The organism is Acinetobacter sp. TGL-Y2 (assembly GCF_001612555.1).
GTDB lineage: Bacteria > Pseudomonadota > Gammaproteobacteria > Pseudomonadales > Moraxellaceae > Acinetobacter.
This window is the reverse complement of sequence record NZ_CP015110.1, coordinates 1498344-1613686: the sequence shown is the minus strand read 5'-3', so window position 1 is coordinate 1613686 and position 115343 is coordinate 1498344. Positions and strand designations below refer to the sequence as shown.

General features: G+C 40.0%; 105 protein-coding genes, 2 tRNA genes, 3 rRNA genes and 7 pseudogenes (2 of these 117 cut by a window edge). 58 read left to right on the top strand and 59 right to left on the bottom strand.

Features of this window, described 5'->3' with window-relative positions:
- Window positions 1-1676 carry the 3' portion of a protein-disulfide reductase DsbD gene (gene dsbD / locus AMD27_RS07580; protein ID WP_150115762.1) on the top strand. The gene continues 211 nt to the left of window position 1, outside the view, so only the last 1676 of its 1887 coding nucleotides appear in the window; its start codon lies off the left edge, out of view; its stop codon occupies window positions 1674-1676.
- 35 nt (window positions 1677-1711) lie between these two features.
- Here dsbD and AMD27_RS07575 read toward each other — a convergent pair.
- The 4 genes and pseudogenes from AMD27_RS07575 to AMD27_RS07560 all read right to left on the bottom strand — a co-directional run bounded on the left by AMD27_RS07575 (window position 1712) and on the right by AMD27_RS07560 (window position 6923).
- A pseudogene (locus tag AMD27_RS07575) lies at window positions 1712-2402 on the bottom strand (zeta toxin).
- Between the two features lie 24 nt (window positions 2403-2426).
- Complete coding sequence (locus tag AMD27_RS07570) at window positions 2427-2687, bottom strand: hypothetical protein (RefSeq protein ID WP_067658490.1); 261 nt, start codon at window positions 2685-2687, stop codon at window positions 2427-2429.
- Between the two features lie 129 nt (window positions 2688-2816).
- Complete coding sequence (locus AMD27_RS07565) at window positions 2817-3965, bottom strand: phospholipase A (protein ID WP_067658486.1); 1149 nt, start codon at window positions 3963-3965, stop codon at window positions 2817-2819.
- A gap of 18 nt (window positions 3966-3983) precedes the next feature.
- Window positions 3984-6923 (bottom strand): insulinase family protein, encoded by a 2940-nt coding sequence (locus AMD27_RS07560; RefSeq protein WP_067658482.1) that lies wholly within the window; start codon window positions 6921-6923, stop codon window positions 3984-3986.
- 375 nt (window positions 6924-7298) lie between these two features.
- Between AMD27_RS07560 and AMD27_RS07555 the strand changes: the two genes are divergently transcribed.
- The 8 genes from AMD27_RS07555 to AMD27_RS07520 all read left to right on the top strand — a co-directional run bounded on the left by AMD27_RS07555 (window position 7299) and on the right by AMD27_RS07520 (window position 13299).
- A complete protein-coding gene (locus tag AMD27_RS07555; RefSeq protein WP_067662872.1) occupies window positions 7299-8303 on the top strand; it encodes an adenosine kinase in 1005 nt (334 codons plus the stop codon).
- 16 nt (window positions 8304-8319) lie between these two features.
- Window positions 8320-8634, top strand: a complete 315-nt coding sequence (locus AMD27_RS07550) for a Rieske (2Fe-2S) protein (RefSeq protein WP_171254834.1) — start codon at window positions 8320-8322, stop codon at window positions 8632-8634.
- Window positions 8635-8643: 9 nt separating this feature from the next.
- Complete coding sequence (locus AMD27_RS07545; RefSeq protein ID WP_067658478.1) at window positions 8644-9258, top strand: OB-fold-containig protein; 615 nt, start codon at window positions 8644-8646, stop codon at window positions 9256-9258.
- 671 nt (window positions 9259-9929) lie between these two features.
- Window positions 9930-10121, top strand: a complete 192-nt coding sequence (cydP, locus tag AMD27_RS07540) for a cytochrome oxidase putative small subunit CydP (protein ID WP_067658475.1) — start codon at window positions 9930-9932, stop codon at window positions 10119-10121.
- Entirely contained in the window at window positions 10121-11734 is a 1614-nt protein-coding gene (locus AMD27_RS07535) for a cytochrome ubiquinol oxidase subunit I (protein ID WP_067658472.1), read from the top strand. Before cydP ends, AMD27_RS07535 begins: the two co-directional genes overlap by 1 nt.
- Complete coding sequence (gene cydB, locus AMD27_RS07530; RefSeq protein WP_067658469.1) at window positions 11731-12876, top strand: cytochrome d ubiquinol oxidase subunit II; 1146 nt, start codon at window positions 11731-11733, stop codon at window positions 12874-12876. The genes AMD27_RS07535 and cydB overlap by 4 nt, the downstream gene beginning before the upstream one ends.
- A 21-nt stretch (window positions 12877-12897) precedes the next feature.
- Complete coding sequence (gene cydX / locus AMD27_RS07525; protein ID WP_067658466.1) at window positions 12898-12999, top strand: cytochrome bd-I oxidase subunit CydX; 102 nt, start codon at window positions 12898-12900, stop codon at window positions 12997-12999.
- Between the two features lie 3 nt (window positions 13000-13002).
- Entirely contained in the window at window positions 13003-13299 is a 297-nt protein-coding gene (locus tag AMD27_RS07520; protein WP_067658461.1) for a cyd operon YbgE family protein, read from the top strand.
- A 127-nt stretch (window positions 13300-13426) separates the two neighbouring features.
- On the opposite strand, the gene AMD27_RS07515 is transcribed toward AMD27_RS07520, so the two are convergent.
- The 4 genes from AMD27_RS07515 to ftsY form a co-directional block, all read right to left on the bottom strand.
- Window positions 13427-13972 (bottom strand): GNAT family N-acetyltransferase, encoded by a 546-nt coding sequence (locus AMD27_RS07515; RefSeq protein WP_067658458.1) that lies wholly within the window; start codon window positions 13970-13972, stop codon window positions 13427-13429.
- 124 nt (window positions 13973-14096) lie between these two features.
- The gene (locus tag AMD27_RS07510; RefSeq protein ID WP_081405947.1) at window positions 14097-14810 is read right to left on the bottom strand and encodes a DUF2057 family protein; all 714 of its coding nucleotides are present in this window, start codon (window positions 14808-14810) and stop codon (window positions 14097-14099) included.
- 187 nt (window positions 14811-14997) lie between these two features.
- A complete protein-coding gene (locus AMD27_RS07505; protein WP_067658455.1) occupies window positions 14998-15591 on the bottom strand; it encodes a nitroreductase family protein in 594 nt (197 codons plus the stop codon).
- A 399-nt stretch (window positions 15592-15990) separates the two neighbouring features.
- Window positions 15991-17082, bottom strand: a complete 1092-nt coding sequence (gene ftsY / locus AMD27_RS07500) for a signal recognition particle-docking protein FtsY (RefSeq protein ID WP_067658450.1) — start codon at window positions 17080-17082, stop codon at window positions 15991-15993.
- 236 nt (window positions 17083-17318) lie between these two features.
- On the opposite strand from ftsY, the gene AMD27_RS07495 reads away from it, so the two are divergent.
- Together AMD27_RS07495 and AMD27_RS07490 are read left to right on the top strand one after the other, a co-directional pair.
- Window positions 17319-18647 (top strand): M16 family metallopeptidase, encoded by a 1329-nt coding sequence (locus tag AMD27_RS07495; RefSeq protein ID WP_081405946.1) that lies wholly within the window; start codon window positions 17319-17321, stop codon window positions 18645-18647.
- Between the two features lie 59 nt (window positions 18648-18706).
- A complete protein-coding gene (locus AMD27_RS07490; RefSeq protein WP_067658447.1) occupies window positions 18707-20215 on the top strand; it encodes a M16 family metallopeptidase in 1509 nt (502 codons plus the stop codon).
- A gap of 362 nt (window positions 20216-20577) precedes the next feature.
- Here AMD27_RS07490 and AMD27_RS07485 read toward each other — a convergent pair whose 3' ends face one another.
- Together AMD27_RS07485 and AMD27_RS07480 are read right to left on the bottom strand one after the other, a co-directional pair.
- A complete protein-coding gene (locus tag AMD27_RS07485) occupies window positions 20578-20904 on the bottom strand; it encodes a hypothetical protein (protein ID WP_067658444.1) in 327 nt (108 codons plus the stop codon).
- Window positions 20905-21078: 174 nt separating this feature from the next.
- Window positions 21079-21438 (bottom strand): hypothetical protein, encoded by a 360-nt coding sequence (locus tag AMD27_RS07480; protein WP_067658441.1) that lies wholly within the window; start codon window positions 21436-21438, stop codon window positions 21079-21081.
- Between the two features lie 253 nt (window positions 21439-21691).
- Between AMD27_RS07480 and AMD27_RS07475 the strand changes: the two genes are divergently transcribed.
- From AMD27_RS07475 to AMD27_RS07465, 3 genes are all read left to right on the top strand, one after another.
- Window positions 21692-21925, top strand: a complete 234-nt coding sequence (locus AMD27_RS07475) for a hypothetical protein (RefSeq protein WP_067658438.1) — start codon at window positions 21692-21694, stop codon at window positions 21923-21925.
- A 165-nt stretch (window positions 21926-22090) separates the two neighbouring features.
- Window positions 22091-22480, top strand: coding sequence for a DUF2750 domain-containing protein (locus AMD27_RS07470; protein WP_067658435.1), 390 nt, complete (start codon window positions 22091-22093; stop codon window positions 22478-22480).
- A gap of 129 nt (window positions 22481-22609) precedes the next feature.
- Window positions 22610-23041, top strand: a complete 432-nt coding sequence (locus AMD27_RS07465) for a CBS domain-containing protein (RefSeq protein ID WP_067658432.1) — start codon at window positions 22610-22612, stop codon at window positions 23039-23041.
- Window positions 23042-23183: 142 nt separating this feature from the next.
- On the opposite strand, the pseudogene AMD27_RS07460 reads toward AMD27_RS07465, so the two are convergent.
- The 9 genes and pseudogenes from AMD27_RS07460 to AMD27_RS07420 all read right to left on the bottom strand — a co-directional run bounded on the left by AMD27_RS07460 (window position 23184) and on the right by AMD27_RS07420 (window position 30843).
- Window positions 23184-24265 (bottom strand): annotated as a pseudogene (locus AMD27_RS07460) (pyridoxal-phosphate dependent enzyme).
- Between the two features lie 59 nt (window positions 24266-24324).
- Window positions 24325-25512, bottom strand: coding sequence for a vWA domain-containing protein (locus tag AMD27_RS07455; protein WP_067658429.1), 1188 nt, complete (start codon window positions 25510-25512; stop codon window positions 24325-24327).
- A 12-nt stretch (window positions 25513-25524) separates the two neighbouring features.
- Complete coding sequence (locus tag AMD27_RS07450; protein WP_067658426.1) at window positions 25525-26376, bottom strand: AAA family ATPase; 852 nt, start codon at window positions 26374-26376, stop codon at window positions 25525-25527.
- A gap of 18 nt (window positions 26377-26394) precedes the next feature.
- On the bottom strand, window positions 26395-26811 hold the full coding sequence (locus AMD27_RS07445; protein ID WP_067658423.1) for a hypothetical protein: 417 nt from the start codon (window positions 26809-26811) through the stop codon (window positions 26395-26397).
- Window positions 26804-27109 carry a YcgL domain-containing protein gene (locus AMD27_RS07440; RefSeq protein WP_067662862.1) on the bottom strand — a complete coding sequence of 102 codons (306 nt, stop codon included), beginning with the start codon at window positions 27107-27109 and terminating at the stop codon, window positions 26804-26806. The genes AMD27_RS07445 and AMD27_RS07440 overlap by 8 nt, the downstream gene beginning before the upstream one ends.
- 151 nt (window positions 27110-27260) lie before the next feature.
- A complete protein-coding gene (locus AMD27_RS07435; protein WP_067658420.1) occupies window positions 27261-28403 on the bottom strand; it encodes a ribonuclease D in 1143 nt (380 codons plus the stop codon).
- Window positions 28404-28677: 274 nt separating this feature from the next.
- On the bottom strand, window positions 28678-29274 hold the full coding sequence (recR, locus tag AMD27_RS07430) for a recombination mediator RecR (RefSeq protein ID WP_067658417.1): 597 nt from the start codon (window positions 29272-29274) through the stop codon (window positions 28678-28680).
- Between the two features lie 12 nt (window positions 29275-29286).
- Complete coding sequence (locus tag AMD27_RS07425; protein WP_067658414.1) at window positions 29287-29616, bottom strand: YbaB/EbfC family nucleoid-associated protein; 330 nt, start codon at window positions 29614-29616, stop codon at window positions 29287-29289.
- A gap of 39 nt (window positions 29617-29655) precedes the next feature.
- Window positions 29656-30843, bottom strand: coding sequence for an O-succinylhomoserine sulfhydrylase (locus AMD27_RS07420; RefSeq protein ID WP_067658411.1), 1188 nt, complete (start codon window positions 30841-30843; stop codon window positions 29656-29658).
- Between the two features lie 140 nt (window positions 30844-30983).
- Here AMD27_RS07420 and AMD27_RS07415 point away from each other — a divergent pair, with 140 nt between their 5' ends.
- From AMD27_RS07415 to ppk1, 6 genes are all read left to right on the top strand, one after another.
- Window positions 30984-32102 (top strand): alpha/beta fold hydrolase, encoded by a 1119-nt coding sequence (locus tag AMD27_RS07415; RefSeq protein WP_067658408.1) that lies wholly within the window; start codon window positions 30984-30986, stop codon window positions 32100-32102.
- 5 nt (window positions 32103-32107) lie between these two features.
- On the top strand, window positions 32108-32977 hold the full coding sequence (locus AMD27_RS07410) for an NAD(P)-dependent oxidoreductase (protein WP_067658405.1): 870 nt from the start codon (window positions 32108-32110) through the stop codon (window positions 32975-32977).
- A gap of 79 nt (window positions 32978-33056) precedes the next feature.
- Entirely contained in the window at window positions 33057-33323 is a 267-nt protein-coding gene (locus AMD27_RS07405; protein ID WP_067658402.1) for a YARHG domain-containing protein, read from the top strand.
- A 31-nt stretch (window positions 33324-33354) separates the two neighbouring features.
- Window positions 33355-33768 (top strand): HIT family protein, encoded by a 414-nt coding sequence (locus AMD27_RS07400; RefSeq protein WP_067658399.1) that lies wholly within the window; start codon window positions 33355-33357, stop codon window positions 33766-33768.
- Between the two features lie 327 nt (window positions 33769-34095).
- Window positions 34096-35166 (top strand): porin, encoded by a 1071-nt coding sequence (locus AMD27_RS07395; RefSeq protein ID WP_067658396.1) that lies wholly within the window; start codon window positions 34096-34098, stop codon window positions 35164-35166.
- Between the two features lie 255 nt (window positions 35167-35421).
- Window positions 35422-37485, top strand: a complete 2064-nt coding sequence (ppk1, locus tag AMD27_RS07390; RefSeq protein WP_265733176.1) for a polyphosphate kinase 1 — start codon at window positions 35422-35424, stop codon at window positions 37483-37485.
- 237 nt (window positions 37486-37722) lie between these two features.
- On the opposite strand, the gene ybaK is transcribed toward ppk1, so the two are convergent.
- Entirely contained in the window at window positions 37723-38169 is a 447-nt protein-coding gene (gene ybaK, locus AMD27_RS07385) for a Cys-tRNA(Pro) deacylase (protein WP_067658389.1), read from the bottom strand.
- A gap of 55 nt (window positions 38170-38224) precedes the next feature.
- Between ybaK and AMD27_RS07380 the strand changes: the two genes are divergently transcribed.
- The 9 genes from AMD27_RS07380 to AMD27_RS07340 all read left to right on the top strand — a co-directional run bounded on the left by AMD27_RS07380 (window position 38225) and on the right by AMD27_RS07340 (window position 46153).
- A complete protein-coding gene (locus AMD27_RS07380; RefSeq protein ID WP_067656586.1) occupies window positions 38225-38506 on the top strand; it encodes a transposase-like zinc-binding domain-containing protein in 282 nt (93 codons plus the stop codon).
- Window positions 38499-38963, top strand: coding sequence for an IS1 family transposase (locus AMD27_RS07375; RefSeq protein ID WP_067656583.1), 465 nt, complete (start codon window positions 38499-38501; stop codon window positions 38961-38963). Before AMD27_RS07380 ends, AMD27_RS07375 begins: the two co-directional genes overlap by 8 nt.
- A 191-nt stretch (window positions 38964-39154) precedes the next feature.
- Complete coding sequence (locus AMD27_RS07370; protein ID WP_067658386.1) at window positions 39155-39823, top strand: CDP-alcohol phosphatidyltransferase family protein; 669 nt, start codon at window positions 39155-39157, stop codon at window positions 39821-39823.
- 11 nt (window positions 39824-39834) lie between these two features.
- Window positions 39835-41583 carry a bifunctional alpha/beta hydrolase/class I SAM-dependent methyltransferase gene (locus AMD27_RS07365; protein ID WP_067658383.1) on the top strand — a complete coding sequence of 583 codons (1749 nt, stop codon included), beginning with the start codon at window positions 39835-39837 and terminating at the stop codon, window positions 41581-41583.
- A 92-nt stretch (window positions 41584-41675) separates the two neighbouring features.
- Entirely contained in the window at window positions 41676-43055 is a 1380-nt protein-coding gene (locus tag AMD27_RS07360; protein ID WP_067658380.1) for a dual specificity protein phosphatase family protein, read from the top strand.
- A complete protein-coding gene (locus AMD27_RS07355) occupies window positions 43052-43480 on the top strand; it encodes a hypothetical protein (RefSeq protein ID WP_067658376.1) in 429 nt (142 codons plus the stop codon). Before AMD27_RS07360 ends, AMD27_RS07355 begins: the two co-directional genes overlap by 4 nt.
- A gap of 30 nt (window positions 43481-43510) precedes the next feature.
- On the top strand, window positions 43511-44209 hold the full coding sequence (locus AMD27_RS07350; protein WP_067658373.1) for a lysophospholipid acyltransferase family protein: 699 nt from the start codon (window positions 43511-43513) through the stop codon (window positions 44207-44209).
- Window positions 44206-45147 carry a phosphatidate cytidylyltransferase gene (locus tag AMD27_RS07345; RefSeq protein WP_067658369.1) on the top strand — a complete coding sequence of 314 codons (942 nt, stop codon included), beginning with the start codon at window positions 44206-44208 and terminating at the stop codon, window positions 45145-45147. Before AMD27_RS07350 ends, AMD27_RS07345 begins: the two co-directional genes overlap by 4 nt.
- 472 nt (window positions 45148-45619) lie before the next feature.
- Window positions 45620-46153 (top strand): lytic transglycosylase domain-containing protein, encoded by a 534-nt coding sequence (locus AMD27_RS07340; RefSeq protein WP_067662860.1) that lies wholly within the window; start codon window positions 45620-45622, stop codon window positions 46151-46153.
- A 65-nt stretch (window positions 46154-46218) separates the two neighbouring features.
- Here the strand turns inward: AMD27_RS07340 and AMD27_RS07335 are convergent, their stop codons facing one another.
- The 9 genes from AMD27_RS07335 to AMD27_RS07295 all read right to left on the bottom strand — a co-directional run bounded on the left by AMD27_RS07335 (window position 46219) and on the right by AMD27_RS07295 (window position 57431).
- On the bottom strand, window positions 46219-47574 hold the full coding sequence (locus tag AMD27_RS07335) for an MFS transporter (RefSeq protein ID WP_067658366.1): 1356 nt from the start codon (window positions 47572-47574) through the stop codon (window positions 46219-46221).
- A 499-nt stretch (window positions 47575-48073) separates the two neighbouring features.
- A 5S ribosomal RNA gene (gene rrf, locus AMD27_RS07330) occupies window positions 48074-48188 on the bottom strand.
- Window positions 48189-48353: 165 nt separating this feature from the next.
- Window positions 48354-51248, bottom strand: a 23S ribosomal RNA gene (locus tag AMD27_RS07325).
- A gap of 479 nt (window positions 51249-51727) precedes the next feature.
- Window positions 51728-51803: transfer RNA gene (locus AMD27_RS07320), tRNA-Ala, on the bottom strand.
- A 73-nt stretch (window positions 51804-51876) separates the two neighbouring features.
- Window positions 51877-51953: transfer RNA gene (locus AMD27_RS07315), tRNA-Ile, on the bottom strand.
- A gap of 61 nt (window positions 51954-52014) precedes the next feature.
- Window positions 52015-53552, bottom strand: a 16S ribosomal RNA gene (locus AMD27_RS07310).
- The 16S, 23S and 5S rRNA genes sit together here with 2 tRNA genes alongside, the layout of an rRNA operon.
- A 439-nt stretch (window positions 53553-53991) precedes the next feature.
- The gene (locus AMD27_RS07305) at window positions 53992-55893 is read right to left on the bottom strand and encodes a bifunctional metallophosphatase/5'-nucleotidase (protein ID WP_067658363.1); all 1902 of its coding nucleotides are present in this window, start codon (window positions 55891-55893) and stop codon (window positions 53992-53994) included.
- A gap of 319 nt (window positions 55894-56212) precedes the next feature.
- Window positions 56213-56854 (bottom strand): YidB family protein, encoded by a 642-nt coding sequence (locus tag AMD27_RS07300; RefSeq protein WP_067658360.1) that lies wholly within the window; start codon window positions 56852-56854, stop codon window positions 56213-56215.
- 109 nt (window positions 56855-56963) lie between these two features.
- Window positions 56964-57431 (bottom strand): DUF6231 family protein, encoded by a 468-nt coding sequence (locus tag AMD27_RS07295; protein WP_067658357.1) that lies wholly within the window; start codon window positions 57429-57431, stop codon window positions 56964-56966.
- A 32-nt stretch (window positions 57432-57463) separates the two neighbouring features.
- Here AMD27_RS07295 and AMD27_RS07290 point away from each other — a divergent pair, with 32 nt between their 5' ends.
- Window positions 57464-58336: a DUF2797 domain-containing protein gene (locus AMD27_RS07290; protein ID WP_067658354.1), complete on the top strand. Its 873-nt coding sequence runs from the start codon at window positions 57464-57466 to the stop codon at window positions 58334-58336.
- A gap of 60 nt (window positions 58337-58396) precedes the next feature.
- Here AMD27_RS07290 and lpxB read toward each other — a convergent pair whose 3' ends face one another.
- Window positions 58397-59569, bottom strand: a complete 1173-nt coding sequence (lpxB, locus tag AMD27_RS07285; protein WP_067658351.1) for a lipid-A-disaccharide synthase — start codon at window positions 59567-59569, stop codon at window positions 58397-58399.
- Window positions 59570-59919: 350 nt separating this feature from the next.
- Here lpxB and AMD27_RS07280 point away from each other — a divergent pair, with 350 nt between their 5' ends.
- From AMD27_RS07280 to AMD27_RS07270, 3 genes are all read left to right on the top strand, one after another.
- The gene (locus tag AMD27_RS07280) at window positions 59920-60804 is read left to right on the top strand and encodes a sulfite exporter TauE/SafE family protein (protein WP_067658348.1); all 885 of its coding nucleotides are present in this window, start codon (window positions 59920-59922) and stop codon (window positions 60802-60804) included.
- A 126-nt stretch (window positions 60805-60930) separates the two neighbouring features.
- A complete protein-coding gene (locus AMD27_RS07275; protein ID WP_067658345.1) occupies window positions 60931-62022 on the top strand; it encodes a 3-deoxy-7-phosphoheptulonate synthase in 1092 nt (363 codons plus the stop codon).
- 53 nt (window positions 62023-62075) lie between these two features.
- Window positions 62076-62600 carry a protein tyrosine phosphatase family protein gene (locus tag AMD27_RS07270; RefSeq protein WP_067658342.1) on the top strand — a complete coding sequence of 175 codons (525 nt, stop codon included), beginning with the start codon at window positions 62076-62078 and terminating at the stop codon, window positions 62598-62600.
- 95 nt (window positions 62601-62695) lie between these two features.
- On the opposite strand, the gene ispF is transcribed toward AMD27_RS07270, so the two are convergent.
- Window positions 62696-63181 carry a 2-C-methyl-D-erythritol 2,4-cyclodiphosphate synthase gene (gene ispF, locus AMD27_RS07265; protein ID WP_067658339.1) on the bottom strand — a complete coding sequence of 162 codons (486 nt, stop codon included), beginning with the start codon at window positions 63179-63181 and terminating at the stop codon, window positions 62696-62698.
- Between the two features lie 101 nt (window positions 63182-63282).
- On the opposite strand from ispF, the gene AMD27_RS07260 reads away from it, so the two are divergent.
- Window positions 63283-63936, top strand: a complete 654-nt coding sequence (locus AMD27_RS07260) for a hypothetical protein (protein WP_067658336.1) — start codon at window positions 63283-63285, stop codon at window positions 63934-63936.
- Window positions 63937-63995: 59 nt separating this feature from the next.
- Here the strand turns inward: AMD27_RS07260 and AMD27_RS18430 are convergent.
- Window positions 63996-64151 (bottom strand): annotated as a pseudogene (locus AMD27_RS18430) (GNAT family N-acetyltransferase); the annotation flags it as partial.
- 97 nt (window positions 64152-64248) lie between these two features.
- Between AMD27_RS18430 and AMD27_RS18100 the strand changes: the two are divergent.
- Window positions 64249-65196: an IS30 family transposase gene (locus AMD27_RS18100; protein WP_067656902.1), complete on the top strand. Its 948-nt coding sequence runs from the start codon at window positions 64249-64251 to the stop codon at window positions 65194-65196.
- Here the strand turns inward: AMD27_RS18100 and AMD27_RS07255 are convergent.
- From AMD27_RS07255 to AMD27_RS07235, 5 genes are all read right to left on the bottom strand, one after another.
- Entirely contained in the window at window positions 65135-65674 is a 540-nt protein-coding gene (locus AMD27_RS07255) for a GNAT family N-acetyltransferase (RefSeq protein ID WP_081405944.1), read from the bottom strand. The two genes, AMD27_RS18100 and AMD27_RS07255, sit on opposite strands and share 62 nt — an antisense overlap.
- 253 nt (window positions 65675-65927) lie before the next feature.
- Window positions 65928-66782 carry a DMT family transporter gene (locus tag AMD27_RS07250; RefSeq protein WP_067658333.1) on the bottom strand — a complete coding sequence of 285 codons (855 nt, stop codon included), beginning with the start codon at window positions 66780-66782 and terminating at the stop codon, window positions 65928-65930.
- Between the two features lie 76 nt (window positions 66783-66858).
- Window positions 66859-67896 carry a class II fructose-bisphosphate aldolase gene (gene fba, locus AMD27_RS07245; protein ID WP_067658330.1) on the bottom strand — a complete coding sequence of 346 codons (1038 nt, stop codon included), beginning with the start codon at window positions 67894-67896 and terminating at the stop codon, window positions 66859-66861.
- A 136-nt stretch (window positions 67897-68032) separates the two neighbouring features.
- Complete coding sequence (locus AMD27_RS07240; protein WP_067658327.1) at window positions 68033-68311, bottom strand: hypothetical protein; 279 nt, start codon at window positions 68309-68311, stop codon at window positions 68033-68035.
- Between the two features lie 135 nt (window positions 68312-68446).
- Entirely contained in the window at window positions 68447-69634 is a 1188-nt protein-coding gene (locus AMD27_RS07235; RefSeq protein ID WP_067658324.1) for a phosphoglycerate kinase, read from the bottom strand.
- Window positions 69635-69774: 140 nt separating this feature from the next.
- Between AMD27_RS07235 and AMD27_RS07230 the strand changes: the two genes are divergently transcribed.
- From AMD27_RS07230 to AMD27_RS07210, 5 genes are all read left to right on the top strand, one after another.
- Entirely contained in the window at window positions 69775-70158 is a 384-nt protein-coding gene (locus tag AMD27_RS07230; protein WP_067658321.1) for a DUF2237 family protein, read from the top strand.
- Window positions 70158-70763 (top strand): Maf family protein, encoded by a 606-nt coding sequence (locus AMD27_RS07225; protein WP_067658318.1) that lies wholly within the window; start codon window positions 70158-70160, stop codon window positions 70761-70763. Before AMD27_RS07230 ends, AMD27_RS07225 begins: the two co-directional genes overlap by 1 nt.
- A gap of 210 nt (window positions 70764-70973) precedes the next feature.
- Window positions 70974-71621: a hypothetical protein gene (locus tag AMD27_RS07220; RefSeq protein WP_150115761.1), complete on the top strand. Its 648-nt coding sequence runs from the start codon at window positions 70974-70976 to the stop codon at window positions 71619-71621.
- A 123-nt stretch (window positions 71622-71744) separates the two neighbouring features.
- On the top strand, window positions 71745-72911 hold the full coding sequence (locus AMD27_RS07215) for a cupin domain-containing protein (protein WP_067658312.1): 1167 nt from the start codon (window positions 71745-71747) through the stop codon (window positions 72909-72911).
- A 164-nt stretch (window positions 72912-73075) separates the two neighbouring features.
- Window positions 73076-74746 (top strand): FMN-binding glutamate synthase family protein, encoded by a 1671-nt coding sequence (locus tag AMD27_RS07210; RefSeq protein WP_067658309.1) that lies wholly within the window; start codon window positions 73076-73078, stop codon window positions 74744-74746.
- A gap of 71 nt (window positions 74747-74817) precedes the next feature.
- On the opposite strand, the gene AMD27_RS07205 is transcribed toward AMD27_RS07210, so the two are convergent.
- Genes AMD27_RS07205 through AMD27_RS07190 form a run of 4 tightly spaced genes read right to left on the bottom strand, consistent with a single transcriptional unit; the run spans window position 74818 to window position 78633 of the window.
- Window positions 74818-75846 (bottom strand): alpha/beta hydrolase, encoded by a 1029-nt coding sequence (locus AMD27_RS07205; RefSeq protein WP_067658306.1) that lies wholly within the window; start codon window positions 75844-75846, stop codon window positions 74818-74820.
- Entirely contained in the window at window positions 75846-77045 is a 1200-nt protein-coding gene (locus AMD27_RS07200) for a YdcF family protein (RefSeq protein WP_067658303.1), read from the bottom strand. Before AMD27_RS07200 ends, AMD27_RS07205 begins: the two co-directional genes overlap by 1 nt.
- Window positions 77046-77053: 8 nt before the next feature.
- Window positions 77054-78109: a UDP-N-acetylmuramate dehydrogenase gene (murB, locus tag AMD27_RS07195; protein ID WP_228140727.1), complete on the bottom strand. Its 1056-nt coding sequence runs from the start codon at window positions 78107-78109 to the stop codon at window positions 77054-77056.
- Window positions 78106-78633, bottom strand: coding sequence for a low molecular weight protein-tyrosine-phosphatase (locus AMD27_RS07190; RefSeq protein WP_067658300.1), 528 nt, complete (start codon window positions 78631-78633; stop codon window positions 78106-78108). Before AMD27_RS07190 ends, murB begins: the two co-directional genes overlap by 4 nt.
- A 113-nt stretch (window positions 78634-78746) precedes the next feature.
- On the opposite strand from AMD27_RS07190, the gene AMD27_RS07185 reads away from it, so the two are divergent.
- Both AMD27_RS07185 and AMD27_RS07180 read left to right on the top strand, forming a co-directional pair.
- Complete coding sequence (locus tag AMD27_RS07185) at window positions 78747-79904, top strand: iron-containing alcohol dehydrogenase (protein WP_067658297.1); 1158 nt, start codon at window positions 78747-78749, stop codon at window positions 79902-79904.
- Between the two features lie 144 nt (window positions 79905-80048).
- Complete coding sequence (locus tag AMD27_RS07180) at window positions 80049-80486, top strand: acyl-CoA thioesterase (RefSeq protein ID WP_067658294.1); 438 nt, start codon at window positions 80049-80051, stop codon at window positions 80484-80486.
- 48 nt (window positions 80487-80534) lie between these two features.
- Here the strand turns inward: AMD27_RS07180 and dnaX are convergent, their stop codons facing one another.
- The 7 genes and pseudogenes from dnaX to AMD27_RS07145 form a co-directional block, all read right to left on the bottom strand.
- The gene (gene dnaX, locus AMD27_RS07175; protein ID WP_067658291.1) at window positions 80535-82820 is read right to left on the bottom strand and encodes a DNA polymerase III subunit gamma/tau; all 2286 of its coding nucleotides are present in this window, start codon (window positions 82818-82820) and stop codon (window positions 80535-80537) included.
- Between the two features lie 160 nt (window positions 82821-82980).
- Entirely contained in the window at window positions 82981-83439 is a 459-nt protein-coding gene (locus AMD27_RS07170) for a copper resistance protein NlpE N-terminal domain-containing protein (protein ID WP_067658288.1), read from the bottom strand.
- Between the two features lie 114 nt (window positions 83440-83553).
- Complete coding sequence (gene cpaB, locus AMD27_RS07165) at window positions 83554-84168, bottom strand: metalloprotease secretion chaperone CpaB (protein WP_150115760.1); 615 nt, start codon at window positions 84166-84168, stop codon at window positions 83554-83556.
- Between the two features lie 27 nt (window positions 84169-84195).
- Window positions 84196-85965 (bottom strand): metalloendopeptidase CpaA, encoded by a 1770-nt coding sequence (cpaA, locus tag AMD27_RS07160; RefSeq protein ID WP_067658284.1) that lies wholly within the window; start codon window positions 85963-85965, stop codon window positions 84196-84198.
- Between the two features lie 96 nt (window positions 85966-86061).
- Window positions 86062-87344 (bottom strand): annotated as a pseudogene (locus tag AMD27_RS07155) (serine hydrolase domain-containing protein).
- Between the two features lie 66 nt (window positions 87345-87410).
- Window positions 87411-88265 carry a MaoC family dehydratase gene (locus AMD27_RS07150; protein ID WP_067658282.1) on the bottom strand — a complete coding sequence of 285 codons (855 nt, stop codon included), beginning with the start codon at window positions 88263-88265 and terminating at the stop codon, window positions 87411-87413.
- 271 nt (window positions 88266-88536) lie between these two features.
- Window positions 88537-89928 carry a 3-oxoacyl-ACP reductase gene (locus AMD27_RS07145; RefSeq protein ID WP_067658278.1) on the bottom strand — a complete coding sequence of 464 codons (1392 nt, stop codon included), beginning with the start codon at window positions 89926-89928 and terminating at the stop codon, window positions 88537-88539.
- A 237-nt stretch (window positions 89929-90165) separates the two neighbouring features.
- Between AMD27_RS07145 and AMD27_RS07140 the strand changes: the two genes are divergently transcribed.
- Window positions 90166-91692 carry an acetyl-CoA C-acetyltransferase gene (locus tag AMD27_RS07140; protein WP_067658275.1) on the top strand — a complete coding sequence of 509 codons (1527 nt, stop codon included), beginning with the start codon at window positions 90166-90168 and terminating at the stop codon, window positions 91690-91692.
- 344 nt (window positions 91693-92036) lie between these two features.
- Here AMD27_RS07140 and AMD27_RS07135 read toward each other — a convergent pair.
- Window positions 92037-92563, bottom strand: a pseudogene (locus AMD27_RS07135) (hypothetical protein).
- A gap of 390 nt (window positions 92564-92953) precedes the next feature.
- Complete coding sequence (gene aceI, locus AMD27_RS07130; protein WP_067658272.1) at window positions 92954-93373, bottom strand: chlorhexidine efflux PACE transporter AceI; 420 nt, start codon at window positions 93371-93373, stop codon at window positions 92954-92956.
- A 96-nt stretch (window positions 93374-93469) separates the two neighbouring features.
- Here aceI and AMD27_RS07125 point away from each other — a divergent pair, with 96 nt between their 5' ends.
- From AMD27_RS07125 to AMD27_RS07110, 4 genes and pseudogenes are all read left to right on the top strand, one after another.
- Window positions 93470-94360: a LysR family transcriptional regulator gene (locus AMD27_RS07125; protein WP_067658269.1), complete on the top strand. Its 891-nt coding sequence runs from the start codon at window positions 93470-93472 to the stop codon at window positions 94358-94360.
- Window positions 94361-94449: 89 nt separating this feature from the next.
- Window positions 94450-95439: a transaldolase gene (tal, locus tag AMD27_RS07120; RefSeq protein ID WP_067658265.1), complete on the top strand. Its 990-nt coding sequence runs from the start codon at window positions 94450-94452 to the stop codon at window positions 95437-95439.
- 181 nt (window positions 95440-95620) lie between these two features.
- Window positions 95621-96268 (top strand): annotated as a pseudogene (gene leuE / locus AMD27_RS07115) (leucine efflux protein LeuE).
- A gap of 151 nt (window positions 96269-96419) precedes the next feature.
- Window positions 96420-97610 carry a benzoate/H(+) symporter BenE family transporter gene (locus AMD27_RS07110; protein ID WP_067662854.1) on the top strand — a complete coding sequence of 397 codons (1191 nt, stop codon included), beginning with the start codon at window positions 96420-96422 and terminating at the stop codon, window positions 97608-97610.
- 125 nt (window positions 97611-97735) lie between these two features.
- Here AMD27_RS07110 and map read toward each other — a convergent pair whose 3' ends face one another.
- Entirely contained in the window at window positions 97736-98530 is a 795-nt protein-coding gene (map, locus tag AMD27_RS07105) for a type I methionyl aminopeptidase (RefSeq protein WP_067658262.1), read from the bottom strand.
- Between the two features lie 360 nt (window positions 98531-98890).
- On the opposite strand from map, the gene brnQ reads away from it, so the two are divergent.
- Together brnQ and AMD27_RS07095 are read left to right on the top strand one after the other, a co-directional pair.
- Complete coding sequence (gene brnQ, locus AMD27_RS07100; protein WP_067658259.1) at window positions 98891-100183, top strand: branched-chain amino acid transport system II carrier protein; 1293 nt, start codon at window positions 98891-98893, stop codon at window positions 100181-100183.
- Between the two features lie 528 nt (window positions 100184-100711).
- Window positions 100712-100963 (top strand): hypothetical protein, encoded by a 252-nt coding sequence (locus AMD27_RS07095; RefSeq protein ID WP_067658257.1) that lies wholly within the window; start codon window positions 100712-100714, stop codon window positions 100961-100963.
- 242 nt (window positions 100964-101205) lie between these two features.
- Here AMD27_RS07095 and AMD27_RS07090 read toward each other — a convergent pair whose 3' ends face one another.
- Window positions 101206-101655 carry a hypothetical protein gene (locus tag AMD27_RS07090; protein ID WP_067662851.1) on the bottom strand — a complete coding sequence of 150 codons (450 nt, stop codon included), beginning with the start codon at window positions 101653-101655 and terminating at the stop codon, window positions 101206-101208.
- Between the two features lie 137 nt (window positions 101656-101792).
- Between AMD27_RS07090 and AMD27_RS07085 the strand changes: the two genes are divergently transcribed.
- Window positions 101793-102656: an alpha/beta fold hydrolase gene (locus AMD27_RS07085; protein WP_067658254.1), complete on the top strand. Its 864-nt coding sequence runs from the start codon at window positions 101793-101795 to the stop codon at window positions 102654-102656.
- Between the two features lie 78 nt (window positions 102657-102734).
- Here AMD27_RS07085 and AMD27_RS07080 read toward each other — a convergent pair whose 3' ends face one another.
- Window positions 102735-104273, bottom strand: a complete 1539-nt coding sequence (locus tag AMD27_RS07080; protein ID WP_067658252.1) for a TerC family protein — start codon at window positions 104271-104273, stop codon at window positions 102735-102737.
- 729 nt (window positions 104274-105002) lie between these two features.
- Here AMD27_RS07080 and AMD27_RS07075 point away from each other — a divergent pair.
- Window positions 105003-105467 carry a MarR family winged helix-turn-helix transcriptional regulator gene (locus AMD27_RS07075; protein ID WP_067658248.1) on the top strand — a complete coding sequence of 155 codons (465 nt, stop codon included), beginning with the start codon at window positions 105003-105005 and terminating at the stop codon, window positions 105465-105467.
- Window positions 105468-105500: 33 nt separating this feature from the next.
- Here AMD27_RS07075 and AMD27_RS07070 read toward each other — a convergent pair.
- Window positions 105501-105734, bottom strand: a pseudogene (locus tag AMD27_RS07070) (DUF159 family protein); the annotation flags it as partial.
- A gap of 164 nt (window positions 105735-105898) precedes the next feature.
- Here AMD27_RS07070 and AMD27_RS07065 point away from each other — a divergent pair.
- The gene (locus tag AMD27_RS07065; RefSeq protein ID WP_067658242.1) at window positions 105899-107110 is read left to right on the top strand and encodes a tyrosine-type recombinase/integrase; all 1212 of its coding nucleotides are present in this window, start codon (window positions 105899-105901) and stop codon (window positions 107108-107110) included.
- On the opposite strand, the gene AMD27_RS07060 is transcribed toward AMD27_RS07065, so the two are convergent.
- Window positions 107111-107290, bottom strand: a complete 180-nt coding sequence (locus tag AMD27_RS07060) for a hypothetical protein (protein WP_067658239.1) — start codon at window positions 107288-107290, stop codon at window positions 107111-107113. It abuts the gene before it with no gap.
- A 107-nt stretch (window positions 107291-107397) separates the two neighbouring features.
- Here AMD27_RS07060 and AMD27_RS07055 point away from each other — a divergent pair, with 107 nt between their 5' ends.
- From AMD27_RS07055 to AMD27_RS07040, 4 genes are all read left to right on the top strand, one after another.
- Complete coding sequence (locus AMD27_RS07055; protein WP_067658236.1) at window positions 107398-107643, top strand: hypothetical protein; 246 nt, start codon at window positions 107398-107400, stop codon at window positions 107641-107643.
- A gap of 285 nt (window positions 107644-107928) precedes the next feature.
- Window positions 107929-108459, top strand: coding sequence for a PAAR domain-containing protein (locus tag AMD27_RS07050; protein ID WP_067658233.1), 531 nt, complete (start codon window positions 107929-107931; stop codon window positions 108457-108459).
- On the top strand, window positions 108452-109189 hold the full coding sequence (locus AMD27_RS07045; protein ID WP_067658230.1) for a VRR-NUC domain-containing protein: 738 nt from the start codon (window positions 108452-108454) through the stop codon (window positions 109187-109189). The genes AMD27_RS07050 and AMD27_RS07045 overlap by 8 nt, the downstream gene beginning before the upstream one ends.
- A gap of 11 nt (window positions 109190-109200) precedes the next feature.
- Window positions 109201-110301 carry a type VI immunity family protein gene (locus AMD27_RS07040; protein WP_067658228.1) on the top strand — a complete coding sequence of 367 codons (1101 nt, stop codon included), beginning with the start codon at window positions 109201-109203 and terminating at the stop codon, window positions 110299-110301.
- 59 nt (window positions 110302-110360) lie between these two features.
- Here the strand turns inward: AMD27_RS07040 and AMD27_RS07035 are convergent, their stop codons facing one another.
- Entirely contained in the window at window positions 110361-110561 is a 201-nt protein-coding gene (locus AMD27_RS07035; RefSeq protein ID WP_067662843.1) for a hypothetical protein, read from the bottom strand.
- A 179-nt stretch (window positions 110562-110740) separates the two neighbouring features.
- Here AMD27_RS07035 and AMD27_RS07030 point away from each other — a divergent pair, with 179 nt between their 5' ends.
- Complete coding sequence (locus tag AMD27_RS07030; RefSeq protein WP_067658226.1) at window positions 110741-111412, top strand: hypothetical protein; 672 nt, start codon at window positions 110741-110743, stop codon at window positions 111410-111412.
- Window positions 111413-111431: 19 nt separating this feature from the next.
- The gene (locus tag AMD27_RS07025) at window positions 111432-112634 is read left to right on the top strand and encodes a helix-turn-helix domain-containing protein (protein WP_067658223.1); all 1203 of its coding nucleotides are present in this window, start codon (window positions 111432-111434) and stop codon (window positions 112632-112634) included.
- A 10-nt stretch (window positions 112635-112644) separates the two neighbouring features.
- On the opposite strand, the gene AMD27_RS07020 is transcribed toward AMD27_RS07025, so the two are convergent.
- From AMD27_RS07020 to AMD27_RS07010, 3 genes are all read right to left on the bottom strand, one after another.
- Window positions 112645-113229 (bottom strand): lysozyme, encoded by a 585-nt coding sequence (locus tag AMD27_RS07020; RefSeq protein ID WP_067658220.1) that lies wholly within the window; start codon window positions 113227-113229, stop codon window positions 112645-112647.
- A 9-nt stretch (window positions 113230-113238) separates the two neighbouring features.
- On the bottom strand, window positions 113239-113610 hold the full coding sequence (locus AMD27_RS07015) for a hypothetical protein (RefSeq protein ID WP_067658217.1): 372 nt from the start codon (window positions 113608-113610) through the stop codon (window positions 113239-113241).
- A 63-nt stretch (window positions 113611-113673) separates the two neighbouring features.
- Window positions 113674-115343 carry the 3' portion of a phage tail protein gene (locus tag AMD27_RS07010; protein ID WP_067658214.1) on the bottom strand. Its footprint extends 820 nt past the window's final position, so only the last 1670 of its 2490 coding nucleotides appear in the window; its start codon lies beyond the right edge, outside the window; the stop codon is at window positions 113674-113676.

The following is a 115343-nucleotide window of genomic DNA, read 5'->3' as shown; positions in this document are numbered from 1 at the left end:
CGCAAAATCAGAAACTCAAGCTTAAGCTTAAGCTTCCTGCAGGGGAACAAAAACAAGATCCTACTTTTGGTCTGACTGAAGTCCATTATAATCAAGTCACAGCTGAGTTGAGCGTACAGCCCAATACTGAATATCAAGTTCAGTGGCAAGGTTGTTCGAAAGATGGTCTATGTTATCCCTTACAACGGCAAACTCTAGTGACAGACCGAGAGGGTTTAATTCCACAATCGAATCCATCTCGCTTAAATAATGCATTAAACCCTTTAAGTTCTGGTTCATTGTCGAATAGTGCTCAGTTAACTTCAACGACCTCAGCCACTGAGTTAACCACACAAGATCAGCAAGCCTTTAATAAAGACTTTAGCGAGCCCAATAAAAACACTTACGCAATTGACGACATATCATCATTACAATGGAATGATGATCGCTCATTTTTCAATTTACTTACTGAAGATTCCTTATTTTTAAATTTGCTCATTTTCTTTGGTTTGGGGATTTTACTGGCATTTCTACCCTGCTCATTACCTTTGATTCCTATTTTATCGACACTCATCATTCAACGTCAGTCTGGTTTGAAAGCCGCGGCGGTTGCGGCAAACTTTATTGTCAGTATGGCTTTGGTCTATAGTTTAATGGGCATTGTGGTTGCAGAGATTGGTTATAGTTTTCAGCGCTGGTTTCAAAGCCCACTTGTTTTGTCTATATTTGCCGCTATGTTTGTTATTTTTGCATTGAATTTATTTGGGCTGTTTAACCTTTCCCTTCCCCATGCCTTCACGCAAAAACTCAATCAATTTCAGAATCGACAGCAAGCCGGTACTTTTATTGGTACCGTGATTATGGGTGCACTTTCTGCGCTGATCATTGGTCCATGTATGAGTGCGCCGCTTGCGGGTGCACTGCTGTTTGTGTCACAAAGTCAAAGTGCGTTTCTAGGCGGATTGTATTTATTTATTTTGGGTTTGGGTTTAGGACTTCCCTTATTTATTGCTAGTGTATTTGGCTCACGTCTTCTGCCTAAGCCAGGCACGTGGATGAACCATCTGAAAGTGGGTTTTGGCTTCATGATGTTGGACATGGCGATTTATTTTATTCAGCCTTTACTGAGTAATATGCTGTATTACGCCTTAATTGCTTTGGTTTTCCTCAGTTTAACGATCTATTTAATTAAAATGTTGATTCAATCTCAGACTTTATTTTTGAAGATTCTTTTCGGTATTTTGATCTGTATGAGTTTGATTTCAAGTATTTGGTATGCTCAGCAAAGCTATCAAAACACGCAAATTCAAAAAAATGACGTCAATCAGCTGATATGGAAAAGAGTCAGCACGCCCGATGAACTTGAACTCGCTTTAGCTGAGGCGAAGCGCTTGGGTCAATCTAGCCTGATTGATGTCTATGCAGATTGGTGTGTAGCTTGCCAACCGATTGAAAAAGAAGTCTTTCCAAGGTCTGATGTTCAAACGGCTTTAAAAGATGTCTATCTGATTAAACTCGACTTGTCTCAATATGATGCATCACAAGATGTCATCTTAAAGAAATATGAAATTTTAGGACCGCCGACTTTATTGTTTATGAGCCCTCAAGCTCAAGAAATGAGAGCCCTTAGGCTTACAGGCACATTTAAAGCTGATTCACTATTGGAGCAGATGAGTCGTTCAAAAAATGAGCGTTGATTTAAAACATAACTCTCATGCGGCTTGTTGAGCGTTTAATCTGAAAACTCGGATAATATATGCTCCACAAACCATCTTGGATACTGTTTATTTAATACTTCAGCCGACTCAATTTCAGCCAGAAATGACGCAATCTGACCGTTACTGGAGTTATCAAAAAAGTAACTTCGGTCACTATGTTCAATTTGCCGACATTAACAAGCTTAAACTTCGATGATAACGCTCTACAATCTTATGCTCTGGCACAATATGTCCACCCGTTTGCACCCGTCCAATATTAATCTGTGGATCAACGGTCGCCACATAATATAAATAGGTTCTAAAGCCTTGGGCTTGAGCCTGTGCTAGGAAATCAATCTTGCTCTGATGGGACATGACCGTTTCGAAAGTAAAACTGATTTTAAGACCAAGAAACTTGAAACGGATATAATCAATAATTCGCGCTGCTAAGTCGATTACGTCAAATTGAAGCGTATTTGAGTGACCTACAATAGTGTGTGCGCTGAGTAAAGGCGTAGTTATACCATCTTTGAGCTTGCTTTTAGATTTTAAGAAGTGAAGTAATGCTGGTGCAGATAGAGATGAATGATAGGTTTTTAGATCGAGCCGTTGATTCACTCTCAGCTGCTGCTCTAAATCATCAGCATTTAAATATATGCCAATCTGATGCGGCAATAAATATCGAATAATGGTGCTTTTTCCAGATCCGTTTGGACCTGCGAACATTCGAATGCGGGGGTGGAGCAACGCTTAAGCCATAGCAGTCGATTTTCTTTTACGCTTTAATGCATCCTGCTTCAAAGTCGGGGTGCTATAGGCATTTTGCAGACCTTTTAGAACGATTACATCGCCATTTTCTAATTTTTTTAAAAGTTGATTATTTTCTGCATACACAACTGTTTCATGGGTTTTAGAGGCATGTTTAAAAGCCTGATGAAATGCATGAACGGCAAGCATCGGAATTTGGGCTTCTTCAAGTACTGTTGTTTTTATGGTCACGAATGTTGACATAATCACCTCTTTAGCATCTCAAAAGATGCAGATCTATCTTAGCAAAATTAGGTGTATTGTCTAATAATACAACAACAGGTGAAATATTGGCACATAAAAAAGCCACTCTACAGAGTGGCTTTTAATGGTTTAGAACCAATTCATCAAGGAAACACCTAAGCCCACATAAGTGGCACGGTGATTATAATCAATCAAGCTTTCACCGTAGCCATCAAATAGCTGGAAGTGACCACGCAACTTACCACTGATTGGAAATGCCCAGTCAAACTGTACAGCACCATGAGAGTCATCACCACCTTTTAAGGAGTGACGTAACATCAGTGAAAATTCATGATCATTCCAGCGATAGAATGAAGTTAAGTCACCACGACCAACATAATTTTTAATGTCAGGGTTGTTGTCATCTTTAGCATCTTCTTCAATACGATACCAAGGACGGATCATCATCGCGAAGTTACCACGCTCTAAGCCCACATTGAGCATCACACGGTTCCAACTACGTGACAGCGGATCTGAACGGCCATTAGATTGATGGTTAAAGGTTAGCCCTAATAAACGTCCATTTAAACCGAGCAACTCATAATTGGTACGAAACACCAAACTTGCTTCTGGCTCATAGTTAGTTTCACGAAAAGGACGCGATTCTTCTTCATTATAAACCTGCCAACGTGACGACTGAGTATAACCCAACCACACATCGCCATTATCACCAATCAGATTTTCCAGTGCTTTGGTCTTTAATGAAAGCTGAAATTTAGCTTCCATTGATTTTAAATTTTGATCTGCAGGAAGTGAATTCTTTTCATTCGGACTTTCAGGTTGCTCATTTTTATCTGATGTCCAAAAACCTGGCAACAAATACACAGGCTCATGCGCACGAATGTTCCATGTGCCAAGCTTACTGTCTGCCGCCAATTCCCATCGTTTATCTAACAATGAAGTATTTGGCGTGATTTTTGGCCCTTCCACAGTAAACAGTGTATCTACTTTCTGCTCAATTTTAGCTTTCAAGGTTTCAGGCGCTGCAACTGATTTTTCAATCTCATTGGCTGCTTGTTTATCTGACACCAGCATTGGACGCTGGGCATCTGGCGCTTTAAACAAAACATCATAACATGCCAAACGATCTGCATTGGACTCTAAAGCCGCACATGCCTCAGCCGTGGACGGATTTGCAGGCATTCCATCTACAGCAAATGCACTATTCACACCCCAAAAACTGAGCACTGTTAAGATGCTCAGTTTTAATGGAGTACGTTCAATGAGTTTGAACGTCATAAAAATCTCCCCAATGATTTAATTTACTTGTTTTATTTCAAAACCTAATTGCTCTAATATTTCTTTTTTCGCAATCGGTGCAACCACAGCCTTGGTTGGCTTTTGCTCAATCAAATACTGTTTCGCAACACGTTGCAAATCTTCCAAATTGACTTTCAACAGACGCTCTCGCAACATTTTTCTAAATGCCGGTGTCCGACCATGCAACAAGGCATAACATGCCGTAATTGCCTCACCTGCAGGTGAACCTGGTTTATCCATACCTGAAACTAAACCTAGAATCGCTTCTTCAAGTTGATGCGGCAATTGTTCAGTGTTCATTAACCAATCAATACTGGCTTCAAAGTCTTTAAATGTTTCAGCTAAGCGTGGATCACGATAGCTATAGAAACGGAATGAGCACGCATTGCCGTCGTAGCTTGCACCACCGCCGTAAGCTCCGCCTTTCTCACGAATGGCACTGTGTAAGAAACCATTACGTAAATAACCTGCAAGCACCATGAGTGGTGCGGCATCTGGATGAGATACATCTACCGCAGGATAAGCTGCTGCACAAAATTGAACATTGGCTTGAATCAACCATGCTTGGTCAGCACTGCTATTTTCAAAATGAACCTCAGTAATGCTGGCAGGTTTTGGATCAATGGCTAATTTATCCCATACATTTTGGATTTCTTCTACCAAACGATCTGAATGATGCTCTTCACACACCAATAAGAACTGCTTCGGTGCACGTAATAACGCACGATGGATAGATTGTAACTCTTCGATTAGCTGCGCATAAGCGGTGTCATCTTTCTCGATTTTAGCAACCAAGTCACTCAACCAGTTCAATGCGCCTAAACCCGTAATATGATAATCACGCTCAGCTAAAGCACTCATATTACGTGATGCGATTTGCATCGCATAACTGTGACCAGAACCTGACAAACGCGACGCCCAGCGGGTTTTGCGTTGTTGTAATAACTCAATAATACGGTCTTTTTCATCGAAACGAAGCTGTTCAAACGCAAGCTTTAATAACTCAATGGTATCGAGTTTATCTGCCAATGATTTAGTGGTTAGAGTCAAAAATGCACTAATCTGACCTTTATCATTGACCTGACTACGTAGTGAAGCCCCCATACCCAAACCACCACTGACTGCGGTTTGTAGTTGTTGCAACTCTAAGTAATCGTACTGACCCGCACCTACTTCACCCATTAAAATAGACAATAAGTTAAAATACGGCGATTTCAAAATTTCTTTAGGAATATCAATAATTACTTGTTGATAATAAATACCATTTGTACCAGCATGGTACAGATTTAAAGGCATATCCATTTGATTAGAAATAATTTCACGCAGCTGACCTTGGACAATTGCAAGCTCAGCAGGAATATCTTCTAAACCCACCTTTGGCAATAAATCTAAATTATCAGGTGTCGCTTGACGTAAATTTAAAGCATCGGTTTGTTTCACAATTTCAGCTTTATCAGCCTCTGTCAGATTGGCTCCAATCTCTGCCAAACGTGCTTTTTCAGCCTCAGCTTCTTTAGCCGATTTGGTTGCATCTGGCACCAAAGTCAATTGCACACGATGTGGGTTATCAATCAAATGCGTTTTAATTAAGTTTGAAAGCCACATGGGATCTTTCAGCTCAATTTTGATTTGCTCGATGGTGGAATCGACATCCCAGACGTCGACTGGATCATTATGATGAATCGCACTGCCTAAGCCATTTAAAATCAGGCTTAAACCATACGGCGTACCATCACCGCCAATTTCACGTTGATGTAATTCAATTTGATGTAAAATCGCATCCACCATGGCAGGGTCGACAGGCTTAGACGCCACCTCTTCCAAAATACCCATCACACCATTTTTAAAAGTTTCTGCATGTTCTGCATTAGAACCTTGGATGCCACAGTAGAAGGTCATTTCAAAATTAGAGTCATCGAGTCCCATAATTGGACCGGTCGACTGTGCATAACCACAGGTTTCTAAGTAATGACGTAAAGGTGAAGCTGAATCTTCAAGTAAAATACCTTCCGCCAAACGCAAACCGAGACGAAGTTTGATATCACTTGATTCGGGCAATAACCAAGACAGGACATGATAGGTTTTGTCGGTTAAATCTTCCGCATCTACGGCGTAGGTTTCTGTTACTGCGATTGGTGCGCTAAGACGATGTTCTGCAACAGAACGTAGGGTTTGACCTTTTTTAAACTTAGACAGTGCTAAAGTTTCAAATTGCTCTTGCAGATCATAAGCAGATTGATTACCAAAGGTCATAAAGATGGCATTACTTGGATGGTAATGTGACTTATAGAAATCGACTAACTCTTGGTAAGTTAAATCTGGAATATCTTTTGGATCACCACCTGAGTTGTAGTGATACGTGGTTTTAGGAAATAAATGATGTGCAAGCTGATGGTATAACTGATCTGAAGGTGCGCTCATCGCCCCTTTCATTTCATTAAAAACTATACCCTTATACACAGGCTCGCCATTTTCAAGTTCAATACGAATGCCTTCTTGAGCGAAATCAAGTGGATTCAAATTTGCCGCGAAGGCTGCATCTAAATAAACAGACAATAAATTTTGGAAATCTTTTTTGTTTTGGGTTGCAAATGGATACGCAGTCCAATCTGCTGCGGTAAACGCATTCATAAAGGTGTTGAGCGAACGGCGAATCATGAGGAAAAATGGGTCACGCACTGGGAATTTTTCTGAGCCACATAAAGCGGTATGCTCTAAAATATGCGCCTCACCTTTTGAATCCATGGGCTGGGTACGAAAGGCAACCAAGAATACATTTTCGTCATGCTCTGTAGCCAAATGATAATGAATGGCGTCAGTCTCTTTGTGTTTGTATTCAGAAACCAATATATCTAAAGCGGCTACATGATGTTGACGTACCAACTGAAACGCAGGATGAACGGTGTGAGAAATGGTTTCAGTAACATCTACTGTCATGTGAGCTCCAAAGTGTTTAATGATGAACAATCAGCATTATACCGATACTTTGGGACAATTCACTCTTTTATCATGATTGCCAACAAAAATATCCAACCGATTTAATCAGATTTAATATTCCACTTTTTAAGGTTGATCTAGCTTTGATTTAATCAATATTTGGAGGTTAATCTCTAAAAAAATCCACTTTATGCTTAGGCTATTTACAAGAAATCGGTATGATTGAACAGTTTGAATACTCTGTCCAAAACGCTCATTGCGATGACTTAAGTTACTTATCGCTTCACCGTTAAAAATGAATTTTATTCAGCAATCTATAGTAAAAATGAGGAATCGTGTAAACTTTGCATTTTCTTATCAGCTGTGATGAAAACTATGACTACTGTTGACCTTTTTGCCATTGGCAATGCGCTCATTGATCAAGAATTTAAAGTTTCCGATACATTTTTAGCGGAACAAAATTTGCAAAAAGGCACCATGCAACTCACCGATGGTGAAACACAAGCTCAACTTTTTCAAAACTTAAAAAATAGTCAAACCTATAAAGGTCAAGCATCAGGTGGTTCTGCTGCAAACTCCACAGTTGCCTTTAGTGCTTTGGGTGGGTCAGCTTTTTACGCGTGCCGTGTGGGTCATGACGAACTCGGCTCTATTTACCTCAAGGGTTTAAACGATGCAGGTATACATACCTCAACCCAATCCATCAGTGAAGGTGTGACGGGCACCTGCATGGTGTTGGTCAGCGCTGACTCAGAACGTACTATGCATACTTATTTGGGGATTACTGCGGAATTGACCGATACTCAAATCGATTTCACCCCGCTTAAAACAGCAAAATGGTTGTATATCGAAGGCTATCTATCGACCAGTGATACGGCACGTCAAGCGGTGAAACAGGCACGTCAAATTGCACGTGACAATAACGTGAAAATTGCGCTGACGCTGTCAGATCCAGCAATGGTACAGTACGCACGTCAAGGTTTAGATGAACTGCTAGATGATGGCGTAGACCTTTTGGTGTGTAATGAGCAAGAAGCATTGATGTATACCCAAACAGAACAATTGGATGATGCATTGCTTAAGCTCAAAACACTGAGCAATATTGTGGTGATTACTTTGGGTGCACAAGGTGCGTTAATTGCTCAAGAGGAACAAACCTTTAAAGTTTCAGGTCGTGAAGTGGTTGCGGTTGACACCAATGGCGCGGGTGATGCATTTTCAGGATCATTTCTCTATGCATTAAATGCAAATTTCAATTTGCACAGTGCGGCTGAATTGGCTATTTTAATTTCAAGCCAAGTTGTATCACAGTTTGGTCCCCGCCTTGATGTGGCGGATTACGTAAAACTATTAAAAGAATTCCAAGTGGACGTCGCTTAACATGAATAAAATCTGCATGATGGAAGATATTCCAGAACGTGAAGCTCGCGCATTCGAAGATATTGAAGGTGAAACCATTTTCATCACCCAACGTGAGGGTTGTTTCTACGCTTATCAAAACCTCTGCCCGCATTTGCAAACAGAACTTGAGTTTCTAGAAAACAAATTTTTAGATAGTGATCAAGAGTTTATTGAATGTTCAACCCATGGTGCGCTGTTTGAAGTTGAAACAGGACTGTGTGTCTCTGGCCCATGCCAAGGTGAATCACTCAATAAAGTCGAGATTAAAGTTCATTCTGATGGTGGAATTTACTTAAACAATTCACTTTAGGACGTCTCCATGCTCGCATTTTTATTTGAATACGATTTGATGCCTTTTCATTTGTGTGTTTTGACACTGATCATGCTGAGTATGGCCGAAACCTTTGGCCACTATATCGGACTGAGACCCAGCACTTTTATTAAAAAAATTGCCCCCAGCTCTTTGACCGACTCGCCCTTATTACAAGTGAAATTCTCCAAAGTACTGATTTTGGTTTTTTTACTGCTGAATTTCAGTTTTGCGGGTTATTTCCTACAACTGATTAGCTTTGCTTCTCAACAACAATTTCTAGCTTGGTATTACGTCATATTACCGGCATTGGTCATTGCGATTTTCTTTACCGTATTTATGATTCACTGCTTAGACCAAGTGATTAAACCTCAGTTCAAATCCACACGTTCAAATTTGCTCGGGCGTCTAGCCACCATTTCCAGTGGTAATGCCCGTCCTGGTTTTTCAGCTCAAGCGCGAGTGCGTGATGAGTTTGGTCAACTGCATTATGTACAAGTCGAACCTGAATTTGGTGAACTGGAATTTCAGTCACAAATTTTGCTGATTCGTTTTAAAAAATCGCATTACATCGCGAAGAAAATTGCGCATACCAATCAATTGTTCAATGCTGATCATTTCTAATGGATGATTCACGTTCATTAACTCTAAACTGAATGAATCTAACCTACACCGATGAGCTTTTTAGATACTTCATTTGAATCTGCATACTCATTTGATCAATCCACTTACCCTTCTCAAACCACATCATCTTAGTCCGCTTTTCACATCATATATCAACGCCCTTCTTTGTTGAATGTCCTGACATCTTCTTATGGGGAGAATAGAGCTTATCTTGCTGATTTATAGCAATGGTTCGATCTTAACCATAACGCACTCAGAAGCTACTTTAAACGCATCTAAAAGAACGAGCATTCGTTTAGACCAATATAGTAAAAATCAAATACTATTAAATAAAGTACATTTAAACCTATCATTTAAGTCAGCATTAAAAACCTCAACAAAACCCCTAATAAAATCTCCAATAAAACTTTTTAAAATATTTAAAGCCGAGTAAATCAATCTGCTTTAATATATTAATACCAACCATTTTAGTTTACTTTAAATTATTAAATACAAGTGTTTTAGTCGACTTTATTTTCATTTATTCACCATAAATACATAAAAATATTTATTTTATAATGAATTGATATTTATAATAAAATATAATTATAAATAATTATTTATTTTAATCTATTTATTTTTGTATGTTTTTTATTTAATAATATACAAGCATTTAAAATAGGTCTTTAAAAATGATCTTTAAACCCAAAGATTCAAATAAAAATCTTGTGAGAGAAATTATATTCATTCTCATTATTAAGGTGATTATTCTCATGACGATTAAAAATATTTGGTTTGATGCACCGACTATTCCTAAAAATTTTGACAATCAAGTTGCTGAGCGTATCGCTGGCAGTCCATCCCCAATCAAGGAGACACGTTGATGATTTCTGAAAGCGTGGTCGATCTTTCGCGGTTCCAATTTGCAATGACCGCGATGTATCACTTTATATTTGTACCACTCACCATAGGTCTTGCTTTTATTCTTGCCATTATGGAAACCACGTATGTGATTACCGGCAAAGAAATATATCGAGACATGACCAAATTTTGGGGCAAGTTATTTGGTATTAATTTCGCCTTGGGGGTGACCACGGGTCTGACTATGGAATTTCAGTTTGGCACCAACTGGGCCTATTACTCACACTATGTGGGCGATATCTTTGGTGCACCCCTTGCCATTGAAGGCTTAATGGCATTTTTCTTGGAATCAACTTTTATTGGTTTATTCTTTTTTGGCTGGGATCGCCTGTCGAAAATACAACATTTATGCGTTACATGGCTGGTGGCTTTGGGTTCAAACATGTCTGCGCTGTGGATTTTGGTCGCCAATGGTTGGATGCAAAACCCAGTCGGTGCGGCTTTTAACTACGAAACCATGCGTATGGAGTTAGTTGATTTTGGCGCACTGATTTTCAACCCTGTGGCGCAAGTGAAATTTGTACATACTGTTTCAGCAGGTTATGTGACGGGCGCAATTTTCGTGTTGGCCATTTCAAGTTTTTATTTGCTTAAAAAACGTGATTTACCTTTTGCACGCCGCTCATTTGCCATTGCGGCAATTTTTGGATTAGCGTCAACGCTTTCTGTAATTTTACTGGGTGATGAATCTGGTTATGAGTTGGGCGATGTACAAAAAACCAAACTTGCTGCAATTGAAGCTGAATGGGATACCCATCCTGCTCCAGCTGCATTTACTGTCTTTGGTATTCCAAACAGCGAGACTATGACCACGGATTATGCGGTGAAAATCCCCTATGCCATGGGCCTGATTGCGACACGCTCCACCACTGAACAAGTGACGGGAATTAAAGATCTCATCACACAGCATGAACAGCGCATTCGTAACGGCATGGTGGCCTATGCACAGCTTGAACAGCTTCGTGCAGGCGACACCTCACCTGAGCTTAAAGCGGCTTTTGAGCAAACGCAAAAAGATTTAGGCTATGGCTTGTTGCTGAAAAAATATACAGACAAAGTTGTCGATGCCAGTGAATCACAAATCAAATCTGCTGCCCTAGACACCATTCCGCATGTGCCAAGTTTGTTCTGGGCATTTCGTGCCATGGTGGCATCGGGCTTCCTCATGTTATTGTTATTCATCATTGCAACCTACGCCGTGGCTAAACGTAATGCTGAAGCTAAACCTTGGTTGCTTAAATTTGCATTGTTTGCCCTTCCTCTACCTTGGATTGCAGCACAGACCGGTTGGTATGTGGCTGAAGTGGGTCGTCAGCCGTGGACCATTGGTGAAGTATTACCGACACACTTGTCAGCCTCAAGCATTAGCTCGGCAGATGTATGGGGTTCTATCCTTGCACTGGCTGCGTTTTATACCGTGCTGCTGATTATTGAAATGTATTTGATGATTAAATTCACACGCCTTGGACCAAGTTCACTGCATACAGGCAAATATCATTTTGAAAAATTAGCTGCGCAAAATGCATCAACGCTTGCTCATGCAGATCAAATCAAATCTGAGGAGAATCAGCCATGATTGAATATGAATTACTCAAAATTATTTGGTGGGTCCTGGTCGGCGTGCTTTTGATTGGCTTTGCCCTCACTGATGGTTTCGACATGGGTGCTATGGCGATCATGCCTTTTGTGGGTAAAAATGATGACGAACGCCGTGCAGCCATCAACACGATTGCTCCGCATTGGGATGGTAACCAAGTCTGGTTTATTACCGCAGGCGGCGCACTGTTCGCTGCATGGCCAATGGTTTATGCAACGGCATTTTCAGGCATGTATTGGGCACTGCTTTTAGTCCTGTTTGCTTTATTTTTAAGACCTGTCGGGTTTGATTACCGCTCAAAACTTGAAAATACCCAATGGCGTAGTTCTTGGGATTGGGGTTTAGCTATTGGTGGTGCTGTGCCTGCACTTGTTTTTGGTGTGGCATTTGGAAATATGTTTTTGGGCTTTCCGTTTGACCTCGATGACACTGTGCGTTCAAGCTATACAGGCGGTTTCTTTGCATTACTCAACCCATTTGCATTGGTCTGTGGTGTGGTGAGCTTATCAATGCTGTGTGCACACGGCGGCGCATGGTTGATGCTTCGTACAGACGGGGACTTACGCGCTCGTTCTGCCAAAGCCACACATATCATGGGCATCATATTTTTAGTCTGTTTCTTGAGCGCTGGGGCATGGTTGTATTTTGGTAGCATTCAAGGCTATTCATTGGTCATGCCATTTGACACTAACGGTGCAGCTAATCCACTTGCAAAAGAAGTCCTCACCAATGCCAATCCAGGGTGGATGAATAACTACAGTACTTACCCAATTACGATGATTGCCCCAGTTATGGCCACTTTGGGCGGATTGGTCATTATTTTGGGTGCAAGCAAAGCTAAAGCCGGTATCACCTTCACAGGCTCTTCTTTGGCGGTCACAGGTGCAATTTTGACTGCTGGCTTTGCCCTCTTTCCATTTCTCATGCCATCAAGTTTAAACCCAAATGTCAGCTTGACCATGTGGGATGCGGTGTCGAGCAAAATGACATTAAGCGTCATGACTGTTGCGGCGTGTATCTTTGTTCCCTTAATTTTGTGCTACACCACGTGGTGCTATTACAAAATGTGGGGCGTGATCACCAGCAAGCATATTCGAGACAACACCCACAGTCTGTATTAAGTCTAAAATAGGAGCATATATATGTGGTATTTCGCATGGATTTTAGGCGTATTGATGGCGTGCTTTGCCAGTATCTTGGCTGCAATTTATATGGAACAGCATCAAGATTTGGATGAGGAATAAATCATGACTGAACTGGCAATGCCCATCCAAGATAAAAAGCCCAATACGATTGCAATGGTTATTTCATTTTTAATGGCATTGCCACTTGCAGCGGTACTGTTGATTCATCCCAGCATGATGTTAGATGCAGATGGCCATTACAGCCACCGTGTGATGATGCTGATCATGATGGGTATCTCTGGCGGCTTTATTCATGGCGTAGGCTTTATTCCGCGTCTATGGCTTTGGAAATGGTTATTTAGCCCCTTTATTGCCTGGCCTTTGATGCTACTGGGTTATTTCACTTGGTTTGTGAAATAGACACATTGAATCATACTGCATCAACCAAAGCCCTCTTTAAAGAGGGCTTTTCTTCACATATATCTAGTATCTGTATTTTTAACAACATAAGTGAATTGAATGGACTTAAAATCAAAATTTAATTTACTTAGGCTATTTTAATCAATTCCAAAAGCTTTAGCTCGATCAATGGTGTGCCTACCCCCAAATTTAAAGGATAGTCTTGAATCACTCCTGTGTGAACATAGCCATGACGGATATAAAATTCGATTAATTCAGTACGAGCATCCAACACCCACATCACCCACCGTTTAATATCAGGTTTCATCTTCGCTGCATAAGTTTCAGCGGCATGTAAGAGCTGTACGCCATAGCCCCAATTTTGCCATTCTGGCGCAATACAGAAAGTCCCGATTTCCACATCTTGGTGTTGTAACTCAATCGCAATACAGCCGATGATTTCATCCTTCATTTGATGACAAATCTCGGCGACCAAAAGCCTAGAATGAAATGATTTTTGGTTATGCTGTTGAATAAGCGATTCTAGTTGCGCATGATCAATTCGATCACCATGGACGAGTTCTGATTCATTCGTCCAACTATTTTGATGCGGGTCCCGATACGCTGAATTAATCATGTTGACTAATTCAGCAATATCATACTGTTCTGCCAATCTAAACTTAGGCTTTAACATCTTATTTTTGATTCTAATATGTGTGAACAACAATATAGCTGAATCAAACATGCAAGAATACTTTTGAGTACCCTATTTAAAGTTCTATGTTTTAGGCTTTAGTTTTAATTGCTAAGTACTGATTTTATTGCTCAGCTAACCATGTCATGAATTTCTGTCTCTCAGCTTTAGATGCTTTCTGCCACAATTGGATCATGTTTTGATCTACAGATAACGTATCAGTATGTGGGATCGGAGATGTTTGGTAGCTTGTTGAAGCCTTAGAGTTTTGATTTTGACGAGTTTCTTTAGATGAATAATTCGTAGGTGTAGATTGAACTTGGGTTAAATCTACAGAATCATTAAATAAACCACCAAGTATAGAATTCTTTGGTTGGTTTGATATTCTCGACTCTTGAACTACTTGCTGATTATTCTGATCGAATAATGCAATCTTTGGTTGTTCAGCATATTTTTTCGCATCATCGTGATCTTGTGGTGGATTGACCAATTTCAATACATAGCGTTGATTGTCTTGAATTTGAGGAATATCTAAACGCAGAATATCGGATTTCACAATATCATGTCGATTGAGATTATCTTCAAAATAAGCTTGGTAGCGAAGACTCAAGCTTAATGGACCTGGATTGACTTTATAGTCTTTTGATTTTTTTAGGAAACCAGATTTAACGGCTTGATCATTAATTCCCACAATCACAATTTCTTCAGGCGCTGCAATCGTACTTGCTGCATATAAATTTTGGCTCAGCAAAGAAATTAAGGCTAAGCCACTGAATTTAAATACATTTTCTGCTGTATTTTTTACTAGATTATTTGCTGATTTTTTTGCTGAGTTCATATCTATTCTTTTAAACCATTCAATTTGTTAGCACTATGCTACGAATTGATGACACTTTCATGACGATTTAGAAAGCCCCCCCCTTGATCCATTGCTTACGGATCTCAAATTGAAGCTCATAAAAAAGGATGCATACGCATCCTTTTTTACTATTTAGCGCTATTCCAAACACATCATGACATCAAGATTAGTTAAATGTTTTAAAACGTAATGCATCATCCATAAAGGTTTTGTCACCGGCTGGCGCTTCAATCGAACCTAATACCAACTGTGCACGAAGCTTCCAGTGTGCAGGAATATCAAATTTTGCAGCGACTTCAGCATCTACAATTGGGTTGTAATGCTGGAGTGATGCACCAATATTGTGTTCTGCCAATGCTGTCCAAACCGCAAACTGTGCAATGGCTGAAGAATGCTCTGACCACACTGGGAAGTTGTCTGCATACAGAGCAAACTGTTCTTGTAGTCCTTTAACCACGTCTTGATCTTCATAGAACAATACAGTCGCATGACCTGCTTTAAAGCTATTAATTTTACCGCTAGTGCCTTCAAATGCATCAGCAGGTACAAGTTTACGTAATGTTTCTAAAACCATATTCCAAAAATCTTCATGTGACTGACCAAATAAAGTCACTACGCGAGAGGTTTGCGAGTTAAAAGAAGATGGACTGTGTTTAACCGTTTCTTTAATAATGTCTTCAATTTTTGCATTGTCTAAGGTTACGTTTTTACCAATTGCATAAATTGTACGGCGTTTTTTGATTTGATCTAAAAATGACATATGTGAAATCCTTATTTTGATATAGGTGTCTGTATATAAGATAGAGCCATCATATAAATTTTTTTCATCAGCGTCAGCCCGATCTTTATAACAATGTGTTCCAAAATTAGAACGAAAAATGATGAACAGAGTATAGTCCAATTTATAGACACGCTCTGATGGGGCTATATTTATGAGCATATATCCCAGACTTGGGCTTTAGTCAAAATCAAATGAATCTTAGCTGATGAAAAATATAGAAAGGTAAATCTCTTTATTTATCTTTTTTGAAGGGCTAAATCGTTGATATAAAAAACTCTCAAATCTCTAAAATAAAAAAACCCTAAACTTATTAGGGTTCTTGATTTCTATAATCAATGAAATTTTATTTCAATTACATCTATAACGAAAATACGATGCCTATTGATCAGTTTCAAACAGTGCGGCAACGAAAGATTTAGCGGAAAATGGGCGTAAGTCGTCAATCTTTTCACCCACGCCAATAAAGCGAATGGGTACATGAGTACGGCTGGCAATATTGAACAATACACCGCCTTTGGCAGTACCATCAAGTTTGGTAATGGTCAAACCTGTCAGTCCTACTGCTTGATCAAACATTTCAACTTGATTGATTGCATTTTGACCTGTGCCTGCATCAACCACTAACATCACTTCATGCGGTGCAGTCGCATCAATTTTTTGCATGACACGCTTTACTTTAGACAGCTCTTGCATCAAATGACCTTTGTTATGCAAACGCCCTGCTGTATCTGCGATGAGTACATCAACCCCTTTGGCACGTGCACTTTCAAATGCATCGTAAATCACAGACGCGCTGTCCGCACCATTGCCTTGCGACACCACTGGAATATTATTACGTTCACCCCAAATTTCCAGCTGTTCAGTCGCCGCTGCACGGAAAGTATCTCCCGCAGCTAGCATCACTGACTTTCCTTCACCTTGCAGGCGCTTCGCCAATTTACCAATGGTGGTGGTTTTACCCACACCATTCACACCCACCACCAAAATCACAAAGGGTTTTTTATTGGGGTCAATGTGTAAGGCTTTAACACGAGGCGCAAGTAATGCCACCAATTCTTCTTGTAGGGCTTTATAAAGTGAATGAGAGTAAATCAAATCACCACGCGCAGTACGCTCAGTTAAATTGGTAATAATGGTTTTGGTGGCTTCCACACCAATGTCTGCAACTAAAAGCTGCTCTTCTACTTCTTCAAGTAATTCATCATCAATCTCCTTACCACCGATGAGAATGTTGACCATGCCATCGGCTAAGTTCTTGCGTGATTTACTTAAACCTTCTTTCATGCGGCTAAAAAAGCCACCTTTACTGCTGCTTTCTTCTACGACAGCTGAAGTCACGGCTGGCGAAACAGCGGTATCAACTTTATTATTTTCAACAATAGGCACATCTACGGCGGGTAAACTAGGTAATGTGACATCGTCATCACCGATATCCGCATCTATCAAGAATTTATTTTGCTGTTCTTGCATGCCGATTCCTTGAAAAGCATAGAATTAAAAGAAAGAAGTTTAGCATAGATTCCTTATTTTACATGCTGTAAAGACGCTTTTAAAAGCATCAACCAAAATGCAACACAGCCCCCTTGCTTTCAAGCTGCATTTTCTAAAAAATACAATCAAGACTCAATTACCATGGATAAACTGTGACGCATATCAAAAACTTAATTTCAGTTTTAAAGTCACAGATAAAGCCTTTGAGGCATATTATGGGTTTGCTGCTCATGACTGCATTGAGTACGTCACTTTGGGCAGAAAATCAAACTAAACTTGCGCGTAACACCGTTGAAACCACACTAAAAAATGGTTTAAAAGTGATTATTCGAGAAGATCACCGTGCACCCATTGTCATGACTCAAATTTGGTATGCTGTTGGCAGTAGCGATGAATCTGGGTCGCTTTGGGGCATATCGCATGTACTTGAACACATGATGTTTAAAGGCACGGCCAAAGTCCCTGATAACGAATTTACCCGATTAAGCCGTTTGTACGGCGGAAGCTTTAATGCATTTACCTCTACAAATTACACGCAGTATTATCAGCTTTATCCAAAAAAATATTTTCCACTGGCTTTAGAGCTTGAAGCGGATCGCATGCAAAATTTGCGACTTCGCCAACAAGACTTTGAGCCAGAAATTAAAGTGGTCATGGAAGAACGTCGAGAGCGCACAGAAGACAATCCACGAAATTTAGCTTTTGAGCGTTTTAAATGGATTGCCTACCCCACCAGTCATTATCGTCAACCCATTATTGGACTGATGAAAAATCTGCAAAATATTCAATTGAATGATTTAAAACGTTGGTATGAAACTTGGTATAGCCCGAACAATGCCACCTTAGTAATTGTGGGTGATGTCAATGCGGAAACGGCCTTAAAACAAGTTGAAAAATATTTTGCGCAGATTCCCCAAAAAGCCACACCCGAACGCAATGATGTATTGGAGTTTGAACGTTTAGGCTACCGTCAGATGGAGATGAATTCTGCGGTACAAGTGCCCAACTTATATATGGCGTGGAATGTAAAATCGCTTAAAACTGCTAAAAATCCGCAAGATGCCTATGCACTGACCATCATTCAAAGTCTACTCGATGGCGGTATTTCTTCAAGGTTACAAGATCGTCTAGTCCGTGATCGTAAACAGCTCACCTCGATTAGTGTCAGTTATGATCCTTATAATCGCGGTGATAGTCTATTTACTATTTCCGCCCTACCCGCAGAAGGGGTCAGTTTGACTCAAGCACAGAGCATCATTCAAAGCGAACTCGATTTATTCAAAACCGAGTTGATTCAGCAAGAAGAATTAAATGGCGTAAAAGCCAACTTCGTGTCCAATTGGATTTATAGCCAAGATGACATTATTGGACAAGCAAGAATGATTGGCTTACTTCAAGTGAATGACTTGGATTATCGTATGATTGACCAACTGGCTGAACATTACGAAAAGGTCACACCACAAGATATTCAGCGCATTGCCAATATGTTTTTTGTCCGTGACAATTTAAGTGTGTTGCACTTAATGCCAGAAACCCACATATAGATCGCATGAACACGATGCCCTCTCCTTATAATCATCACAATAAGAACAAAGGAAGCGATATGCTTAAGATCTTTAACAGTAAATGGCTGAGTTTATGTATTGCGCTATTGCTGACCCAGCCAGCACATGCAGAGATTGAAGAGCATTTAGAGACAGATGCAGACCTTTCAGGTCAAAGCCCACTTAAAGCCTTATCGAAGCTACAAAGTTTAAAACAGCTAAATCTTCATCAGCAGTATCAAGCCCCCTTCGTACAAGAACTCAAAAACTCACTTCAAGTACGCTCACTGTTTGTTGCAGCACAAGATCTACCTATTGTGGATATTCAACTGACATTTAATGCGGGCTCTGCGCAAGATGAAACTTTAGGAAAAGGACTTTTTGGCATGGCCAGTATGGCAGCGCGCTTAATGCCCGAAGGTACTGATCAATATACAGCCAAACAGCTCAGCAGCGCCTTCGATGCGTTGGGCGCTAAATTCAACGTCAATGCTTACCGCGATATGTTTACGGTTCGCTTAAGGGTACTTTCAGATCTACAAAAACTTGAACCAGCATTGGCACTTTTTCTACATACCATCAATCATGCCAATTTTAATCAATCTGGTTTAAATCTGGTTTTGAGCAACACCAAAGTCGGGCAAAAACAAGTTCAAGAAAATCCCAGTCGCCTGATGAATATCCGATTTTACCGTGCTTTATACGGTCAGCATCCCTATGCCGAACCCAGTGTTGGTACTCAGGCCAGCATTCAAAAGATCAGTCCAGCAATGTTGCAACATTTCCGAGATCAAATGCTGGTGGCGCAAAATGCCAATATTGCAATCACGGGGAATTTAAGCGCTGAACATGCTATCCAAATTTCAGAGCACATAAGCCAAAGCTTAAAACAAGGTCAAAAAGTGCCTGAATTGAGCGAGCCTGTTGAAGCTTCCGATTTTAATATTCAGCATATTGTACATGCCTCTAGTCAAGCTCATGTCACCATTGGACATTTGGGTATTCGACGCAATGAGCCTGATCGCGCTGCTCTCGAAGTCGCCAATCGAATTTTTGGTGGAGGAAGTTTTAATTCTATACTGTCCAAAGAACTCAGGGTAAAGCGTGGTTATACCTACAATGCCAGCAGTAGTATCAGCTCTATGCTTTCACGCGGTGTATTCAGCTTAAGTTATGCCACTCAACAAGAACAGCTTATCGACAGCATTGATGTCGCGCATCAAAGTTTAGTGAATTTTTTAAAGCAGCCCATTACTCAGAATCAACTGAATGAAAATAAGGAAGGGATGCTACGCGCATTTCCGATGACCTTGAGCAGCAATGCCAATATTAATGCACAAATTGCCTCGATCGGATTTTATGGTTTAGCGTCAGACTATTTAAATCAGTATCAGCAACAAATCGAACGCTTAACTACCACTGATATTGAACGCGCACTAAAGAAACATTTACATGCAGATCAGTTAACTGTAGTGATCGTATCCCAGGAATTGGATAAAGCTTTGCTTAAAAATATTCTAAAGCACAACTTGGTTTCAAATACTCAAGAAGAAAAGAAGCTCAAATAGAGAACGAGTGCTCATTCATTTGGGCACATAAGAACAAAAATAATAGACCTATCTCACAAATTAAAAAGTCATGCATTATTGGGGATTCGACGAGTAGCGAAAATCCCTTCTTTTTTTGTCATGAGAAAGTTACTCGGCAAGATAGCCTATTTATTTTATAAGAAATCAATAACCTATTAATACCATGCTGATCATTCTATGTAAAAGAGGTAATTTTGAATTTTTTTAAGTTAAGAATGATCTATGAAAGCCCTTCAATCACTCAAAAATTTAATCATTCAAAGAAATAAGATAAAAACGAAATTGATTTCGAACTCTTCACTCATACAAAAATAAAACTGCTGAAGAACAGTGAGACTCGGCTATCGAATGTCCTCGATGTTTAAAGCGGGATATTCTTTTATTTTCGAAGACTCAAAATCCATCGCATACATCAAACGAAAGTATTCAGCATTACTGACTTTGTCTTGTGCTTTAAGTTTAGCCGCCATGGCTTGCGTTTTTGGATACGAATACTGAGCAGCAAGCACTTGAACCTGTTGATATTGTACAGCATTAATCGGTCGAAATAAGGCATAACTCGATAAAAGTAGAATCAGTGTGATCACCACCAACAAAACTGAATTTTGAGTAAAATCAAATGGAAATTTTGATTGAAATTTTAAACGGAATTCTTTGAAACTGAGCATGTACGACCTCTAATTAAAGGTAGTTTAATCGCGATGCACAGAAAAGAACAGTACTGAAGCCCGATCACCGCTAGAAATGCAATAATCAGGCTTCAAAATTTAAATTGTCAAATCACTATATAGCACAAATACAATTATGAATAACTTATGACCGAGTTATAAGTGATCTAGTTTTTAAGCAATAACCGAACGAATGACTGCAAAATACAAAATCAACGCAATCAACCCCAAAGCCAAAAATATAGTAAACATGCTCAGTCCACCTTCAGCATGGGGCGGATGCAGCTCATCATCATCTGCAATACGTTTTAGTTCACCATCATAATAACGATAAAACTCTGCTTTTTGCACTGGATCTAAAGTACGGGTAAAATCGTAAACCCGTTTACGCTGTGAAAGACAGTAATTTCCCAAATGAATTTCCTGATGAAAAACAGCATCATCCAGTTGTTTGCGATGCAATTGCGCCAATGCGATAATTTGCGACGGTACTGGAGGGATATCAAAATTAAATCCATCTATTGTATTTGACATGTCTAATCTCCTTCTTATTTTGTTTACAACAACTCTACTTAAATTTCACCAATTACATTTAGATTTTAACCAAACTGTTGAATGATTAAAGATTAATCATGTAAAGAAATATAACACCACAAAAGCGCTATTATTGATTGACAAGTGAAGCAATTTGTAATATTAGTTTAACATTACTTCGTTATATTGAATTTGGGCCCGTTGGGTCATATGTAATAGTTGTACTAATCATAATTAGAATAAGGAGCTTGATATGATTAACCAAATCTCTCAGCAAGACCTTGAGTTTATTTACTCAAATGCTGTTAACACTATTCAATTTGAAATGAATTTTTCAGATGCTGTACAAGAACTCGAAACTGCTGCACGTGCAGGTCATGGCAAAGCTGCGATGTTTCTAGCAGAACTTTATTTACAAGGTTTCCGTGTTGAGCGTGACTCACTAAAAGCACAATACTGGCAAGACATGGCCACCATGCAAGCATAATGAAACGTCACCGAGGTGGCGTTTTTTTTGGTCTATCGTTTATATTTCATTTAATAAATTTTTATTATATTTACTTACGATATAACGCAATGTTTAAACAGAACTTTCATAAAGGTCATCTAAAATAGTCACAAAATCTATTCAGTTGTTTGTGACATCATCACCATGAAAACATATATTAAATTACAACCCGCAACTAAAGATTTCATTTTCAAGATCTCAGTGCTAAAAACTATGATGTACTGTGGCGTACTTTGGGGTTTATATCATCCTGAACATCAAGGTTGGGCGATCAAATCTGAACATTCAGAAAACATTTTCCCCTTTTGGATGAATTCTTTCCAAGCTATTCAATATGCGAAAGTTCATTGGCCCAACTATGTGCCAAAAAAAATCACACCTCAAGATTTTGAACTCTCCTTACTTCCAACATTGATGCGCTTACAGGTTTCACCTGCACTATTTAATCAAAAGAATCGTCGTTTTAAGCTGTCTACGGCACAAATGAAGCATTTATTTTTTGGTTATAAAATAGAAATAGCCCTCGCTTCTTGATCGATGATTTAATATCCAAAATTTCAAAAGCAATATATCTTCATCAGGATAGGTGAAAATATTTGTAATCCAGACAAATATCAGTTATTAAAATAGTAGATGAACAGTAATAATTAAGTGAGATTAAATATGACGACCGTAGCTCAAGTACTTCAAAATAAAAATAATATTGAAATTTCAACCATTCAACCTGAAGCGACCGTGCTTGAAGCGATTACGCTTATGGCCAGTAAAGGCATTGGCGCAGTGGTGGTTGTGAAGGATACTCAGGTAGTCGGCATACTTTCAGAGCGTGATTACACCCGTAAAATTGCACTCATGCAACGTACTTCAGATCACACCACTGTCGCTGAAATTATGACGGGTACAGTATTATCCGTAAGTCGCACGAATACAGTAGATGAATGTTTAAATCTGATGACTGACCGTCATATTCGCCATTTACCTGTGATTGAAAATGATCAACTGGTTGGACTGGTTTCTATTGGCGATTTAGTGAAAGCGACCATGGAAGATCAAAAAGTATTAATTGATCAGCTGCAACAGTATATTTCTGGTTAAAGCTTTGAAGTAACGAATCTATTAGTTTAAAATATTAGAAAAGCCCAGTTTAAACTGGGCTTTTTATGCCTGACCTCTTACATCTGAAAGAATTCAATCCCAATTTTTCAGCAGCATCATCAGAATCCTGATCACATCGACCTCATAAATTCACCAGAATATGAATGTCTTTGGATAATTTCGGTGCTTCACCAATCGCCCATACCACGGCATATCAACTCTCAGCTGACACTATGCGTTGAACACGGCCCAAATCTTCTAAGAAACTGTAATGCTGAGCTACACCAAGAAATCCAGACCAGATGCAATTAAATGTACAGGTACAGGCTCTCCATGTTCATCTTCTAAAACATAGCATGCTATACAGTGCAACTGACTTGGTTTACCCAAAGTCAAAGTCGCAGAATGCTGGTGGGTTTCTAAACCAAGCCCTGCAGGTTCTACACCCACAAGCTTCACAGCTGGATCGTTTAAAAATGCTGTAAATGCGCCCATCGCATAGCCCGCCCCCCAACACATGCAACGATATAATTTGGATGCTGATTGAAGCGTACTTTACTTTGGACTTTAATTTCGTTACCCATAATGGCCCAAAAGTCACGCACCATTTTAAGGAATGGATGTGGGCGAACCACAGAACCCATCGCATAGATAAAGCTTTTTTGATCTTTTAAATATTCCTCAAAAGCGCTTTACAGCATGTTTTAATGTCGCTGTACCGCGCTTCACCGCAATTTAAGTTGCACTCAAAATTTTCATCTTAACCAGATTGGGATGTTCTTTTTTAATATTGACCGACCTGCCCGATGTGAATTTCACATGGAATACCTAAGTGCGCACACGCAATCACCAAAGCAACACCATGTTGACCTTAGTTTCAACAATCACTTTGTTTTTATCCATATATTTGGCAAGTAAAACCCCACCCAAAAAATGGTTAGTCCAATGTGCACTGGTGTGGTTTAAGTCTTCACGCTTGTAAATTTGCACCCCATCCCATTGCTCAGATAAACGCTTTACATGAAACAGCTGACTTGGTCGACCTACATAATGCGCAAACAAATCTACAAGCGCCGTTTTAAATGCTTCGCTATAACGAATTTAATCATAGGGAACATTAATGTCATTTATCGCTTGTTTAAGATACAGTGAAATAAACTGACCGCCACAAACACCAAAAAAGCCTTCATCATTTGGGAGTACAATAACGAAGTGTAATAATATTGATTTGATCTGCCATGCGAGATCCTTCTCGATGTATCAATAGCGAATTAAATATACGATTAGCGAGCTAAATATTTGGTCATATCTTCTATGCCTTTGAGACTCATTGGATACATATGATCATCAAAAAGCTGTTTAATTAAACCAATGGTTTGGGTGTAATTCCAATAGTTTTGAGACTCAGGATTTAACCAAGCTGTTTTTTCATAATGATTTCGCAAGCGCTTAAGCCAAACCTCACCTGCTTCTTCATTCATATATTCGACAGATCCACCCGCTGAACGTAGCTCATAGGGTGCCATACTGGCATCTCCCACCACAATCACACGGTAATCTTTAGCATAGGTATTGAACAAATCTTGGGTATTCATTTTGGTCGATGAGCGACGACTGTTGTCCTTCCACACATAATCATAAAGACAATTATGGAAATAGAAATATTCTAAAGTCTTAAATTCTGTTTTGGCTGCACTAAAGAGTTTTTCACACTGCGCAATATAGGCATCCATAGAACCACCCACATCAAACAGCATCAGTACTTTCACGCGGTTACGACGCTCAGGCACCAGCTGCACATCCAGTATGCCTTGCTTGGCTGTTTCGCGAATGGTGAGATTGATATCCAACTCTTCGGCGGCGCCTTGGCGTGCAAATTTACGCAAACGGCGCAACGCCAATTGCATTTGGCGCGTCCCTAATATCTGCTCATCATCTAAGTTTTGATACTTACGTTGTTCCCAGACTTTGACTGCCGATTTTTTACGACCCGGCCCACCAATACGCACCCCTTCAGGGTGATCACCAAAAGCACCAAAAGGAGAGGTTCCTCCTGTGCCAATCATGCGATTGCCGCCTTGATGCTTCTTGTGCTGTTCACGCAAACGCTCTTCGAGCATTTTCATGAGCTCTTCAAGCGAGCCTGCTTTTTTTAATTCTTCACGCTGCTCAGGGGTTAAATGCTTTTCCAACAGCTCTAAATCAAACCAATCTTTGGGTAAATGATTCATCTTATTCAGCAAATCATCGATATCAAAGGTCTGAATTCCTTCAAAATAGTCTTTCATTGCACGGTCATATTTATCAAAGTATCGTTCGTCTTTAACCATGACCGTTTTGACCAGTTGATAGAACTGATCTTGATCTGCAAACACCAAGCCTTGGGCAACGGCCTGATTTAAATCAATTAACTCACGTGTGGTCACGGGTATCCCGTATTTTCGCAAGGTAAAAAATAGTCTTACGAACATGCGCAGAACCTGCTATCGACGTGTCATAAAGGCAAGACGTTCAAGCAATTGTACATCTTGTTCATTTTTAATCAGCGCACCATACAGCGGTGGAATCGCTTTCGATTTATCATGATGGCGTAATACATCTTCTGGCATATCGTCTGCCATAAGTAAACTCAACCAATCAATCAGCTCTGAGGTTGATGGTGGTTTTTTTAAGCCCGGTACCACACGCAACTTAAAGAATACTTGCAGGGCTTCACTGACTAAGGACGAGGAAATTTGCGGGAAATGGACTGCAATAATCTCACGCATGGTCGCTTCATCTGGAAATTCAATATAATGAAAGAAACAGCGACGCAAAAATGCATCGGGTAACTCTTTTTCATTGTTTGAGGTAATAATCACAATGGGACGCTGAGTCGCTGTAATGGTTTCGCCTGTTTCATAGACGAAAAATGACATTTTATCCAGTTCATGCAATAAGTCATTTGGAAATTCAATATCTGCCTTATCAATCTCATCAATCAATAACACACAGCGCTCTTCACTGGTGAATGCTTCCCAGAGTTTACCCGGCTTAATATAATTTTTGATGTCATAGACCCGCTCATCGCCCAACTGGCTATCACGTAAACGTGACACGGCGTCATACTCATACAAGCCTTGTTGGGCTTTTGTGGTCGACTTAATGTGCCAAGTGATCAATTTTAAGCCCAGACTTTGAGCCACTTGTTCAGCCAATAAAGTTTTACCTGTACCCGGCTCACCTTTGACCAAAAGTGGTTTTTGTAATGCTCGGGCTGCTTTTACAGCGAGTTTTAAACTATCTGTTGCAATGTACTGATCTGTACCCGAAAATTGTTGAGCATCTGATGACATGTTCAAGCCTTATTTTTCTTAAAGTGGAGATGTTGTTTTAATATTGATTGATGCATTTCTTGCATTCTTGTTGGTCTGATAATTAGACCAAAAATATCCTGCACATAGACCAATTCCAATGACAAAAGCAATCAGAGAAAAGTTTGACCAAATAATTGGCGAATTTTTTGTCAGTACGCCAAAAACAAGGCCAAAAAAAGCAGGTGCAACAGCAGAATTAGGACCTTCCGAAATGGTCGGTGTAGCAAGAATTGCAAAAATTACAATCCAGGTAATTCCACCGATTGGTGAAGGTAGTCTCTTGGCAATCGCATACCAACACCACAGTATGATCAATGTACCAAGAACATAAACTGTAATGGCAATACCGTCTTCTGGAATTGAATCAAGTACTGATAAAAATTGAGTCCATATTCCTGATTGATCTTCACGCACCGCGTAACCCCTCTGGTTCTACAGCATTCGGGTTAATTAAACCCTCGGGTGGAAGTTGCAAGTAATATCCATTGTTTTGGATTGAATCCATAACATGTATCACGTTAGCACGTGCTAATTTCTTTTCTTCATATAACTCAAGTGACATGACAAAGGTCGCACGTCCGAACGCACTTTTCATCGCATCTGACAATATAGCCAACGGATCTGTCGGTTCTTGATCATCTGAAGAATGGACACGAGCAACGTAAAGATACATTTCGTCTTTTTTGCTCGATTTATAGATTTCACACCACATTTGCATACAACACCCATTAAACTTAATGCAAAGCATACATCAAAATAATTTTGGAAACATTAACCTTTGTTAACGCATCAGTCGCCTTTTCGACAAGTGAGAGTTCTTTAACCAACGACTTATTGAGCTTCGAATTGGTATATCAGGCTATTTATTCAGCCACTTTCATTTGCGCACTCAAATAATCAGCATCCTGATGCAAAAGCTGAATCAGCGGTTGGGTCAATACATTGTATCGCCATCCCAGCAAATACGGCGGTAAATCTTGTTCATCGCCGCGAAAAACCACATGTTGATACAATGCGCTGAGCCATTTTTTACGCATCATCACTTCTTTGGGAATCTGAATATCCAGTGCCGCCTGTTCAATCAAGTCGTCCACCGTTTGCGTAACATCTTTAGATGAATGACGAATTGGACGTGCAATACGTAGCGGCCACGCCTCAGGTGCAGGTAAAGTCTGCATAATGTCTAAAATGGTTTTACCAAATTCACGCACCACATTAGGACGAATATATTTGACTTGCGACAATTGAAAAGTATTTTTTGGATTTTGTTCAACCAAATCAATCATGGTGGCATTTTTAAGAACAAAACTCCGTGGCTGATTGAGTGCTTTGACCATTTCTTCGCGCCAGACACTGAGCAGTTGCAATTGCATTAACTGTTTTCGTGAATGTCGATAATTCCCTACTTCTGCATAGAGCTTTTCTTTAGGCGTATCGGTTGCGATTTCTAAGGTTAAATTTGAGCAGTCTTCAAGCACATAGTCATACAATTGTTTGCTATTCAATTCTGCCTGAAGCTTATCTGAGAGCTGCATAATATAAAGCACATCATTTGCAGCATAATTTTTTTGTTCTAGACTTAATGGTCGTGCTAACCAATCCGAGCGCGTTTGCCCTTTATCAATCTCAATATCTAGCATTTGCTTGAGCGCATTTTGATAACTGACTTGAAGTCCATGCCCTAAAAATGACATCGCCACTTGAGTGTCAAACACGTTATTCAAATGTGCTTGATCTGAATAATGATAAATCAGATCAATGTCTTCACCGCAAGCGTGGAAAATATTTTGTTCGGCTTTAAAAATTTTTTGCCAGAAAGCGGTTAAATCAAGTGATGTGCCATCGAGTAAAAAAACTTGATTATTCACATTAATTTGCAACACACCCAGCTTAGGCCAAAACGTATCCACCTTTATAAATTCTGTGTCTAAACCATATACCGTGGCTTGACTCATCAAAGCCAGTACACCATCTAATTCACTTTGTTGACTAATAAATTGGAACATATCTGTCTAGATCAGGTATTACATTACGTGTTGAATATTCTAACTGAATATATAAATTTTAAATATAACTTCTAGACACATCTTCTTCACAAAGTCATGTTTATCAATCAAAAATTATTATAAAATTGTAACTTCAATAGTTTTAAAGACTTAAGATACCGATTTAAAATTAAAGTTCACTGAAAATTAAGGATTTCAATATCTTAAGATTTAACCTAAATAATGCACATTTTTTATTGTCGTTTTAGCTTTAAAAAATAAGCACCTGATGTGCTTATTTCATTTGCATGCGATTATGGACTGCCTGACTTAAGGTATGACTATCGACATATTCAAGTTCGCCGCCTTGAGGCACGCCTTGTGCAATGCGCGTCATGCGAATAGGCAAATGTCGTGTTGCTTCAACCAGATAGTGTGCAGTCGCCTGACCTTCTACAGTGGCATTGGTGGCAAGGACCACTTCTTGAACCTCACCTTGTGACAGGCGCTGAATCAAAAATGGAATACCAACCTCTTCAGGACCAATCCCGTCCAAAGGTGACAAATGCCCGCCTAAAACATGATATTTACCGCGAAAACTACCGCTTTGTTCAATCGCCATCACATCCGCTGGTGATTCGACGACACAGAGCAGTGAAGCATCTCGATCATGCGATAAGCAAATATTACAAACTTCTGCTTCAGTCAGAGAGTGACACACACTACATTCATGAATATAAGACGTCGCCTCATTTAAGGCTTGTGCCAAGCCAATTGCACCTTGCTTATTTTTCATAATCAAATGCAATGCCATACGTTGAGCCGATTTTGGCCCAACGCTTGGCAAAATTCTTAAGGCTTGCACCAGTTGATCAAATCGATCACTAAACACAAATAGACTTCCTTAGAACATTCCTGCAAGACCTGGTGGTAAGCCCATACCTGAGTTTGCAACTTTCATTTTCTCTTCAGAAACAGCTTCAGCTTGACGTGCAGCATCATTCATTGCCGCTGCGATCAAGTCTTCGATCATATCTGGATCATCTTGCAAAAGCTCTGGGCTAATTTCGATGCGTTTAACCACATTACGGCAAGTCATGGTCACTTTAACCAACCCACCACCCGCTTCTGCATGAACTTCAGTTTGCGCAAGCTCTTCTTTCGCTTTCTTAACGTTCACTTCCATATCTTTTTGCATACGCTGTGCTTGTTGCATGAGCATATTAATGTTCATAAAAATCTCCGAACAAAAAATTCAAAACCAATTGATGTCTTAGATCAAGTCTAAACCACGCTGAATATCTGCAATGATATCATCTGCATCTTCTAAACCAACAGATAAACGTATTAAACCTTCAGAAATTCCTGCAGCTTTCTTGGCATCATCCGATAATTTACCATGTGTTGTGGTCGCGGGATGAGTAATGGTCGATTTTGCATCGCCCAGATTCCCAGTAATCGAGATGAATTGCGTATTGTCGATGACTTTCCATGCGCCTTCACGGCCACCTTTTGCAACAAAAGAGACAATACCACTGAAGCCTGTCTGCTGACGTTTCGCCAGTTCATGACCCACATGATCGCTTAAACCTGCAAAATACACATCTTCAACTTTATCGTGTTTTTGTAACCACTCTGCCACCGTCTGCGCACTTTCTGAGTGGGCTTTCATGCGAATGCGTAAGGTCTCTAGTCCTTTCAAGAACACCCAAGCATTGAAGGGACTCATAGATGGACCTGTGGTACGTACATATCCAAATACGTCTTCAAGCAATTGTGCATTGCCCACCACTGCACCACCTAAGGCACGGCCCTGACCATCTAAATATTTAGTTGCAGAATACACCACAAGATCTGCACCCAATGTTAATGGCTGCTGTAAGACTGGTGTACAAAAACTGTTGTCAATCGCAAGTAGTGCGTTATTGGCGTGTGCAATATCCGCCAATGCACGAATATCTGCAATTTCAGACAGTGGGTTTGACGGTGATTCTACAAAAAGTAATTTGGTTTCAGGACGCACCGCTTTTTTCCAAGCGTCTACATCGGTTAAATCGACAAAATCAACCGCGACACCAAACTTGGATATATATTTTTCAAATAAGGCAACGGTTGAACCAAACACCGCACGTGAACAAATCACGTGATCACCCATTTTTAAAAACGACATCGCAACCGCCATAATCGCAGCCATACCAGTACTGGTTGCGACTGCTCGCTCCGCGCCTTCCATTGCAGCCAAGCGTTTTTCGAACATTGCAACCGTCGGATTGGTAAAGCGCGAATAGATATTTCCAGATGCTTGACCTGAAAATTTAGCAGCAGCTTCAGCAGCATTAGCATAAACGAAAGAAGAAGTGAGAAAAATAGGCTCTGCATGCTCACCCTCAAAACTACGTGTATGACCTGTACGAAGTGCTAATGTATCAAGTTGATATTCGATGTCGTCTTGTTGGCTCATTGGTATGACTCAGTCGATCGACTGCCTTTGTAAATAATTGCCAACATTTTGAGCGCCTACGGCATTTAAGGTCAAGGTAAAATATATAAATATCGCTTACACTTCGAACAAATCACATGATTATGAGAAATTCGCAGCTCATGCAACAATTCAAAAATAGCTTATTAGATAAACAAAGCAAACTTAAAAATTTAACCACACGAATTTTTTATGGCAAATCATTGGTTTTATCTCAAGCCGCAGCCTACGAGGTGATTGGGACATATAACAATAGTAAAATCCGCTATTACGCTACCCCTGAAAAAAAATACCAAGAACCTTTGGTTTTTGTCGCCCCCCTTGCGATTAAAATGGATATATATGACTTATATCCTTATCGTTCACTGATCAAATATTATATAGATCAAGGCTTTGATGTGTATTTGGTCGACTGGGGGCATTTTAATTATAAAGATCGCGATTTGGATTTTTTGAGCTTCATTGATGATGCGATTCCAAAGTGTATTGAGCAGATTCGTGCACACTCAAAATCAGATCTGATTTCTTTGCATGGCTGGAGTATGTCTGGAATTTTTGTTTTGCTATACACAGCTTTACAAAAAAAACATTATGTCAAAAATTTAGTGGTTTTAGGTAGTCCTATTGACAGCTATGCGTCGGGTGCTATTGGAAAACTGTATGCACGAGTTAACCGTTTTCTAGATCATAATCGAAGCTTACAACGTAAAATTTATGCAGGGATTATTCCCAAACGAATCTTGCATACGCCGGGTGTACTAAATGCTTTTGGTTTTAAAATTTTAGATCCTAAGGGTTGGTACGAAGGTCATAAACAGTTATTAAGCAACTTAGATGATAAAAAACTACTACATGAGCATGCCACATTAGGTTATTTTCTCAACCATATGATTGACTATCCTGCTGGAGTTAATCAAGATATGTTGTTTAATGTATGGCTTAGAAACCCACTGAATCAAGGCTTTATTGAATTAAAAGACAAGAAAATAGAATTAAAAAATATAAATTGCCCGCTTTTGATTGGCGCGGGTCGTAGCGATCAGATGGTCACAGCTGACTCTGTACGACCATTGACTGAATTGACAAGTAGCCAAGATGTCACGTTTACTCTTATTCCAGGGGGGCATTTGGGCTTGATGTCAAGCCAAAAAAGTGCTGAAGAATTTTGGCCGCTCTTGTCCGAATGGTTAGCCCGTAGATCGACACCGTTAACAGTCAACCAACAAACCGCAGTAGAGTAAATGATATGACAACAGTTGCATTTATTGGATTGGGCGCAATGGGTTACCGCATGGCAGCGCATTTACCTCAACATTTTGATTCCGTTTTGGTTTGGAATCGAAATGTTGATAAAGCCAAACAACATGCAGCTGAGTTCAACACTCAAGCCGTTACACTAGCAGAAGCGGCCCAAGCGGATATTATTTTTTCCTGTTTACCCACCAGCCATCAGGTCGATGAAATTATTCATCAAGTCGACATTAAATCTGGCGCAATTTGGATTGATTGCACCAGTGGCGTCCCAGACATTGCGCGTACACAAGCGACTTACTTAAAGTCTAAAAATGTTTCTTTTTTAGACGCACCCGTAAGTGGACAAACTATAGGCGCGGAAAATGCCACCCTCACCTTTATGGTCGGTGGTGATGCTGAAGTGTTCGATAAAGCCCTCCCCGCGATGCAAGCGCTCGGTAAACTGATTAAACACGTGGGTGGATCTGGTGCAGGCTTTGCCGTGAAAGCTGTAAACAATATGTTACTTGCTGTGCATTTGTGTGCTGCGGCTGAAGGCTTTACCACACTCAAAGCTCACGGCGTAAACTTAAATGAAGCACTCGATTGCATCAATGCTTCAAGTGGCAAAAGTGGGGTCACTGAAAATGTTCTCAGCCAGCGTATATTTAACCGAAGCTTCCCGAATACCTTTGCTCTGCTTTTACTCGCCAAAGATACAGGCATTGCTTTAGATTTGGTAAGAGACGCAAAACTCTCTGCCCCTGTTATTGCGTTAAGTCAGAGCTTAATCCAAGCCGCAAGTGCAACCTCGGATGCCGATAGTGACTTTTCTGCAGCAGTAAAAATGTACGAATCATGGAGTAAAATTACCTTAGAATAATTTTTCGCCATTGAAAACCCTTAAATTGGACTTATAATAATTCTAGTGACAATACAAAATGTCCATTTGAGGGTTTCTCATGAATAAATTATTAATTTCAATGATCGCTGCGTGCTCTATGTCAGTTGGGGTAAGTGCTTTTGCAGATACAGCAAAAGAGTGTGAAAAATTAAAAGATGATTACAACATCATTTATGCAGCCAAAGGTTTTTGTTTTAAAGACCCAGAAGCTAAAGCAAAATTTGGTGATGCCAACTGTAATACAACTAAACCAAAATTTAGTGAAAGAGAGCAACAAAAGCTTGACTCGATTAAGGATCGTCAGAAAGAATTGAACTGTAAATAAACAGCTCAACGACTGACAGCAAGGAATACACATGACTTACGATGATCAAAACATATTTGCACGAATTTTACGCAACGAACTTCCTGCAATCAAGGTCTATGAAGATGATCAAGTTTTGGCTTTTATGGATATAATGCCTCAAGCTGAAGGTCATACGCTTGTGATTCCAAAGTCACCCGCTGTCACTTTACTTGATTTAGATCCAAGTGCAGCTGCCTATACCATTCAAATTGTGCAAAAAGTGGCAAAAGCCATGGAAAAGGCGCTCGATCTGAAAGGGATTGTATTGATGCAATTGTCAGGTACTGCTGCAGGTCAAACTGTACCGCATGTGCATTTCCACTTGATTCCTAGCTCGGTGCACGAGCTAGGTAAACATGCCATTAAAATGGGTGATCATGTTAAAATTCAAGAACTTGCAGACAAGATTAAAGCTGCGCTTTAATTTTACTTAGGTCTAGATTTGATTCATTCTTAAATGGGGCTTCGGCTCCATTTTTTATGCTGATGTCTTGTAATTTCACTACTTGAGCCTTCTCGCAAAAGATTTAAAGAAACTTGAATAGTTTTTAAATATTTGTTTTAAAAAATAAAAATAAATCCAATGTGAATAATCTGAGAAGACGATTTAATCAATTTGCAATATTTCCTTAACACGAATGACTTATTTCTCACCGATACTTAGCTCCATTAGAGGGCGGTAGACACAATAACAATGCTATTTGCTCATGATGACTCGGACAAAGTAAAAATATCTTTACTGGAGCTACAAATGAAAAAAACACTTTGCGCATTGGCAATTGGGGCAACATTCTTAACACCTGCTTTGGCGATGGCAGCAGACGTTAAAATTTATGGTCGTGCACATATATCATTAGATTATTTAGATGATGGTAAAGATTATAACGATGTTGGACTTTCTTCAAACTCATCACGCCTAGGCTTTAAAGTAGAACAAGAATTAGAAAATAGCATGACGGTATTTGGTCAAATTGAGCAAGAAATCAACTTCGCCAGTGGCGGTCAAAACTCCGGTAAAGAATTTGCAACTCGAGATACTTTTGTTGGTTTAAAAGGTGACTTTGGTCAAGCGCGTGTCGGTCGTTTTGATAGTCCATTTAAAGCAGCGCGTGGTCCAGTTAACTTCTTTGGCGATCAAGTGGGTGATTTGCGAAATGTCACTCGTGCGGGTAATTTACGTTTTGATGAGCGTAATGAAAATACCATTGAGTATAAGTCACCAAAGTTAGGCACTGGCTTTAATGTAATTGCAGCATTGTCTCTACACGAAAGCAATACAGCGGGATATGTGGAAGATTCCGCAGATCATGCTAAGGGCGACTCTAAAAAGAATAAAGCTTATGATTTGGCTTTAACGTATAAAGAAGGTCCAATTGATTTTGCGGCTGCATATGAGCATTATGAAGAAGATGCGACTCGCGGAGAACGTGATGGTGTCCGTTTAGCAGCAGCCTATAAAATCACACCAGAACTCAATGTGGGTGGCTTATACCAATATTTGACTCATGATAATGATGTCGCAAATCCAGATGCTCAAGTGATTGGTATTGCTGCTGATTATAAGTTCGCACCTAAAACCTATGTTCGCGGTCAAGTCATGCATCGTGATGTTGATGCATCTGAAGCAAACGCAACATTGGTTGCATTGGGTCTAGAGCATCGTCTGGATAAAGCAGTCCGTGTTTATGGCAACATTGCAACGGTATTAAATGACAAAAACTCAAGCTTAACGCCTTGGGAGCAAGCACGTACAAATAACGTTAAAGGCTTTAAAGGCGAGGATGCACTGGGTCTATCTTTAGGTATGCGTTACGACTTCTAATCTCAAAAGTCAGTATTTGAATACACCCTCAACTGTTCCATGAACATCTGTTGAGGGTGTTTTATTTATCTGAGTTAAATGTTAATCGCATTTAGAACCCTTCATTAAAAATGTTTTAGATTTAAAAACTTAGCGGATCTAATTCTTTTTTTTCAAGAGTAATGTAATATTAGTGTCACAATCAAAACGTACCATGCAAACACGGTCTAATAAGACAGTTGTTAATTAAATTTTGCTATTATGCCTGCCTCTCAAATGACTCAACATAGCTCTGAAACCTACATTAACCGCGAACTTTCTCTTTTAGAATTTCACAAACGGGTTTTAGCCCAAGCACTTGATGAAAACCATCCCCTTCTAGAACGATTGAATTTTTTAATCATTTTTTCTCGTAACTTAGATGAATTTTTTGAGATTCGTGTTGCCAGTTTACTTAAACAACTGGATTTAAATGGTATTACTACTGCACCTGACAATATTCCTACTGAAATTATTCTACAGCAAATTTCAGATACAGCGCACCAAGCCACAACAGAACAATACGATATTTTAAATCGAATTTTATTACCGCAATTAAAACAACACGGTATTCAGTTCATTCAATGTGAAGATATTTTAGATAAACATAAAGCTTGGTTAAAAAATTATTTTCAAATTCAAATTCAACCTGTAGTCACCCCGATTAGCCTAGACCCAGCGCATCCATTCCCACGTCTAGTCAATAAGAGTCTCAACTTTATTGTGACCTTAGAAGGTAAAGATGCTTTTGGACGTCATATTGAACTTGCGATTGTACCGACACCGCGTTCTTTACCCAATGTCGTACGTATACCAGAAGAATTGTGCGATGGACAGCAGCACTATATTTTACTCTCTGCGATTATTGAGCATCATGTCAGCGATCTATTTCCCGGCATGACTGCGACAGGTTGTTATCAATTTCGAGTGACACGAAATGCAGATTTAACGTTAGCCGCAGATGCAGATGATCTGGCAGTGGCACTCAAAGATGAGCTGTCATCGCGCCGTTTTGGTCGTGAAGTTCGTTTGGAGGTGGATCACTCCTGCCCTGATCAAATTAACCAGTATTTGCTGGAAAAATTTGATTTACCTTATGAACAGTTTTACCGAGTCGATGGACCCGTCAATTTAGCGCGTTTATTTACAGACTTTCCCGTGCCAGAATTACGCTTCAAACCCTTTATGCCACTGATTCCCAAAGCAGTGAGGAATCCGAATCAAACTTTTGAAGTGCTTAGCAGAAGAGATGTACTGTTACACCATCCTTTTGATTCTTTTAGCCCCGTGATTAACTTACTCAAAGAAGCAGCCAAAGACCCGAATGTGCTTGCGATTAAGCAAACCTTATACAGAAGTGGTCCTGACTCGGAAATTGTACAAGTGCTGGCTGAAGCTGCTCGAAATGGCAAAGAAGTCACTGCAATCATTGAGTTACGGGCGCGCTTTGATGAAGAGTCGAACATCATAGTCGCCAACATTTTACAAGAAGCGGGTGCAGTGGTTGTTTATGGCATTGTGGGCTATAAAACCCACGCCAAAATGATTTTGGTGGTACGCCGTGAAGCGGACAAATTAAAGCGTTATGTGCATTTGGGGACAGGTAACTACCATGCTGGTAATGCCAAGATGTATACGGATTACGGCCTACTCACCACTGACCATGATATCTGTGAAGATGTGCATAAAATTTTCCAAGAATTGACCGGTATGGGCCGTATGGCCAAACCAAAAAAATTATTTCATGCCCCGTTTACACTGCATGATCAGTTGATGCATTTGATCGATCAGGAAATTTTGATTGCACAATCAGGTTTACCTGCAAGAATGATCATTAAAGTGAATGCGCTGACTGAACCTAAGCTGATTTTAGCGCTTTACCGTGCCTCCCAAGCGGGTGTGCAAGTTGATTTACTGATTCGCTCAATTTGTTGCTTACGCCCTCAGGTCGAGGGACTTTCGGAAAATATTCGGGTCAGATCCATTGTAGGGCGGTTCTTGGAGCATACGCGTGTGTATTATTTTCAGCAAAATGGTGCAGATAAACTGTACTGTGGCAGTGCCGACTGGATGGGACGCAACTTATTTTCAAGAGTAGAGACTTGTTTTCCAATAGAAGACAAACACCTTAAAAAACAAATTATTGAAGATGGACTGCTGAGTTATCTCAAAGACAATCAAAGAGCATGGGAGCTGGATGCAAATCATCAATGGCATGCTATCCATCCTCAAAAAGATGAAGATGTTTTTATCGCCCAGCAATATTTAATGGAAAAACGCATGATTAACACCAAGCTTTAGCCACAATGGACGAGGATCGTATACTCCATAGTGTCTTTATAAAGTTTATAAGCGTTGATCATAAGCCAATGTTGTTTTGAGATTTTTATAAGCTAAAAGCCTGTTTTAAAGCAGGCTTTTAGAGAAATCGTTAGATCTGATGAACACTTCAGGTCTTGTTATAAAAATGGCACTTAATCTTGAGTTGCTCTCACTTTTGAGAAGACAGTTTTTCGTGAGCGTACATTTTATTGATACTTATTTATCCACGATATCCATAAATGCAGCATTGAGTAATTGACTCAAATCATTCGGATTTAGTCCAATATCCAAACCACGCTTGCCCCCACTGACATAAATTTTTTCTTTGGATTGAGCGGATGCGTCCACCACTGTTTTTAAATGTTTCTTTTGTGCCAGTGGACTGATTCCACCGACTAAATACCCGGTTAAACGCTCTGCATCTTTGGGATCAGCCATATGTAATTTTTTACAGCCCAATGCGCTAGAGACTTTCTTTAAATTGAGTTGATGATGTACTGGTAAAATTGCCACAAAGTAATTTTTATCATCTGTGACCATCAATGTCTTAAACACATCTTCAACATTTAAGCCCAGTTTTTCCGCAGCTTCTAAACCAAAGCTTTTGGCATTTATATCATGGTTATATTCATGCACGGAAAAATCAACGGTAGTGTGCAAAATTAACGTGGTTCAATCTAGAATAGACTTAAAAATACCTGAGTAATAGACCTTAAACATGATCATAGAAACGATAAGCTACTTATGTACCCGTTGCCAATCAGCAAATATTTATAAGAATGGACACAATAAAAGCGGGAATGCGCAGTTCAGATGTAAAGATTGCGGTCGATCAAGTGTGCTCAAACCTAAAATCAAATATACCGAAGAGCAAAAAGAACTCATCATCAATACTTATCTTGAACGAGGCAGTTTAAGAGGCATGCAGCGTCTATTTGGTGTTGCACCTCAAACGCTCATGGGATGGATAAAAAAAAGTAAACAACAGGAAATTGAGTGACGAATTACTTGATGCTCATCCAACAGATGTTCTAGAACTGGATGAACTTTGGAGCTTTGTAAAAGCTCGTCGTCATAAGGTTTGGAGTTGGATTGCACTATGCTGTCGTACACGTCAGGTCGTCGCTTATGTATGTGGTCAGCGCAATGATAAAACATGTACAGATTTACGTTGCCGTATTCCCTCAAGCTACTTTAATTTAGCAACATGTAGTGATTATTGGTCAAGTTATGCTGAGGTGTTTGATCCTGGTACCCATCGCTCTGTAGGTAAACATACAGGTTTAACGAACCATGTTGAGCGGTTCAATGCCACATTAAGAAATCGCTTAGGGCGTTTTACACGGAAAACTTTAAGCTTTTCGAAGAAGAAAGAAAATCATGAAGCTGTCTTGCATATGTTTTTATTAAAATACAATCAAGACATGAAAGATAAGTGGTTAACACGTCATATTTAGACACTACCAAATCAACTTTATGACTTTTCAGTAGTTTCATTGCAGGCGTCATAGGGATCGGATATTGATGATTTGAAATGATTATAATCTTATAAAAAGCAATTGTTAATTTGCTTAGGCTATTTATTTTACTTGTATCTAAGTCAACAACATGCTTAGAATCATGACACAGAATAAAATCCAATCCTAAAATGCCATCCATTTATCAATTAAAACCCGCATTTCAGAATCTACTCCGTCCTGCAGTCAAATGGCTGTATCGAATCGGTGTCACTGCAAATCAAGTGACGCTGATAACAATGTTTCTCTCCATGGGGCTGGCACTGTTTCTTTATCTTTATTTTCTGAGTCATCCGCCTCACTGGATGTTATTACTTCTACCGCTGTGGATGCTGATTCGTATGGCATTCAATGCAGTAGATGGCATGTTGGCACGTGAGTTTCATCAGCAGTCCAAGCTCGGTGCATTTTATAATGAATTGTGTGATGTGATCTCAGATACAGCGCTGTATTTATGCTTTATTGCTTTTGGGTTTATCCAAAATGAATTATTACTCCTCATTAGTTTTCTTGCAATTTTAACCGAATATGCAGGTGTAATGGCACCTTTGGTTGGCGCTGAGCGTCGTTACGATGGTCCGATGGGGAAAAGTGATCGCGCATTTTGGTTTAGTCTACTGGCAGTGATGATTGTGATTTATCCTGTCTTTTCATCCCAGATTATTTATCTAAGTTATCTGTGCCATGGATTGCTGGTTTTTATGGGCATTTTGCTTGGCTTAACCCTATACAATCGAATTAAACAGAGTCTCACTCATCAGCGTGATACCGATCTTCCTAATAACTTGAACAATAAATAATGGATCTCCCTATGCATATCAATACAAAACATACCTTTATTAGTCATGATCAAACGCCAATTTTTTATCAGCATTGGGCCAGTTCTCAGCCTTGCAATGAAAAGCGTGCCATTTTATTATTTCATCGTGGACACGAACATTCGGATCGTATGGCACATTTGGTCGAAGAATTGAAGTTTGCTGACTATGATTTTTTTGCTTGGGATGCCCGCGGACATGGAGATTCTCCTGGTGAACGTGGCGATGCGCCGAGTTTTTCAGCTTGTGTCAAAGACATTCAATCTTTTGTAGAACATATTCAAAAGACCTATGACATTGCTGAGCAGAATATTGCTGTCATTGGGCAAAGTGTCGGCGCTGTATTGTCAGCCACTTGGGTTCATGACTATGCACCCAAAATCCGCGCGCTATGTTTAGCTTCCCCTGCCTTTGATATAAAACTCTATGTGCCACTTGCAGAGCCTGGACTACGCATTTTAGAGAAACTGCGGGGTAATTTCTTTATCCAAAGTTATGTCAAATCCAGTATGCTCACGCATGATCTTGAGCGCGCCAAAAGTTATGATACCGATCCTAAAATTGCGCGTGCTATATCGGTACGTATGCTGTTAGGACTGTATGATGCTTCAAAAAGAATCATAGACGATGCTCAGCATATCTTTGTTCCGACGCAGGTGCTGTGCTCAGGTTCAGATTTTGTGGTGCAGCAAAAACCTCAGCGTGAGTTTTACCAAAAACTGTCGCATCCACAAAAAGAATTCCATGTTTTAGAAGGCTTCTTCCATGACACTTTAGGCGAAAAAAATCGTAGTGTTGCCATCGAGAAAATTCGTCGTTTCATTGGGCAGTCTTTTGCTACCCCTTACCAAGCCCCTGATGTGCTGCATGCAGATAAAATCGGTGCAAGCTGCGCTACTGCCGAGAACTTAAGCGCGAAACTACCGAATAAATCGATCAAAAATGCCTTCTGGCAACTCACCAAAAAGAATTTAAAAATAGGCAGTCTGATGTCTAAAGGGCTGAAAATTGGTGAAGATACAGGTTATGACTCTGGCAGTACTTTAGATTTTGTCTATCGAAATCAATCTGAAAGTTCAAATGCTTTGGGTAGAATGATCGATCGACAATATCTCAATGCGATTGGTTGGCGCGGCATTCGCATTCGTAAACAAAACATTGAACATCTGGTTAAAAAATACGCTGAATGCTTACACCAAAAATCTAAAGCTTTAAAAATTTTAGATATTGCCTCCGGCCATGGGCGCTATATTCTAGATGCCGTAGAACATCTGCCTACACGCCCTGAATCTATTTTGCTCAGAGATTATAGCGAGATCAATGTAAAGGCAGGTCAGCAGATGATTGATGAACGTGGATTTTCAGCTATTGCCAACTTTGTACAAGCTGATGCTTTCAATACCGCCTCTTTAGCCTCGATTCAGCCCAAGGCCACTCTTGCGGTTGTATCGGGTTTATATGAGCTGTTTAGTGACAATGCTTTACTGAATCAATCCTTAACTGGACTCAGCCAAGCGATTGAATCAGGCGGTTACCTGATTTACACGGGTCAGATTTGGCATCCACAACAAGAGTTTATCGCACGTGCCCTATCATCACACCGTCAAGGAAGTGCTTGGGTAATGCGACTGCGTTCCCAAGCTGAAATGGATGCACTGGTTGAACAAGCGGGCTTCAAAAAAATCGATCAATGTATTGATGAGTTTGGCATATTTACCGTATCTGTCGCAGAAAAAATCTAAACTTCAAAATAAATCAGGTGTAGCGCATGCTGTGTTTTATACATTTGAGTGTTATACATCTTTTAAAACCATAATAAAAATAGGACAGTGACATGCAAGAGTTGACCAAACAGACAGGCACATGGAAATGGGGAATGCTGTGCTTGGTTTTTCTTGCGCCGTTTTTCTTCCTGACCTATGGTTTTGCCAATCAATATGCTGCGGGTTTAGATGAGGTCAAATTTATTGTCTTTGATTGGGAGAAGCATATACCGCTTTGGCCTTGGAGCATTGTACCGTACTGGTCGATCGATTTATTTTATGGGCTGTCATTGCTTTTATGCTGGAATCTGTTTGAGCTGAAGCAGCATGTGCTACGCCTACTCTCGGCTCAAATCATATCGATTGCTTGTTTTTTACTGTTCCCCTTAAAATTTACCTTTGAGCGACCTGAATTAAGCGGTTTCTTTGGCATTTGGTTCGATGTCCTGATGGGTTTTGATAAGCCTTTTAATCAGGCGCCTTCACTCCATATAGTCCTTTTGGTCATTTTGTGGGATTTTTATCGACGTCATGTCAGTGATCACTTCAAATATGTGGTGGATCTTTGGTCATTGCTGATTGGTATTTCGGTTTTAACCACGTGGCAACACCACTTTATTGATATTCCCACCGGGATTTTGGTGGGTGCATTGTGCTTATGGCTATTTCCAGTAGAGGTTCAGTCTCCCTTTTCTAAAGATTTAACGCATCGCTTAACGCCGAAGCACCTGAAACTTGGGGCATATTATTTAATTACTACAGTAATATTATGCGTGACGGCATTTATCTTTAAATCCGCATTTTTATGGCTTCTTTACCCTGCATGTTCCCTACTCATGGTCAGTTTGGCTTATTTTTTTGCACGTGCTCACTTTTTTCAAAAGCTCGGCAATGGAAAATTGAGCGCAGGTGCAAGGATGATATTGGCACCTTATCTGATATTGGCATGGCTCAATAGTCGACTGTGGACCCACAAGCATCCCGAAGACTCAAATATCATTGCTATTGAAGGCTGTCAGATCTATTTAGGACGAATTCCCACTTCTGCTGATCTCATTCACTATCAAGCTATTTTTGATTGCTGTGCTGAACTTCCGCGATCTACTTTAAACGTTAAACAACAGCAGATCATTACACAATATTATTTCAGTCTGGATTTAATCCCCTTACAAGCCAATCAACTTGCACAAGCGGTTCACAATTTTGATCAGTTATTTTTAGCTTTAAAGAGCAATAACGATCAAAAAACGAAATTATTAATTTTTTGTGCCTTAGGCTATTCACGTAGTTCAGCCATATTATGTGCATGGTTGGTCAAAAATGGATACGTAGACAACATGCCCAATGCCATAAGCTTGGTTCAACAGGCACGCCCTTGGATTGTTTTAAAAGCGGCTCAAATCCAACAATTAAATCTATACGTGTTGAAGCTTAAAGGACTTGCGCCATGAATATGTCTTTTTTTGTGATAGCGAAATTACTGGATGCGACATGCACTCTGCTCTGTGCCAGCTACTTCATTCTGACTTTTTGTCTGCTCTATGCACTGATACAGGTCGATTTAAAACTCATTGAAATCATCTTCATAGGATTATCATTACTGCTTACTTTATTACATCACTATCTTTCGATTCGTGTTAAATTGGATTCAGAACTATTACTCATGCTGTATCAACAACTTCATACAAAAGATACAGATCAAGATACGCTGACTCAGCAACTTGATACCACACTAGTCCACTTGGGGCTCATGTCAAAAAAGAAAACCAATCGAACTTGGGATTTAAGATTTAAAGGTTGTCTTAAACTTTTAAACATTCAAATTGGAGTATTGATCTTGCAAATGACATCACTTTTTGCGCTCTTGGTGGTCTAATCGATTTAACTCAAATATGTGGATTGCTTCATGACCGACCGACCAACTAACGCTACTCACACCCCGCCTCAGACGAGGAAATCTCAAAATAAGATATCTGCCTCATGTGCAAGAGTCATTGCATTTATCGCCCGTAGGAGTGCTAGACTGCTTACTGGGGCAAGGTCGATTTGGTTCGGGTCCCAGCCTGAAATGAAACAGCGAATCTTCTACGCCAATCATAACAGTCACATCGACTTTATTTTACTTTGGTCGTCTTTACCGCATGATATTCGCCGTAAAACAAGACCTGTTGCAGCATCAGATTATTGGATGAAAGATCGCTTTAGACGCTTTTTAATTCAAGATACATTTTCAGGCGTGACTATACAACGAAAACGTGAAGATCAATCTGATCCCCTTCAGCCCATTAAAGATGTATTAGCTGAAGGTTACTCGATTATTTTTTTCCCAGAAGGCACACGTAACCTAGAAGACGATATACAACTCTTGGCCTTTAAAAGTGGTCTCTATCATTTATCCAAACAATTTCCTGAAGTCGAAGTTATTCCCGTCTGGATTTCAAATCTTAAACGCGTCATGCCCAAAGGCGCGATTATACCCTTGCCCCTACTTTCTACTGTGATTTTCGGCGCGCCACTGGACAAACATCAGTACAGGGATAAAAAAGAATTTCTCGAGTATGCCCAAAATGAACTACTCAAATTAAAAGCGGTAGAAAATCAATGACACTCAACAATCTACATCAAACCTATATTTTATTTGGCATATTTGCGGGTATTTTGGTTTTTGCATCAACTGTTGGCTTCATTCTTAAACAAAAAACAGGCTTAAAGCCTGTACCAGTCATTGATAATTTAAACGCACGAATTAATGCGTGGTGGATTATGCTGATTGTGATCGCCACAGCCATTTTGCTTGGCAATATCGCATTTATTATTTTATTCGCACTCATATCACTGTTTGCATTAAGAGAATTTATTAGTCTACTGCCAACACGTCGTGGCGATTATATTCCACTACTTATTGCATTTTATTTTGTGATTCCTTATCAATATTATTTGGTCTATATCGATTGGTATGGACTCTATTCTATTTTTATACCGCTCTATGTGTTTTTACTCATTCCCATTGCCAGTCTGAAAGAAGAGGACACCACTCATTTTTTAGAACGTAGTTCCAAAATTCAATGGGGCCTTATGATTAGCGTATTTTGCATCTCACACGTCCCTGCGCTGATTAACTTGAAACTGCAAAACTTTGACGGTGAACCAATTTGGCTGGCCATTTGGCTCATTATGGTGGTTCAAGCTTCTGACGTTCTCCAGTACGTGTGTGGAAAACTCTGGGGCAATCATAAAGTTGCGCCTGTGTTATCCCCTTCAAAAACCATTGAAGGCTTAGTCGGCGGAGTGATTTTAGCCTCTGCCTTAGGTGTCGCCATGTCTTGGTTAACACCCTTTAGTTATTTTGAAGCGGCATTTATCGGTCTCATTGTGTGTATGTTCGGATTCTTTGGTGGATTGGTCATGTCAGCAATTAAACGTGATCGTGGCGTAAAAGATTGGGGTCAGCTCATTCATGGACATGGTGGTATGCTTGATCGTATTGATTCGATTTGTTTTTCTGCGCCTATTTTCTTTCACATTCTCAGATATTGGTTTTAACGACTCATCTAAACAGTTGATTCATCAAAAGCCACTGGTCCATTTCAACAAGCAATCTATGTTTTGGTTGACGGGCGAGGGCGAAATGAGCACGATTCACTTAAAATGTTAGAGCTAAAGTAATTTTATCGGGAACAGGATGTTCTTAAACACATACAACAAAAATCATAAGTGAATACATTAGTTTATGAGCTATAACAGGAATAATGGCGAAAGACTCAAATACGAAAAATCGATTCAGGAGGATTGGTTTTTTGATTGCTGGCTTAATCTATTATCTGCGAAATTCAACGCTTAAATAACGCATCCCAAAAATCCCGCATTTAACAAAATACATCAAATCAAGAGCAGAACTGGCTTGACCTCAGATCGGTGGATTATTAACATCATTCATTGAAATTTCTAATCAAATATGGATTTTATTTTGTTGATTCCTCAGTATTTTTTACATTTAAAATCTAAAATAAACACTATGCCTCACTTATCTATCAAGTCTGTTTTTGTGATCGTCTCTGCCCTTGCATTTGCGGGGTGCTCATCTTTAGGTGGCGGATCTGTTGAAAAACGTGCAGCAAAACTCTCGAAAGGCATCCAACAAGCCTACTCTGTTGCACCAGAGACCGCCAATCGCGTTTCTCCAATGATCATTCAAAATGCTACTCAATATCAAGTTGATCCGCTACTGGTTGCCGCCTTGATCCGCCAGGAATCAAGCTACCGTAATTATGCAGTGTCTCACGCAGGTGCGGTGGGTCTAACACAGGTCATTCCACGTTATTGGCAACAAAACTGCCCTGGCGATTTGTTGGAAGAAAATATCAATATCAATTGTGGTACATATATTATTGCGAAATACAATCAATCTGCTGGCAGCTGGAAGAAAGCCTTAGCTTATTACAATGTCGGACCTACAGGTTATAACACCAACCGTAAAATGAAAAAACAAGGCAAGCGATATGCCAAACAAGTGAAACAACATCAACAGGATTTGAAATCAAAACTGTAATTACATTTTATGATTCCTGTTAAAAAAGCCTCTTAACGAGGCTTTTTTATGTATGTAATAAATGATTAATCAAGTACAGCCTTAGGGGCTTTAATCGTAGTATCTTGCGGTACTTTAATTACTTTATCACGTTTAATCAATAAGATTGCAATCCCCCCAATCATCGCAGGAATGGCCACAGCAATAAAATTCATTTTGTGTGGAAGTTCCATACCTAACAAGTAACCAATAATAATCGGACCCACAATCGCACCCATTCGACCAATACCCGATGCCCAGCCTAGACCCGTTGAACGAACGGCCAATGGATAGAACTGTGCCACATAACTATAAAGCAAAATACTACAACCTACAGATGCAGCACCTGCTAAAGACACCAATAAGTAAATGACAGGTTGTGGTGAATTGAAACCTAGACCGATTAAAGCCAATATCCCCACAATCAGCATACTGATAATTACAGGTTTGATGTGGAATCGATCCGCGAGCACTCCACCACCTGCTGTACCAATTACAGCACCAATGTTGAGTGCCAATAAGAACATTAAGCTACTGCCCAATGAATAGCCGGCTGCCATCATCAATTTTGGTAACCAACTTCCTAATGCATATAACATAAGCAAGCACATAAAAAATGCTAACCAAAACAATAATGTTCCTCTCGCACGACCTTCTTGAAAGAGCGCAGAGATAGAAGCCGCTGGAATTTTACTTTCATTAAACGCTAAAACGGTATCTGGAGTAATCTTGTCTTCAGGTGATAATTTTTGAACGATTTGGCGCGCTTTTTCTAATTTTTGCTGTTTCACTAAGAAAGCCAATGATTCAGGTAAAAATTTCCAAATCAGCGGTAAAAATAATAATGGTACACCAGCAATCCAGAACATAATTTGCCAACCAAAACTTAGGGTAAACCACGCACCAAATAAGGCTGCCATAATACCGCCCATTGCATAACCGCTGAACATTCCTGTCACCAAGGTGCTACGGAGTTTCGCTGGTGCATATTCAGAAGTCAAAGCCACTAAATTGGGTAATACCCCACCAATACCTAAACCTGCAATAAAACGTAAAACACCAAATTCAGTAGGATTTGAGGCAAATCCACCTGCAAAAGTAAAGCCACTAAATAAAGTCACACAAATTAAAATAACATTTTTTCGACCAATTTTATCAGCCAACATACCAAAGAACATTGCACCAAACATCATACCAGCAAGCGCTGTACTGGCAAGCATTCCCGCTTGCACAGCACTCATATTCCATTCTTGCATCAACAGTGGCAGCGTCACACCATTAATTGCTAAATCATAACCGTCAAATAACACAATAAACAAACACCACAAGACCACAGTCATATGGAAAGGTTTAAATTTTGCCTTATCTACTACAGTATTGACATTCACGACTTGTGTTGTCATTTTCTCACCTCCAATTGTGAGCATTGTTATAATTAATGAATTTCTATTCATTAATTATAACAATGCGTTTGAATATGAGATTTGTCTAGAGATTTATTGGATAGAACAACTGCCTTTTCAGTTATTAAAAATTTAATTGGCAAAAGTTTTCAATTTTTTAGTTGGCATTATTTTAGTAAAATAATCTCTGTTTTAGCATCTAAATAATAAACAATACAAAACAAATAGTTAAATTAAATAAAATCATTAAAAGACTTTGAAAGTTGGCATTTTTGATATGATTCATTAATTGGTTATTTGTAACCAGGTTTTTCATCGTAAATGGTTCATTTTATGAATCATTGCTGTTTTATATATGGTGAAATAGATGAGATTTAAAAATTATATCTATGATGAATAAATCTCAATTTCAGCAAGCTTTTTATCCTCATATTTTAAAATCCCAATAAAAAACACCCCCTTCATCATTAAGATGAAGGGGGTGTTTTAGGAATTAATGAGCTGGCGATGACTTACTCTCACATGGGTAACCCCACACTACCATCAGCGCGAAGAGGTTTCACTTCTGAGTTCGGGAAGGGATCAGGTGGTTCACTCTTGCTATTGTCGCCAGCACAACTGTTTATGGATACTTGCATTGGTCTTATTTAGATGCCAAGGCGTTCTACCAAAAGAGTTATTAACAGAATAATATTTGAGTTGCAGTTTAGGTACTTGCGATTACTAAATCAAGGTTTTTGTATCAATTAGATCAACAACACCAACTGTTTGGGTGTTGTATAGTCAAGCCTCACGAGTAATTAGTATTGGTCAGCTTCACATATCACTATGCTTCCACATCCAACCTATCAACGTTGTAGTCTTCAACGGCTCTTTAGAGGACATATAGTCCTAGGGAAATCTAATCTTGAGGTAGGCTTCCCGCTTAGATGCTTTCAGCGGTTATCCCTTCCGAACATAGCTACCCGGCGATGCGACTGGCGTCACAACCGGTACACCAGAGGTTCGTCCACTCTGGTCCTCTCGTACTAGGAGCAGATCCTCTCAAATTTCCAACGCCCACGGTAGATAGGGACCGAACTGTCTCACGACGTTCTAAACCCAGCTCGCGTACCTCTTTAAATGGCGAACAGCCATACCCTTGGGACCTGCTTCAGCCCCAGGATGAGATGAGCCGACATCGAGGTGCCAAACACCGCCGTCGATATGAACTCTTGGGCGGTATCAGCCTGTTATCCCCAGAGTACCTTTTATCCGTTGAGCGATGGCCCTTCCATACAGAACCACCGGATCACTAAGACCTACTTTCGTACCTGCTCGACTTGTGGGTCTCGCAGTTAAGCGCGCTTTTGCCTTTATACTCTACGCGTGATTTCCGACCACGCTGAGCGCACCTTCGTACTCCTCCGTTACTCTTTAGGAGGAGACCGCCCCAGTCAAACTACCCACCAGACATGGTCCTCGCTCCAGATTATGGAGCAGAGTTAGAACCTCAATATTACCAGGGTGGTATTTCAAGATTGGCTCCACTTGAACTAGCGTCCAAGTTTCAAAGCCTCCCACCTATCCTACACAAGTAAGATCAAAGTTCAATGTCAAGCTGCAGTAAAGGTTCACGGGGTCTTTCCGTCTAGCCGCGGGTACACCGCATCTTCACGGCGAATTCGATTTCACTGAGTCTCTGCTGGAGACAGCGCCCCCATCATTATGCCATTCGTGCAGGTCGGAACTTACCCGACAAGGAATTTCGCTACCTTAGGACCGTTATAGTTACGGCCGCCGTTTACTGGGGCTTCGATCAAGAGCTTCGCTTACGCTAACCCCATCAATTAACCTTCCAGCACCGGGCAGGCATCACACCCTATACGTCCACTTTCGTGTTTGCAGAGTGCTATGTTTTTAATAAACAGTTGCAGGGGCCTGGTTTCTGTGGCTATCAATAGCTCAGGAAGTAAATTCCATCACCGTCGACAGCGTACCTTCTCCCGAAGTTACGGTACCATTTTGCCTAGTTCCTTCAGCAGAGTTCTCTCAAGCGCTTTGGTCTACTCGACCTGACCACCTGTGTCGGTTTAGGGTACGATTCCTGTGTAACTGAAGCTTAGAGACTTTTCCTGGAAGTATGGTATCAGCCACTTCGCTAATAAATTAGCTTGCTATCAGTTCTCAGCATAGAGCACCCCGGATTTGCCTAAGATGCATGCCTACTACCTTTCACCTGGACAACCAACGCCAGGCTGACTTAACCTTCTCCGTCCTCTCATCGCATTACACAGAAGTATTGGAATATTAACCAATTTCCCATCGACTACGCCTCTCGGCCTCGCCTTAGGGGTCGACTCACCCAGCCCCGATTAACGTTGGACTGGAACCCTTGGTCTTTCAGCGAACGAGTTTTTCACTCGTTTTGTCGTTACTCACGTCAGCATTCGCACTTCTGATACCTCCAGCAGACTTCTCAATCCACCTTCATCGGCTTACAGAACGCTCCCCTACCACTTGCAATAAATTGCAAATCCGCAGCTTCGGCATATAGTTTTAGCCCCGTTACATCTTCCGCGCAGGCCGACTCGACTAGTGAGCTATTACGCTTTCTTTAAAGGATGGCTGCTTCTAAGCCAACCTCCTAGCTGTCTATGCCTTCCCACATCGTTTCCCACTTAACTATAATTTTGGGGCCTTAGCTGGCGGTCTGGATTGTTTTCCTCTTGACTACGGACGTTAGCACCCGCAGTCTGTCTCCCGGATAGTACTCATTGGTATTCGGAGTTTGCATCGGTTTGGTAAGTCGGGATGACCCCCTAGCCGAAACAGTGCTCTACCCCCAATGGTATTCGTCCGAGGCGCTACCTAAATAGCTTTCGGGGAGAACCAGCTATCACCAGGCTTGATTAGCCTTTCACCCCTATCCACAAGTCATCCCCTGGCTTTTCAACGACAGTGGGTTCGGTCCTCCAGTTAGTGTTACCCAACCTTCAACCTGCTCATGGATAGATCGCCTGGTTTCGGGTCTACACCCAGCAACTAAACGCCCTATTAAGACTCGATTTCTCTACGGCTCCCCTATTCGGTTAACCTTGCTACTGAATGTAAGTCGCTGACCCATTATACAAAAGGTACGCAGTCACCGGACTCAATGCCGGCTCCCACTGCTTGTATGCATGCGGTTTCAGGATCTATTTCACTCCCCTCACAGGGGTTCTTTTCGCCTTTCCCTCACGGTACTGGTTCACTATCGGTCAGTCAGGAGTATTTAGCCTTGGAGGATGGTCCCCCCATATTCAGACAAGGTTTCACGTGCCCCGCCCTACTCGACATCATCATATAAGCCCTTTCGTGTACAGGACTATCACCCACTACGGTTGCACTTCCCAGAGCATTCCACTAGAACTTATATGACTTAATGGGCTTTTCCCCGTTCGCTCGCCGCTACTAAGGGAATCTCAATTGATTTCTTTTCCTAAGGGTACTGAGATGTTTCACTTCCCCTCGTTCGCCTTGCAACACTATGTATTCATGTTGCAATACCTACCTTATGGTAAGTGGGTTTCCCCATTCAGAAATCTCCGGATCACAGGATATTTGCCGCCTCCCCGGAGCTTATCGCAGGCTATTACGTCTTTCATCGCCTCTGACTGCCAAGGCATCCACCACATGCACTTAATTACTTGACTATACAACCCCAAACAGTCGTAGTACTTTACAAGCAGTACTAGGACAGAAGTCACTTACGTTACTTCATACAGTTCGTTGTTTCGTGTATTTAAACACTATATAGCTTCAATCTAATTCATATACCAAAACGCTTGATTCAGTTAATCGCTAGTTTCTCATCACTTCACTTTCATTCAATCGTTTCACTTGCGTGTAACAATTCAATGTCAATTTAGTTCTGAGCCTTAAACAATTTATTTCAACTCAAATATATTCTGTTAATGATTGCTCTAGCCTTCGTCAGGTCTAGAAACTGTGATAAATCACAGAGATTACCAAGTCCGCATATCTTAATGCTTGTACTTGTTAATCTCTATAAGCTATCTAGCTGTTTGCTTGTTTTGCATTCGAACATCGCTTCGTTTGATTAAAGCCTGCGCGAAGCATAGCTTCTTGCTTTAAATTTCAAGGAAAAGCATGCTTTTCTTGTCTTGAAATTTGGTGGAGACTAACGGAGTCGAACCGTTGACCTCCTGCGTGCAAAGCAGGCGCTCTACCAACTAAGCTAAGTCCCCAGCTTATCATATAGATTCGATATATCTTCTTATCCTTCACTCCGATGAATTGCTTCATCTTCGTTCGTTAGATTGGTGGGTCTGACAAGATTTGAACTTGTGACCCCACGCTTATCAAGCGTGTGCTCTAACCAACTGAGCTACAGACCCTCAGATACATCTTCATGAAGAACAACTTGTTGTGGATTCTTACCGATCGTCAATCTTTCGTTAAGGAGGTGATCCAGCCGCAGGTTCCCCTACGGCTACCTTGTTACGACTTCACCCCAGTCATCGGCCACACCGTGGTAAGCGTCCCCCCTAAGGTTAGACTACCTACTTCTGGTGCAACAAACTCCCATGGTGTGACGGGCGGTGTGTACAAGGCCCGGGAACGTATTCACCGCGGCATTCTGATCCGCGATTACTAGCGATTCCGACTTCATGGAGTCGAGTTGCAGACTCCAATCCGGACTACGATCGGCTTTTTGAGATTAGCATCCTATCGCTAGGTAGCAACCCTTTGTACCGACCATTGTAGCACGTGTGTAGCCCTGGTCGTAAGGGCCATGATGACTTGACGTCGTCCCCGCCTTCCTCCAGTTTGTCACTGGCAGTATCCTTAAAGTTCCCGGCTTAACCCGCTGGCAAATAAGGAAAAGGGTTGCGCTCGTTGCGGGACTTAACCCAACATCTCACGACACGAGCTGACGACAGCCATGCAGCACCTGTATCAGAGTTCCCGAAGGCACCAATCCATCTCTGGAAAGTTCTCTGTATGTCAAGACCAGGTAAGGTTCTTCGCGTTGCATCGAATTAAACCACATGCTCCACCGCTTGTGCGGGCCCCCGTCAATTCATTTGAGTTTTAGTCTTGCGACCGTACTCCCCAGGCGGTCTACTTATCGCGTTAGCTGCGCCACTAAAGTCTCAAAGACCCCAACGGCTAGTAGACATCGTTTACGGCATGGACTACCAGGGTATCTAATCCTGTTTGCTCCCCATGCTTTCGTACCTCAGTGTCAGTATTAGGCCAGATGGCTGCCTTCGCCATCGGTATTCCTCCAGATCTCTACGCATTTCACCGCTACACCTGGAATTCTACCATCCTCTCCCATACTCTAGCCAACCAGTATCGAATGCAATTCCTAAGTTAAGCTCAGGGATTTCACATTTGACTTAATTGGCCACCTACGCACGCTTTACGCCCAGTAAATCCGATTAACGCTTGCACCCTCTGTATTACCGCGGCTGCTGGCACAGAGTTAGCCGGTGCTTATTCTGCGAGTAACGTCCACTATCTCAGAGTATTAATCCAAGTAGCCTCCTCCTCGCTTAAAGTGCTTTACAACCAAAAGGCCTTCTTCACACACGCGGCATGGCTGGATCAGGGTTCCCCCCATTGTCCAATATTCCCCACTGCTGCCTCCCGTAGGAGTCTGGGCCGTGTCTCAGTCCCAGTGTGGCGGATCATCCTCTCAGACCCGCTACAGATCGTCGCCTTGGTAGGCCTTTACCCCACCAACTAGCTAATCCGACTTAGGCTCATCTATTAGCGCAAGGTCCGAAGATCCCCTGCTTTCCCCCGTAGGGCGTATGCGGTATTAGCAGTCGTTTCCAACTGTTGTCCCCCACTAATAGGCAGATTCCTAAGTATTACTCACCCGTCCGCCGCTAAGTTAGGTAGCAAGCTACCTTCCCCCGCTCGACTTGCATGTGTTAAGCCTGCCGCCAGCGTTCAATCTGAGCCATGATCAAACTCTTCAGTTTAATATTGCTTAGTACCTTAAAGGGTACCAATCTTGGCTCATCAATCTTCTGACAAATATTTCTCAAATAAACTTCGAGTAATTTCTACCAGTAAATCAATGAAAATAATTTCGATCGATCAATCAGTAAAAATCCACACAAGTTGTTCTTCATAATCTCTTAATGATCTTTCTAACACCTCGTCAGTGCTAGAAGCTGGACTTCAATAAACTTAACAACTCAGCCAATCAGCTTCGTTCGCTTCCGTCTATCTCGTCGGTATGCAGCGTATTCTATACAGTTTTATTTCTAGCGCAACCCCTTATTTCATTGAATTACACTGGGTGATGGTTTTTTAACCCAAAAAAGCAGAATTAATCGTGATTTATATAAAAAATCACACAATTAATCAAAAAAGCAGAATAAAACAAGGGCTTTAAAACTGCACATCAAAATTAATTTATTTAATTTTGTCTATAAAGAGCTGAGTACTGTAATGAGCACTCTCTAATTTACCTGTTTTCTTTTCGCCTAGAGGACCATCCAGTGATTGGATGTAGAGTAAAAAAGCTTCCGCATAGTCCAATCCAACGTTGATACGTCGTTCACCTTGAATCGTCTTCAAAGTCGTATAGTAGTCGCCACCATTGGCTAAAAAATCAATTGTAATCACTTTATAGCTCTTATTAAGATCTAAAGCTGAGTACAGACCTAATGTATTACGTAGTTCTATATCAGTTACGCGTTGCCCTTTGTCTTTTGTGAAATCGACTTTCCAGCGCAAACCGCTTGTATAAGGATAACTTCCCGTATTATTTTGAGCGATCACTCCATCTATTGCATCCTCTAGCGTCGCTTTAATTTCTGTACCTGTCATATCTAAACGCAATAATGTATTTTTAAAAGGGAGAACATTATAAATTTTTCCAACATTTACATCTCCCAAAGCAACGTCTTCACGAACCCCACCGCCATTCTGGAATGAAATATCTGCAGCAAAAAAGGTTTTACCTTGTTGTAAAAAGGCTTCAGCAACAATTTGTTGAATATCACCGCCATGCTGATCAACATGCGTGTTTTTATTACAAGCATCACCTAGGGTTGAGCGGTTTACATCACGCTGTATTCCAGGTACACGGCGTGAACATAGATTATCGGTAGCTCGTCCAATTATGGTTTGGGCAAAGCTTTTTTTCTGCTCTTGATAAGATTTGAGTATATCTAATGTTTTTTGTAAGGGTGTGACCATCTTAAATGGAACTTGATCGGTATTAAATTGGTTGAATATGATCTGCTTTTCAGGATCAGTGACTGCTTTTGCATCTTTGCCACTGCGGTTAAAATCATGACCAATTAAGATGTGTGGTGTGCCACTGCAACTTTCAACATTACCATTCCGATCAAATTTTACATTTAAATCACCGACGATATAACTGTATTGCCATGCTTGAGCGATACAAACCAACTGACCCTGTTTATTTTTAAGTTGAGTTGGATAAGCTCCTTCAGGCGTCATCGCATATTTTTTTAAGCTCTCTGGCCCTAATAATGTATGTGAATCCCCACCAACAATCACATCGACACCAGTTAAGGATTTTGCTAACTGCTGATCAAGATCATAGCCCACATGCGTCTGCAAAATAATGTTATTAATTCCTTGCGCTTCATAGCGATCAATTTCTTTTTGAGCCGTTTCAATTTCATCTGTGAATATAGTATCGGCATTCGGTTGGGATGAATTTTTGGTTTTCTTGGCGACAGTCAGTCCAATAATGGCAAACTTGACCCCTTCTTTTTCAAAAACTTGTGATTTTTTAATCCGTTTGGTTTGATATAGAGGGGATGAACTACCAAATTCGATATTGGCAGCTAAAATTTTAGTTTTTTCTGGGCAGCTCCCTTGGTCAAGAAAATCGATAAATGTCTTTAATCCAGCATCTTTTGAATCAAATTCATGATTACCCGGGGTAAAAGTATCAAAACATACCGTGTTCATTGCCTCAGCATCTGCTTTGCCGTCGGTCAGGTTATAATAAAGATCTCCTGTTACCGCATCACCCGCATGAATTTTTAAGACATTTTTCTTCTCTAAAGTTAGTTGGTTGATCAATGCGGCAACCCGTGCAAAACCACCACTTTTGACAGTAAATTCTTCTAAACCCGCCCCGACGTCGGCTTTAAATTTGATATTTTCTTCATCTAAATGTGAATGATGATCATTGATGTGCAAAATATTCAATTCTAAGGCTTTGCTCTGTGGTGTCGGTTGAACTGCCGCCACTGAATCATCCTCGCCGCATCCTGAAACAAACAATCCAATGGATAACAACGCTAATAGATGCTTTGGAATGTGTATTTTCATGATCTGACACGCTATTCAAATTATTTTATTGCATTGTCCAAGATCTAGGTTGCAACTTGATGAATAGCACAGCAATAGACCGCTATAATCATTTTTTATTCCAAAAAGCTGATTAGATAATACAAGTAATCGAGTATTCAACTGTTTCAGTACATCCTTCTGTAATGGATGGCAGAATCACACTGAAATTCATCATTACAATGGGCGACTCACAATAGCTGACTCCCAACCTATTCAAAACTATGATTATTTTTTATAAAAAAACCAACTCGATTCAAGTTGGTTTTTTTCTAGGGTTATGCTTTGTAGGCTTTAGTCTTTATTTTAAAAAGCCTGAAACCAAATTCATGACATTTTGAATATCTGAATTGGCTTCTTGCTGGTTAGTTTCACCAGCTTGTGGTGTTAATGAATCAATAATTTCTGGAAGTACTGAAGAAATAGCGCCATAGACCTCTTGCGTTGGGACTTGTGCTTTTTCTGCTACTTGTGCGACATCATTTTGATCAAATAAATTTTGAACCGCTTGAGGGTTAATGTTTGCGTTTGCACCTGGACCCGTAGACACCCAATCATCCACCTGACTATTTAAGCCCTGACCTTTAAGTTGATCAAGCGCGCCTTGTAAACCGCCATTTTTTTGAATCCACCCCAAGACCAAAGGAACAACTGCAATCAAAAGGGATTGTGCATTAAAACCGCCTGCTTTTGGTGCTGAATTTTGGGCTTGACCTCCTGTTAAACCACCGAGTACTGAACCTAGGATTCCGCCTAAACCACCTTGTTGCTGGTTTTGCTGCTGATCACTTTGTTGTGGGTTTTGCTGCTGACCGCCCAAACCGCCCAGTACAGAACCTAAGATTCCACCTAGACCGCCTTGCTGAGATTGTTGACCGTTTTGTTGACTGCCACCTAAAGCTTGTTTTGCCAATATTTCTACGATATTGCTTAAATTTGTCATAATGTTGACCTCAAGAGTTAATGTTCAAGCTGATCATACAATTCTTTATAAATAATATATGAAAGATAATTGTTGTAATTTTAATGATGTTAAATGACTCAAGACCATTTTACCAACGGAATTTGTTCCAGTGCTCTGGATTGGCCCAAAATTTCGAATTAAACCAATCTGGCACATGCTTATAGGTCAAAATATTAAATTGCCAAAAAGCTAAATTTATATCCGCTGAACTATGTTCAATTAATTGCGTAAATCCAAGACTACGCAGTAACTGTGAATCTTCAACAGAAGCCAGCACCACAATCCGCTTTGCCCATAAGTCACGAAGCTTAACCAAAATTTGGGTTTTTTGAGGTGAACTTAATGCTTTAAGTGATTCTGTATTGAAGAGGACAACAGCTAAGTCATATCTTTGTGTAAAAGGGAGAATTAAAAATTCAGTTACGTTAAAATGTGTCCATTGAATCGTTTGATACTGGTCTAGGCTGAAGTTTTGCCCCAGACACAATGCAGTAGAGATCGGCTGTTGTTTAGATAAATCGTCGAGCATCGACGTGATGACATTTTTCTCAGCCATGTACTGCACCTTTATAAAGAGAGAATTGAAACATGGAACTACAAGGCATTTGCCACAAAATGCATGCAGGTCTTAGTCACCTCAGTGTAACCGAACAGCAAATACACAAGGCAAATGTTGAATATAAATTTATCTTAGATCGCGCTGAAATTAACCTGCCTTTTCATTTGGGTCAAGAAATTGAACTCGAATGGACAGGCAAAATATTTTGTGTTTCATGTGGGGCAAAAACGCCGAAGTCCTATTCGCAAGGACATTGTTTTAAATGCATGAAGACCAAAGCATCTTGCGATATGTGTATTATGAAGCCTGAAACTTGCCATTACCACTTGGGCACATGCCGTGAAGAGCGTTTTGCGCAAGAAGTGTGTTTTCAGCCGCATATTGTTTATTTGGCCAATTCGAGTGCGCTTAAAGTTGGGATTACCCGTTTAGGGCAAATGCCAACGCGCTGGCTAGATCAAGGTGCAACGCAAGCACTGCCCATTATGAAAGTCGGTTCACGTCGTTTATCAGGGCAGCTTGAAGTCATGTTTGGCGCGCAAGTTGCGGATAAAACCAATTGGCGTAAATTGCTCAAAGGTGAATCTGATCCCATCGACTTAATTCAAATCCGAGACAGTTTACTCGATGAGTTTGAGCCTCAAATTGAAATGATTCGTGATGAGTTCAGTATGAGCTTGGACTTTAACGAAAATGTTGAAATTTTGGAAAATGAATTACCACGTGAATTTGTGTATCCGGTCGATCATTATCCAGAAAAAATTATTTCGCATAATTTAGACAAAACCCCAATCATTCGCGGCAAATTGCAAGGGATTAAAGGTCAATATCTGCTCATGGATACAGGCGTGATCAATATTCGTAAATATACAGGCTATGAGCTGAAAGTTCGCGCAGAGTAAGCACTATTAAAAGTTCCATCAAAAAAAGCCTCACTTATTGAGGCTTTGTTTAAACTCTGGTTACTTGACCAGACCTAAAATCGCTTCTACGGGATCTTCACTGTGATCTGATAGTAAATGCTTATGCATGGTGAGCAACTGCATCGACTGAATTTTTGAATGTTCAATATTCATCAATTTTTCAATTTCCAGTGCAAGTTTCTCAGGCGTTGCGTCATGCTGAATCAGCTCAGCAATCACTCGTTTACCCGCAATAATATTAGGCAATGAATAATACGGAATTTTAATCAGCCATTTCACAATCTGGTAGGTCAACCAATTCAATTTATAAAAGGTCACCATCGGTCGATGCAACAGCGCGGCTTCTAATGTGGCTGTGCCTGATGCCAAAGCCACAATATCACTCGCGTCCATGACCATGCGACCAATTTTGGATTCAGTCCCTGTATTTTCTAATAATGTTATTTTTGAACGCAGCTGCTCAGGATAAGTAATCAATATCGCTTCGATTTGCTGCTTACGCGCATCATTAATCGCGGGGATTAAAAACTCATAATCTGGATGTTTTTGCAGAATTAACTGTGCTGCATCTAACACCAAGGGTGCTAATTTTTCAATTTCCCCACGGCGACTACCTGGCAGTAGTGCAATATGCTTTTGATCAACCGCTAAACCTAAAGCCTGCTTGGCAGCTTGAATTGGATTGACTAAGGGCAATTGATTGGCCAACGGGTGTCCTACAAATGCCGCTTTTACTGCAAATTTTTCAAAAAATGATTTTTCAAAAGGAAATAAACACAAGACCAGATCAATAGTGGCCTTAATGCCATGCACACGTCCTTGACGCCATGCCCAGACCGAAGGACTGACATACTGCACCGTTTTAATCGGTAGATTTTTCTGTTTGATAGTTTTAGAGAGGCGTAAATTAAAATCAGGCGCGTCAATACCTATAAAAATATCAACTGGGCTGTGTGTCCATGTTTCTACTAAGCCATCCCGAACTGCGAATAATTTCTTAATATCTTTTAAGACTTCAACAATCCCCATCACCGATAAAATCTCCATCGGGTAATAGCTTTTAAAGCCTTCTGCAATCATTTGAGGACCACCAATACCTTCAAACTCTGCATCTATACCCTGCTCGCGAAAACGTCGAATCAGTTTAGCACCCAAAGTATCCCCAGATACCTCACCCACCACTATTCCTATTTTAAGCTTTCGATTTTGCAAGACATTGTTCCTTCAGATTCAGCGCCCTTAGCATAACATAATCATCCATTCATGCTGCTGATCAATGTGAGCATCCATACGCCTCAGGATTCAATGACGCTTCAACATGTGTGGACTTCAAGCCCGTTATTGAAGTGATACATATCTAGGTATTTTTCAGGGTCATTTAGGCTAAACATTCTGATGCTATGATAGTTAAAAGCTAAATTTATAAAATTTCATCAGTTTGTTTTCTAATAAAAATCTGAGGTGCTTTAGCTTTTTTTCGAATAAGTAAATCAATTATCAATACAACTCTATATATGAAAAAACCCTAAGATATGCGGGATTTTTGATATGTTGCATTTGTTATGTTGGGTTCCGTAGAGTATATATTGGCAGGCGTTTTGGTAGGCTTCTGTGTCGGCGTGACAGGGGTTGGCGGTGGTTCTTTGATGACGCCGATTCTCATTGGGTTATTCAAAATTGAACCTCACATCGCCATTGGTACAGATCTGCTTTATGCCGCAATTTCAAAATTCTGTGGTTCATTCGTGCATGCAAAAAAACTCAATATTGTTTGGCCTATTGTGCTTTGGCTTGCGCTCGGTAGTATTCCAGCATCGCTTGCCACGACTTGGGTATTGGACAACTATTTAAGCCAGTCGACGCACTATAAAGCTATCCTGACGATGGTATTGGGCTTTATGCTGACCTTGACTGGGGTGTCTATTGTCTTTCGCACTCAAGTGGAACGCTTCTTTAGCAAATTTGGTAAAAAGCTTGAACCTCAAGAAATAGAACAAGAACGACAACGCTTTAAAGACAAACGTTTTTACATTCTAATTATGGGTGTGATTCTCGGAGTTTTTGTAACCTTATCCTCTGTGGGTGCTGGCGCATTTGGTATTATGGCGCTCATTATCATGTTTCCCAATTTACCTATGATTCGCATTATCGGTTCAGATGTAGTGCATGCCGTGCTGTTAACCTTGGTTGCAGGCATTGGGCATATGAATTCAGGCAATGTCGACTTTAATCTTCTGATGTGGTTATTAATCGGCTCTATTCCTGCAATCATCATCGGTACTTTGCTCAGCTCACACCTGCCCGAACGGATCATCCGTAAAATTTTGGGCATTACCTTATTTGCCATTGGGATCAACTTTATGTTAAACCCAGTCAAATCAAAACCTGTGCAAGCCCCTGAACAAGTTACGATGATCAGCACTGCACAAATTCAACAAGTGGGTTAATTGATTGAGTTACGCACAGCGTGATTCACGTCTTAATTGGTGTTTTATATAGCAGCACATTGATTAAAACGTGTTATATTCAAGCAACTAACAATATTTATGTATCTTCTAATACCAGTGACGGCAATGAATACACTACAGTCTAATACCATTACACAATCAGATATCAACGATGTGAATGTTCAAAGTTTTCAACCTCTTGTGACACCTGCTCAACTTAAAGCAGAACTTCCGCTCAATGAAAAAGCATATCAAACTGTGCTGAATGGTCGTGAAACTGTTCGTCAAATTTTAGATGGTCAAGATAAACGCTTGTTTGTGGTCATTGGACCGTGTTCCATTCATGACGTCGCAGCAGCGCATGATTACGCTGACCGTCTTAAAGTATTAGCAGAAAAAGTCAAAGACACCTTATATATTATTATGCGTGTGTATTTTGAGAAACCCCGTACGACTGTGGGTTGGAAAGGTCTGATCAATGATCCAGACATGAACGATTCATTTAATATCGAAAAAGGTCTGCGTTTAGGTCGTAAACTTTTGCTCGAATTGAATGAGAAAGGTCTGCCGTGTGCAACTGAAGCACTTGATCCGAACTCACCGCAGTATTATCAAGATCTCATTTCATGGTCAGCCATTGGCGCACGAACTACAGAAAGCCAAACTCACCGTGAAATGTCCTCTGGTTTATCGTCTCCTGTCGGCTTTAAAAATGGTACAGATGGCGGTTTAACCGTTGCAACCAATGCGATGCAATCTGTAAAACACGGTCATAGCTTCCTTGGTTTAAATGATCAAGGTCAAGTGTCTGTGATTCGCACCAAAGGCAACCCCTATGCTCACGTGGTTTTACGGGGTGGAAATGGTAAACCGAATTACGATGCAGGCTCAGTTGTTGATGCTGAAAATGCATTGGCAAAAGCTAAAGTCAGCACCAAGATCATGATTGACGCAAGTCATGCGAACTCGAATAAAGACCCGTATTTACAACCGCTTGTACTGAAAAACATCACTGAACAAATTCTAGATGGCAATAAATCCATTGTCGGTATTATGGTGGAGAGCCACTTAAAAGGCGGACGCCAAGATATTCCTGAAAATCTTTGCGATTTAGAGTATGGTAAGTCTGTAACGGATGGTTGTATTGATTGGGAAACCACAGAGAAAGTGCTGCTAGAGATGGATGCAGCCTTAAAAGATGTGCTGCCAAATCGATAATTGAATGATCAACGCCATCTTTGAGATGGCGTTTTTTATGTAGAAGACAATTTATGAATCACCTTGAATCAGAATTAAGTCATGTTCCTTATTTTCAATTTGTTCATGACCATTTGTTCAGCTCTGGACAACCGACCGCTGAACAGCTTAAACAAATCAAAGAGTATGGCGTAGACACGGTGATTAACCTTGCATTTACAGATGCAGAGCCACACTTGGACAATGAAGATCGCATTTGCGCTGAACTGGGATTGAACTATATTCAAGTTCCGATTCACTGGGATATGCCCACGGATGAGCAGTGTTTATTTGTTTTAGATCTGATTGATCATTTGGTTCAACATAAAATGGTTTGGATTCACTGCTCTAAAAACAATCAATGTAGTAGCCTGATGTATTTATATCGCCAATATTTTATGGATATGGATATGCCGACTGCACAAGAACTGATGCATGAGGTTTGGGAACCCAATGAAACATGGACAGGTTTAATTCACGCGGTAGCTCTACAACTTCAAGGTCGAAAATCAACCCAAGATTTACAACAATCCTTAATGAATGCAGATCAATATTCCTAACTATTTACATTATTTAGCGACTTAGCCAGTGAGTTTCACTGGCTTTTTGCCCTCCAATTGCTCTCGTCTCAACGAGAATCATTTTGAATTCTTATTTAATGATGTGTAACCAGAACGCTCGCAGTCGCAAGAATCCCTTCTTGACGCCCTGTAAAGCCGAGTGTCTCTGTCGTGGTCGCTTTAATACTGATTTGATTGACATCAACCTCTAGAACATCTGCAATGCTTTGACGCATGGCCAAATTATGCTTCGCCAGTTTTGGTCGTTCACAAGCCACCGTGATATCAGCATTCGCTAAGTGATAACCTCGATCCATAACCAACTGGTAGACATGCTTTAACAACACACGACTGTCTGCGCCTTTAAAATTTTCATCCGTATCTGGGAAATGCTGCCCAATATCTCCCAATGCCAGCGCACCCAATAAAGCATCACTCAAAGCATGTAAAACCACATCACCATCAGAATGCGCTTTTAAACCCTGTGTATGTGGAATCTGAATACCCGCCAAAGTAACGAAACTTCCTCCCTCAAATGCATGTACATCAATTCCTTGACCTATTCGAATGGGTACAATCACGTTCAGCTCCTTTTAATGCAGATTTTAAAATTGAAATCTTGTAATCAAGGTTTCGAGTTCGCTATAGTAGCGAGGCAAACATTGTAAAAGTATAAGCGATCATGTTGTTGAAAAATGTATCGAATCCGATTAAAACAATAGTGTCTATACTATTTTTAGGACTCTGTGGAAGTAGTCTGGCTCAAGCGCAGCCTTTGCGTTGTGACCGTGCAGACTCCAAAATTGATCACTCAAAATTCTGTGTAGACACGCTTAAAGACTTACGCCAAGATTTAAATGAACAACTGCTGACGACCTATCTGGTGACGGATGCGCCTTTACGTCTAATTGATGACACGCATCAGCTCTGGTTAGGCCAAACTCAACAATGTAAAAGCTTGGTATGTTTTAAACAACAGTTCAATGTGCGCATTGAAGACCTCAATGTCTACACCTCCATGAATCAAACGCTGACCCAACATTATTTAAAGTATGAAAATGGTCAAATAGCCAAGCAAACCGTTCATTTAAAGATTCACCAGCTGAGCAAAGATCGTATTAAGATTGAAGGTTTGGCTTACCGCAATCCAAATAATCGAGTCGAAACTCGCGCTGTGCCCTTACTTGCTTATACAACACCTCAAAAAAAGAATGAAATTATCGACAATGAACATGACTGCAAGTATAAGCTCAATTTTCAGAAAGCTTTACTTCGGGTGAGTAGTCAACAATCAGGCTGTGAACGTTTTGTGGGGATGTATCGATTATATGATTAGAAAATTAAGTTGATTTCAATCATTGATATTCTTATTTTAAAATTTTAGTAAACTGCATATTATTTAATTAAAGAATGAAGATGTCTTTTTACACCTTTCCATTCGTTTTGAATAATACTGTACATCACAGTATCACGAATTGTTCCATCCTTACGTAATGCATCACCACGAATTAAACCATCCTTTGTTGCACCCAAACGTTCAATTGCACGCCTTAGATTCTCAAACGAAGTGCAACAGAGATTAATTTTAGGTAGGAAGTAAAATGAGATAGCATTCTGCTTCCAGACCGACCAAAGTCAAAGTTGCATCATGAACTATACTCATCTTACCCAAGAAGAAAGATATCAGATTTATACATTACTACGCGAAGGTTTTTCTACGCGTCATATTGCCCTCAGATTGGCTCGTGCTCCCTCTACAATTTGTAGAGAGATCAAACGTAATCGTAATAGAAATGGCTACTTTGCTAAACATGCTCATAAACTGGCTAAAAGACGCCATATCTCGAATCATAGAACTGTAAGTTCCTCCCTATTGCAACAGATCGAAAGCTATCTTGCTTTGCAATGGAGTCCCGAACAAATCGCTTCTCACGTAGCTATCAGTATGCATTCAATCTATCGATATATTCAGCAAGATAAACTCAAAGGAGGCAGTCTTTATCTTCATTTACGTTTTAGAAATCAACGAAAAAGAAAGTATGGACAACCAGAAACTCGTGGGATGCTCAGTAACCGTAAAAGCATTCACGATAGGCCACACATCATTGAGAAGCGATCACGTTTTGGTGATTTAGAAATAGATACGATTGTGGGCAAAAATCAGCAGCAGTCTTTAGTTTCAATTGTAGATAGGAAAACAGGCTATCTTTGGTTAAAGAAATGTAGCACTCGCAAGAGTCAGGCGGTTTGTGAAGCCACTGTTGACTTGCTGGCTCCAATCAAAGAGAAGTTAAAGACGATTACTGCTGATAATGGCAAGGAATTTAGCCTACATGAACAAATCGCGAATGAACTGGAAATAGAATTCTACTTTGCAGATCCTTACAGTGCATGGCAGAGAGGCACAAATGAGAATACGAATGGTCTGATCAGGCAATACATCAGAAAAGGAAGTGATCTAAATAACTACACGGATGAATATATTTCAGAGATTACTAAGCGTTTGAATCATCGCCCAAGAAAAAGACTCGGATTTAAAAGTCCGAGTCAGGTATTACTCCAAGAACATGGTGTTGCACTTCAAGTGCTAATCTAAGGTTAAAAATATCGGTACGAAATCCGATAGTTTCTACGTCTAATTGATCAAAAGCATATTGCAACAATAAAAACTTACATACAGTGTTTACATGGGTTCGCTGTACAGATTCTGCATACCATGTATAACCTATTTCAAACCGTTTTACGTTCAGTTTAATATCGTGATAACTGGTTGTTCCTAAAATTTTTCCTGTACTTTTTTCCATCACCACAAAAGGATATCGACTTCCTTCAGCTTTTTGTTTGAGTGCATGATCGATATAGTTTTTTACTTCGGTGTAATGCGGCGTAGAAGTGATGTTTAGCTTCCATAGTTCACCATCTTTCGTCGCTTCAGCCAAGCCCTGTTCATGCTCATGCTCATGCTCATGCTCATGCTCATGCTCATGCTCATGCTCATGCTCATGATTTAAAAGAATAAGACAAACATTATTTTGACTGAGTTCAATAATCGCTGAGAATATATTACATTTCATAGTTTTCTACTTATTTACATTCTGTTTAGGAGCCTTCCAACCTAAAAGCTTTACAGTTTTATAGGTATATATCATTGTAATGGTTGAATTTTCATCTTACTCATCTTTTTCCACATTTACCAACTGAAAACTGATGCCCGAGTATTCCAATCGAATGAACCATCGAAAAAAGTATTATATTTTTTCATTTTCACCATTCATCCCTTACATTAAAATAATTCTTTGTCACGACTCTTCTTCTAGCACATCATCATTAAATCGCCAGTGCTAAACACACAACCCCTGCTATACCCAGCAAAATCCCAATGGCTAGGCTTAAATTTAATCGCTCCTTAAAGACGATTAAGCCTGCAATAACACCAAGTACCACGACCAATATATTCATACCTGCAAAAACGATCGCGGGTGAGTCTTTGAGTAAAATATGGGCTTTGACATAAAGTGCAATATTGGCGAAGTTCAAAACACCTAAAAGCAATCCTGCAGCTAGATTCTTGGTTGACCAATCGGTTTTTTGCAGAGCAAGATATCCCACACATAACACAAAGGCCACGATAAACATCAGGTTGAGTGACACCGCGAACTGCAAACCTAGGCTGGTGGTGTATTTTAATAAAACATCAACCAGAGCATAGCCGATCCAGACACAGAGCAAATAAAGCATGGCTTTGTGGCTTCGATTTGAAGTCATCGTTGCTACGGAACGGGTCAAGATGATGATGACTACTGCAAGCAAACCAAGCACAATACCCACCCATTTTAAGGTGTTAAATTGTTCATTAAATAAAAAGTAAGCTGCGGCAAGCGACAACACCACAGATAAACGCTGTGCGATTTCTGTTTTTAGAATACCTACGCTGTCCAAAGATTTTGATAAAAAAAGAAAAATTGTAGGTAAGACGATCCCTAAAATTGCGATTAACCACCACGGCGTATCCTGTACTGAAATATGCACCAGATCAGGTTTAAACCAGAAAAAACATAAGATGCTACCGACTGCATAATTCCATGCAATTATTTGCAGCATATCAAAGCCTTTGGTCTTGGCTATTTTAAGTAAAATTGAGACCAGCACACTACATAATGCTGCCGAAAAGATCAGTTCCATTGTCTACTCTTTTTAATTTCAAGAAAAAAAACCCACACAATGTGCGGGCTTTTTTAGTATAAACAATTTTTAAAAATTATTTATACCGATCAACCATTTTCTCTAAAGAGATTGGGCGAATCTTATCTGCATGACCCGCTGTACCAAACTGAGTATAACGATCTACACAGATTTGTTTCATTGCAACAACAGTTTCTGCAAAGAATTTACGTGGATCGAATTCGCTTGGTTTCTCAGCCATCATACGACGCATTGCGCCTGTAGAAGCTAAACGCAAATCTGTATCGATGTTAATTTTACGAACACCGTGTTTGATTGCTTCAACCAATTGCTCAACTGGAACACCATAAGTTTCGCCGATGTTACCACCGTATTGATTGATCACAGCCAACCATTCTTGTGGCACTGAGCTTGAACCGTGCATCACAAGATGTGTATTTGGCAATGCCGCATGAATTTCTTTAATGCGGTCAATCGCGAGGATGTCACCTGTAGGAGGACGTGTAAATTTGTACGCCCCGTGAGATGTACCAACAGCGATTGCAAGCGCATCAACATTGGTATCTGCAACAAATTGAGTTGCTTCTTCAACAGAGGTCAAAAGTTGAGAATGATCAAGAACGCCTTCAGCGCCTACGCCATCTTCTTCGCCTGCCATACCGGTTTCAAGACTACCCAAGCAGCCAATTTCACCTTCCACAGAAACACCACAGGCATGTGCCATTGCAACTGTACGACGCGTCACATCGACGTTATATTCGTAAGATGTAGGTGTTTTACCATCTGCGCCCAATGAACCATCCATCATCACTGAGGAGAAGCCCAATTGGATTGAACGCTGACAGACATCAGGGTCTGTACCATGGTCTTGATGCATAACCACTGGAATATGTGGCCATTCTTCAATTGCTGCCAAAATTAAATGACGTAAGAAAGGAGCGCCTGCATATTTACGCGCACCCGCAGATGCTTGCACGATTACAGGTGAATTCGTTTCATCTGCGGCCAACATAATTGCGCGCATTTGTTCTAAGTTGTTTACGTTAAACGCTGGTACGCCGTAATTGTGTTCACCGGCGTGATCCAAGAGCTGGCGCAATGAAATAAGAGCCATAGTTTCCTCCCAGGTAATGCTTCATATTCTACCCTGTCATTTATTTCAAATCAGCAACAAATGACACTATTTAAAAAAAAATCCCCGCTTTTGCAGGGACTTTTCACAATTTGGAGATAAATTCGCTCAAAATACATTATTGAACAGTTGATACTTCCGCTTCTGTATCTGCGGTTGCTGGATCCGCAGGTGCATTTGCAATTTCCGCAGGAATATCGGTATTATTTTTGTCTTGTTCAGGTTGATCAATGGCATCAATCGCAGCTTGTTGTTCTGGCGTCACTTGAGATGAATCATTTACCACAACTTCAGAGGCACTGCCTTGTTCTGCTGCAGGCGCACTTTCTTGTTTTGAACATGCCGTTAAAGCAAAGGGAATTAAGATTAATGCTGCAATTGAAAGTTTAAAATTCATTTTCATTTCCACAAAGACGGTGAATCATGGGGTTAAATTTTATTGCAAAAATGTGACATTTTGATGACTAAAATAAGACCAAAAAAAGGGCTGAATTTGATCAGCCCTTTTTTCAACTCAATTAAATCGCTTTTATTAAGCCCGTTCGAATAGCACAGCCACGGCTGGAAGGGTTTTACCTTCTACAAATTCGAGAAATGCGCCGCCGCCTGTAGAGATATAACCAATCTTGTCTGCAACGTTATATTTATCAATTGCAGCCAAAGTATCACCACCACCCGCAATGGAGAAGCCGCTCGATTCAGCGATTGCTAAAGACAATGCTTTCGTCCCTTCACCGAATTGATCCACTTCAAACACACCCACTGGACCATTCCAAAGAATGGTTTTTGAGGTTTTTAAGATGTCAGCGAATACTTTCGCTGTTTCTGGACCTACATCCAAAATCATATCATTATCAGATACATCTTCAACTTTCTTGACCACTGCTTTTGCAGTAGCCAACGAACCCAAGAAGTCTGAAAAAACGATTTCTGAAGCATCAGCAACAACCACGTCTGTTGGAAGCGGAACAGATACTTTTGCAGCAATGGCTTTCGCCGTATCAATCAAGTCTGTTTCACATAGTGATTTACCCACATTGAAGCCAGCCGCCGCCAAGAAAGTATTGGCAATACCACCACCCACAATAATCTGACCACAAATATCTGAAAGTGAAGTGAGAACATCCAGTTTCGTTGATACTTTTGAACCGGCAACAATCGCAACCATTGGGTTTTCAGGCGTTTTAAGCGCACGACCTAAAGCATCTAATTCAGCTGCCAAAAGTGGCCCTGCTGCTGCCACAGGCGCTAAACGTGCAACACCTTCAGTTGATGCTTCAGCGCGATGCGCTGTACCAAATGCATCCATGACGAATACATCGCAAAGCGCTGCGTATTTTTGAGCAAGTTCGGGATTATTTTTCTTTTCACCATGGTTAAAACGTACATTTTCAAGCAAAACCACTTGACCTGCTGCAACATCTACACCATTTAAGTAGTCAGTGACTAAAACCACATTTTGACCCAAAGCTTCAGTCAAATATGCCGCCACTGGCGCGAGTGATTGTTCAGCTTTTGGCTCACCTTCAACAGGACGACCTAAATGAGAACATACGATTACTGCAGCGCCTTTTGCCACCGCTGCTTTAATTGTGGGTAATGCCGCACGCAAACGTGCATCACTTGTAATCTCACCATTTTTTACAGGGATGTTTAGGTCTTCACGAATCAGAACACGTTTACCTGCTAAATCGAGGTCAGTCATACGCTGAAAGTTCATGTATAGCTCACTTTATAGATATTAAAATCGCGTAGATTCTAATTGATTATGTCTAAAAAGGTTAGTAACTTTTGCATAAAAGCTGTAGAAAACTTTTGTTTTGATTATGATAGCAGTAGACCCATTGAATATATAAGCTTATGTCCATTCATCCTGATCCAAAAATCAATCTTTTAAATGTCCTTGGTGAATCATTGGCCAGTTGTTGCTTTGATCCCATTACAGGTTATTTTCGTAACGGTTTTTGTCATACAGCGCCTTCCGATTTGGGGCAACATACGGTTTGCGCCGAAATGACCTCAGAATTTTTAAGTTTTTCTCAAAGCATTGGCAACGACTTAACCACACCTTTACCAGAAGCTGGCTTTCCAGGAGTGAAACCAGGTGATTTTTGGTGCATTTGCGTGACTCGTTGGGTTGAAGCCTATCAAGCGGACATGGCGCCTAATGTCAAACTTCAAGCCTGCCATCAAGCGGTCTTGGCTTATGTGCCTTTAGACCTGCTTATGGAATACGCTGTTTAATGAATAATTTAGTTAGTCAGCCAGAGATTATTCTGGCTTCAAGTAGCCAAACCCGTAAAGACTTAATGGATCGTTTGGGTTTGGTATATCGCTGTGTCTCACCCGAAATCGATGAATCTCCACGTGGTGAAATACATGCAGATGATTTAGCCAAAAGATTGGCCTTTGAGAAAGCCAAAGTGATTAGTAATCAATTTCCAAATGCAATTGTGCTTGGTTCAGATCAAGTCGCTTGGCGAGAAGGTGCGCCAGATATTTTTATGGGTAAGCCTTTAACGGTTGAAAATGCCATTAAGCAACTGCAAGCCAACTCAGATCATTTTGTTTATTTCAGTACCGCTTTAAGTGTGCAGCAACAATCCACGTGTTTTGAACATACAATCGTTGAGCATTATAAAGTCAAATTCCGCACATTGAGTTTGGCTGAAATAGAACGTTATGTTGAGCGGGACCAACCCTTACACTGTGCAGGTAGTTTTAAATGTGAGAGCTTAGGCATCAGTTTATTTGAACAGATGATTGGGCAAGATCAGACCACACTGATGGGCATGCCCATGATTCAGTTGTGTGCAATTCTGAGAAAACTAAAATTACACATACCCTAAAAGTCACCTTAAAAAGAATCATTTTTTATAAAATAATACATTAAGTCTCAACTATTTTATTCTTAAGTCGACTAGAGAGGTCAATCTATGCATATAGAAAACTGGCTGGAATATCAAAATATTATGGATAAAATTGATCTAGAAAATTCAAAATATGAAATGAAGTTTAAAGAATTACAAGAAAAAGATCTCGAGTAATCACTTGATTTATTGCAATTACAGACTGAATCCATAAATCAATTTTCAATCGAGTTATTTTCATCTTTTAATCCAGAACATGAGGATATAAAGAAAATAAAAGCGTTATGGCTTCAGATATTAGATATGCAGCGTCAGGACCACAAGGGTGAACTGAATCTAGATTATGGCGACTATGAGGAAATGAGTGAACTACTTGAACATATTGATGATTTAAATGAGACTGCTGAAGAAGCGACTTTTTCTTACTTTTTAGGGCACTCAAGTTCTCCATATATATTAGATTGGATAAACTATCAAAACCTCAAGAATCATTTAGATGATCAAGAGACTGTATTGGCAAAACAACATATCGTTCAAGTAGGTAAAGCTGAAGAATCTGAGCAAAATGAGCTGGCAAGAAAATTTATAAAAGACTCTATTGCACTCAAATTAAATATTTTAAATAAATTTAATGCTTATACACCTGAGCTAAAAGATATTATTGAACAAAAAAAAGAATATTTAAAAATTGGAGAAATTAGGAATACCCATTTTACTAGCAACCCTTCACTTGAAAATGAATATCGAACGTATATTGATGAGACTGAGAAACAGATCAAAGAGATGGAAATCTCTTTAGAGCGAAATTCATTAAGACTAATGTTTGATTCTATTTAGTATTATTCAATCACAATTTTAGTCCCTTCAAATATTAGGGCTATTATTTTAGCTTGCTTAAGTTGTTTCAAACGTAAGACAATAGTTCTAACGTAATGTTTTAAATTTGCTTAGGCTATTCCCATGTCCCAAACCCTTGATGTTCTTGGTAACATCACCGCTGAACAATTTCTTGCTGAATACTGGCAGAAAAAACCTCTTTTGGTCCGTAACGCAATTCCTGAAATCACTGGTCTTTTAGAACCTAAAGACGTAATGGAACTTGCACTGGATGAAAACATTACTGCGCGGTTAATTAAACAAAAAGACAAAGATCCAAATCAATGGACTGTAAAATCATCCCCTCTAATTAAAGGTGATTTTCAAAAGATGCCTAAGCTTTGGACGCTTCTGGTTCAAGCTGTAGATCATTATTCATTTGATATGGCTGAAATGTGGAAAAAATTCCCCTTTATTCCACAGTGGCGTCGTGATGACATTATGGTGTCATATGCACCAAAAGGTGGTTCAGTCGGTAAACATTTTGATTTCTATGATGTATTTTTGGTTCAAGGTCACGGTCATCGCCGTTGGCAGTTGGGTCAAATGTGTGATGAATCAACCGAATTCGTTGCAGGACAACCGCTCAAACTTCTTCCTGAAATTGAAGTGAGCTTTGATGAGGTTTTAGCGCCGGGTGACCTGCTCTATGTTCCACCGGGACTTGCACATTACGGTGTTGCTGAAGATGAATGCTTAACCTATTCATTTGGTTTTCGTATGCCAAATGTCGCAGACATGATGGACAGCGTTGGTGATACTTTCTCTAAATACGATATTTTGAGTAATCCATTACAGGATATCAAACGTGATCAAGCCACTGCCATTGGTGAAATTACCTCATTAGAACTTGAATACATGCGTGAGAAACTACTTACTCAGTTGCAAAGTCCGCATCATTTAAACGATGCCCTAATGTGCCTCATTTCACAGCCGACCTACCCTGAAAACATCCCTGAAAATGATGCAATTGGTACAGGTGATCTTGAAGAAGCACTAGAAGCGGGTTATTCAATCAAACTTGAGCCTGCTTCACGCTTACTTTATAGCAGCGTTGGTGACGAAACGCGCTTTTGGGCGAATGGTGAAAGCTTAAATATTTCTACTGCATTTTCAGCAAATTTGAAACTGATTGCAGACGGGCAAGCCATTCCTTTAAATGAATCGCTGTATGATCAAGACATTTTAGATGATCTTGCAGAACTGTTAAATTCATCCATTGTGATGTTGTTGCCTGCAGATGAAGTTTAATTTTACTTAAGTTCTATTTGAGTAAGGTTTAAAATTAAATTGCGCAATAGTTAGCCTTGAAAATTGTACTAATTTTTAAGGCTAACAAATGAATACTTGAGATTTTTCATTTATCTTCGCTATTGTCTTTACATTAAAATTTTTGAATATTTTGGATAACAATAATGCCCAGCCCAGCGCAAGCAATTAGACATAAATTGCTCAATACTTTTTTTTCCAGACATTCGATTTGGTTTGCCTGTATTCTCATTGCCTTAAGCATTACGTGGCTTAGGTTGTTCTATGAACTTCACTATATCTATTATTTTTTATCTGACAGTTTTATCAACATTATTTGGCTGATTACCAGCATTTTAAGTGTCATTGGATTGTATGACGTCCTTCAAAACAAACATTCGATTTTAAAAAATTACCCGATTATGGGTCATTTTCGATTTATATTTGAAGATTTTAGACCTGAAATTCGTCAATACTTTATTGAATCTGATCAAGATGCACTGCCTTTTTCGCGTATGCAGCGTAGCCTCGTGTATCAACGTGCTAAAAATGAAAATGCCGATAAACCTTTTGGCTCAATCATTGACGTGTATCAGCAAGATTATCGTTTTATGACCCATTCGCTTGCACCTAAACATCCATCTGACACCTCGACCTTCCGAGTTAAAGTTGGAAATGATCAATGTAGCCAACCGTATAGTGCATCGATCATGAACATTTCCGCTATGAGCTTTGGCAGTTTAAGTGCAAATGCGATTCGTGCCTTGAATATGGGTGCGCAAATGGGACAGTTTTATCATGATACGGGTGAAGGCAGTCTAAGTCCATATCACTTGGAAAATGGCGGCGATATTGTCTGGCAAATTGCCAGTGGCTACTTTGGCTGTCGTACGCCTGATGGTCTTTTTGATCCTGAAAAGTTTGCTCAGCAAGCCAAACTGCCTAATATTAAAATGATTGAGCTGAAGCTCTCTCAAGGTGCAAAACCAGGTCATGGTGGAATATTACCTAAGCATAAAATCACGGAAGAAATCTCGCAAATTCGTGGTGTACCGCGTGACCGCGATTGTATATCACCACCGAGCCATCCGAGTTTTAGTACCCCGATTGAAATGATGCATTTCATACAGAAGTTGCGGGACTTATCTGGCGGTAAACCTGTGGGCTTTAAGCTGTGTTTAGGTCAACCATGGCAGTTTATGAGCATTGTTAAAGCGATGTTAGAAACCAAAATTGTCCCTGACTTTATGGTGATTGATGGTTCTGAAGGCGGTACCGGTGCCGCTCCGATTGAGTTTAGTGACAATATTGGTACCCCACTGCGTGAAGCGCTACTTTTTGCACATAACACCTTGGTCGGTGTCGGCTTACGCGATCAAGTGAAAATTGGTGCCAGTGGTAAAATCATCAGTGCTTTTGATATTGCCAGTACCTTTGCTTTGGGTGCGGATTGGGTCAATTCTGCCCGCGGCTTCATGTTTGCTGTCGGTTGCATTCAGGCACAAAGCTGTCATACCAACCAGTGTCCTGTGGGTGTTGCAACGCAAGATCCAGATCGCCAAAAAGCGATTCACGTTCCTTCAAAAGCAGAACGTGTATTTAGCTTCCATAAAAACACCTTGCATGCACTTTCGGAGATGATTGCCGCTGCTGGACTTGAACATCCAAGGGATATCAAAGCACATCATTTGGCACAGCGGGTCAATGATCGTGAAATCAAGAATTATGCACAATTGCATTTTTGGTTAAAGGACGGTGAGTTATTACATTGTAATGACAAAGATGAAGAAAACTTCTACTTCCGTATGTGGAATTTAGCGCGTGCAGACCAATTCTAATAAGTAGATTTTGAAGCATAAAAAAGGAGCTTACTGCTCCTTTTTTTCATTTAATTGGTTAATCCATCATGCTAGTAATAACCTTTACCCGTCTGCGCATGTAAAAATGCAGGGATTAAACCCGTCAATGCCGCTCGGATATCCGCCCGCTCATTGATCAATTGATGAGAGCCTTCTTCTAACATGAGCAAGGTTTGCAAACGAAATTTACGACGAATAAATTCAATATTATAACGCCAGTCTACCGTTTGATCTTGCGCACCTTGTGCTAACCAAACAGGAATACGACAGGCAGGACGTTCTTCCATTTCTTGCATCCACTTGGACATCGCCAAAATCCAATCCATCCCCATCATTCTCGGTTGCAAGGGATCTTTTAAGCGCACAAACCGCAGAAACTCAGGATTGTGATTGTTGCGCTTAAAGTGACGCGGGACTTCACGTTTAATCCGGCGAATGATCCCCAGACCGACAGGATTATGCCACCATGAGGTTTTGGCAGGTCTGACCAAGGGCGACAGCAACAATACGCGCTCCACGATCGGATTTTTTCTCAATTGGGCATATTCAAGCAAATGATGCATCCAAATTGCGCCCCCAGTACTTTGCCCAATCCCAAGCCACGGTTGTGGCAGTTGATCGGCATTTTTCACATACTGATGTACTGCATGCAAGACTTGCTGGTAGTGATCAAAATTTTGAATACTGGCGGCGTTGCCATTACTTAAACCATGTCCTGGCAAATCATAAGTGAGTACGCTAAAACCCTGATCTAGCAGTTCACGAATAATCGGCTGATAAATGCCGCTGTGTTCCAAATAACCGTGTAGTAAAAACACCGTGCCTTTTATTTTTTCAATATTTGGCTGATAGACTTGGACATGAAGTTTAAACAGCGGCATTTTAATATAGCCTTGCCAAAACTGCCCCTCAAGCTTGTCTAAAGCATATAAGTGCCGATAAGCCTGAATGTCCTTGCTCGGTATAAATTCACGATTGAGATTTAAAGGCTCGAGCAATAAAGGGGTTGAATTTCGATTCGGAATAGGCAAATCCAGCTGAGTCAATACGCTTGGATTTAAAAAAGGAATATCAGCCATTAGGGCACCTCTCTACAGCCGCTAGAACCAAACAAAACATCACGAATGGTGGCCAAAAGTTCGTAATTAGCACGGCGACTGTGGTCATAGTTTTGTTTGCTCGGCTTCCAATCCGTTAAATCAGTCAGCATTGGGGCTTCGACCGGAATGGTCTGAATGCCATTGAGCGCAAATAAACGTCTCGTGCGTGGCATGTGATAGCGGTCTGTAATCAATAACACGGTGGGTGCTCCTCCTTTTTTTTGTAATAATAGAGAGCTAAAACGGGTATTTTCGCAGGTGTTCATACTGCGATTTTCAAGTAAATTTGCTTCAACGCCTTTATTTGCCAGCCACGCTTGCATGTAGGGCGCTTCGACACCGCTTAAAACAATAGGCAGCTGGGTTTGCTTTTCGATTTCTAAGGTTTTTTCTAAACGCAGTCGAGTATATTCATTAACCACAATATCAATTTTATTACTGCCTAAGGTTAAGCCCCCGCCCAAAATAACAATGGCATAAGGCTTTTTGCTGTCTATTGGACTACTTTCATTTTGATTTTGAATATGGGCGATATCTTTATATATTTGCGTATCCAAATGTTCAGGTTGTTCGATTTCAATTGGATGATGTTGTAAAAAATACTCGAATTTTTCTTTCAATGCTTTGTCTGCGTCACTTTCAGGACTCAGCCAGTCGAAGGCAAATTCTTCTGATCCTATTGCTTCTGATCCTGTTGCTTCTGAAGCACTCAGGTCTGATGCAGCGCTCTTGGAAACTGATCTTTCGGAAACATCGACTTCTGAAGTACTGGTGTCATCGACAACCAAAGGAATTTTAAATTTAGCACTGCTTTGCGCTTGTTGTTCGCTTTGTTTTTCAAGTTTAATTTGTTGTTTTAATTTCACATAACGTGCTTGAATCAGCGCAAGTTGATCGGTTTTTTTATCTTTTAGGGTTTGCTCAATCACATCTAAATAGGCCTGACGCGCAACCCATTCATCAGAGCCGGGTTCTAAATTTTCAGTTTCAGTCAAGGCTGCCATTTTTTGACTTTGGGCTGCGACTTCATCCACTTCATACGGCACGAAGGTGTTTAAAGTTTTCACCACCAAATTTGAATAAAATGGCGTATACCAAAACACCAAGAAACAGCCGATCATCACAAAGAGTAAAGCCACCATTCGTACCACGTTGATCATCCAGTGTTGATTCGGCATAGCGTCCTTTAGATTGAATGTGATTGGATTAAACCCGCTGAATTAAACAGCACAGGTTCAGGCTCAAGTAACACGCTAAACTTTTGTACCACATCTTGCTGCACAGCGCGATATGTTGCTTGTACATCATTTAGATTTGCTTGTGCATAATTCACCAAAACCAAAGCTTGTTTTTCAAACATACCGACCTGACCTAAGCGGTTGCCTTTCCAGCCAGCTTGATCAATTAGCCATCCTGCAGCGATCTTTACAGTTCCATTTCCCTGATCATAATGCGGAAGACTTGGAAATTGAATACTCAATTTTTCATACGCTGCTGCTTGAATAATCGGATTCTTAAAAAAGCTTCCAGCATTCGGATATTGTTTTGGATCAGGCAATTTACTTTGACGAATTTGAATCACCTGTTTTTCTAAATTTTCAGCAGTGAGCTCATTCCCCATCGCCGCTCTTAAGTCGCCATAATTGATCTTAAGTTCTGGTTGTTTAAGTAATTTAAACATCACGTGGGTAATAATATAGCGCGTTGGATCTTGTTTAAAAATACTGTCACGATAGGCAAACTTGCAATCTGCGGCTAAAATTTGACTAAAACATTTTTCTTTACGATCGTATGCTTCGACTAACCGAATGAATTCACCGACTTCTACACCATACGCCCCAATATTTTGTACAGGCGACGCACCCACCAAACCCGGAATGAGCGCCAGATTTTGTAACCCGTAAAATTGATGCGCGGTAGTCCACAACACAAAGTCATGCCATGACTGACCTGCGCCGACACGGAGCGTATGAGTTGATTCATCTTCTGCCACATACTCAATGCCTTGAATATTCATATGAACTACGAGCGCATTGATCGATTCAGGTAAAAGCATGTTGCTACCACCTGACAGAATCATCACATTCAGTTTGTTGTCTGACGCATAGCTCAATGCATCAAGGAGAGCGTCTTTATGATCAATTTGAACATAATGTGACGCGACTGAATTCAAACTTAGAGTATTCAATGATTTGAGTTCGACATTGGTTTGTACATCAATCATGCTGGTTTTTATACTCATTTGGTCGTTGCAGTATTTTGACTGAACTGCTGTTGAAGATATTCTACCCACGCTTGACTGCTCGATTCGCATTGGTCAAGTACCTGCTCAAAGCCATCTGCTTCGCCATAGTAAGGATCAGGCAAGGCTTGTTTTGGGTAATCTGGATCGTGCTCACTCATCAAGGCCACTTTTGCTCGAATGACGTGTTTACCGTGATGGTGAATAGTTTGCGCTAACAGATCTTGAATGTGCTGTAGATTTTGCATATCCATGGCCAAAATCAAATCAAAATCCAAGAAATCTTGTTGAATCAATTGTCTGGCACGCAATGTTGATAAATCATAGCCGCGCTTAAGCGCATGTTTTTGACTGCGCAGATCTGGCGCTTTATTAGGATGATAATTACTGGTGCCTGCTGAGTCGATCAGAACGTCTAAACCTGCGCCTGCACAGACTGCTTTTAACACCACTTCAGCCGTAGGTGAACGACAGATATTTCCCAGACAAACACATAATATTTTGTATGGCATTTTAGTCGTCATAACCGTCTCAAAAGTTCATATCTTTTACAGTGGCTTATGTTAAGTTATTTATAGGATGAATCCTATAGAACACCAAAACAATAATGTTGAATAATTGCGAAAAAGGAGAAGCAATGCGTCCATTTCAATTTCAAACTGTGAGCAACATTATTTCAGGTTTAGGCTCAATTCAAGAACTGCAAAAAATTCTGGTTGAACGTTCATTTCGGAAAGTCCTGTTGGTGACCGATGCGGGGATGATCGAACATCAGCTTCACGTACCTATTTTAGACATCTTGGATGCGACAAAAAGCGACTTTGTCATATACTCTGACGTTCAAGCCGATCCGCCTGAACATATTGTACTCAGTGCGGTTGATTTCGCCATTTCACATGAAGTCGATGCTGTGATTGGCTTTGGTGGAGGCAGCTCCTTAGACGTTGCCAAAATCATTGCCATATTGGCAGACCCGAAACAAACTCAAACCATACAGGATCTCTATGGCGTTAATCATGCCAAACATCCCAGACTGCCGCTGATAGTGATCCCAACCACCGCAGGTACAGGTTCAGAAGTGACACCCATTTCCATTGTCACCACGGGTGAAACTACCAAAACTGGCATTGTCTCCCCCGTTCTGTATGCAGATATCGCTATACTCGATGCACACTTCACCCAAAGTTTACCCACCCATATTACCGCAGCAACAGGCATTGATGCGATGGTGCACGCGATTGAAGCTTACACCTCTAAAATCAAAAAAAACTTTTATGCAGACTTACTGGCAAAACAAGCTTTAAGTTTACTCAATCAAAATCTGAAACGTGTTTTAGCAGATGGTTCAGATCTTGAAGCTCGTCAAAATATGCTGGTCGGTTCCATGCTCGCGGGTCAAGCCTTTGCCAATGCTCCGGTTGGCGCTGTGCATGCCTTGGCCTATCCGCTGGGGGGGCATTACCATATCTCGCATGGTCATAGTAACGCTCTAGTGCTTTTGGAAGTATTAAAGTTCAATGTACCTGAAGCCAAACAGCATTATGCGGAGCTGATGCAGTGGATTGACCCTTATAGCAAAGGCAATACCGATGGGTTGTGTGATTTGTTTATTGATCACATGCAACGACATTTAGACGCTAGCGGATTAGCCTTGAAACTAAGCTCACTTGGCGTGCAACGTGAACATTTGCCGAAGCTTGCCGAAGATGCCATGCTGCAAAAGCGTTTACTGCAAAATAATCCGAGAGACATGCAGTATTCAGATGCACTGAATATTTACCAAGCGATTTATTAAATATTGTATTAAACAGTTCATTAAACAATGCCTAAAACAATTTGAGATCGAAACAGGATTCAGCGTCGTTCAATAAGCTGCATAGCCACCAAATATTGATTTAAGCGCATTTAGGTTTAACCAAAGGGATGATGAGAAGCAAGTATGAAAATTCAAACACAGACTCGAGACCAATACCGCTTCATTTTTCCCATTCAAACACGCTGGGCAGACAACGATATGTATGGTCACGTCAACAATGTCACTTATTACAGTTACTTTGACACTGCCGCAAATGCGTTATTGATTGAAAAAGCAGGCTTTGATATTCGTCATTCTGACATCATTGGTTTGGTGGTACAGTCCAGTTGCCAGTTTTTACAAGAGTTGTCCTATCCAGAAATTATTGACGTGGGTGTTGCCATTGAAAAAATAGGGACCTCTTCACTCACTTACCAATTGGCCATTTTCAAACAACATCAAGATCAAGCGTCTGCCCAAGGACATTTTGTACATGTATTTGTGGATCGTAAACAGCGAAAAAGCACCCCAATTCCCTCAGAAATGCGCGATGCTTTGGCTGAATATGTCATTAAAGTCTGAAGTTACGGCATTTTGAACCATGTGTTTAAATCAGGTGCTCAGTCCAATTTAAGGCTTCAATTGAATATTGTGCAACTGTCCATCAAAGCTCTCGATCAAGCCTTTTACCACGTTTTCTGTGTGTAGCAGATTTGATGCCTGCTGATACGCCCGCTGTTTACGCTGAACTTGCTGATCATACGGGGTTGCCCCGATTACATCCTGATATTGCACACTAAAGCGACTATTTGACCACTGACGTTTTAACTCGCTTTCAAGGGTTGCCTGAAACTGGGTCAGCAGCGATTCATACTTTTGCGGAATATGAAAAATACCAGCACCATCAATCGATCCTGTCATGACGCCTTGCTGGGCAAGCTCTTGAACCGCTGGAGACAATTCACTGTTTCTGAACCAATATTCCCACTTATCAACAGTCCATTCACCTTCTAAGTGCTGAGGACTCAGTTTTAAAATATCCTGTGGCATGAGTGTATTGGCATTATGATCTGTAGTGACCACGGATGCTGGTTCTATGCGATCAGGCTGATGTTGAGATGGGGATTCAGTTAACGGAGTCTCTAAATCAATTTTCGCAGATCTGTCTAAACTGTTTTCTTCAACATTTAAAGTTGCAAGTTCATTTTCTAACTGAGCAGACGGCGTCTCTTGAGTCGGATTTAAGAAAAAGATCTCTTCTGCTTGAGCGGTGGACTGAACAGCTACCGCTGACAAAGGCGCCTCACCAAACAGCGTTAAAGCCGGTTCAGCTTGCTGTTCAGACGCTATGGTTTCATTTTCTAAGATTGGCTCTACGACTGATGTATTGAGTTTTAATTCTGGAGAAACCAATGCTGCATCTGCAACATGTTCAACATGAGTAATCGCTTCGATTTCTTCATCTAAATCATCATCACTATAATCATCACTACTTGGTTCATGCATAGTCTGTTCATGTATAGCCTGCTGATGACTTGCTCCTGCAAATACTTCCTCAACTTCATCTCGAACCAATGCATCTTTTTTAAAAGCATCCTGGGCAACCGCATCTTGCGAAGTTTGCTTATCGACTTGATGAGGGTGTTGATCCGATGCTTGAGCCGCAGCTAGTAGAATATTTGAGTTTTTATCTTGTGAGATCTTTTGTTGTTGCGAGGATTCAGCATCAGAAGCTTGCGTCTGTGGTTGTGAGGCACCCTGCTGAATTTGATTATGGAAAATTTGAGTAGCCTGCACTGCTGTAGGCTGTTTCACCAACATCTCATTGGCTTGTAAGGGTCTAAACGCCAGTAAGCGCAGTACACACATTTCAAAGCCTTGCTCTTGAGTCACTGCCAGTTGCAAATCTGCACGACCTTTACACGCCACTTGATAATACAACTGTATGTCTTGAGCAGAAATCATCCCCGATAACTGCATTATTTTCTGATTAATTTCAGCGCTGTATTTTAGGCTCAAATTCGGCAGATATTGCAGCAGCGCCAACTCATGTAAAGTCGAGATCAATTGATCCAGCACCAAAGACACATCTAAAGCTTGTTGTCTAAATTGCATTAGCAAGCTACTGACCTGTTGCTGTTGATTTTGATGAATCGCCAAGATCAAATCAAAAATAATGGTGCGGTCAATCAGACCTAACATCTCTTTTACGTCTTGATGCTGAATTGAACCTTGACCATAGGCAATCGCTTGGTCGGTCAATGACAATGCATCACGCAAGGAACCTTGTGCAGATTCTGCAATTTGCCAAATCGCATCTTGCTCCGCAGTAATCTCTTCTTGGGCTAAAATATTGCTCAAGTGCGAAGTAATTTCATCGACTGCAAGCGGTCGCAGGGTAAACTGCAAACAACGCGAAATCACGGTAATGGGTAATTTTTGAGGATCTGTGGTCGCAAAAAGAAATTTAACATGTTCAGGCGGTTCTTCAAGCGTCTTTAACAGCGCATTAAAAGAATGCGTAGACAGCATATGCACTTCATCGATCAGATAGACCTTGAACCGACCTTGCGTTGGTGCATAAGGTACATTGTCTAACAGTTCACGCGTATCTTCGACCTTAGTACGTGAAGCAGCATCGATTTCAATTAAATCAATAAAACGACCTTCATTCACTGCTGTACAGGTAGCACACACCTCACACGGCGTTGACGTCACACCGGTTTCACAGTTCAAGCACTTGGCAAGAATACGGGCAATGGTGGTTTTACCCACACCACGTGTTCCTGTAAACAAATAAGCATGATGCAATCTGCCACGCTCTAAAGCGCTGGTTAATGCACGCGATACGTGATTTTGACCCACAAGTTCGATGAAATTGCGTGGACGATATTTACGTGCAAGTACCTGATACATGAATGCTCCCTTTTTACAGGTCTAAGCATACTGTTTTTTTAAACAAGAGTGAATGAAGATTATGAATTCTATTGCAAACTGCTCCATAGAAAATTCAATCGGATTATTTATATGCAGATTTGAATAAGCACTTTTAATAGATTAATCCTGAAGCTGGCAATTAGCTACTGCGCTGTAAACTGAAATCTTCAAACTCAACAAAACCATGTGCTGTCAAATCTTCACGAATCTCAAGCAACTGATGCTCTAAATCCACCAATATCAAATTGCGCTTGTTTACCCCGACCAGCTCAATCAGTTTGGAATCATTGCCTGTAAATTTGAACTGACCTTTCATCGTTTCAATATCATTATGACCGCTTAGGCTAATTCGATTCAGCACAAAAGTCTGATCAGGGTTCAGCAGTAAATCAACCGACATACCTAGACATTCATCACAACGGGAAAAACACGCCATACACGGTGTTGTGCCTTGATACTTTCCAGCCCAAAGCGGTCTAACTGCTGCCTCTGCTTGTTTAGATTTTTCAGCTACAGATGGGGTTGAAGAAGCTGTATCGCATGCCTGTAACGACAAGGTAGAAATAGCAATAAGCGGAATTAAAATTGATTTTTGCATGAGAGAATAAAAATCAGAAAACTTTACCACCTACCATAGCATATTCTATTTAAAAATCGAGCTTAAACCCAGTCTGGACTAACTCACCAATAGAAAAAGTATGAAAGCTTAGGATTAATGGGCATGCAAACCATCGCTTTCAAGAACATTTTCAGGCTTCGCCAGACCAATCCCATCTTTAATTTCTGCGACGAAACTTCCTTTATCGGTAAAAATCTTCATGACTGCATAACGATCTTGCTGACTTTGTGTAATGGTAAAGTAGTTTAAATCAGCAGGATAACCTTCAAATGTTCCTTGCCACTTCACAATATCATCATCTAATTGATCCATAGATTGGATGATTGCTTTACGGTTGATATCAAATTGCAGCATTTTCAATCCGAATTGATCACCCACCTGTCTAAATGACATTTTATCTAGATCAAAGCTGAATAAAAAACCATCTTGGTGCTGTTTAAAATGCTCAGGTAAAATTAAACTACGTACTGCATTGGGTTCAATCGCAACAAGCAATTGCTCATCCTGAGCATTGTTTTTAGACATCGATATTCGATCAATATGCTTGTTAATGGCTTGATTCGTGTGATTATTGGATACATGATGAGAAACTACATCATTTTGACTATTTTCCTGAATGATGGAATCAAGAGATTGCGGTTTAAAATACAAAAGAATTGCAGCAATCCCAACAATTGCTGCAAGCAGAATCATGAATATTTTTTTCATTAGAGCTTGATTATCTTAATATTTTAATTAACGAAATTTGGTTACGAAGGGTGCATTTTGGTTCATCAACGTCAGTGCATCAATTTGCCCTTGAATTCCCAATCGATAGCCATATTTCGGATGATACAAGCTTGGACTTGAGAAAAATGGCAAAGAATTCCCCCCCATAATCGTACTTCCTAAAGGATGGGCAAAACCACGCGCAACATCAGTTTTGTCATGATGACTTAATCCCATATTGTGACCAAACTCATGACGCATCACTGAAAGCCCACAATTGGTACTACTGGTCCCTAACATATCATAAGCTGACGGTGTTTTATTCACCCATGCCAAACCACAGCCTTCCTCATTTCCTTGGTAATAAACCGCATCCGCTTTCACTCGATCCCTTTCATTCTGAATGATTTTGTCATCACGACCTGCGCCCGTAACGTCGCCTAATTGAGTACTGCCAGGAATTCTATATTCAAGATAGCCAACATCTCGAATATAAAATTGAGCATTGGAGTTTTCTGCCGCTACATTGGTTAAATCCTGTGCCTCTAACATACGAATTTTTGCCGCATGAGCACCCAAGGACTTAGACACTTCAGGACTATTCACCAACAACATATCAATGGTAGAACTATCTCTAACCCACCCAGTATCACTAAATTTATAACGTTGGTTTTCACCTGCAGCGATGGTTTGCTTTAAGCCATTTTCTGCCGTAATCGTCGTACTCCAGTCTGCAAGTGAATTGAAGATCACCTTATCTCCAATATTGGCTTTAGACGGTAGTGCTAACTGAGCCTGCCAATTGGCATTGCCAATTTTGACTCGTATAGTCGGTTGCTTCATTTCAGGAAGTTTATGAGTGCTCAGAGATTTCGCTTCTAAATTCAATTGAGGAGAAGATATCAACACCCATTTCGCTAAATCAGCAACATACATAAACTCATAACGATCACCTCGATTTAATTTTAAAGTTGCTTGCGTATTAATATAACTATTCGAGATGCTTGCTTCCCAGCCCGCAGTTGATTTAACCACAATGCGATCACGATCTTTAGCAGTTTGTGGAAGTTCTATATTCGGAATCCAATTACCATCGGCAAAAATAACTTCAGTGAGTGGTGCTTTGATCGTCGGGATTTTCGTAGCTACATTTTGTGCTTTCAGCTGATAAGCATTTAAACTTTCAGGCACCCATTTGGCTAATTCTTTTGAATATTTAAACCAAAAACTATCTCCATTTTTAAGAACATAGCTACTTGCAAAAAGCAAATTTGAGGTATTAATTGATGAATCATAAGCCGCATCAGACACCACATTAATCAATGTACCTTCTGCAACATTATTGGGTAAAGTAATTTGACTCGCCCACTGACCATTACGCACCTGAACTTTTTGAATCATTTGATGATCACTCATCACCATAAAATCATTTAATCCATTGCTTGGGTAGCTTACGGTAGCCTTTACCAGCCATTTGTTTGAGTTTTTATCAAAAATAAAACTAAGGCTTTGCCCTTGGCGAATACTTAAAGACTCAATGGGTAAATCAGTATTCGATGTCTCCAGATAAGATGGGTAACCCGCTTCAGAGCTGATGGTAATCACATCTTTATCACTGGCTGATGTGGGCAAATTTAAGTTTTGCACCCAATTACCATTCGATAAATTAAATTGCAGATCGCTATGCCCCGAAGGAATAAGACCACTATTTTGATTGGTATTCGGGGTAATTACGGTACTTGCAACAACCCCACTGAATAAACAAGTAACAACAAACCACGATATCTTATTTTTCATTAGTAGCTCTTATTGTTAAATTTAAATTGATACTGTGTTCAGTGTATAAATATAGCCCAATGAATTCTCGTCTCAAATGCAGCTTAAGCATCAAAATTAGAACCAGCCCTTACGCCCTTTTAAAATCAAATCTGCACATCTTAAAGTTTCTTGAGTCAATCCCCAAAGCCGATAATCTCCCGTAATCGAGCCTGAAGCAAAGTTATGCGTATATGCAAAACTTAAGCCACGATCTGGATCACACCATGCACCCGAACCATTGTAGCCAATATGACCAAAACCGTGTTTGGCACGCTTACCTAAGGTCAAAACACGGTGATAACCCAAACGCCAATGCATCGGAATGGGCATCACCCGGTCACGTTTTTTATGTTGAATCTGGCTTAACTGTTTAAATACATCAGTTTCAATAAAAATCTGATTATTCCACTGCCCATGATTGGCCAGCATCGCATAAATCTTAGCCAAACTCCGCGCAGTGAAAGCACCATTTGCCGCAGGGATGCATGCTTGTATAGTGGCATCCTCAAAGAAGCTAAAATCGCGCATGGCTTTGGGCACCATTGCATCGAGAAAATCTTGAGGGTTTTGCCCCGAATATTCAATTAACTTATGACTTAAGCTCATTTTAGGGGCTTTTTTCAAAGCTGGTTTTTTTGCGTCGGCGGGTGATTGCGACTTCAAATCCTCAGGTTTCAAACCTGACGAGGTTACAATGGGTTCGCTACACGTGCAAGATGCTCAAGCCCTACGCCGAAATATGCGCCGTCTAACGCTAAAGGTTCGACCAAGTAATCATTCATTAAGCGAAGCAAAGGCTGCTTCGTGGCTTTTTCCAAAATTCCACCCACCAGCCAACCAAAAGTTAAGGCTTGATAGGCGGTGTCATGACCTACATTAAACCGAGGCTTTGCCGCTTGCAAAACCTCTAGCATATGCGCCCAATCAGACATTTCACTGGCACATTGAATCAGGTTTCGTACATCATATAAACCGGATTGATGGCTCAGCACATGGCGCAAAGTCATCTGAGATTTATCATTTTGTGCAAACTCAGGCCAATATTCAGCAATCGGCTGATCGTAATGCAAAAAACCTTTGCTTACTAAAATGTGCGCCAAAGTCGCCAAAATGCCTTTTCCAGTCGAATAGCTGATTGCCAAGGTATCGGCTTGCCACGCTTCATGTGCTGACTTTTGACCTGTATAAATATCAACAACTTTGTGACCTTGAAAATAAACCGCTAAAGCCGCGCCGCCCTTTTGACTTCGATGATCTTGTAAACGGCTGAATTGGGCGGCAAGATCTTGAAAACGTGGATCGACCTCACCTTGATAGTTGTTTGTGTTGGCAAAAATAAGCTCTCGAATAGCACGCATACGCTTCCCTATTTTTTTATTTTTATCCATTCAAAAGCCCAAATCAATTGAATTGGGCTTGATCTGTTATATCGCTTTTAAAATACCCGATACATGCGGCTTATGTGATTTTTCATTGCGAATTAAAATCTGTGTCACACTGTTTTCTTCTGCAGTCAAAAACTCGACTTTAGAGGGCAAGAACATGGGTAACTTAAAATATACATCTGCTTCATAGGCTTCTGGCAAAGTTAAACTGGCTAAGGCACGTGCCTTGCTCCACATGCCATGTGCAATCGCTTGTTTAAAACCAAAGGCTTTGGCTGTAAATGCATGAATATGAATTAAATTGAAATCACCAGATGCCATGGCATAACGGCGACCTGTATTTTCAGCCACACCCCAAACTGCTTGTAGTTGATATTCAGCAATGCTTTCGTCTTTAGTTTTAGTTGAGATCGTCTGCTGGGTTTTCTGACGAGAAAGATACGTTGTTAAGCCCTCCATGACCACTTCACCTGCCACTTTCACAGTGGTCAGAAAGTCGAACTGTAGGCCCTTATCGTGGGGCTTTAACTCACCAAATTTACACGACAAAGTCAGGTTCTCACTCACACCTACTTTACGGAATTGTTTAACTTGATTTCGAATATGCACCAAACCTAACATCGCAAAAGGAAAAGCCTCTTGCGCCATCATATGCATTTGTAAACTTTGTGAAGTTACAGCCAAATAGGTCGCAGAAACTTCACCGTTATTCTGATAACCACACACTTCATTATAAGCTGCAAGGTGTTTTTGATCGATATTGAATTGATCCACCACATATTCAACCTGTGGCAATACCTGCTCACCTTTAGGCTTTTTAAAAATAAGCCCTTGAATGACCTTCGGATAAGCCAAGTAAGGCTTAGGCAGTTGACTAAAATGGCGAGTATTCATAATAAACCTTTTGTAATTTTATAATGCCTAAAGATTAAAGTCCTCTTGCAAAGACCACAAGAGGATTTCAACGCATCTGTAAGCTTTCATCTATTTTAAATAAAATGATGGGGTAGAATGCCAAAGTACACGAACACTTCAATCCCCAAGCACTTTAATGCTCAATGATAAAATCTTAACCCTGATCTTAAACATAACCCTGATTTTGACCTGCTGATCAAGCAGGTCAAAAATCATTTTCTAGATCGACAGATAGATCGAAAAAGCACGATTAAGCGCCGATCAGACTCTGACCGCAGACACGTACCACATTACCACTTAACCCCGTAGATGCAGTCGATGCAAATAAAGCGATAGTTTCCGCAACATCGACAGGAAGCCCCCCTTGGCTCATAGAATTCATACGGCGTCCAGCTTCACGAATCGCAAACGGAATCGCAGCTGTCATTTGCGTTTCAATAAATCCAGGTGCAACGGCATTGATGGTGACACCATTTTTAAGCAATGGCGCGGTGAATTTTACCAGTCCAATCACCCCTGCTTTAGAGGCTGCATAGTTGGTTTGTCCCAAGTTTCCAGCAATACCTGAAATTGAAGACACACAGACAATGCGACCATTTTCACTTAAACCATTATTTTCAAGCAAGTAATCATTTACGCGTTCAATGGCAGACAAGTTGATGTTAATCACCAAATCCCACAGTTCAGGTTTCATATTGGCTAAGGTCTTGTCACGGGTGATCCCAGCGTTATGCACAATCACATCAAGCCCGCCTTGTGCAGCTGCTGCCGCTTTGATCTTTTCACCCGCATCTGCCGCGGTAATATCAATCGCTAAGGTAGAACCACCGACTTCACTGGCAACGCGGTCCAAATCTGCTTGCTGCTGAGGCACATCTAAACAAATCACATGCGCGCCGTCACGTGACAAAACATGCGCAATCGCTTCACCAATACCACGACTGGCACCAGTCACCACTGCCGTTTTGCCTGCAAGCGGTTTCGCCCAATCAATATCGATGACCGTTGCTTTAGAGACACGAATCACTTGACCCGAAACATAAGCTGAACGTGGTGATAAAACAAAACGTAGTGAAGACTCTAGGTTTTGCGCTGCATCTTGATCGACATAAACCAGTTGCGCTGCGATACCCTTCTTGAACTCCTTACCCACTGACTTTACAAAGCCTTCAAGTGCGCGCTGTGCAATCGCTTGCTTGACTGTCGGTGCCGATTCTGGGGTTAAACCGACCACAATCACACGACCTGAGTTTTGAATTTGACGCGCAATCGGATTAAAAAATGCATGTAATTCTTTTAATTGTTCAGAATGTTGAATGCCTGAGGCATCAAAAATAACCGCTTTGAATTTAGACTCTTTATCGCCTTCGTTAAATGCACTTAAACTTAAACCGACTTTTGCTGCGGCTTGCTGTAAGGCTGAATTATTGCCAGCATAACTATTGGCATGGATATTACTTAAGATTTGAGCAATCTCAGCTGACAATGTACTGTTTGGGGCAGCACCCAACAAAACTGCACCTTGAATAACAGGCGTTGCAGACTCAAAGCGATCGAGTTGTAACGGTGACGGTAAACCTAGATTTTTAATGACGAATTTACCAATCGGAGATTTAGAAAATGCTTGATATTGGTCAGTCATGAATATGATCTCTTGAAAATAATTTTTTAATGGATCTAAGTGATCTATAAACTTCAGTTTATTGTCAGATACTTATAATATAATTGATCCATACGTTTGAGTTAAATAATACTTGAGTTAATCTATGTATGTCTTGACCTGAATGCACAGCTAAATGTCATTAAAGTCAATTCGACCTTTTTTTTAATATGCTAATGTAGCGCACAAGAATATCGCAAACATGCTTGGAAAAGCCTTATGAGCAAAACAACTCAAGAAAATCCAACAGTCGAGAATTCTGCGAAAGAAACGGTGTCAAATACGTCAAAAACTCGTTCAAATACGAGTAAAAGTACCGCATCGACTCCACAGCTCGCAAATACTCAAAAAACGTCTAATCCCCGTTCTACGTCATCACGTCGTAAAACCCAGACTTCAAATACAAAAAAAGCTGAATCGACAGCTTTAACGACTACTCAATCTGCTGTTCCACAGGATAATACTATGAGTCAAACTACTATTCGCCGTGTGGCTATTATTGGGGGAAATCGTATTCCCTTCGCTCGCTCAAATGGTGCGTATTTTCAAGCCTCCAACTCAGACATGCTCACTGCAGCGTTAAATGGTTTGGTAGAACGCTTTGGTTTACACGGTCAACGTTTAGGTGAAGTGGTTGCAGGTGCTGTGCTTAAACATAGCCGTGATTTTAATATGACCCGTGAATGTGTACTGGACACTGAACTTGCACCAGAAACACCTGCATATGACATCCAACAGGCTTGTGGTACAGGTCTACAAGCGGCATTTTCTGTGGCCAATAAAATTGCACTCGGTCAAATTGACGTGGGTATTGCAGGCGGTGTGGATACCACCTCAGATGCCCCTATCGCATTTGGCGATGGCTTACGTAAAGCTCTGCTTGAGCTGAACATTGCCAAGACAGCTAAAGATCGTCTAAAAGCCTTGACCAAAATTAATGTCAAAGATTTGCTTGATGCACCAAAAAATGGTGAACCACGTACAGGTCTATCGATGGGTGACCATCAAGCGATTACCACCCTTGAGTGGGGTATTTCTCGTGAAGCACAAGATGAACTTGCAGCCAAGTCACATCAAAATATGGCAAAAGCCTATGAAGAAGGCTTCTTCGATGACTTGATCACACCTTTCTTAGGTTTAGAGCGTGACAATAACTTGCGTCCAGATTCTAGCGTTGAAAAATTGGCAAAGTTAAAACCTGCTTTTGGTAAAGGCGATGCGCGCACCATGACTGCGGGCAACTCAACTCCGTTGACCGATGGTGCTTCTGTGGTATTACTGGCTTCAGAAGAATGGGCAAAAGCCAATGGTCACGAAGTACTGGCTTATTTAAGTTTCTCTGAAACTGCTGCGGTCGACTTCATTGGTAAGAAAGAAGGCTTGCTGATGGCACCAGCCTATGCAGTACCGCGTATGCTAGAACGCGCAGGTCTTAAACTTCAAGATTTTGATTACTATGAAATTCATGAAGCCTTTGCATCACAAGTGCTTTCAACCCTTAAAGCATGGGAAGATCCTAAATTCTGTAAAGAGCGTTTAGGTTTAGATGCACCGTTAGGTTCAATTGACCGCACTAAACTTAACGTCAAAGGTTCATCTTTGGCTGCAGGTCACCCATTTGCTGCAACAGGCGGTCGTATTATTGCTAGCGCTGCGAAACTGATTAACCAAAAAGGTTCAGGTCGTGTACTGGTATCAATCTGCGCTGCCGGCGGTCAAGGTGTAACCGCTATTATTGAAAAATAATCGGATCATTTTGAAGTAAGTTTGAAAAAGCATCTCATATGAGGTGCTTTTTTTGAATTGAGTCTTTTATATTGATAACTTGGTAGAAAAATTAAAGACTATCAAGCCTCTATAATGATTCCATCTCTACCATAAAGACAATCCACATGAATGCCTTCAAAGCGCAAGTTGGATGTTATTTAAAAGCTTAAGCCTCCTATATTTCTGTATCCATCGTTTTAATTTGAGATTTCTTCGCATTGTGTTGCGCTTTTTAGCGAATCAACTAAAGTCGGTCTTCCAAGCAAAAAAAAAGCACCTGTTTATAGGTGCTTTTTTAAATTCCTGCGTTTTTGACTTAAAGTCTAGCGTGTAACACGATCCCAAGCTGCCTTAACCGCAATTCTTGCTTCATTCCAAGTCAGGCGAGATGAACCTCTAACCTGATCCCATTTGATTTTAAGATCATTTTCTACATCTTCAAAACGGGTATTTGCATCATACTCATGACGATGTTGATAGCCGATACGATAGGCATTTTCGTAATCTCGTTCGTAATCTAAGTCTGAGTAAGTGGTTAGCGTTTCTGCATAATAAGACGTCGTTTGTGCAGTCTGTCTCCAATACGCTTCTTCTTCGGTCGGATTAATTGCTTCAGCAGCGCCTTTACCCGCCAGACCACCCACTATAGCACCTACAGCCCCACCTACTAATGCGCCAATTGGCCCACCGACTGCGCCCACTGCTGCTCCAACTACAGCACCTCCTGTTGCACCTACCCAGTTCCAACAGGATGCGCACCTGACTCGCCCGTAATTGGGTCTGCATTCAAATCATCTCGAGCATCTTTAGGCAGGTTTTTGACAATGTCACGATCAAATTTATCATTCATTTTCGTATTATCCTTTTATCATGCTTTTAAAATTAAGCTCAAATCACTGCATATAAAATTTATGTATTTAACCTATTCTTAAACAGTGCAAGATTGAATATAGAGGAGATATTGCAATTCAAATGCTTCAAAATGTCTTTTTCCAGTTAAGGTCTGTATAGGCATCAATACCACCTCCTCTTTTTACAATCAAAATGAGGTAGTGCTAAAAACCAACGTGTAATAATTCATTTATATATTTTAATATCAATAACTTATTATTTTTATCACGTCGTATTCATGCACTACCCAAAATGATAGCAAGTTGACATTTTCAAATAAAAGTACTTAGACCTGAATTAAATTGTCCTAGATTGGCCTAAAAATTATGCATTTTCACTGTAAACCAAATTAGGCACGCTCTATGTTTAGATGATTCTCGATCGTGTCATAACACCATTGGAAAATAAAGGTATACACCAAGATACCCATCGTCAGAGAGAAATCCAATACAATCGCCTGCCAGATGCCCATATTTAATGCGTAAGCAATCATGGGAATCGTCGCAAGCATTAAACCACCTTCAAACCCAATCGCATGTAAGATACGCACAGGCACGGTTCTTTTTAGATTTCTTTGTTTTTCAAATTTTTCAAATAAATGGTTAAACAACATATTCCAGATGACTGAGGTGAGTGCCATCACCACACCCAATATGCCAGTGACTTCGAGTGGCAAATCGAAAAAATAACTCAGTAAAAGTGCAATCACGATCAATAGAATAATTTCATAGCTCAGCGCATGAATGATTCTTCTTTTAGTTAAAAACATGGTCTCTACATCAGTGTGAATTTAGGCACATTTTATTTTGAAAAAAATGATTAATCGAGTTAGATTCTTTCAATATATCTGATAGATTGCTGCATCATGAATTTAAATCAAGAACAACTAACCATTTTTAAAACCGTGATTGAAACTGGCTCATTCTCTGCCGCAGCACGACTGCTAGGCAAAGTGCCTTCCGCGATTAGCATGTCCATAGCCAATTTAGAAATTGATCTAAATCTCCAGCTTTTTGAACGTGTTGGACGTGAACCCAAACCCACCACCCAAGCATTGCTCTTGTATGAGAAAACTGAACAACTTTTGGTAGAGATGAATCAGTGGAAGCAACATGCTTTTTCACTGAGCAATGGCTTGGAACCTGCTTTAAATATTGTAGTGGTGTCTGAGCTGCTACATATGCGCTGGACTGAATATATTTTATTGCTTGAAAAGCAATTTCCTTTACTACAAATCAATATCATGACTGCGCCGCAAGAAGATGCTTTAGAGATGCTGATGAATCAAACTGCACAGTTAGCCTTAATGTTTGAACGTGAAGTTCTAGAGAGCAGTGAGCAATTTGTGGAGCTTAAGCGGGAGCTATTAGTGCCCGTCATTGCGACTGATCATCCGCTTGCAACGTGTAGACATGTAAGTTTTGAGCAAATTCAGCAGACTCGGCAAATTGTGGTCGCAAGTCGTGACAAAACCATTAAGCCCGAACTGCTGTATTCCAAACAGTATTGGCGCACCGATAACCATCATTCGGCCAGCTTATTAATTCTTGAAAAATTAGGTTGGGGGGTATTGCCTGAGCAAATGCTGATTGAAAATCCACGCCTAAAAAAACAACTGAAGATTTTACAACTCTCCGATTTCACGCCTAAATTTGAATACTATGTTGATTTGGTTTGGAGCCGTGAGAGCCAGCTCGGCTCTGCTGCTCATTTTTTGATTAATCACATCAGAAAGCAGCGTATTTTGCATAAATAATCATGAATATTGGTCATTTTAAAGCTCATTCAAAATAATCCTGTGATATAAAAGAGCTAACAAGTATTTTAACTAAGAATTATATTGTAATGACACAGACAGCATTAGACCAATTAAAAGCGCTCACCACAATTGTTGCAGACACTGGCGATCTCACAGCCATTGAGCAATTTCGTCCACTCGATGCGACCACCAATCCTTCTTTAATTACGGCAGCCGCATCACTGCCTGAAAATAAAGACCTAATCGAATCAGCTTATGCTCAGGCACGTTCTGAGGGCTATGAAAGTGATTTACTCATTGAACGCACCATTGACATTCTCACGGTCAAGCTCGGTGTTGAGATCTTAAAGATTGTTGAAGGCCGTGTATCCACCGAAGTTGATGCTGCACTGTCTTATAACACCGCTGAAACAGTAGCCAAAGCCAAAGAATTGCTTGCGCTGTATGCGTCTTACGGTGTTAAACAAGACCGCATCTTAATTAAGATTGCGTCCACATGGCAAGGTATACAAGCGGCTAAGATTTTGGAAGCTGAAGGTATTCATTGCAACCTCACCTTACTCTTTGGTTTACATCAAGCCAAAGCCTGTGCCGATGCGAAAGTGACCCTGATTTCTCCCTTTGTTGGTCGCATTTTAGATTGGTATAAAAAGGCTGAGCAAGTTGAGCATTATCCGATTGACCGTGATCCAGGTGTCGTATCTGTCAAACAAATTTATGAATTTTATAAAAAGCATCAGGTGAAAACTGAAATTATGGGTGCAAGCTTCCGTAGCGTGGATCAAGTCCTTGGCTTAGCAGGATGTGACTTGCTAACGGTGGCTCCACATCTGCTTGCAGAACTGTCAAAAGATCAGCGCAAAGTTCAAGCTCAATTGGTAGCTTTAGCGCCAGATCATGAGGCGATTGCACAATATCAAGCGATCACTGAAGCGCAGTTTAAAACCGAACTGGAACATGATTTAATGGCATTTCAACTACTGCAAAGTGGCATTGATGGCTTTATCAAAGCGCGCCAACAATTAGATCATTTACTACGTGAATCTTTTGGTATTGATGCTGAGATTCGTGCTTAAGAACAAAGCTCATGATTTTTATCATTCTATTTTACATAGATCATGAGCCGTCTTTTTAAAAAAGCAGTTTTACTCATCGTGATCTAGCTAGTCGTATTGTTATGTTTAATAAAAATCGAGCCACGTCACTGGCTCGATTTTGTTTACGTCAAAAGTACTTATCTTTAAGTCGAGAATTCACGTGTTTGGCATTACAGAATTAGTCACCTTTATCATTGGTACCCTTTTGATTGTCTTGTTGCCTGGCCCCAACTCACTTTATGTAATGTCAATTGCCACACGTTACGGTGTCAAAACAGGCTACGTTGGTGCGCTCGGCGTCTTCTTTGGCGACTGTATTCTGATTCTGTGTACTGTTTTAGGTGCAGCCACGGTTTTACATACCTTCCCGTGGGTGTTTGTTACGCTTAAAATTGTAGGCGCAGTGTATTTATCTTATTTGGGGCTTCGCTTACTCATGGCAGGGTTTCATACGTGGACTTGAAAACCACAGCAGATTCAAGCGTCCCAAAGTACAGTACATCCCGCTTTTCATCCTTTTCGCACCGCACTCACCATCAGTTTATTCAACCCGAAAGCAATCTTATTTTATCTGTCATTTTTTGTTCAATTTGTAGATCCTCTCTATCCTTATCCTGCCTTAAGCTTTTCTATTCTTGCGATTATTTTACAAATCTTAAGTATGACGTATCTGACTGTCTTGATTTTTTCAGGGATTAAAATTGCAGGTTATTTCAATTCTAAACATCGATTATCCGCAGTTGCCGTAGCCAGCATTGGACTTCTATTTTGTCTCTTTGGCGTTAAATTGGCATTTTCCACTGTCTAAAGCAAAATAAATGTTGCAAAACAAGACAGCATAAATAGCGACTATTTTTTGAGATAAAATAAGATTTTTTCTATGATCGATATTTTGATCCACGTATGATGGTGTCTGAATTTAAATTACCAATGAACAATAATCTACGACAATGCCAAAAATGCCCTCCAAGCTTCTTCAAGACTTTTCTATACCTGCCGTGTTTGCAGGTTTCATCACTTTTCTGATTGGGATTAGTGTCTCTTCCGTCTTGGTGATACAAGCCGCACAAATTCTCGGTGCGAGTACAGCACAAATCAGTTCTTGGTTTTGGGCATTAGGACTTAGTATCGGGCTTTCGGGTTTATTTTTATCTTGGAAGTTTAAATATCCAGTTGCAACCTCATGGTCCACCGCGGGCTTAGCACTAATTATTGCAACAGGAAATGGCTATTCCTTAAACGAGGCAATCGGTGCATTTCTTATTTGCGGTGTGATTACAGCCACTCTAGGATTCTTAGGCGTCTTTGAGAAAATACTACAGTTTATTCCTCAAAGCCTGACCAGTGCCATGTTAGCAGGTGTGCTGCTAAAATTTGGAATCGCGATTTTTGCCAGTCTTGAACAAGATTGGGGCTTTATCTTAAGTTTGCTGGCTATTTATTTTGTTGCTAAAAAAGCAGCACAACGTTATTGCATTGTCATTACAGTTTTAGCTGGGTTTATCATTTGTCCTTTGTTTATGCATTTTCACATTCCGACACTGGATTGGTCACTTGCACAGCCTATATGGATTAGCCCACAATTTAGTTTAGCGGGTCTACTCGGTTTAGCGCTTCCTCTTTTTATTATTAACATGGCTTCGCAGTACCTACCCGGTCTTGCCATGATTCAAAGCTATGGTTATAAACCCCATGTGAAGCACTTAGTGGGTTGGACCGGTTTAGTGCAAGCCTTCTTCGCACCCTTCGGTGCTTTCTCCTCAAACATTGCCGCCATAAGTGCAGCCGTGAGTCTAGATGATCAAGTGCATCCCGATCCAAGTAAACGTTATATCGCGGGTATGAGCTGTGGTTTTTTTTATATTCTCATGGGCTTATTTGCAGCTACACTGACCAGCTTACTCATGGCATTTCCAAGTATATTTATTGTGGCTTTGGCGGGAATTGCACTGTTTGCTACCATCGGACATAACATTGCGCTAGCCTTTCAAAAGATTGATGAAAGAGAAGCTGCGCTCATGACCTTTCTATTTTCAGCGTCAGGGGTACAATTCTTTGGCATTGGCTCAGCTTTTTGGGGCTTAGTCTTTGGCTGGCTCGTATACGGAGTGATGAAATACACTTGGAAAAGACCAAACTTAAAAACATAACTTAAAAAGCTCATTTAAAAAGCTCATTTAAAAATAAATGGACAAGTATTAAAAAACCTATTCAACTGGGAAGATACGCAGAATAGGTTTTTGGATATCATATTTATTACAATCACGTTTTAGGTCTAAATTTCAGGATATGCCCCTGTGCCTTCTGGCCAAGGGGTAAGTAATTCAAAACCAGTATCGGTCACAGCAACCATGTGTTCCCACTGCGCAGACCATGATTTATCGGCTGTTACTACGGTCCATCCATCTTTTAATTCTTTAACACGAGCTTTGCCCATATTCACCATCGGCTCAATGGTGAACACCATACCTTTTTTAAGCTCAATACCTTGACCCGCTTGACCATAATGCAACACATTCGGTTGTTCGTGATAAACCTTCCCAATGCCGTGACCGCAGTATTCACGCACAATACTATACCCTTCACGCTGTGCCACGGTTTGAATGGCATACCCCACATCACCCAAGGTTGCGCCCGGTTTGACTGCATGAATCCCCGCAAGCATGGCTTCATAGGTGGTATCGACCAGTTTTTTCGCTTCTGGTTTAATGTGACCGACGTAATACATACGACTGGTGTCGCCGTAGTAATCATCTTTGATAATCGCCACATCAATATTAATAATATCACCGTCTTCTAATATCGTTTTAGCAGATGGAATCCCATGACATACCACTTCATTGGGTGAAATACAGGTGGTTTTGGTATAACCATAATAACCAATATTGGCCGGAATCACTTTCAGCATATTCACAATATACGTATGACAAATATCATCTAAATATTCAGTGGTCACACCCGGCTTTACGTACTCACCGATCATTGCTAAAACTTCAGCTGCCAAACGCCCAGATATTCTCAACTTTTCAATATCTTGCTCGGTTTTAATACTTATTTTAGCCGCCTTCATGTCAACCACCTCAAATTTATTCTGCTCGATTATAAGCTTTTAAGGTTGATATTTCTCAACCCCAAATCAACATGTTTGCTTTTTAAACAAAATAAGAATTTCAGCGTCTAAAAAATGTGCATTTAAATTGCGGATTTTAAATTCAAACTATGCTTATATTTTAAAGCCATTCATATTAGAATTTTCTTAATAAAGATAGATAACATTTTAATTCAATTACTTAATTTGAACACACATCTACTCCTATTAATCATTACGTTATTCAATATTTATTAAATGAAGATTCAATAAAAAATAAACTCCAAAATTAAATTCATATCCTCTAAAATCCCTTTCTTTTGTTCAACCGATCTCCTTGTTATGACGAATTTACGTACACGGGATATTATTGCCTTAGGTTTTATGACCTTTGCACTATTCATCGGTGCCGGCAATATTATCTTTCCTCCAATCGTGGCACAGCAAGCTGGCGAACATGTTTGGCTTGCAGCACTGGGTTTTTTAATCACAGCTGTCGGTTTGCCTGTCATTACCATTATCGCTTTGTCGCGTGTTCAGGGTTCTATTCAAGTTTTAAGCTCACCTTTAGGTAAAATCGCCAGTCTGATTTTAACTGTAGCGTGTTACTTAGCAGTAGGTCCTCTATTTGCAACACCGCGTACCGCAACTGTTTCTTATGAAATTGGTTTCTCATCCTATTTTGGAACATCAAATAGCAACTTACTGATTTACAGTGCCATTTATTTTGCATTCGTGACGTTGGTTTCGCTCTATCCAAATAAAATTTTAGACACCGTGGGTTATGTACTGTCTCCCCTGAAAATTTTATCTCTGGTGATTTTGGGTGGCGCAGCACTAATGATTCCTGCGGGAGTGATTCCTGCACCCATTAACAATTATGTCTCAAGCCCAGTCTCTGAAGGTTTCGTCAATGGTTATTTGACCATGGATACTTTAGGTGCTTTGGTGTTTGGTATCGTGATTATTAATGCGATTCGTTCACGCGGCGTAACCAATGAAAAGCTCATTACCAAATATGCAGTGATTGCCAGCCTCATTTCAGGTATTGGTCTAACACTGGTTTATCTCAGCTTATTTAAACTCGGTTTAGGCAGCCACGATGCAGCGCCGAATGCAGCCAATGGCGCAATTATTTTACATGCTTATGTAGAACACGCTTTCGGTTCGTATGGGTCACTGTTTTTAAGTGCAATGATTTTTATCGCATGCATGGTCACTGCCATTGGACTTACCTGCGCATGTGCAGAATACTTCTCACAAATCACTAAAATCACCTATAAAAAATGGGTGTTGATTTTGGTGGGTTTCGCATTCGTCATTTCTAACTTAGGTTTGACCAAGTTAATTGCGGTCTCTGTTCCTGTACTCAGTGCGATTTATCCGCCTGCGATTGTGGTGATTTTACTGGGCTTTTTCTGGAGGTTCTTCAACAAGCCTTCAAACGTGATTGCACCTGTTACAGCTATTGCATTTGTGTTTGGTGTGCTTGATGGATTAAAAGTCGCTGGTTTAGATGGTTTCTTACCTTCAATATTACAGAGCTTACCCCTCACTGCACAAAACTTAGCATGGTTAATCCCATCATGTATCGTGCTAATCATTGCCTTTGCAATCGACAAGCTTAAGAAATGAAAGATTGAGTTGAGTCGTTATAGCCTTGTTTTACCCAAACTTGGTTAAACACGTGATCAATAATCGTCAAGTTTACCCAACGGACTTTTATTGTTTACGAGCTTTACTCCTTTTTTCTTTTTAATACCTAAAATTGATTTCGAATTTATAAAAAATCTGCTGAGCAAAAAAATTAAAAAAACTATAGGTCATACTTTTCTCTTTTAGGCAAGATACTTGCTTTATCTTACTTTATATTATCTAAGATCCATTCCTGATGATCGCTATGCATACTCTTGTTTTGTGACTAGGCATACTCTTGTTTCGTGAACTGTTTAACACTATATTGGATGCTTGATTTATACTTTTTTCGCACAGCTTTTTTTCAAATATAAATACAAATATTTCACTTTTGTCATAATACTGTAATATTTAATTTAGATAATAGTAGTATTTGCTGTTGAAATAATAATAAATACAGGGTATAACTATAATTACAATTCTGACTAGACTACTTGGTTTAGTCCAACTTCAACAGGAGGGATGGAGATGTTATCATTACATTTCAATAAGCAAGTCTTCATTAATACCCTGAAGACCAATAACAACGCTGTTGTTTTTATCAGTACAACTATTGCTTTGATGCTTACTTTGTTGCTACAAGGTGCGATCCAAGGCAACCTTAAACCAGAATTTTTTGCTTATGCACTTGTGGTAAGTTTTGCATTTTATGTATGGGCTTTTATTGATTACAAACACCGTCCAGTTAAAATTTCTGAACAAGATCATGAATTTGACTAGAAAATGGATGACTCGTCATCCATTTTTAACCTCGGTAAAACGCTATAACAGCCAATATAAAAACTAAATATATCTCTACAAACTAAAACTCAAATCTAGAAAAAAAAACACCTTCCCTCTTTATCCCCTTCAGTTTTATCCAAACACTTGCTCTTCCTTCCCCCATCATCATATTTTTAATCTAGAAAAAAGATCCTATCTTTAAAATGCTTTACAGTTTGAGAAAGATCAAAAATATAGCTTTAAAGACTCAGCACAACCCCGATTAGCAAAATACTGGTTGCTCCCACTTCACCTATAACCAATAAAATCATCAACATTCTCATGAGTATTTTCGGTAAGGAATATTGACCTAAACGATGTGGATGCTTAAATTGATTGGTTGTGTCTTTTAAGATTCCATGTAACACATAACTTAAGATTGAAAAGCTAAAAAATATGAGATTGATTACGATACAAATTAAATTAACCTGCGCACTCCAGATTGAGAAGTACGCTATTACTGCTAAAATCAAAGTCGCGGGTGCATACAGCAAACTACTTCGATGTGCAATATCTACATAATAGTGCGCACGCGCTTGGGTAGACCGACTGATTTGAACATATTTCCAAACACCCGTCAGCATCCCAACCCATAAATAAACAGCGCTAAAAACAATGGCTAATTTCACAGATAAATCTAGACCTTCCATACTGATCAGCATATAAATCACATCCTTTTGATTATTTTAATATTTTCAAGATGACTTTTTAGTCAGCTTTGCAACCGTTTATAAACTTAAATTTGTGTAGAGTAGATAAATGACCCTATTTAGAACCATCAATCACAATGAATAGATTTGAAAATATAACGCTTATTTGCGCAGACCACTACCCTCTTAGCGCACGATTCTATCCTGCTCAAGCACAGGAGCCTAGTAATGCAATTCTCATTTGTCCTGCCACAGGTATTACCAAAACCTTTTATCATGCTCTCGCAGAATGGTTGAGTAGCCAAGGTCATCCAGTGCTGACCTTTGACTTCCGTGGAATTGGAGACTCATTGCATGGACGCCTTAAGGATTCAAATGCCAGTATTCAAGATTGGGGACAACTGGATATCCCAGCTGCCATTGATACGCTACTCCAGAAAACTGCCAAAGATCGCGTGACTTTAATTGGTCATAGCGCAGGTGGTCAGCTTTTAGGGATTACGCCGAATCACACCAAAGTTGAAAAACTCATTGCGATTGCAGGTTCAACAGGTCACATAAAAGGATTGAAAGGTCGCACTAAAACCCTGGCACCGCTAATGTTTAACGTCATTTTCCCTATGAGCAATATATTCAGAGGTTATGGTGCAACCAAATTTCTAGGGATGGGTGAAAACTTACCGAAAAATGTGGCAAAACAATGGGCCCAGTTTTGTAGCAACCCAGGCTATGTCACCAATGCGATTGGACAAAGCATTTTTGAAGATTTCCACAATGAGGTCAATACTCCAATCACTGTACTTTGGACATCTGATGATGAAATTGCGACTGAAGCCAATGTCAAAGATTTATTAAGACTTTATCCAAATGCAAACACCCATATGATTGAAGTTGTACCCAAGCAGTATGAGCATCACAGCATTGGTCATATGCAGATGTTTAAAAAATCCCATCAAAATATTTGGCCCGTCATTCGAGCGCAGATTCCAGTTTCAAGTTAATTATCTTTTCCAGCGATTCAAGTTTCAACAATGCAAACAAAAAAGCCTCACAGAAGTGAGGCTTTTTTAAACATAAGATTAATTCGAGAATGTACTGATTGTCACTGTTTTGATGCGGGTTTCATCCATTTCTAGGATTTCAAACTTCACACCTTCATGCTCAATAATAGTGCCGGCTTTCGCTTCACCATTGGATTTGTCTAAAATTAATCCAGCAACACTAAAATAACCCGAATCTTCTTGAACCAAATCTAAATCTAACATGCTCAGTTCTAACTCTAACTGGTACAAGTCGAGCATACCTGAAGCTTTCCAAGTATTTTCATCGAGTCTCACCAGCTCAAGTTGCTCATCTGCATCTGGGAATTCACCCGCAATAGCCTCAAACACATCAAGTGGAGAGATCAAACCTTGAATATTTCCATATTCGTTGGTTGCCAATACCAGTGAACCTTTAGAGGTGCGTAAGGTGTTAATCGCATCGATTACTTTCATTTTTTCATAAATAAAAATAGGACGAACCCGTTTTAACAATGCTTTCATTTGCTCAGGATCATCCAAAGCATCAATCAGCTCTTTGGCACGAACAATGGTAATCACCTTGTCGAGTTGACCACGACACACGGGAAATAAACTGTGTGGAACTGAAAGGACTTGCTCACGAATTGCGTCCACGTCATCTTCTATATTCACCCAAGAAATTTGATTTCTCGGTGTCATAATTGAAGCAACTGGACGTTCAGCCAGTGACAATACACCACCAACCATATAGCGTTCTTCATGACCAAAAGCTTGATACGCATCATCTGCATCTGGCGCATCCATGTCGGTCATTAGACGACTACCCATCAATTTTAAAATTGAATCTGCAGTACGGTGACGAAGCGGAATCTTAGATTCATGCTTCTCCACATTGCGATTGGTAAATTGATTGAATGCTTCAATCACAATCGCAACACCTATACCTGAGTAAATATAACCTTTCGGAATATGGAAACCAAAACCTTCAGCAATTAAGCTCACACCAATTAACAATAAGAAGCTTAGGCATAGAATCACCACAGTCGGGTGACGATTTACAAAATTTGTTAATGGTTTAGAGGCAATGAGCATCACGACCATCGCCACGATCATTGCGACCATCATCACATAGATGTTGTCGACCATACCAATCGCGGTAATCACTGAATCCAATGAGAATACGGCATCAAGTACGACAATTTGTGCAACGACTGCAACAAAACCTGCATACACGATATTTGAAGTTGCCTTGATTTCAGGCTTACCTTCCATTTTTTCGTGTAATTCGGTGACGGCTTTATATACAAGGAATAAGCCACCGAAGAGCAAAATTAAATCTCGCCCAGAGAAAGTAAAATCGAAGAGTGTTATCAGCGGTTTAGTCAATGTGACCAACCAAGAAATTGCGAACAGCAGACCTAATCGCATGAACAATGCCAGCGTAAGACCAATTACACGTGCTTTATCGCGCTGTTCAGGGGGGAGTTTTTCAGCCAAAATAGCAATGAAAACAAGATTATCAATACCTAATACGATTTCTAGAATGATTAAGGTAATTAATCCAACCCAAATTCCGGGATCTAATAAAAACTCCATATTAGATCTCCACTTTATTATTATTTAAAGTCGAAACAAAAAAAATTAACCAACACGGCGACGGGTCCATATAAAAAGATACCTTTTCAAAAATAGTGAGAACATTATGCATAAGATTTGGGATTTGTAATTCTTTTTATTAAAAAAATTTTATCTAAATAATGCCTACATATTGCTCATAATATTTTCAAGGAAATCCATAAAACAAGAATTAATATTTAATAAACAAAGATATAATGTTAAATCTGACCTTTTCGAAACACTTATTGGGCAAGTACATCGGATTATTTTTTAGTTGCTGCATTGACTCGAAAACTGCTTTGTGAGATAGCGTTCAGAGACAAGAGCCACATACATAGCGGCCATAAACGCCTTTAGAAATTGAAATACCATATTATGTTAGGTTGTTACTGATAAGAAAGTGAAATAGATGATGATTTGATTAAACGCGCTACTACAGATTAAAATTAGGCGCTTTTTAAACTCACCATTAGATCACTTTTCTTAATTTGCAAATATCCACTTAAATACGATAAATAAAGCTAAATCATGTTTTTAGAACAACTCATCCAGCATCAAACGCTACTGCTGAGCGTTTAAATTTGAAAATTCGTTCCTTTTATCCATTAAGCTGTTGATCATATGTTGATTAATCTGATAAATATCAACTATCATAGGCGGTGCTTTATAAAAATCACTGTATAAATAACAAAAATTAAGGGCAACACAATGTCGAAAAAATACGCGAAATTTTTACCTTCAGTGGATAACTTTGATTTACAAGACTTTCCTTTTTTTTGGGTGACTCAGGTTCATGCACAGTATGTGCAAAATGTAGATCAGGTTTTAAAAAAACACGGGGTAGATAACTCAAGAAGACGCTTATTGCTAGCGCTTTTGACCAAACCTGATGCCAGCGTTTCGGACTTATCCGATATGATTGTGTCTAAAATGTCGACCACCACCAAAATTGTCTATCGTTTAAAAGACGAAGGTATGGTCAATACCTATTCATGTGAAAATGATGCGCGTATTACCCGTGTCGTTTTGACTGAGCAAGGTAATAAAATGACAGAAAAAATCAATGATTTGATGACAGTGGTATTAGAGCAGTCTTTTGAGGGCTTAACGCCTCTTCAAATTGAGAAAATGATGGAATGTTTGAAGCATATTTTCAAAAATCTTTCTCATTAATCCACACATTTTAAAAAGCTTGATTCAATCATCCTACTCAAAAATATTGAGTTGCGGTGAATCTTTTGCATGTCGAGATTTTGGACAATAAAAACATTCAAACTCATCTACAGGAAAACCCAATGCAAATTTTTGAATATTCGTCGTTTTTAAACTTAACCATTCATCCAATTGGTCATGCGGGATAATCATCACAGATCTTTTAACATCACCTGGCTCATGAAATTCACGCATCATTTCGTGGTCTATCGCATCCATATCAAGCAATGGTCTTACGTTGTGTTACCTTGCCTTTCTTTGAACCCTATCTATTTGATTTTGTTATATTGTTATCGTTACCACTCATAACCTAGCATGACATGACATTACTTTTATTTGTGAGTAATATTGTGAGTAAATCCTTATAGACCATAACGGTTGTTACTCACAATATGTTAAATGACTTAAAAATCAAGCAGCTAAAAGCTCAAGACAAAGTATATCGCGTCGCTGATCACTCTGGATTGTGTATTGAGGTTCGACCTACTGGAAAGAAGTTTTGGCGGTTCCGTTATCGTTTTCTGAATAAACCACAGATGCTAACAATTGGACAATATCCCGAAATAAGCCTTTCATACGCTAGAACTAAAACAAATGAGTTTCGAGAGCAACTTGCTAAAAATATTGACCCTATCACTCTTAAGAAGGCTGAACGCATGGAGGCGATGCAGGCACAAGAAGAGACATTCCGAGCTATTGCTAAAGAATATTGTGAGCATAAAAAGAAATCAAAATCAAAAAATTGGCTCTATATTCGAAATCTTGCATACGATGTAGATATCTTCCCCATAATCGGGGATAAGCCAATTAAGGATGTGAGTTCTGTTGATGTTAAGAACATTATGGATAGTGCAATTAAGAGAGTCTTGAAATCAGGTAAAGGTACTGGAGAAAACAAGGCGATCTCAATTAGACAAATTATTGCTGAGATCATGCAGTATGCGATCATCTCCGACAGATTGATCAATGATCCAACCTATGCGTTACGTGGATACATTCATACCCCTGAAACAGAGAATGCCCAGCCTGTCAGCTCAAAAGACCAAAAACTAATTATGCCGAGTATTAATAAATATAAAGGCTCTATCAGCACCAAAAATGCACTTAAAGCACTTATCTATACAATGCTACGGACAATCGAAGTCCGCAGAGGGTTGAAAGAGTATATTGATTTTGAGGCCCGTACATGGACCATTCCAATCGCGTCTAAGTCTGACATTCTTAATGGTAAGCGCAACATGAAGAAAAATAGAATTCATATTGTGCCACTATCAGATCAAGTTATGAAGATCTTGAGGGCGCAATTTGCTGCTTATCCAGATAGCCCTTATATATTCCCGGGCGTTAACAATAATTCAATGATTGCCCCTACAACACTAAATCAATCATTTCGAAATATGGGATTAGGACATATCACTATGCATGATTTTAGGGCTACAGCATCCACAAGCCTGAATGAGGCAAACTACAACTCAAACTGGATAGAGCTTCAGCTTGCGCATGTTAAGGGTGATAAGGTAAAAGCTGCTTATGACCATGCAAAATGGCTAAATGACCGCAGAAAGATGATGCAGGATTGGGCTGATATGGTTGACGATTGGTAATCAATAATACAATCGCCTTCCATTCCACAGCACCTGACGTGCTTCTTTATTGTGTTGCAGCACATTTCCTTGGTAGTCTCGAACCTCAATCACTTGGTCTTTTTCATCTAAGGTGCAAGGTAATGAAATTTGATTGGCTGAGTCAATACTGAAGTGTTTTAATGTATTTATAGTTTTCATGGTGCATCTTTTTTGAGTGGTGTAACAGAACCGTACCTGAAAATTGTGAAATAAGCCAACTTGCGCATTTCTGCAAGCTGGGTGAAACCTAAAGGAAGTTATAGTTTATGCAAAAATTTGACGGCAATATTAAAAACATACCAACATTAACTGATGGAAAATTAACACAACAATTAATCCCTGCTCGTTTCATACCAGAAACTCCAGATGAGCTTAAAGATAAAAATGTTGTTTATATTTTTGATAGCGAAGACTCTTTTAATTTAACTTATGATGAATTGGTTGAGATTGTAGGTAAGGCAAGAATGGCAGGGCCTAGAATGATTCCTGTGTTGGGGACAATTGGGGATTAATCAACTCTCGACCTAAGAGTTAAATTTAATTAAACAAAATTACTTCAATATGAACAAATATTATGCATGAAACTCCATACTTCATGTAAAAAGCCCAATCGAGATTGATTGGGCTTTTATAAAACAGTTAAACATATGATTTATTTTAAAATAAATCGAGGATTTCGCATAAGGTGTATTATGTTAATTTTAGAGAAACTAAACAAAAAATTAACTTTTAGAATACTTTTAATTTAATATGAGACTTCATCTTCTAATCATTTTCATAAGAATAAAAGGTATTGAATGAAAGCCGTAATTGTTCAAGGCTGTAAAACAGATCATGGTGGAGTCGTACTTCAAGGACACCCCTCTATATCAGTTAATGGAATAGGCATGGCAGCTAAAGGCTACATGGTTTCTTGCCCTAAATGTAAAGGCATTTTTCCTATTTCAGAAGGAGCTGATAATTTTACGCTCCCTGATGGTAATGCTGTTGCACTAGCAACCATGAAAACAGCTTGTGGAGCTTCTTTGCTTCCTAGTTCTTTTCTGGTTGTCGTTGAACCTAGTTCTCCTTTTGGTTCTCAATTAATTGGTAATCCAAATGATGAAGACGAAGAAACAATTCCTCCACCTGTAGAACATGGAGGTCGTTTTCAATTGGTCGATCAAAATACAGGGGAACCGATTGTAAATCGTCGAGTACGTGTCACTTTAGGTGATGGAACAAGCACCATGTATGCAAGTGATGATCAGGGCTTTACTGATTGGATTTACACGCCATCAGAAGAAGATATTCACTTAAACCTAGTGGATGAATTAGATAATGGCTGACCAAGGAAAACCTCAAGGAACATTAAAAACTGCGCCAGTTCAACTACAGACAATTAAAGTGGTTGCCATTGGAAGTGACCAACTCGACCCACAAGATAAAAAAGTTATTTGTAAAGCAATTTGCTATTGCAATGTTAATCCCAATAAAGGGAAAAGTGGAAATCGTGATCAACACCAATCTTGTGTCTCTGAACGCTTAGGAGAACTTGATAAATTTTTGAATCACCAAAGTCCCTATAAAGCGGAAGTAAATTATGATATGCATCGTAATCCTCCTGCGCCAATCATGGATAAGGGAATTATTACTAAGGTCCATCCTTATCTTCCAGGATGGATTAAAAAGCATTGGGAAGAAGAAAAGGGTTACTCTTTTGAAGCTGGGCAAGGTATGGTGCGTCGTCCTGATGTAGTGATTGTCAAAGATCCAAATAAACCGCCCACACAAGATAATATTAAACAAATTGTCGAAATAAAATTTAAGGATAAAATTAGCCATGGTCAGGAAACAGATTACCCAATCATAGCAGGAGACAAAAGTAAGGTTAAAAGGCTAGATCCTGATGAATGTGATTGTGGTAGTGATGATGATAAAGGCAAAACATCGACTGTTTTAGAATATGCCACTTGGGCGGCTGGAGTTATTGCTGCTGCGCTTCAATTAAGAAAAGGAAAATTGCCTAAACTTCCTAAATTTCCATCTCCAAAACCATCACCTAGCCCAGCTTGGTAAAGGAAAATTGTATGCATTTAAAGACAGAAGAAGAATATAAACTTTGGGCAGAGAAGCAAGAAGAAGGTGCAACAGGTGGAGGACTTTTTGCTAAAGGAGGTCCTGAAGATTATGTAGGGGCTATTCCTGCAATTCGTGCTGTTTTGTACTTTAAAGAAGGCTATAGCGACGAAATGCGTGAAATGATTGCCAAGTGTTTTGATGATTACAGTGAGATTGCTAAAGATCATCTAACTTGGCTTTGGCAAGATGAACCACCAAAAGGAGAAAGTGAAAATTTAGCCTTCAATAAGGCTAAACCTATACGAGATAGCTTAAAAAATTATAGCCCAATGAAAGCTTTTTATTTTTTGTATACCAGTGGTAAAGAGAAATTTGCAACGGGGGCTTGGGAATTTGCTGTTGGAGGAGTTAGTAAGTGGCGATCTGAAATGGGCATATATCAGAGCAGTCTAACTTTTTCGATGCCTATCGTATGGGTTGAAGAAAACTCAAAGCTCTTTATTGAGTTGTTTATTAAGTGTGCTCAACGCCTAAAAGCGAATCATGGTTATGCTGGCTATGCCTGTATTATTTCTCAAATTAGAGAAGATAAAAATGAACCAACAGAAGCCTTTTTCTCTCGGAAATGGTGGGCAATGGATGTCGGGAGTCCTACTAAAGAATCCAATAATTTAATTAATGGAATAAAAACAGTAAGTTGGCTTACAGCAATTAACTATGAGTGGTTTAATAAAATCAAGGAAAAGGAAATATTAAACAGCGAGCTTCCGATGAATTGGTTTGTTGGATACGATTACGGCAATGGCGTTGTATTTCAGTCAGGAACATTACCCTTAAGTGGTTCGGTTGAAGAGGATCCCTTACCTGCTCCATATGTACTGTTAAATAGAATATTAAAGCCTTTGCGTGTTGAAAAAATTGGAAGTTTACATCGAGGCAATCAAGATAATCCCGAAGCTCCGTTAATTACAGGATATCGAGCTGAAGCATGGATGAAGCGTTTTGATATAGAGGATGATCAAAAACTTGAATACTTTGAAAAGCTACAAAATGAACCTAAGTTAAATGCTCAACATGCTTTCTTGGACAAGCGTATAGATTGGAAATAGTGGATAAGTTCACTATTTCTATGTCTATTTAACATAATGGGCATTATACGAATAAGCCCTCACTTAGAGGGCTTATTTAATTCAATAAACGCATCAACCTGAGCCGAGCACTGGTTGTATTTGGCCACAGTATCAATGGCCCAAGGCAAGATAGATTTACCCTCTCCTGTTTCCAATTTCTGCAACTTGGCTGTAGGCTGCATTAAATTACTCGGAACCGTTGGTGATAATTGAGTTGAGCTGTTGCAACCCATAGTCATCAATTTCAAAAAATACCCACCATTAAAATGGTTTCTCATAGTTCTCAATTTGGTATAAAACACTTAATTAATGGTTGATTTACAACAAAACCATTCAAAAAATTAAATTTAATTAAAAAACATACATGATACGAAATAAATATGATACATTTTGACAAAGTCATATGAGCTGCATAACTATGGATATAAACGAACTACGCCCACACATTCTTAGTCGAATTGCGCATGAATTTGGCAATAATTTTCTCGACGGTTTAGTTTTTTCTATTAAAAACAGATTATTAGAAAAAGATAATTTTGTACAAGAAATTTATCATTCACCCGAACTTGCGCGTCAAGAAAGTGCAAAATATGAACCTGGCTTATTAATGGATGCACTCTTGGCCAGTGCTACCGAATCTGGGCACAATGCTGTCGTTCAAGATACAAAACCCAAAGGACATCAATTTGTTCAAATGATTACACCGTCGTGTCATATAGTAATCATGCGAAGGGATTCTATTAATACCAAAAATGCTAAATTTTACTTAGAACAATCCCGATCAAATATTGGGTTAATCAAAGAAAGTCAGAGAGATCTTTTGGCGAAAGCTATCTTAGATGAGAGTGTCGAACTTGATGATTTACTTTTTGTATGTGTAACTGGTTATTGGAAATCTGATTTTGAATTGCTAGATCTAGATTTTATCGTTCCGCACCCTATTGAAAATAGACCTATTCTTAGTTTTAGTTTAGATGAACTTAAAAAATCTGCATCTGAGCCGATGACTGATGTGGCGGAAGAACCTATACTAGCAATCAAGAAGCGCCTTGAACAGGCTGACATTAGCTCCCGCGCTTCAGGTGAGTAAAAAATTGGAGGTACAGATAATGTTGGGTATAGATAAGTTCGAGCCAAATAGGTTGAAACTTGCCCGTCAAATGTACGATGACTTAAGTAAAACTGCTTTGGCAACAATGATTGATGTAGCACCATCCACAGTTACTAAATGGGAAGATGGTACACACAGTCCACAACCAGAAGTATTAATCAGTATATCTGAAGCTTTTGGCATTCCTGTGCACTGGTTTACCCGCGAAGTTCCTAATTTTGGCAATCCTTTATTTTTAAATCGTGCAAAAAAGCGAGTACTTAAAGCCCCTTGTTTTAGATCTAACTCAATGCTATTGAATTTAGCTGAAATTCAATCAATTGCTGATGAATGGATTTCCTTCCCTAAAGTTGATTTGATCCCCTCTCTAACTAGAGAGGAATCTTTATCATTAACTGAAGGAAAAATTCAGTTATTAGCTGAAAATTTACGTAATCAATGGGGATTAGGTGTTTCTCCAATTCCAAACTTGATGAAACGTGTCGAGCGTGCGGGTATCGTAGTTACAAGATTTGAAATCGGTTATGATGAAATGGATGGCACATCTGCTTGGATAAATGATAGACCTTATATATTTATTGCAGCAGATAAGCAAAATTTCTTTCGAGGGCGATTTGATTTAGCGCATGAGTTAGGGCATATCGTTATGCATAAATACCTAACAGAGGAGGATAAGAAAAATTGGTTTGATAAGCTTGAAGAACAAGCTCATTATTTTGCTAATTGTTTTTTATTCCCGACTAGTGCATTCATTGCAGAAACAAGAAACCGTGTTTCCCTAGAATCTCTAATGCTATTAAAAAAGCGTTGGGGAATTTCGTTAGCTGCGATGATCTATAAAGCTAAAACATTAAACATTATTTCTGATGATCAATCTTCTAAGCTCTGGCGAAGTTACCGCTATCGCGGATATACCAAATCAGAACCCTATGATATTGATACTGTCGCAGAAGAGCCGAATTTACTTATGAATATGATCAAAATGCTGCTTGAACAAGGCGGATTTGATAAAGCTAATATTATTGAAAAATTCGGTCTCAAGAAGCATTTGGAATTAATATCAGGGTTACCTAAAGGTTATCTTAATGATGATTTTGGTCAAATGATTAATATGAGGTCTAATGCTGATAAAATTGTTAAATTGGATAATTCTCCATCAAAATTAAAATCAGCTGAAATCATACAGTTTTCTCGTAAATAAAATACAGCCCTCACTTAGAGGGCTTTTTAAATAATTCTTTTTCTGCTTTTCGTCGCTTAACAAGCCCCTGCATACGCTTACCGCCGGCATTCACCCAAACATTAAACTGATCTGCTGCTCCAAGAATATCACCAGCATTCAGTTTTTTGACTAAGGTGGAATTTTTAAATGCGGTAGAGCCGATATTGTATGCCAGTGATAACAATGCATCAAACTGATTTTGATTGATCGGAACTTTAACGACATCATTGACCGTACTTTCAAACTTCTTTAAATCGTTGGCCATGTAGGCTTTGGCTTGTGATTCAGTGCAAGTATCCCCTTTTTTGACTTTAATGCCGTTTGGATAAATCGTTGTACCAAAACCAATGGTCCATACGCCTACACCATCATCATAGGCAATGAGTCGCTTTCCTTCAAAATTGCAGATCAGGTCAACACCACTAGGGCTTGTGCTCATTACATCAATAGCAATGCCGAACATTTCGGTTACATCGTCATACGCAGTCGCAATCAATTTATCCGCAGCATCAACTTGTTTCTGGGTGAGTGAACCACCACTGATCTTTCTTAAAAAATCAAATATCTGTTTCATGTTATGCACTCACTTAAACATTGCTTTAAAAGCTGATCGAATCTCAAAGATTAACTCGCCAATGGTTTTACCACGTAACAATTGAATTGCTTGATACCAGATGCCAATTAACAACATTCCAAAAATCGCAAAGATTAACATCACAAAACCTTGCGTCATATGTGAATACACCTGCCAATCATAATATTCAATAAATGCAGAGCCACCGTATAGACTAATCGCTACGCTAAATGTGAACTTCATAATCACACCTATAGTGATTTTAATTCGACCTTCAGTATCAATGTCGCCACTTAAGGTAAGTGCAAAGATTGCCCCCACTACTGCTGCTATGATTTTAAAAAGCCATGGAAGACTTTTAATGCTTAATGGGTCATTCATAGACCACTCCTAAATTTTGGTAATAAAAAAGCACCCGGTTGGGTGCTTTTAATGGTTAATGATTTACGCTTCCGAGGTTGCTTGTGTGATTCGTACTGAATAATTCCACGAAGTTGGTTTCCACACGTCACGCGCTGTGACACGCACATAATATGTGGTTGTTGATTGCAAACCAGTAATCGTGCAAGCGTTTTCTATACCCGTCCAACTTGCTGCAGCAGTATCAGGATCAAAGTTCGCACTGGTACTGATCCACACCTGGTAATCTTTCAAATCAGGCACTTCACTCGGTATCCATGTGACTGTGATCGAATCAACTGTGGCTGAGGTATACACATTAAGCAATTGTGGCGGGACTGGATTACTTATATTTAGTTCAGCAAATGTACTGACAATTAACCCATTCTTACTGGCCACACGAATTGTATAAGCGCGCTGAATGCCGTCTATTTTTGCTTCATCCATGCTGTAACTGTAATCCGTGTTTGTTGTTTCAACTTCACGCAGTAACACACCACCAGACATGATTTGAACGATATAACCTGTAGCACCAGCAGCACTTTGCCATTGAACTTTAAAAGTCATCCCTTCAAATGCAGATTGCAGAGACAAACCTTTAACACCTGCAGGACGACCACCATTGATGGTGTAACTATATGCAGTCACTTCATCTAAAGTTTCTTCTCTTTGCTCAAGACCATTAAAACTGGTGAACTTCAAATAGATTTGCTTATCAACCATATTTGCATTGAAATCATACTTAAAGAGCGCACGGTCAATACGAACAAAAGATTCACCCGGACTGTGAGAACTCGAATCATCAAAACGTCCACGAAGCATGCCGTTTAATGTGTAACGACCTGAACCATCCAAAGTTGCATCGATGTAATTGATATACTCATCACCAACTTTACACAATGTCGCATCGACTTCAGCATCTTGCAATGTCCCGCCAAAAATCTGACTCGTCGTATTTAGTTGAATTTGCATTGCAGTGTCATCAGTATCTATCCCAGAAATTAATGTACCGTAGCGAGCAGAACCATAAATGCTACCGATCATTTCATAAGTAGTATTGTCTATACTGGCCCATACATTACAACCGCCCCAATTGATTCCACCCGATACCGCTACCCAAATTTGATTTTTTCCCTCCGTTAACTCCAAAGGAGGTTCAAAGATTGCGGGTGCATTGACATTGCCTGATTCCTCATTCCCGCCTTGATAACCGTTTGATGATTGCAGGTCGTATTCCACTGCAGAACGAGATCCGACTGCAAGCTCTTCAGCTGTAATCGAAAGTACACCCTCTTCATCTTCTTCAACTCGCGTAATCCGCACAAGAAACTGATCTAAACCCAATGATTCATCTGTGATAGTCACAATGTCCATAGGTTCTAATCTGCAGTACTTCCAACCCAATTCAAACTCATATTCATTTCGAACGTAGAGTTTTCGCTGTAACAGCAATTGCACCGCATGACGCGCAATTTTAGGTTCGCAGAAAAAATCGAACTTCACTGGATCTTGTGTACGCAAACCAAACATTTCAATATTCGCCTGGTCTTTTGCCTCTACCGTTTCAGTGTTGTACTGGTTAAAGCGATTCACGTATTCGATTTGAGAGTGATTATAAGCATCTGTATCACGACTTCGACGTACACGGACAGGCTGATCTTCACCCAAGAAATCATCATCCGTGAGGTGATAAACAGGCTCTAAGTTAGGTGCAA

Bases quoted from the DNA above. Each gene is read 5' to 3' on its own strand.
- cpaB (WP_150115760.1), bottom strand. From the start codon at position 84,168: ATGAAAAAAATATTCATGATTCTGCTTGCAGCAATTGTTGGGATTGCT.
- AMD27_RS07490 (WP_067658447.1), top strand. From the start codon at position 18,707: ATGCTTAAGATCTTTAACAGTAAATGGCTGAGTTTATGTATTGCGCTA.
- AMD27_RS07025 (WP_067658223.1), top strand. From the start codon at position 111,432: ATGTTGGGTATAGATAAGTTCGAGCCAAATAGGTTGAAACTTGCCCGT.
- AMD27_RS07350 (WP_067658373.1), top strand. From the start codon at position 43,511: ATGACCGACCGACCAACTAACGCTACTCACACCCCGCCTCAGACGAGG.
- AMD27_RS07550 (WP_171254834.1), top strand. From the start codon at position 8,320: ATGATGGAAGATATTCCAGAACGTGAAGCTCGCGCATTCGAAGATATT.
- AMD27_RS07030 (WP_067658226.1), top strand. From the start codon at position 110,741: ATGGATATAAACGAACTACGCCCACACATTCTTAGTCGAATTGCGCAT.
- AMD27_RS07345 (WP_067658369.1), top strand. From the start codon at position 44,206: ATGACACTCAACAATCTACATCAAACCTATATTTTATTTGGCATATTT.
- AMD27_RS07040 (WP_067658228.1), top strand. From the start codon at position 109,201: ATGCATTTAAAGACAGAAGAAGAATATAAACTTTGGGCAGAGAAGCAA.
- AMD27_RS07055 (WP_067658236.1), top strand. From the start codon at position 107,398: ATGCAAAAATTTGACGGCAATATTAAAAACATACCAACATTAACTGAT.
- AMD27_RS07075 (WP_067658248.1), top strand. From the start codon at position 105,003: ATGTCGAAAAAATACGCGAAATTTTTACCTTCAGTGGATAACTTTGAT.
- AMD27_RS07140 (WP_067658275.1), top strand. From the start codon at position 90,166: ATGAGCAAAACAACTCAAGAAAATCCAACAGTCGAGAATTCTGCGAAA.
- AMD27_RS18100 (WP_067656902.1), top strand. From the start codon at position 64,249: ATGAACTATACTCATCTTACCCAAGAAGAAAGATATCAGATTTATACA.
- AMD27_RS07570 (WP_067658490.1), bottom strand. From the start codon at position 2,687: ATGTCAACATTCGTGACCATAAAAACAACAGTACTTGAAGAAGCCCAA.
- AMD27_RS07015 (WP_067658217.1), bottom strand. From the start codon at position 113,610: ATGAATGACCCATTAAGCATTAAAAGTCTTCCATGGCTTTTTAAAATC.
- AMD27_RS07440 (WP_067662862.1), bottom strand. From the start codon at position 27,109: ATGTGGTGTGAAATCTATAAATCGAGCAAAAAAGACGAAATGTATCTT.
- AMD27_RS07305 (WP_067658363.1), bottom strand. From the start codon at position 55,893: ATGAAAATACACATTCCAAAGCATCTATTAGCGTTGTTATCCATTGGA.
- AMD27_RS07090 (WP_067662851.1), bottom strand. From the start codon at position 101,655: ATGGAAGGTCTAGATTTATCTGTGAAATTAGCCATTGTTTTTAGCGCT.
- AMD27_RS07465 (WP_067658432.1), top strand. From the start codon at position 22,610: ATGACGACCGTAGCTCAAGTACTTCAAAATAAAAATAATATTGAAATT.
- AMD27_RS07250 (WP_067658333.1), bottom strand. From the start codon at position 66,782: ATGGAACTGATCTTTTCGGCAGCATTATGTAGTGTGCTGGTCTCAATT.
- AMD27_RS07400 (WP_067658399.1), top strand. From the start codon at position 33,355: ATGACTTACGATGATCAAAACATATTTGCACGAATTTTACGCAACGAA.
- AMD27_RS07470 (WP_067658435.1), top strand. From the start codon at position 22,091: ATGAAAACATATATTAAATTACAACCCGCAACTAAAGATTTCATTTTC.
- AMD27_RS07535 (WP_067658472.1), top strand. From the start codon at position 10,121: ATGATTTCTGAAAGCGTGGTCGATCTTTCGCGGTTCCAATTTGCAATG.
- AMD27_RS07565 (WP_067658486.1), bottom strand. From the start codon at position 3,965: ATGACGTTCAAACTCATTGAACGTACTCCATTAAAACTGAGCATCTTA.
- murB (WP_228140727.1), bottom strand. From the start codon at position 78,109: ATGAGTATAAAAACCAGCATGATTGATGTACAAACCAATGTCGAACTC.
- cydP (WP_067658475.1), top strand. From the start codon at position 9,930: ATGATCTTTAAACCCAAAGATTCAAATAAAAATCTTGTGAGAGAAATT.
- AMD27_RS07270 (WP_067658342.1), top strand. From the start codon at position 62,076: ATGAATCACCTTGAATCAGAATTAAGTCATGTTCCTTATTTTCAATTT.
- AMD27_RS07150 (WP_067658282.1), bottom strand. From the start codon at position 88,265: ATGAATACTCGCCATTTTAGTCAACTGCCTAAGCCTTACTTGGCTTAT.
- AMD27_RS07475 (WP_067658438.1), top strand. From the start codon at position 21,692: ATGATTAACCAAATCTCTCAGCAAGACCTTGAGTTTATTTACTCAAAT.
- ftsY (WP_067658450.1), bottom strand. From the start codon at position 17,082: ATGCAAGAACAGCAAAATAAATTCTTGATAGATGCGGATATCGGTGAT.
- AMD27_RS07190 (WP_067658300.1), bottom strand. From the start codon at position 78,633: ATGACGACTAAAATGCCATACAAAATATTATGTGTTTGTCTGGGAAAT.
- aceI (WP_067658272.1), bottom strand. From the start codon at position 93,373: ATGTTTTTAACTAAAAGAAGAATCATTCATGCGCTGAGCTATGAAATT.
- AMD27_RS07355 (WP_067658376.1), top strand. From the start codon at position 43,052: ATGAATATGTCTTTTTTTGTGATAGCGAAATTACTGGATGCGACATGC.
- AMD27_RS07455 (WP_067658429.1), bottom strand. From the start codon at position 25,512: ATGTTCGTAAGACTATTTTTTACCTTGCGAAAATACGGGATACCCGTG.
- cydB (WP_067658469.1), top strand. From the start codon at position 11,731: ATGATTGAATATGAATTACTCAAAATTATTTGGTGGGTCCTGGTCGGC.
- AMD27_RS07510 (WP_081405947.1), bottom strand. From the start codon at position 14,810: ATGAACTCAGCAAAAAAATCAGCAAATAATCTAGTAAAAAATACAGCA.
- AMD27_RS07035 (WP_067662843.1), bottom strand. From the start codon at position 110,561: ATGACTATGGGTTGCAACAGCTCAACTCAATTATCACCAACGGTTCCG.
- AMD27_RS07110 (WP_067662854.1), top strand. From the start codon at position 96,420: ATGCCCTCCAAGCTTCTTCAAGACTTTTCTATACCTGCCGTGTTTGCA.
- AMD27_RS07275 (WP_067658345.1), top strand. From the start codon at position 60,931: ATGAATACACTACAGTCTAATACCATTACACAATCAGATATCAACGAT.
- AMD27_RS07545 (WP_067658478.1), top strand. From the start codon at position 8,644: ATGCTCGCATTTTTATTTGAATACGATTTGATGCCTTTTCATTTGTGT.
- AMD27_RS07260 (WP_067658336.1), top strand. From the start codon at position 63,283: ATGTTGTTGAAAAATGTATCGAATCCGATTAAAACAATAGTGTCTATA.
- cpaA (WP_067658284.1), bottom strand. From the start codon at position 85,965: ATGAAAAATAAGATATCGTGGTTTGTTGTTACTTGTTTATTCAGTGGG.
- ppk1 (WP_265733176.1), top strand. From the start codon at position 35,422: ATGACTCAACATAGCTCTGAAACCTACATTAACCGCGAACTTTCTCTT.
- AMD27_RS07420 (WP_067658411.1), bottom strand. From the start codon at position 30,843: ATGAGCCAACAAGACGACATCGAATATCAACTTGATACATTAGCACTT.
- map (WP_067658262.1), bottom strand. From the start codon at position 98,530: ATGAAGGCGGCTAAAATAAGTATTAAAACCGAGCAAGATATTGAAAAG.
- AMD27_RS07340 (WP_067662860.1), top strand. From the start codon at position 45,620: ATGCCTCACTTATCTATCAAGTCTGTTTTTGTGATCGTCTCTGCCCTT.
- AMD27_RS07080 (WP_067658252.1), bottom strand. From the start codon at position 104,273: ATGGAGTTTTTATTAGATCCCGGAATTTGGGTTGGATTAATTACCTTA.
- AMD27_RS07050 (WP_067658233.1), top strand. From the start codon at position 107,929: ATGAAAGCCGTAATTGTTCAAGGCTGTAAAACAGATCATGGTGGAGTC.
- AMD27_RS07225 (WP_067658318.1), top strand. From the start codon at position 70,158: ATGAATAATTTAGTTAGTCAGCCAGAGATTATTCTGGCTTCAAGTAGC.
- AMD27_RS07185 (WP_067658297.1), top strand. From the start codon at position 78,747: ATGCGTCCATTTCAATTTCAAACTGTGAGCAACATTATTTCAGGTTTA.
- AMD27_RS07145 (WP_067658278.1), bottom strand. From the start codon at position 89,928: ATGACTGACCAATATCAAGCATTTTCTAAATCTCCGATTGGTAAATTC.
- fba (WP_067658330.1), bottom strand. From the start codon at position 67,896: ATGGCTCTTATTTCATTGCGCCAGCTCTTGGATCACGCCGGTGAACAC.
- AMD27_RS07280 (WP_067658348.1), top strand. From the start codon at position 59,920: ATGTTGGGTTCCGTAGAGTATATATTGGCAGGCGTTTTGGTAGGCTTC.
- AMD27_RS07095 (WP_067658257.1), top strand. From the start codon at position 100,712: ATGTTATCATTACATTTCAATAAGCAAGTCTTCATTAATACCCTGAAG.
- AMD27_RS07300 (WP_067658360.1), bottom strand. From the start codon at position 56,854: ATGACAAATTTAAGCAATATCGTAGAAATATTGGCAAAACAAGCTTTA.
- AMD27_RS07450 (WP_067658426.1), bottom strand. From the start codon at position 26,376: ATGTCATCAGATGCTCAACAATTTTCGGGTACAGATCAGTACATTGCA.
- AMD27_RS07180 (WP_067658294.1), top strand. From the start codon at position 80,049: ATGAAAATTCAAACACAGACTCGAGACCAATACCGCTTCATTTTTCCC.
- AMD27_RS07360 (WP_067658380.1), top strand. From the start codon at position 41,676: ATGCAAGAGTTGACCAAACAGACAGGCACATGGAAATGGGGAATGCTG.
- AMD27_RS07240 (WP_067658327.1), bottom strand. From the start codon at position 68,311: ATGAATTTTAAACTTTCAATTGCAGCATTAATCTTAATTCCCTTTGCT.
- AMD27_RS07200 (WP_067658303.1), bottom strand. From the start codon at position 77,045: ATGCCGAATCAACACTGGATGATCAACGTGGTACGAATGGTGGCTTTA.
- AMD27_RS07065 (WP_067658242.1), top strand. From the start codon at position 105,899: ATGTTAAATGACTTAAAAATCAAGCAGCTAAAAGCTCAAGACAAAGTA.
- dnaX (WP_067658291.1), bottom strand. From the start codon at position 82,820: ATGTATCAGGTACTTGCACGTAAATATCGTCCACGCAATTTCATCGAA.
- AMD27_RS07230 (WP_067658321.1), top strand. From the start codon at position 69,775: ATGTCCATTCATCCTGATCCAAAAATCAATCTTTTAAATGTCCTTGGT.
- AMD27_RS07520 (WP_067658461.1), top strand. From the start codon at position 13,003: ATGACTGAACTGGCAATGCCCATCCAAGATAAAAAGCCCAATACGATT.
- AMD27_RS07295 (WP_067658357.1), bottom strand. From the start codon at position 57,431: ATGGCTGAGAAAAATGTCATCACGTCGATGCTCGACGATTTATCTAAA.
- AMD27_RS07380 (WP_067656586.1), top strand. From the start codon at position 38,225: ATGATCATAGAAACGATAAGCTACTTATGTACCCGTTGCCAATCAGCA.
- brnQ (WP_067658259.1), top strand. From the start codon at position 98,891: ATGACGAATTTACGTACACGGGATATTATTGCCTTAGGTTTTATGACC.
- AMD27_RS07435 (WP_067658420.1), bottom strand. From the start codon at position 28,403: ATGTTCCAATTTATTAGTCAACAAAGTGAATTAGATGGTGTACTGGCT.
- AMD27_RS07560 (WP_067658482.1), bottom strand. From the start codon at position 6,923: ATGACAGTAGATGTTACTGAAACCATTTCTCACACCGTTCATCCTGCG.
- AMD27_RS07555 (WP_067662872.1), top strand. From the start codon at position 7,299: ATGACTACTGTTGACCTTTTTGCCATTGGCAATGCGCTCATTGATCAA.
- AMD27_RS07395 (WP_067658396.1), top strand. From the start codon at position 34,096: ATGAAAAAAACACTTTGCGCATTGGCAATTGGGGCAACATTCTTAACA.
- AMD27_RS07085 (WP_067658254.1), top strand. From the start codon at position 101,793: ATGAATAGATTTGAAAATATAACGCTTATTTGCGCAGACCACTACCCT.
- AMD27_RS07235 (WP_067658324.1), bottom strand. From the start codon at position 69,634: ATGAACTTTCAGCGTATGACTGACCTCGATTTAGCAGGTAAACGTGTT.
- AMD27_RS07060 (WP_067658239.1), bottom strand. From the start codon at position 107,290: ATGAAAACTATAAATACATTAAAACACTTCAGTATTGACTCAGCCAAT.
- AMD27_RS07205 (WP_067658306.1), bottom strand. From the start codon at position 75,846: ATGGCTGATATTCCTTTTTTAAATCCAAGCGTATTGACTCAGCTGGAT.
- tal (WP_067658265.1), top strand. From the start codon at position 94,450: ATGACACAGACAGCATTAGACCAATTAAAAGCGCTCACCACAATTGTT.
- AMD27_RS07370 (WP_067658386.1), top strand. From the start codon at position 39,155: ATGCCATCCATTTATCAATTAAAACCCGCATTTCAGAATCTACTCCGT.
- AMD27_RS07170 (WP_067658288.1), bottom strand. From the start codon at position 83,439: ATGCAAAAATCAATTTTAATTCCGCTTATTGCTATTTCTACCTTGTCG.
- AMD27_RS07485 (WP_067658444.1), bottom strand. From the start codon at position 20,904: ATGCTCAGTTTCAAAGAATTCCGTTTAAAATTTCAATCAAAATTTCCA.
- AMD27_RS07290 (WP_067658354.1), top strand. From the start codon at position 57,464: ATGGAACTACAAGGCATTTGCCACAAAATGCATGCAGGTCTTAGTCAC.
- AMD27_RS07505 (WP_067658455.1), bottom strand. From the start codon at position 15,591: ATGTCATTTTTAGATCAAATCAAAAAACGCCGTACAATTTATGCAATT.
- AMD27_RS07215 (WP_067658312.1), top strand. From the start codon at position 71,745: ATGTCCCAAACCCTTGATGTTCTTGGTAACATCACCGCTGAACAATTT.
- AMD27_RS07410 (WP_067658405.1), top strand. From the start codon at position 32,108: ATGACAACAGTTGCATTTATTGGATTGGGCGCAATGGGTTACCGCATG.
- AMD27_RS07335 (WP_067658366.1), bottom strand. From the start codon at position 47,574: ATGACAACACAAGTCGTGAATGTCAATACTGTAGTAGATAAGGCAAAA.
- AMD27_RS07020 (WP_067658220.1), bottom strand. From the start codon at position 113,229: ATGAAACAGATATTTGATTTTTTAAGAAAGATCAGTGGTGGTTCACTC.
- AMD27_RS07415 (WP_067658408.1), top strand. From the start codon at position 30,984: ATGCAACAATTCAAAAATAGCTTATTAGATAAACAAAGCAAACTTAAA.
- AMD27_RS07425 (WP_067658414.1), bottom strand. From the start codon at position 29,616: ATGAACATTAATATGCTCATGCAACAAGCACAGCGTATGCAAAAAGAT.
- AMD27_RS07125 (WP_067658269.1), top strand. From the start codon at position 93,470: ATGAATTTAAATCAAGAACAACTAACCATTTTTAAAACCGTGATTGAA.
- AMD27_RS07210 (WP_067658309.1), top strand. From the start codon at position 73,076: ATGCCCAGCCCAGCGCAAGCAATTAGACATAAATTGCTCAATACTTTT.
- AMD27_RS07515 (WP_067658458.1), bottom strand. From the start codon at position 13,972: ATGTTAAAGCCTAAGTTTAGATTGGCAGAACAGTATGATATTGCTGAA.
- AMD27_RS07045 (WP_067658230.1), top strand. From the start codon at position 108,452: ATGGCTGACCAAGGAAAACCTCAAGGAACATTAAAAACTGCGCCAGTT.
- AMD27_RS07365 (WP_067658383.1), top strand. From the start codon at position 39,835: ATGCATATCAATACAAAACATACCTTTATTAGTCATGATCAAACGCCA.
- AMD27_RS07255 (WP_081405944.1), bottom strand. From the start codon at position 65,674: ATGAAATGTAATATATTCTCAGCGATTATTGAACTCAGTCAAAATAAT.
- cydX (WP_067658466.1), top strand. From the start codon at position 12,898: ATGTGGTATTTCGCATGGATTTTAGGCGTATTGATGGCGTGCTTTGCC.
- AMD27_RS07495 (WP_081405946.1), top strand. From the start codon at position 17,319: ATGGGTTTGCTGCTCATGACTGCATTGAGTACGTCACTTTGGGCAGAA.
- AMD27_RS07405 (WP_067658402.1), top strand. From the start codon at position 33,057: ATGAATAAATTATTAATTTCAATGATCGCTGCGTGCTCTATGTCAGTT.
- AMD27_RS07480 (WP_067658441.1), bottom strand. From the start codon at position 21,438: ATGTCAAATACAATAGATGGATTTAATTTTGATATCCCTCCAGTACCG.